The 89,698-nt window shown below is 65.8% G+C and carries 91 protein-coding genes, 1 other RNA gene and 2 pseudogenes; 40 read left to right on the top strand and 54 right to left on the bottom strand.

All coding sequences use genetic code 11. The features are described from left to right. From ACWKV7_RS19595 to ubiT, 5 genes and pseudogenes are all read left to right on the top strand, one after another. Window positions 1-212, top strand: a pseudogene (locus ACWKV7_RS19595) (alginate export family protein); the annotation flags it as partial. 58 nt (window positions 213-270) lie between these two features. Further along, on the top strand, window positions 271-1,053 hold the full coding sequence (locus ACWKV7_RS19600) for a type IV pili methyl-accepting chemotaxis transducer N-terminal domain-containing protein (protein ID WP_483859380.1): 783 nt from the start codon (window positions 271-273) through the stop codon (window positions 1,051-1,053). Window positions 1,054-1,165: 112 nt separating this feature from the next. Further along, window positions 1,166-2,161 (top strand): ubiquinone anaerobic biosynthesis protein UbiU, encoded by a 996-nt coding sequence (gene ubiU / locus ACWKV7_RS19605; RefSeq protein ID WP_483859381.1) that lies wholly within the window; start codon window positions 1,166-1,168, stop codon window positions 2,159-2,161. Window positions 2,162-2,171: 10 nt separating this feature from the next. Next, window positions 2,172-3,059: a U32 family peptidase gene (locus ACWKV7_RS19610; protein ID WP_483859382.1), complete on the top strand. Its 888-nt coding sequence runs from the start codon at window positions 2,172-2,174 to the stop codon at window positions 3,057-3,059. After that, the gene (ubiT, locus tag ACWKV7_RS19615) at window positions 3,056-3,541 is read left to right on the top strand and encodes a ubiquinone anaerobic biosynthesis accessory factor UbiT (protein ID WP_483859383.1); all 486 of its coding nucleotides are present in this window, start codon (window positions 3,056-3,058) and stop codon (window positions 3,539-3,541) included. Before ACWKV7_RS19610 ends, ubiT begins: the two co-directional genes overlap by 4 nt. A gap of 191 nt (window positions 3,542-3,732) precedes the next feature. On the opposite strand, the gene ACWKV7_RS19620 is transcribed toward ubiT, so the two are convergent. Both ACWKV7_RS19620 and ACWKV7_RS19625 read right to left on the bottom strand, forming a co-directional pair. After that, window positions 3,733-4,125, bottom strand: coding sequence for a putative zinc-binding protein (locus tag ACWKV7_RS19620; protein ID WP_483859384.1), 393 nt, complete (start codon window positions 4,123-4,125; stop codon window positions 3,733-3,735). A 1,737-nt stretch (window positions 4,126-5,862) separates the two neighbouring features. Then, on the bottom strand, window positions 5,863-6,540 hold the full coding sequence (locus tag ACWKV7_RS19625; protein WP_483859385.1) for a Crp/Fnr family transcriptional regulator: 678 nt from the start codon (window positions 6,538-6,540) through the stop codon (window positions 5,863-5,865). A gap of 137 nt (window positions 6,541-6,677) precedes the next feature. Here ACWKV7_RS19625 and ACWKV7_RS19630 point away from each other — a divergent pair, with 137 nt between their 5' ends. From ACWKV7_RS19630 to ACWKV7_RS19650, 5 genes are all read left to right on the top strand, one after another. After that, window positions 6,678-7,244 (top strand): GNAT family N-acetyltransferase, encoded by a 567-nt coding sequence (locus tag ACWKV7_RS19630; RefSeq protein WP_483859470.1) that lies wholly within the window; start codon window positions 6,678-6,680, stop codon window positions 7,242-7,244. Next, on the top strand, window positions 7,237-8,844 hold the full coding sequence (locus ACWKV7_RS19635; protein WP_483859386.1) for a nitroreductase family protein: 1,608 nt from the start codon (window positions 7,237-7,239) through the stop codon (window positions 8,842-8,844). The genes ACWKV7_RS19630 and ACWKV7_RS19635 overlap by 8 nt, the downstream gene beginning before the upstream one ends. A 4-nt stretch (window positions 8,845-8,848) precedes the next feature. Continuing rightward, on the top strand, window positions 8,849-9,718 hold the full coding sequence (tesB, locus tag ACWKV7_RS19640) for an acyl-CoA thioesterase II (protein WP_483859387.1): 870 nt from the start codon (window positions 8,849-8,851) through the stop codon (window positions 9,716-9,718). Beyond that, a complete protein-coding gene (locus ACWKV7_RS19645; RefSeq protein ID WP_483859388.1) occupies window positions 9,715-10,305 on the top strand; it encodes an HAD family hydrolase in 591 nt (196 codons plus the stop codon). Before tesB ends, ACWKV7_RS19645 begins: the two co-directional genes overlap by 4 nt. A gap of 186 nt (window positions 10,306-10,491) precedes the next feature. Continuing rightward, window positions 10,492-10,914 carry an endonuclease domain-containing protein gene (locus ACWKV7_RS19650; RefSeq protein WP_483859389.1) on the top strand — a complete coding sequence of 141 codons (423 nt, stop codon included), beginning with the start codon at window positions 10,492-10,494 and terminating at the stop codon, window positions 10,912-10,914. Window positions 10,915-11,041: 127 nt separating this feature from the next. Here the strand turns inward: ACWKV7_RS19650 and ACWKV7_RS19655 are convergent, their stop codons facing one another. Further along, the gene (locus ACWKV7_RS19655) at window positions 11,042-11,899 is read right to left on the bottom strand and encodes a PhzF family phenazine biosynthesis protein (protein ID WP_483859390.1); all 858 of its coding nucleotides are present in this window, start codon (window positions 11,897-11,899) and stop codon (window positions 11,042-11,044) included. 16 nt (window positions 11,900-11,915) lie between these two features. Next, complete coding sequence (locus ACWKV7_RS19660; RefSeq protein WP_483859391.1) at window positions 11,916-12,341, bottom strand: DUF411 domain-containing protein; 426 nt, start codon at window positions 12,339-12,341, stop codon at window positions 11,916-11,918. Window positions 12,342-12,483: 142 nt separating this feature from the next. Between ACWKV7_RS19660 and ACWKV7_RS19665 the strand changes: the two genes are divergently transcribed. Then, window positions 12,484-13,038, top strand: coding sequence for a DUF4345 domain-containing protein (locus tag ACWKV7_RS19665; protein ID WP_483859392.1), 555 nt, complete (start codon window positions 12,484-12,486; stop codon window positions 13,036-13,038). Here ACWKV7_RS19665 and ACWKV7_RS19670 read toward each other — a convergent pair. After that, window positions 13,035-13,961, bottom strand: coding sequence for a MurR/RpiR family transcriptional regulator (locus tag ACWKV7_RS19670; RefSeq protein ID WP_483859393.1), 927 nt, complete (start codon window positions 13,959-13,961; stop codon window positions 13,035-13,037). The genes ACWKV7_RS19665 and ACWKV7_RS19670 overlap by 4 nt on opposite strands. Window positions 13,962-14,216: 255 nt before the next feature. Between ACWKV7_RS19670 and ACWKV7_RS19675 the strand changes: the two genes are divergently transcribed. The 3 genes from ACWKV7_RS19675 to ACWKV7_RS19685 are packed head-to-tail and all read left to right on the top strand — an operon-like array spanning window position 14,217 to window position 16,671. Next, the gene (locus ACWKV7_RS19675; protein WP_483859394.1) at window positions 14,217-14,585 is read left to right on the top strand and encodes a hypothetical protein; all 369 of its coding nucleotides are present in this window, start codon (window positions 14,217-14,219) and stop codon (window positions 14,583-14,585) included. Continuing rightward, window positions 14,582-15,349 (top strand): transporter substrate-binding domain-containing protein, encoded by a 768-nt coding sequence (locus tag ACWKV7_RS19680; protein WP_483859395.1) that lies wholly within the window; start codon window positions 14,582-14,584, stop codon window positions 15,347-15,349. The genes ACWKV7_RS19675 and ACWKV7_RS19680 overlap by 4 nt, the downstream gene beginning before the upstream one ends. Window positions 15,350-15,408: 59 nt before the next feature. Then, entirely contained in the window at window positions 15,409-16,671 is a 1,263-nt protein-coding gene (locus tag ACWKV7_RS19685) for a cyanophycinase (RefSeq protein ID WP_483859396.1), read from the top strand. A gap of 21 nt (window positions 16,672-16,692) precedes the next feature. Here ACWKV7_RS19685 and trmA read toward each other — a convergent pair whose 3' ends face one another. From trmA to ACWKV7_RS19700, 3 genes are all read right to left on the bottom strand, one after another. Next, window positions 16,693-17,787: a tRNA (uridine(54)-C5)-methyltransferase TrmA gene (gene trmA, locus ACWKV7_RS19690; protein WP_483859397.1), complete on the bottom strand. Its 1,095-nt coding sequence runs from the start codon at window positions 17,785-17,787 to the stop codon at window positions 16,693-16,695. A gap of 49 nt (window positions 17,788-17,836) precedes the next feature. Then, on the bottom strand, window positions 17,837-18,019 hold the full coding sequence (locus tag ACWKV7_RS19695) for an SEC-C metal-binding domain-containing protein (protein ID WP_483859398.1): 183 nt from the start codon (window positions 18,017-18,019) through the stop codon (window positions 17,837-17,839). Window positions 18,020-18,156: 137 nt separating this feature from the next. Further along, window positions 18,157-19,449 (bottom strand): NCS2 family permease, encoded by a 1,293-nt coding sequence (locus ACWKV7_RS19700; RefSeq protein ID WP_483859399.1) that lies wholly within the window; start codon window positions 19,447-19,449, stop codon window positions 18,157-18,159. Between the two features lie 245 nt (window positions 19,450-19,694). Between ACWKV7_RS19700 and ACWKV7_RS19705 the strand changes: the two genes are divergently transcribed. Beyond that, window positions 19,695-20,249, top strand: a complete 555-nt coding sequence (locus ACWKV7_RS19705; RefSeq protein WP_483859400.1) for a DJ-1 family glyoxalase III — start codon at window positions 19,695-19,697, stop codon at window positions 20,247-20,249. Window positions 20,250-20,391: 142 nt separating this feature from the next. On the opposite strand, the gene ACWKV7_RS19710 is transcribed toward ACWKV7_RS19705, so the two are convergent. Then, window positions 20,392-21,054 (bottom strand): glutathione S-transferase family protein, encoded by a 663-nt coding sequence (locus tag ACWKV7_RS19710; RefSeq protein ID WP_483859401.1) that lies wholly within the window; start codon window positions 21,052-21,054, stop codon window positions 20,392-20,394. Between the two features lie 12 nt (window positions 21,055-21,066). After that, complete coding sequence (locus ACWKV7_RS19715) at window positions 21,067-21,465, bottom strand: DoxX family protein (protein WP_483859402.1); 399 nt, start codon at window positions 21,463-21,465, stop codon at window positions 21,067-21,069. Window positions 21,466-21,559: 94 nt separating this feature from the next. On the opposite strand from ACWKV7_RS19715, the gene ACWKV7_RS19720 reads away from it, so the two are divergent. Beyond that, complete coding sequence (locus ACWKV7_RS19720) at window positions 21,560-22,435, top strand: LysR family transcriptional regulator (RefSeq protein WP_483859403.1); 876 nt, start codon at window positions 21,560-21,562, stop codon at window positions 22,433-22,435. A gap of 9 nt (window positions 22,436-22,444) precedes the next feature. Here the strand turns inward: ACWKV7_RS19720 and ACWKV7_RS19725 are convergent, their stop codons facing one another. The 4 genes from ACWKV7_RS19725 to ACWKV7_RS19740 all read right to left on the bottom strand — a co-directional run bounded on the left by ACWKV7_RS19725 (window position 22,445) and on the right by ACWKV7_RS19740 (window position 25,709). After that, window positions 22,445-23,704, bottom strand: coding sequence for an MFS transporter (locus ACWKV7_RS19725; RefSeq protein ID WP_483859404.1), 1,260 nt, complete (start codon window positions 23,702-23,704; stop codon window positions 22,445-22,447). Between the two features lie 79 nt (window positions 23,705-23,783). Beyond that, window positions 23,784-24,170 carry a carboxymuconolactone decarboxylase family protein gene (locus tag ACWKV7_RS19730; RefSeq protein WP_483859405.1) on the bottom strand — a complete coding sequence of 129 codons (387 nt, stop codon included), beginning with the start codon at window positions 24,168-24,170 and terminating at the stop codon, window positions 23,784-23,786. Between the two features lie 58 nt (window positions 24,171-24,228). Beyond that, the gene (locus ACWKV7_RS19735) at window positions 24,229-24,585 is read right to left on the bottom strand and encodes a MerR family transcriptional regulator (protein WP_483859406.1); all 357 of its coding nucleotides are present in this window, start codon (window positions 24,583-24,585) and stop codon (window positions 24,229-24,231) included. Then, complete coding sequence (locus tag ACWKV7_RS19740) at window positions 24,582-25,709, bottom strand: methyltransferase (protein ID WP_483859407.1); 1,128 nt, start codon at window positions 25,707-25,709, stop codon at window positions 24,582-24,584. Before ACWKV7_RS19740 ends, ACWKV7_RS19735 begins: the two co-directional genes overlap by 4 nt. Window positions 25,710-26,076: 367 nt before the next feature. Between ACWKV7_RS19740 and ACWKV7_RS19745 the strand changes: the two genes are divergently transcribed. Next, window positions 26,077-27,069 (top strand): DctP family TRAP transporter solute-binding subunit, encoded by a 993-nt coding sequence (locus ACWKV7_RS19745; protein ID WP_483859408.1) that lies wholly within the window; start codon window positions 26,077-26,079, stop codon window positions 27,067-27,069. 84 nt (window positions 27,070-27,153) lie between these two features. Continuing rightward, the gene (locus ACWKV7_RS19750; RefSeq protein WP_483859409.1) at window positions 27,154-27,930 is read left to right on the top strand and encodes a ferredoxin--NADP reductase; all 777 of its coding nucleotides are present in this window, start codon (window positions 27,154-27,156) and stop codon (window positions 27,928-27,930) included. Between the two features lie 117 nt (window positions 27,931-28,047). On the opposite strand, the gene mscL is transcribed toward ACWKV7_RS19750, so the two are convergent. Next, complete coding sequence (gene mscL / locus ACWKV7_RS19755; protein ID WP_483859410.1) at window positions 28,048-28,461, bottom strand: large-conductance mechanosensitive channel protein MscL; 414 nt, start codon at window positions 28,459-28,461, stop codon at window positions 28,048-28,050. Between the two features lie 122 nt (window positions 28,462-28,583). Between mscL and ACWKV7_RS19760 the strand changes: the two genes are divergently transcribed. The 3 genes from ACWKV7_RS19760 to radA all read left to right on the top strand — a co-directional run bounded on the left by ACWKV7_RS19760 (window position 28,584) and on the right by radA (window position 30,597). Then, window positions 28,584-28,838, top strand: coding sequence for an HP1242/YdcH family protein (locus ACWKV7_RS19760; protein ID WP_483859411.1), 255 nt, complete (start codon window positions 28,584-28,586; stop codon window positions 28,836-28,838). 66 nt (window positions 28,839-28,904) lie between these two features. Continuing rightward, window positions 28,905-29,177 (top strand): HP1242/YdcH family protein, encoded by a 273-nt coding sequence (locus ACWKV7_RS19765; protein ID WP_483859412.1) that lies wholly within the window; start codon window positions 28,905-28,907, stop codon window positions 29,175-29,177. 52 nt (window positions 29,178-29,229) lie between these two features. Beyond that, window positions 29,230-30,597 (top strand): DNA repair protein RadA, encoded by a 1,368-nt coding sequence (gene radA / locus ACWKV7_RS19770; protein WP_483859413.1) that lies wholly within the window; start codon window positions 29,230-29,232, stop codon window positions 30,595-30,597. Window positions 30,598-30,647: 50 nt separating this feature from the next. Here the strand turns inward: radA and ACWKV7_RS19775 are convergent, their stop codons facing one another. The 7 genes from ACWKV7_RS19775 to ACWKV7_RS19805 all read right to left on the bottom strand — a co-directional run bounded on the left by ACWKV7_RS19775 (window position 30,648) and on the right by ACWKV7_RS19805 (window position 41,598). Next, the gene (locus ACWKV7_RS19775) at window positions 30,648-31,016 is read right to left on the bottom strand and encodes a PilZ domain-containing protein (protein ID WP_483859414.1); all 369 of its coding nucleotides are present in this window, start codon (window positions 31,014-31,016) and stop codon (window positions 30,648-30,650) included. A gap of 35 nt (window positions 31,017-31,051) precedes the next feature. Continuing rightward, a complete protein-coding gene (locus tag ACWKV7_RS19780) occupies window positions 31,052-33,217 on the bottom strand; it encodes a hypothetical protein (RefSeq protein ID WP_483859415.1) in 2,166 nt (721 codons plus the stop codon). After that, window positions 33,204-34,397 carry a DUF3142 domain-containing protein gene (locus ACWKV7_RS19785; protein ID WP_483859416.1) on the bottom strand — a complete coding sequence of 398 codons (1,194 nt, stop codon included), beginning with the start codon at window positions 34,395-34,397 and terminating at the stop codon, window positions 33,204-33,206. Before ACWKV7_RS19785 ends, ACWKV7_RS19780 begins: the two co-directional genes overlap by 14 nt. A 2-nt stretch (window positions 34,398-34,399) precedes the next feature. Further along, window positions 34,400-34,861 (bottom strand): methyltransferase family protein, encoded by a 462-nt coding sequence (locus ACWKV7_RS19790; protein WP_483859417.1) that lies wholly within the window; start codon window positions 34,859-34,861, stop codon window positions 34,400-34,402. A gap of 107 nt (window positions 34,862-34,968) precedes the next feature. After that, window positions 34,969-36,222, bottom strand: coding sequence for a serine hydroxymethyltransferase (gene glyA / locus ACWKV7_RS19795; protein WP_483859418.1), 1,254 nt, complete (start codon window positions 36,220-36,222; stop codon window positions 34,969-34,971). A 98-nt stretch (window positions 36,223-36,320) separates the two neighbouring features. Next, entirely contained in the window at window positions 36,321-37,418 is a 1,098-nt protein-coding gene (locus ACWKV7_RS19800) for a hypothetical protein (protein WP_483859419.1), read from the bottom strand. A gap of 46 nt (window positions 37,419-37,464) precedes the next feature. Continuing rightward, a complete protein-coding gene (locus tag ACWKV7_RS19805) occupies window positions 37,465-41,598 on the bottom strand; it encodes a sensor domain-containing protein (protein WP_483859420.1) in 4,134 nt (1,377 codons plus the stop codon). A gap of 326 nt (window positions 41,599-41,924) precedes the next feature. Here ACWKV7_RS19805 and ettA point away from each other — a divergent pair, with 326 nt between their 5' ends. After that, on the top strand, window positions 41,925-43,592 hold the full coding sequence (gene ettA / locus ACWKV7_RS19810) for an energy-dependent translational throttle protein EttA (RefSeq protein WP_483859421.1): 1,668 nt from the start codon (window positions 41,925-41,927) through the stop codon (window positions 43,590-43,592). Window positions 43,593-44,173: 581 nt separating this feature from the next. Here the strand turns inward: ettA and ACWKV7_RS19815 are convergent. Next, complete coding sequence (locus ACWKV7_RS19815; protein WP_483859422.1) at window positions 44,174-45,196, bottom strand: SRPBCC family protein; 1,023 nt, start codon at window positions 45,194-45,196, stop codon at window positions 44,174-44,176. A gap of 102 nt (window positions 45,197-45,298) precedes the next feature. Then, complete coding sequence (gene pbpG, locus ACWKV7_RS19820; protein ID WP_483859423.1) at window positions 45,299-46,225, bottom strand: D-alanyl-D-alanine endopeptidase; 927 nt, start codon at window positions 46,223-46,225, stop codon at window positions 45,299-45,301. A 315-nt stretch (window positions 46,226-46,540) separates the two neighbouring features. On the opposite strand from pbpG, the gene ACWKV7_RS19825 reads away from it, so the two are divergent. Together ACWKV7_RS19825 and ACWKV7_RS19830 are read left to right on the top strand one after the other, a co-directional pair. Continuing rightward, window positions 46,541-47,398 (top strand): RNA ligase family protein, encoded by an 858-nt coding sequence (locus ACWKV7_RS19825; protein ID WP_483859424.1) that lies wholly within the window; start codon window positions 46,541-46,543, stop codon window positions 47,396-47,398. A gap of 6 nt (window positions 47,399-47,404) precedes the next feature. Further along, on the top strand, window positions 47,405-48,541 hold the full coding sequence (locus ACWKV7_RS19830) for an AAA family ATPase (RefSeq protein ID WP_483859425.1): 1,137 nt from the start codon (window positions 47,405-47,407) through the stop codon (window positions 48,539-48,541). Here ACWKV7_RS19830 and ACWKV7_RS19835 read toward each other — a convergent pair. From ACWKV7_RS19835 to ACWKV7_RS19870, 8 genes are all read right to left on the bottom strand, one after another. Then, a complete protein-coding gene (locus ACWKV7_RS19835; protein WP_483859426.1) occupies window positions 48,538-49,119 on the bottom strand; it encodes a GrpB family protein in 582 nt (193 codons plus the stop codon). The two genes, ACWKV7_RS19830 and ACWKV7_RS19835, sit on opposite strands and share 4 nt — an antisense overlap. A gap of 13 nt (window positions 49,120-49,132) precedes the next feature. Continuing rightward, window positions 49,133-49,633, bottom strand: coding sequence for an N-acetyltransferase family protein (locus ACWKV7_RS19840; RefSeq protein ID WP_483859427.1), 501 nt, complete (start codon window positions 49,631-49,633; stop codon window positions 49,133-49,135). 8 nt (window positions 49,634-49,641) lie between these two features. Beyond that, entirely contained in the window at window positions 49,642-50,205 is a 564-nt protein-coding gene (locus ACWKV7_RS19845) for a DUF4136 domain-containing protein (protein ID WP_483859428.1), read from the bottom strand. Between the two features lie 78 nt (window positions 50,206-50,283). After that, window positions 50,284-50,487 carry a DUF2788 domain-containing protein gene (locus ACWKV7_RS19850; RefSeq protein WP_483859429.1) on the bottom strand — a complete coding sequence of 68 codons (204 nt, stop codon included), beginning with the start codon at window positions 50,485-50,487 and terminating at the stop codon, window positions 50,284-50,286. A 147-nt stretch (window positions 50,488-50,634) separates the two neighbouring features. Next, entirely contained in the window at window positions 50,635-51,114 is a 480-nt protein-coding gene (locus tag ACWKV7_RS19855) for an Lrp/AsnC family transcriptional regulator (protein ID WP_483859430.1), read from the bottom strand. Between the two features lie 319 nt (window positions 51,115-51,433). After that, window positions 51,434-52,327: a cation diffusion facilitator family transporter gene (locus tag ACWKV7_RS19860; protein WP_483859431.1), complete on the bottom strand. Its 894-nt coding sequence runs from the start codon at window positions 52,325-52,327 to the stop codon at window positions 51,434-51,436. Next, on the bottom strand, window positions 52,324-52,821 hold the full coding sequence (locus ACWKV7_RS19865; protein WP_483859432.1) for a DinB family protein: 498 nt from the start codon (window positions 52,819-52,821) through the stop codon (window positions 52,324-52,326). Before ACWKV7_RS19865 ends, ACWKV7_RS19860 begins: the two co-directional genes overlap by 4 nt. Next, a complete protein-coding gene (locus ACWKV7_RS19870) occupies window positions 52,821-53,237 on the bottom strand; it encodes a polyribonucleotide nucleotidyltransferase (protein ID WP_483859433.1) in 417 nt (138 codons plus the stop codon). Before ACWKV7_RS19870 ends, ACWKV7_RS19865 begins: the two co-directional genes overlap by 1 nt. A 153-nt stretch (window positions 53,238-53,390) precedes the next feature. Between ACWKV7_RS19870 and hrpB the strand changes: the two genes are divergently transcribed. Next, window positions 53,391-55,910 carry an ATP-dependent helicase HrpB gene (gene hrpB, locus ACWKV7_RS19875; protein ID WP_483859434.1) on the top strand — a complete coding sequence of 840 codons (2,520 nt, stop codon included), beginning with the start codon at window positions 53,391-53,393 and terminating at the stop codon, window positions 55,908-55,910. Window positions 55,911-56,103: 193 nt separating this feature from the next. Here hrpB and ACWKV7_RS19880 read toward each other — a convergent pair whose 3' ends face one another. The 3 genes from ACWKV7_RS19880 to ACWKV7_RS19890 form a co-directional block, all read right to left on the bottom strand. Continuing rightward, the gene (locus ACWKV7_RS19880; RefSeq protein WP_483859435.1) at window positions 56,104-56,850 is read right to left on the bottom strand and encodes a substrate-binding periplasmic protein; all 747 of its coding nucleotides are present in this window, start codon (window positions 56,848-56,850) and stop codon (window positions 56,104-56,106) included. Window positions 56,851-56,934: 84 nt separating this feature from the next. After that, window positions 56,935-57,669, bottom strand: coding sequence for a substrate-binding periplasmic protein (locus ACWKV7_RS19885; RefSeq protein WP_483859436.1), 735 nt, complete (start codon window positions 57,667-57,669; stop codon window positions 56,935-56,937). 85 nt (window positions 57,670-57,754) lie between these two features. After that, on the bottom strand, window positions 57,755-58,858 hold the full coding sequence (locus ACWKV7_RS19890; protein ID WP_483859437.1) for an endonuclease/exonuclease/phosphatase family protein: 1,104 nt from the start codon (window positions 58,856-58,858) through the stop codon (window positions 57,755-57,757). Window positions 58,859-58,939: 81 nt separating this feature from the next. Between ACWKV7_RS19890 and ACWKV7_RS19895 the strand changes: the two genes are divergently transcribed. Both ACWKV7_RS19895 and ACWKV7_RS19900 read left to right on the top strand, forming a co-directional pair. Continuing rightward, on the top strand, window positions 58,940-59,179 hold the full coding sequence (locus tag ACWKV7_RS19895) for a CDGSH iron-sulfur domain-containing protein (protein WP_483859438.1): 240 nt from the start codon (window positions 58,940-58,942) through the stop codon (window positions 59,177-59,179). 20 nt (window positions 59,180-59,199) lie between these two features. Then, on the top strand, window positions 59,200-60,039 hold the full coding sequence (locus tag ACWKV7_RS19900; protein WP_483859439.1) for an SDR family oxidoreductase: 840 nt from the start codon (window positions 59,200-59,202) through the stop codon (window positions 60,037-60,039). A 44-nt stretch (window positions 60,040-60,083) separates the two neighbouring features. On the opposite strand, the gene ACWKV7_RS19905 is transcribed toward ACWKV7_RS19900, so the two are convergent. The 3 genes from ACWKV7_RS19905 to ACWKV7_RS19915 form a co-directional block, all read right to left on the bottom strand. Further along, the gene (locus ACWKV7_RS19905; protein WP_483859440.1) at window positions 60,084-60,695 is read right to left on the bottom strand and encodes an IMPACT family protein; all 612 of its coding nucleotides are present in this window, start codon (window positions 60,693-60,695) and stop codon (window positions 60,084-60,086) included. Further along, entirely contained in the window at window positions 60,695-61,354 is a 660-nt protein-coding gene (locus tag ACWKV7_RS19910) for a TetR/AcrR family transcriptional regulator (RefSeq protein ID WP_483859441.1), read from the bottom strand. Before ACWKV7_RS19910 ends, ACWKV7_RS19905 begins: the two co-directional genes overlap by 1 nt. 122 nt (window positions 61,355-61,476) lie before the next feature. After that, a complete protein-coding gene (locus ACWKV7_RS19915; protein WP_483859442.1) occupies window positions 61,477-62,397 on the bottom strand; it encodes a LysR family transcriptional regulator in 921 nt (306 codons plus the stop codon). A gap of 156 nt (window positions 62,398-62,553) precedes the next feature. Here ACWKV7_RS19915 and aptA point away from each other — a divergent pair, with 156 nt between their 5' ends. From aptA to ACWKV7_RS19930, 3 genes are all read left to right on the top strand, one after another. Beyond that, entirely contained in the window at window positions 62,554-63,900 is a 1,347-nt protein-coding gene (aptA, locus tag ACWKV7_RS19920) for an omega-aminotransferase AptA (RefSeq protein ID WP_483859443.1), read from the top strand. 194 nt (window positions 63,901-64,094) lie between these two features. Then, window positions 64,095-65,591 (top strand): CoA-acylating methylmalonate-semialdehyde dehydrogenase, encoded by a 1,497-nt coding sequence (gene mmsA / locus ACWKV7_RS19925; protein WP_483859444.1) that lies wholly within the window; start codon window positions 64,095-64,097, stop codon window positions 65,589-65,591. Between the two features lie 190 nt (window positions 65,592-65,781). Further along, entirely contained in the window at window positions 65,782-67,266 is a 1,485-nt protein-coding gene (locus ACWKV7_RS19930) for a flagellin N-terminal helical domain-containing protein (protein WP_483859445.1), read from the top strand. 227 nt (window positions 67,267-67,493) lie between these two features. On the opposite strand, the gene ACWKV7_RS19935 is transcribed toward ACWKV7_RS19930, so the two are convergent. Both ACWKV7_RS19935 and ACWKV7_RS19940 read right to left on the bottom strand, forming a co-directional pair. Further along, complete coding sequence (locus ACWKV7_RS19935) at window positions 67,494-69,320, bottom strand: AIPR family protein (protein ID WP_483859446.1); 1,827 nt, start codon at window positions 69,318-69,320, stop codon at window positions 67,494-67,496. 77 nt (window positions 69,321-69,397) lie between these two features. Continuing rightward, window positions 69,398-69,646, bottom strand: coding sequence for a hypothetical protein (locus tag ACWKV7_RS19940; protein ID WP_483859447.1), 249 nt, complete (start codon window positions 69,644-69,646; stop codon window positions 69,398-69,400). A 484-nt stretch (window positions 69,647-70,130) separates the two neighbouring features. On the opposite strand from ACWKV7_RS19940, the gene ACWKV7_RS19945 reads away from it, so the two are divergent. From ACWKV7_RS19945 to ACWKV7_RS19955, 3 genes are all read left to right on the top strand, one after another. Then, entirely contained in the window at window positions 70,131-70,685 is a 555-nt protein-coding gene (locus ACWKV7_RS19945; protein WP_483859448.1) for a hypothetical protein, read from the top strand. A 336-nt stretch (window positions 70,686-71,021) separates the two neighbouring features. After that, window positions 71,022-71,441, top strand: coding sequence for a CBS domain-containing protein (locus tag ACWKV7_RS19950; protein WP_483859449.1), 420 nt, complete (start codon window positions 71,022-71,024; stop codon window positions 71,439-71,441). A gap of 264 nt (window positions 71,442-71,705) precedes the next feature. Next, window positions 71,706-72,515: a transporter substrate-binding domain-containing protein gene (locus tag ACWKV7_RS19955; protein WP_483859450.1), complete on the top strand. Its 810-nt coding sequence runs from the start codon at window positions 71,706-71,708 to the stop codon at window positions 72,513-72,515. Between the two features lie 130 nt (window positions 72,516-72,645). Here ACWKV7_RS19955 and ACWKV7_RS19960 read toward each other — a convergent pair whose 3' ends face one another. Both ACWKV7_RS19960 and ACWKV7_RS19965 read right to left on the bottom strand, forming a co-directional pair. Continuing rightward, window positions 72,646-72,990: a zinc ribbon domain-containing protein YjdM gene (locus ACWKV7_RS19960; protein ID WP_483859451.1), complete on the bottom strand. Its 345-nt coding sequence runs from the start codon at window positions 72,988-72,990 to the stop codon at window positions 72,646-72,648. Window positions 72,991-73,249: 259 nt separating this feature from the next. Continuing rightward, on the bottom strand, window positions 73,250-74,092 hold the full coding sequence (locus tag ACWKV7_RS19965) for an arylamine N-acetyltransferase family protein (RefSeq protein ID WP_483859452.1): 843 nt from the start codon (window positions 74,090-74,092) through the stop codon (window positions 73,250-73,252). A 217-nt stretch (window positions 74,093-74,309) separates the two neighbouring features. On the opposite strand from ACWKV7_RS19965, the gene ACWKV7_RS19970 reads away from it, so the two are divergent. Further along, window positions 74,310-74,786, top strand: a complete 477-nt coding sequence (locus ACWKV7_RS19970) for a phage infection protein (protein ID WP_483859453.1) — start codon at window positions 74,310-74,312, stop codon at window positions 74,784-74,786. A gap of 47 nt (window positions 74,787-74,833) precedes the next feature. On the opposite strand, the gene ACWKV7_RS19975 is transcribed toward ACWKV7_RS19970, so the two are convergent. From ACWKV7_RS19975 to ACWKV7_RS20005, 7 genes are all read right to left on the bottom strand, one after another. Continuing rightward, a complete protein-coding gene (locus ACWKV7_RS19975; protein WP_483859454.1) occupies window positions 74,834-75,415 on the bottom strand; it encodes a hypothetical protein in 582 nt (193 codons plus the stop codon). Between the two features lie 77 nt (window positions 75,416-75,492). Beyond that, on the bottom strand, window positions 75,493-76,236 hold the full coding sequence (locus tag ACWKV7_RS19980) for a hypothetical protein (RefSeq protein WP_483859455.1): 744 nt from the start codon (window positions 76,234-76,236) through the stop codon (window positions 75,493-75,495). Between the two features lie 66 nt (window positions 76,237-76,302). Further along, entirely contained in the window at window positions 76,303-76,779 is a 477-nt protein-coding gene (locus ACWKV7_RS19985; protein ID WP_483859456.1) for a zinc-ribbon domain and TM2 domain-containing protein, read from the bottom strand. Window positions 76,780-76,846: 67 nt separating this feature from the next. Then, window positions 76,847-77,317 (bottom strand): LEA/WHy family protein, encoded by a 471-nt coding sequence (locus ACWKV7_RS19990; protein WP_483859457.1) that lies wholly within the window; start codon window positions 77,315-77,317, stop codon window positions 76,847-76,849. Between the two features lie 76 nt (window positions 77,318-77,393). Beyond that, window positions 77,394-78,749, bottom strand: a complete 1,356-nt coding sequence (locus ACWKV7_RS19995; RefSeq protein WP_483859458.1) for a choice-of-anchor Q domain-containing protein — start codon at window positions 78,747-78,749, stop codon at window positions 77,394-77,396. A 151-nt stretch (window positions 78,750-78,900) separates the two neighbouring features. Further along, on the bottom strand, window positions 78,901-79,659 hold the full coding sequence (locus ACWKV7_RS20000) for a phytanoyl-CoA dioxygenase family protein (protein ID WP_483859459.1): 759 nt from the start codon (window positions 79,657-79,659) through the stop codon (window positions 78,901-78,903). Between the two features lie 60 nt (window positions 79,660-79,719). Beyond that, a complete protein-coding gene (locus ACWKV7_RS20005; protein ID WP_483859460.1) occupies window positions 79,720-80,472 on the bottom strand; it encodes a substrate-binding periplasmic protein in 753 nt (250 codons plus the stop codon). A 170-nt stretch (window positions 80,473-80,642) separates the two neighbouring features. Between ACWKV7_RS20005 and ACWKV7_RS20010 the strand changes: the two genes are divergently transcribed. Continuing rightward, a complete protein-coding gene (locus tag ACWKV7_RS20010; protein WP_483859461.1) occupies window positions 80,643-82,226 on the top strand; it encodes a choice-of-anchor I family protein in 1,584 nt (527 codons plus the stop codon). Between the two features lie 63 nt (window positions 82,227-82,289). On the opposite strand, the gene ACWKV7_RS20015 is transcribed toward ACWKV7_RS20010, so the two are convergent. The 3 genes from ACWKV7_RS20015 to ACWKV7_RS20025 form a co-directional block, all read right to left on the bottom strand. After that, on the bottom strand, window positions 82,290-83,276 hold the full coding sequence (locus ACWKV7_RS20015; RefSeq protein ID WP_483859462.1) for an MBL fold metallo-hydrolase: 987 nt from the start codon (window positions 83,274-83,276) through the stop codon (window positions 82,290-82,292). Window positions 83,277-83,360: 84 nt separating this feature from the next. Beyond that, a complete protein-coding gene (locus tag ACWKV7_RS20020; protein ID WP_483859463.1) occupies window positions 83,361-83,750 on the bottom strand; it encodes a VOC family protein in 390 nt (129 codons plus the stop codon). 99 nt (window positions 83,751-83,849) lie between these two features. Next, window positions 83,850-84,308, bottom strand: coding sequence for a MerR family transcriptional regulator (locus ACWKV7_RS20025; protein WP_483859464.1), 459 nt, complete (start codon window positions 84,306-84,308; stop codon window positions 83,850-83,852). 79 nt (window positions 84,309-84,387) lie between these two features. Here ACWKV7_RS20025 and ACWKV7_RS20030 point away from each other — a divergent pair, with 79 nt between their 5' ends. Beyond that, window positions 84,388-85,623: an NADH:flavin oxidoreductase/NADH oxidase family protein gene (locus ACWKV7_RS20030; protein ID WP_483859465.1), complete on the top strand. Its 1,236-nt coding sequence runs from the start codon at window positions 84,388-84,390 to the stop codon at window positions 85,621-85,623. 10 nt (window positions 85,624-85,633) lie between these two features. Here the strand turns inward: ACWKV7_RS20030 and ACWKV7_RS20035 are convergent, their stop codons facing one another. After that, window positions 85,634-86,293: a glutathione S-transferase family protein gene (locus ACWKV7_RS20035; protein WP_483859466.1), complete on the bottom strand. Its 660-nt coding sequence runs from the start codon at window positions 86,291-86,293 to the stop codon at window positions 85,634-85,636. A 211-nt stretch (window positions 86,294-86,504) separates the two neighbouring features. Here ACWKV7_RS20035 and ACWKV7_RS20040 point away from each other — a divergent pair, with 211 nt between their 5' ends. The 3 genes from ACWKV7_RS20040 (at window position 86,505) to ACWKV7_RS20050 (ending at window position 88,117) form a co-directional block, all read left to right on the top strand. After that, on the top strand, window positions 86,505-87,311 hold the full coding sequence (locus tag ACWKV7_RS20040) for a phage integrase (protein WP_483859467.1): 807 nt from the start codon (window positions 86,505-86,507) through the stop codon (window positions 87,309-87,311). A gap of 32 nt (window positions 87,312-87,343) precedes the next feature. Beyond that, window positions 87,344-87,592, top strand: coding sequence for a hypothetical protein (locus ACWKV7_RS20045; protein ID WP_483859468.1), 249 nt, complete (start codon window positions 87,344-87,346; stop codon window positions 87,590-87,592). A 138-nt stretch (window positions 87,593-87,730) separates the two neighbouring features. Continuing rightward, window positions 87,731-88,117 (top strand): GNAT family N-acetyltransferase, encoded by a 387-nt coding sequence (locus ACWKV7_RS20050; RefSeq protein WP_483859469.1) that lies wholly within the window; start codon window positions 87,731-87,733, stop codon window positions 88,115-88,117. A 79-nt stretch (window positions 88,118-88,196) separates the two neighbouring features. On the opposite strand, the gene ssrA is transcribed toward ACWKV7_RS20050, so the two are convergent. Next, window positions 88,197-88,575, bottom strand: a transfer-messenger RNA (tmRNA) gene (ssrA, locus tag ACWKV7_RS20055). A 189-nt stretch (window positions 88,576-88,764) separates the two neighbouring features. On the opposite strand from ssrA, the pseudogene ACWKV7_RS20060 reads away from it, so the two are divergent. Next, window positions 88,765-89,625: pseudogene (locus ACWKV7_RS20060) on the top strand (PDC sensor domain-containing protein); the annotation flags it as partial. Window positions 89,626-89,698: the final 73 nt, after the last annotated feature.

The raw sequence follows: 89,698 nt of genomic DNA on the forward strand, positions 1-89,698 counted from the left end.
CGCTGTTCGGCGGCATGCTGCAGGCCTGGTACCACGACTTCCGCGCCGAGCGCGGCAGCAGCCAGTACGGCGAGGAAATCGACGTCTCCTACGGCCATGCGATTCCCGGTGTGAAGGGCCTGACCGGGCTGGTGAAGTACGCTGGCTACGACGCCGACGACTTCGCCGTGGACACCGACAAGCTCTGGCTGCAACTGCAGTACAGCTACTGACGCCCAGGCGCCCGCCGCCAGAGCGCGGCGGGCATGCGGCAAACCGCTAAGGAATCCCATGTTCACACGCGTTTTCTCTTTCCTGCTGCTGGGCCTGGCCCTGCTCAGCCCGGCGGCACTGGCTGGCATCGAAGCGGCCGAGGCCATGAACCTCGCCGGTATGCAGCGCATGCTCAGCCAGCGCATCGCCAAGAATTACCTGATGATCGGCGCCGAGGTGCGCAGCGAGGTGGCGGCCGAGCAGCTGGACCAGAGCCTGTCCAGCTTCGAGGGCAACTTCCAGGCGCTGCTCGCCTACGCGCCGACCGCCGAGATGCGCGCCGCCCTGGAGCGCACCGGGCAGACCTGGCAGCGCTACCGCGAGCTGGTCCTGACCCGGCCGGACAAGGCCAGGGCCGGGCAGGTGCTGGCGCTGAGCGAGCAGCTACTGGCCGAAAGCGAGGCGGTGGTGACGCTGCTCGAACGCCACCTGAGCAGCCCGGCGTCGGCACTGGTCAACCGCAGCGGCCGGCAGCGCATGCTCAGCCAGCGCATCGCCATGCTCTACCTGGCCCTCAGCTGGCGCCTGCCGGAGGAGGGGCTGGAAGCGTCCTTCACCCAGGCCGTGGCGGAGTTCGACGAGTCCCTGGCCGCTCTGCAGGCCGCCGAGCTGAACACGCCAGTCATCGCCAAGACCTTGGAGCAGGCATCGGCCCAGTGGCGTTTCTCCCAGGCCGGCTTCCGGCTCTCGGCGGATGCCCAGTACGTGCCGACGGTAATCGCCACCACCACCGAGACCCTGCTGCAGAAGATGGTCGAGCTGACCGCGCAGTACGAAGACGCGATGCGCAGCGGCGGCTGAGCCCTGCGACAAAACGCCCCCGGCCCGTGTGCGCCCTGCCTTGACCCCGGTCAAGGTGACTGCGGCGTCGCGGCCTAGAGTGGATATCTATTTGTCAGTCCGAGGAGTTCCCATGCATCTGGTCTGTCCGGCGGGCAGCCTGCCCGCGCTCAAGGCCGCCGTTCGCGAGGGTGCCGATGCCATCTACGTCGGCTTTCGCGACAACACCAACGCGCGCCACTTCGCCGGCTTGAACCTGGACGACAAGCAGTTGGAAAGCGGCCTGCAACTGATCCGCCAACAGGGTCGCCAGCTCTATATCGCGGTCAACACCTACGCCCAGCCGGACAGCTGGGAACGCTGGCAGCGCGCGGTGGACCGCGCCGCCGATCTCGGCGTGGACGCGTTGATCGCCGCCGACCCCGGCGTGCTCGGCTACGCCAGCCGGCGCCACCCGAACCTCTGCCTGCACCTGTCGGTGCAGGGTTCGGCGACCAACGCCGCGGCACTGGCCTTCTATCAGGAGCGCTACGGCATTCGCCGCGCGGTATTGCCGCGGGTGCTGTCGCTGGCCCAGGTGCGCCAGGTGGCGGCCAGGAGCACGGTGCCGGTGGAGGTGTTCGCCTTCGGCAGCCTGTGCATCATGGCCGAAGGGCGCTGCCATCTTTCCTCCTACCTCACCGGCGAGTCGCCGAACCTCTGCGGGGTGTGCTCGCCGGCCAAGGCGGTGCGCTGGAGCGAGGAGCCGGAGGGCCTGAGCGCGCGCCTCAACGGCGTGCTGATCGACCGCTACGGCAAGGACGAGGCGGCCGGCTACCCGACCCTATGCAAGGGCCGTTTCGTTGTCGAGGGCCATCGCTATCACGCCTTGGAGGAGCCGACCAGCCTCAACACCCTGGACCTGATTCCCGAAATGGCCGCCATCGGCGTCACCGCGGTGAAGATCGAGGGGCGCCAGCGCAGCCCGGCGTATGTCGAGCAGGTCACCCGCGTCTGGCGCGCCGCGCTGGACACCTATCAGCAGGCGCCCCAGCGCTACGCCGTGCAACCGCAGTGGCGCCAGGCGCTGGACAAGCTGGCCGAGGGCAGCCAGACCACCCTCGGCGCCTATCACCGTTCCTGGCAGTGAGGAAGTGGCCATGAAACTCAGTCTTGGGCCGGTGCTGTTCTATTGGGACAGGAACCGGCTGAGCGACTTCTACGCGGAAATGTCCGGCCAGCCGCTGGATGTGATCTACCTGGGCGAGACCGTCTGCTCCAAGCGGCGCGCGCTGTCCCTCGACGACTGGCTGGGCCTGGCCCGCGAGCTGCGCGAATGCACCTCGGCCGAGCTGGTGCTGTCCGGCCTGGCGCTGGTGGAGGCGGCCTCCGAGCTATCCGCCTTGAAGCGCCTGTGCGGCAACGGCGAACTGCGGGTCGAGGCCAACGACATGGGCGCCGTGCACTACCTGGCCGAGCTGGGCGTGCCCTTTGTCGCCGGGCCTTCGCTGAACATCTACAACGGCTATGCCCTGAGCGAACTGAAGCGCGCCGGCATGTGCCGCTGGGTGCCACCGGTGGAGTGCTCCGGCACCCTGATCGAGAGCGCGCTTGACCAGTTGCGCGAGCTGGAAGGGCAACTGCCGGAGGTCGAGATCTTCGCCTATGGTCACCTGCCGCTGGCCTATTCGGCGCGCTGCTTCACCGCACGGGCGGAGAACCGGCCGAAGGACGACTGCCAGTTCTGCTGCCAGAACTACCCGGAGGGTATCCCCATGCTCAGCCAGGCCGGCGAGGCGCTGTTCACCCTCAACGGCATCCAGACGCTGTCCGCCGAGGTCAACAACCTGCTCGCCGACTACCCGTCGCTGCAAGCCTGTGGCGCCGACCTGCTGCGCCTGAGCCCGCGCGCCGAGGGCATGGCCCAGGTGGTGCAGGCGTTCGACGAGGTACGCAAGGGCGGTCTGCCGCCGCTGGCGGTGGAAGGTTGCAACGGCTATTGGCATGGCCGGCCGGGCATGCTGTGGCGTGAAGAGGTGGCGCAATGATCAAGCCTGCCGTGCTGGCTCTCGAACTGGGCGAGCGCCTGTTGCCGCTGGCGGCGCGGGTGCCGTTCCCGCTGCAGCGCCTGGCCCTGGAGCGCAGCCTCAACCGGCTGTTCGCCGAGCCCCTGGCCGACGGCGCCTTCGACATGCTGCGTGGGGGCTGGCTGCGCCTGCAGGTGCGCGACCTCGGTTTGGCCTGGTGCCTGACCTGCACCCCGGCCGGCCTGCGCATTGCCGATCGGGCGCCGGCGCAGGTCACCATCAGTGGCCGCTGGCGCGACTTCCTGCTGCTGGCCAGCCGCCAGGAAGACCCGGACACGCTGTTCTTCCGCCGCCGCCTGGTGATCGAGGGCGACACCGAACTGGGCCTGGCGGTGAAGAACCTGATCGACAGCCTCGACCCCGAACTGCTGCCGACCTGGCTGTGGCGAGGCCTGCGATGGGCCGGCGAGGGCATGGCCGAACGGCAGCGGGCCTCGGCATGAAACGATGACGTGGCCAAGGATGTAGGGGCGAATTCATTCGCCCGACGGGGTCTGGATAGGCGAATGAATTCGCCCCTACCCGGACCTCCCGAGCGCGTAGCCCGGGCTTTAGCCCGAGGATGGGCCACAAGGTCGATGCGGGGTGCGCAGCCCGGATGGCGCAATCCGGGAACCCTGCATCGCGGCTCGTCCTACGTTGCCTGGGGGCGATTTTCGTGGGGACGGTCGCTGGCGATCAGATCGACGATCTGCTCATAGAGCCCATCGATCTGCTCCACGCTGCAATCCTCGCCAAAGCGTTTGCGCACTCCGCATTGGTTGAGAGTGAGGTGAATATCGGGTGTCACGCCATGTTGCTCCAGGCAACCACGGGCGCAGTGCAGTTGGCAGCCGTCCAGCGCGAGGATCGGCCGCCCCGATTTTGCCTTGTTGACCAGCGGCGCGATTCGCCCGCCGACCCCGGCGATGCAGGACATCTCCGCCAACCCGGCGCGATCCAGGCGCAACGCCAGGGTATTGGCCAACTGGGCGACGTTGGAACAGCCGGAGCAGGAATAGACCAGCGGGAGCGTGGAGTCATACATGGCGGAGTCTCCGAGGGCAAACCGTGGCAGTAGTATTCCCCGGTACGGTCGAAGCGACTTTGACCATGGTCAAGGCGGCGGTGTGTCGCCCTGGGGACGGGCGGGGCTTGGCGGTCGCCGCTTTCCAGATCAGGTAATGGCCGCGAGTTGTCGGCTCCTGGGTACCGGCCTTCGCCGGCACGACGGGGTGGAAACGGTGGGGAGTGGGTTGTACGGGAAGTTGCCTGGATGTCCGTAGGCAGCGCTGATGCTAGTTCTTCCTACCATTCCTATAAGCCCGTCATCCCGGCGAAGGCCGGGAACTAGGCGGACCTTGAGGCAGCCGCTGTGCCTGCGACCCTCAACGGGGAAACGGTCACGAGTTGCCGGCTCCTGGGTACCGGCCTTCGCCGGTACGACGGGGTTGGGGGATGTGGATGTGTGGTTTACACGCCGAGTTGCCTGGGTGCCTGCAAGCGCGCAGATGCCTGTACTTATCCGCACGCTCATTTGCCCGTCATCCCGGCGAAGGCCGGGAACCAGGCGGACCTTGAGGCAGCCGCTGTGCCTGCGGCCCCCAACGGGAAAACGGCCGCGAGTTGCCGGCTCCTGGGTACCGGCCTTCGCCGGTACGACGGGGTTGGGGGATGTGGATGTGTGGTTTGCACGCCGAGTTGCCTAGGTGCCTGCAAGCGCGTGGGTGCCTGTTCTTATCCGTATTCTCATTTGCCCGTCATCCCGGCGAAGGCCGGGAACCAGGCGGACCTTGAGGCAACCGTTGTGCCTGTGACCCTCCACGGGAAAACGGCCGCGAGCTGCCGGCTCCTGGGTACCGGCCTTCGCCGGTACGACGGGGTGGAAATGGTGGGGAGTGGGTTGTACGGGAAGTTGCCTGGATGTCCGTAGGCAGCGCTGATGCTAGTTCTTCCTACCATTCCTATAAGCCCGTCATCCCGGCGAAGGCCGGGAACTAGGCGGACCTTGAGGCAGCCGCTGTGCCTGCGACCCTCAACGGGGAAACGGTCACGAGTTGCCGGCTCCTGGGTACCGGCCTTCGCCGGTACGACGGGGTTGGGGGATGTGGATGTGTGGTTTACACGCCGAGTTGCCTGGGTGCCTGCAAGCGCGCAGGTGCCTGTACTTATCCGCACGCTCATTTACCCGCCATCCCGGCGAAGGCCGGGATCCAAGCGGGCCTCGATGCAGCCGCTGTGCCTGCGGCCCCCAACGGGAAAACGGCCGCGAGCTGCCGGCTCCTGGGTACCGGCCTTCGCCGGTACGACGGGGGGCAGTGGAGCGTGGGTTGTACGGTGGGTTGCCTGGACGTTCGTAGGCAGTGCTGATGTCTGTTTTTCCTGTTGTTCTTATAAACCCGTCATCCCGGCGAAGGCCGGGATCCAAGCGGGCCTCGAGGCAGCCGCTGTGCCGTTGACCCTCAACGGGGAAAACGGCCGCGAGCTGCCGGCTCCTGGGTACCGGCCTTCGCCGGTACGACGGGCTGGGGCGATGGGGCGTGGGTTTAGCGGCGAGCTGCCTGGGTGCCTGCAAGCGCGCAGATGCCTGTACTTATCCGCACGCTCATTTGCCCGTCATCCCGGCGAAGGCCGGGAACCAGGCGGACCATGTGGCAGCCGTTGTGCCTGCGACCCTCAGCGGGGAAAACGGCCGCGAGCTGCCGGCTCCTGAGTACCGGCCTGCGCCGGTACGACGAGGTCGGTGGGGAATGCCCCGGATGAACAACCTACCGAGAGATCGCAGCTAGTCGCTGTAGCTGGCCAGCCTGGATGAGTCGAGCAGGCGGATGCGCCGGCGCTCCACTTCGATCAGGCCGGCGTCGGTCAGGCGGTGCAGGATGCGCGAGAAGGTTTCCGGCTGGATGCCCAGCTTGGAGGCGATCAGTCGCTTGGGTACGTCCAGCTGGATATCGCCGCTGCTGCTCTGCTTCTCCTGCAACAGGAAGCGCGCCACACGGCGGCTGGCATTGGCCAGGGTGAGGGTGTCGATCTCGTTGAGCCGCTGGTGCAGGCGGATGCTCAGGGTGGCGAGGATATCCAGGCAGATCTGCGGTTGCTGTTCCAGCAGGCGGCGGTAGTGGGCGCCGTCGATGCTGACCGCCTGGCTGTCGCGGAGGGCGGTGGCGGTCACCGGGTATTGCGGCATGCCGGTGAACAGCAGGGCCTCGGCGAACGATTGGCCGGGGCGGATCACTTCCACCAGTTTTTCCTGGCCGTCGCTGATCACCCGATGCAGCTTGATCTGCCCGTTGAGCAGGAAGTAGAAGCGCTGGGCCTTGTCGCCCTGGTGGAACAGCGGGCTGCCGGCGTCGAGACGCTTGAGCGTCGCCAGCCCGCAGATCTCCTGGAGCGCCTTCTCCGGCAAGCGGGCGAACAGGTGATGGCGACGCATCGCCATGAGGATGGATGGTTCGCTGAGCATGATGGCCTCCGTAGTGGCCATGGTAGGCCGGCGCGCGCGCAGCGCCCATTCCTCCGCCGCACTACCTCCAAAGAGGCAGGCGGCCGCCAGGCGCGCCTACAATGGCGCCATTCGACGACTTTCCGGAGGCCGGCATGATCGAACCCATCGAGCTGCACAGCCCGCGCCTGCGCCTGCGGGCCTGGCGCGACGAGGACCTGCAGCCCCTGGCCGCGCTCAGCGCGGACCCCGAGGTGATGCAGCATTTCCCCGAGCCGCTGACCCTGGTGCAAAGCGCGGCGCTGTTGGCGCAGATCCGTAGGCATTTCGCCGAGCATGGCTTCGGTGCCTGGGCCCTGGAGCGCAAGGACAGCGGCGAACTGATCGGCTTCACCGGGCTCGGCCATGTTCGTTTCGAGGCTCACTTCACTCCGGCCGTGGAGATCGCCTGGCGCCTGGCCCACGCGCACTGGGGGCAGGGCTTCGCCCGCGAGGCGGCGCTAGCCTCCCTGGCCTGTGCTTTCGAACGGCTGGAATTGCCCGAAGTGGTAGCGTTCACAGCCGTGGAGAACCTGCGCTCGCAGGCGGTGATGCGCGCCATCGGCATGCACCACGATCCGGCCGACGACTTCGACCATCCCGCGCTACCCGAGGGCCATCGACTGCGCCGCCACCTGCTCTACCGGCTGCGCCGCGAGCAGTGGCTGGAGCGCGACCATGACTGACCCGGTGCACACCTACCACCGGCTGAGCATGCACCTGCCCGAGCGCTTCGCTCCTGGGCCGGGGCGGCTGGACTGGGCAACCCAGCCGGCGCCGTTTCGCCGCTACTCCGGGGCGCGGCTGATCGAGCTCTGGCACCGCCCGCTGGAGGAGTCGCCGCTCTACGATGCGGTGTTCGCCGCGCCGCTGCCGCAACCGGCGCCGTTGAACCGCGCCAGCCTGTCGCAACTGCTCTACGACAGCCTGGCACTGTCCGCCTGGAAGGAGGCCGGCGGCAGCCGCTGGGCGCTGCGGGTCAACCCGTCGTCCGGCAACCTGCATCCCACCGAGGCTTACCTGCTGCTGCCGCCCGGTGCACTGGAGGAACGCGGTCTGCTCGGCCACTACACGGCGGACGCCCATGCCTTGGAGGTGCGCGCGGAGCTGCCCACGCCGTTGGGTGAGCAGTTACGCACGGTCCTACCGGCCGGCGGTTTCCTGCTCGGTCTGGCCAGCATCGCCTGGCGCGAGGCCTGGAAGTACGGCGAGCGCGCCTACCGCTATTGCCAGCACGACCTCGGCCACGCGCTGGCCTGCCTGGGCATCGCCGCCAGCGCCCTCGGCTGGCAGGTGCGGCTGCTGCGCGCTGTCGAGGAGGCGGCGCTGGACGGCCTGCTCGGCCTGGCTATTGATAACGAAGAGGCCGAGCACGCCGACTGCCTGTTGTGGATCGGCACGCCGCAGGCCGCCGAACCGACCCTACCACGCACGCTACTGGACGCCATCGCCGCGCTGGACAAGCAGGGTCGCCCCAACCGCCTGTCCCCCAGCCATGTGCACTGGCCCGAGCTGGCGCGCATCCAGGCCCTGTGCCGCGCTCCGGCGCTGCCCGCCCAATCGTGGCAGACCGCCGGCGGCCGTTCGGCGGACGACAACCCTGGGCTGCCGTTGCGCCCGTTGCTGCATCGCCGGCGCAGTGCCCAGTCGATGGACGGTCGCAGCGGCATCCAGGCGGAGCTGTTGCTGGCCTGGCTTCGGCGCTTGATGCCCGCGCACTCGCCGGTACCGTTCGCGGTCAGCGGCGAGCCGCCGCAGGTCGACCTGCTGCTGTTCGTCCACCGCGTGCAGGGGCTGGCCCCCGGACTCTATTGGCTGAGCCGCACCGGACTGGCGGTGGAGACGCTGCGTACCGGTCTGCGCGAGGATTTCCTGTGGCAGCGGGCGGACGATGAGCTACCCCTCTACCGCCTGCTGGAGGGCGACGCCCGCGGGCTGGCGGAATTCCTCTCCTGCGGCCAGGACATCGCCAGCGACGGTTGCCTGGCCCTGGCCATGCTGGCGCGCTTCGACGACGCCCTGGCCACTGGCGCCTGGCAGTATCCAAGGCTGTACTGGGAGTGCGGGCAGATCGGCCAACTGCTCTATCTGGAAGCGGAAGCGGCGGGACTGTCCGCCACCGGCATCGGCTGCTTTTTCGATCCGGCGGTGCATGAGTTGATCGGCTTGGCCGACAGCCGCTGGCAAAGCCTTTACCATTTCACCCTGGGCCGCGCGGTATGGGATTCGCGCCTGAGCACCCTGCCGGCCTATCCAGCGTTGCGTTTACCGACATGTGAGGAGTAGTCGAATGAGTCAAGTACTGGACGATCTGGTCGCCCTGTTGAGCCTGGAGGCGATCGAGGAGAACCTCTTTCGCGGCGTCAGCCAGGACCTGGGCTTCCGCCAACTGTTCGGCGGCCAGGTGCTCGGCCAATGCGTATCGGCCGCCAGTCAGACCGTGGAAGACGCGCGCCACGTGCATTCCTTGCATGGCTACTTCCTGCGTCCTGGCGATGCCGGTCTGCCGGTGGTCTACCAGGTCGACCGGGTGCGCGACGGCGGCAGCTTCAGCACCCGGCGGGTCACCGCGATCCAGAAGGGCAAGCCGATCTTCACCTGCAGCGCGTCCTTCCAGTTCGACGAAGAGGGCTTCGGCCACCAACTGCCGATGCCGGAGGTGGCCGGGCCGGAGAACTTCCAGTCGGAAACCGAGCTGGCGCGGCAGATCCAGGACATGATTCCCGAACGCATCCGCTCCCGAGCGATTGCCGACAAGCCGATCGAAATCCGCCCGGTGACGCGCATCAACCCGTTCGATCCCAAGCCCTGCGAGCCGGTCAAGTACGTCTGGTTCCGCGCCGACGGCACGCTGCCGGACGAGCCGCAGCTGCACAAATACCTGCTGGCCTATGCCTCGGACTTCAACCTGCTGACCACTTCGATGCAGCCCCATGGCGTATCGGTCTACCAGAAGTTCATGCAGGTCGCGAGCCTCGACCATGCATTGTGGATCCACGGCAATCTGCGCATGGACGACTGGCTGCTGTACGCCATGGATAGCCCCTGGGCCGGCAATGCCCGCGGCTTCTCCCGCGGCAGCATCTTCAACCGTGCCGGGCAATTGGTCGCCTCGGTCGCTCAGGAAGGCCTGACCCGCGTGCGTGAGGACTGGAAGTGACGCTGGCCGAGGCGCGCCACTGGGTGTTCGACATGGACGGCACCCTGACCCAGCCGCTGCACGACTTCCCGGCGATCCGCCGGGCGCTGGATATCCCCGCCGAGCACGACATCCTGCATCACCTTGCGGCATTGCCGGCCGAGCAGGCGGCGGCCAAGCACGCCTGGCTGATGCAGCATGAGCGGGAGCTGGCCCTGGCCGCGCAACCGGCGACCGGCGCCGTCGAGTTGGTGCGCGCATTGCGCGAGCGCGGCTGCCGCCTCGGCATCCTCACCCGCAATGCCTACGAGCTGGCGTTGATCACCCTGGCGGCCATCGGCCTCGGCGACTGCTTCGCCCACGACGACATCCTCGGCCGCGACGAAGCACCGCCCAAGCCCCATCCCGGCGGGCTGCTGCACCTGGCGGAGCGCTGGGGCGTGGCGCCGGCGGCGCTGGTGATGGTCGGCGACTACCGCTTCGATCTGGAGTGCGCCCGCGCCGCCGGGGCGCGCAGCGTGCTGGTCAACCTGCCGGACAACCCCTGGCCGGAACTGGCGGATTGGCATATGGGCGATTGCGCGGCGGTGTTGGCGGAGGTGGGATAAACAGGCCTAAGAGCCTGTTCAAAGTCTGCTGCGCGTCGGCCCAGCAGCGTTGAAAACAGGCTCGGAATGCTCATTTACAGCTCGTAAACTCCGCTTCCTCGCCTGTTTTCGCCTTGCATGGCTCTAGCTCGCGAGACTTTGAACAGGCTCTTAAGGAGAACGCGAACCGTCCAAGGAAGGAAGACGATGACTCACCGCAAGCCGCCATTGCACCCCGAACAACTGCTGTTTACCCGCGACCTGCGCAAGACCGCAACGGACGCCGAACAATGCCTCTGGCAGCACCTGCGCGCCCGCCGGCTGGGCGGCTGCAAGTTCCGCCGCCAGCACCCTCTGCCACCCTACGTGCTGGACTTCTATTGCCAGGAACTACGCCTGGCGGTGGAGGTGGATGGCGGGCAGCACTTCCATGGTGCTGGGCAGCTGCACGACCAGGCGCGCGATGGCTGGCTGGCGGGCAAGGGGATACGGGTGTTGCGCTTCAGCAGCCGGGAGGTGCTGGTGCAGACCCAGGCGGTGTTGGAGCGAATTCTTCAGGTGGTATCCGAGTTCCCCTCTCCCCCGGCCCCTCTCCCGGAGGGAGAGGGGAGTGATCGAGCACGGCGCTGAGGCTTCGTGCGATCAGTCCCATCTCTGAGACCAACGGCTTACACAATGCTAGACAACGACTCGGACCAGTCCCCTCTCCCCCCGGGAGAGGGCTAGGGAGAGGGGAACACCGTCCCCACCCAAGCGCTCAGCCCCCCAGCTCCGCCACCAACTCCGCTTTCGCCAGCAGTTGTACGCTACCGCCGACACGCACCTGGCCGTTGCCCGCCACGCACACATCCAGCCGGCTCGGGCGGCCGAGGAAGCGGCCCTGGTTGAGCACGAAGGGCTCGTCCGGCGCGTGCAGGCCATGCTTGACCAGGAAGGCCGCCACCGGCCCGGCGGCGCTGCCGGTGGCGACGTCCTCGATGATGCCCAGCGGGTCCCAGGTCCGCCCTTCATGGGCGTCGACATCCAGCAGGAAGACGAAGGCCGCGCCCAGCGAATCCAACTCGGCGTCCAGCTCCATCTTCTGCCTGGCCCGTGCCAGGCCGCCGGCGGTGACCGGTAGCAGCAGGTAGGGCAGGCCGGTGCTGACCACGCTGGCCGGGTAGCGCGAATCCAGGTCCTCCGCGCCGAGGGAAAACGCCTCGGCAAAGGCTTGCGCCTGCCCGGCGCTCAGCTCGGTGCCGAATTCGGCGACGCCCTGGTTCATCTCCGCATAGAAGCCGCGGCCCTGGCGGCGGCTGTTCAGTGTCACGCTCTTGCTCGCCAGGTGCAGCCGCCACTTATGCTGCTGCTCCTGGCCATACAGGTGATGCAGCAGGGCGGCGGCACCGATGATCGGATGGCCGGCGAACGGCAGTTCTTCTTCCATGGTGAAGATGCGCGCGGAGAAGTCCGTGGGAGTCGCGCCGGGCTCGAGGAAGATCGTCTCGAACTGGCGCAGTTCCTGGGTCAGTGCCTGCATGGCGGTTGCAGACAAGCCGCGGGCGTCGGGGAAGGCTGTCAGGCCGTTGCCGGTCAGCGGCCGCTCGGCGAATACATCCAGGTGCCAGTAGTGCATGGGCGGTTCCTTGCGCTCAGGGATAGTCGGCCAGTACGCGCTGGCCTTCGCGGGTGACGCCGATTACCTGATAGGCATCCTCGCGCCCGGCTACCTCCATGCCCGGCGAGCCGGCCGGCATGCCGGGCACCGCGGCACCGAGCAGGTCGGGCTGCTGGCGCAGCTTGAGGATATCGGCAGCCGGCACGTGGCCTTCGACGAACTTGCCGTCGACCACCCCGGTATGGCACGAGGCCAGGTTGTATGGCACGCCGAGGCGGGTCTTCACCGCACTCATGTTGCTTTCCACATGGTCCTTGACCAGGAAGCCATTGCTCTCCAGATGCTTGATCCAGGCCTTGCAGCAGCCGCAGTTGGGGTCGCGGTAGACATCGATGGCGATGGGCTCGGCGGCCTGGGCGAGGCCGGCACAAAGGGTGGCGAGCAGGGCGAGACGGCGCATGGTGGGGCTCCTTCGACGGACAGAGCGGCAGCATAGCGCCGCCGGCCGGCCGACCCAAGTGCAAGCCGGCAGTCGCGAACAAACCCCGGGGGTGCGGGTCTGTTGCTTGTATTTGCCCGGCGCGTCGTCTGGAGACGGTTTTATGCTTTTTGCCCGCATCGTCCTGCTGGTGCAGGCCCTGGTCATCGGCGGCCTCGGTCTGGCCTATTGGCTGTTCCCCTACGAAATGGCCAACCTCAACGGCATGCTGCTGATGGAAACCGCTTCGGTCAGCAACATGCGCGTCTACTACGGCGGCCTGCAGCTGGGGCTGGCGCTGTTCATGCTGTGGTCGATGGGTACCCGCGAGCGCCTGCGCAGCGCCCTGGTACTGCTGGTGCTGATCCAGCTCGCGCTGGCCGGTGCCCGGCTCGGCGCGCTGTGGCAGGACGGCGGCACGCTGGGCAGCTTCGACCTGTCGTCGCTGGTCTACAAGCTGCTGATGGCCGCGCTGGCGCTGCTGGCCCTGCTGCTGTTGCCCCGCGGCGAGCCGGAGCCGGTGCGGTACGACGACGCACTCGACGTCACCCACGAATACCCGGCGCCGTTGCGGCGCGCCGTAGCTGCCACCGAGCCGGCCGACGGGCAGGAGTCCGAGCCGGACCAGGCGCCTGCGCTGGGCGGCCCGCCTGCGCCCCAGGGGCGTCCGGCGAGCTAGTCCCTGGCCTTGCGGCGCTTGCGGGCATTGCCCGCGCTGCGTGGCATGTGCAGGTAGGCCATCACGCTCTCGGTGAGCTGCTCGGCAAGCTGCACCGCCTCCTTGTTGCGCGCCATCACCCCCGCCACCAGGGCTTCGACGATCGCCAGCACGGCGACGTTGGAGCTGATCAGCACCGAGTGCTCCGCCGGTGCGAACAGCGCGTGCTCGGCGACGCCGGCCAGCGGCGAAGCGGGCGAGTCGGTGATGGCGATCACCGCTGCGCCGCGCTCCTTGGCAAAGCGCGCCAGCTGGATGGTGTCCAGCGAGTAGCGCGGCAGCGAGATGGCCAGCAGCACGTCCTGTTCGGTGATGCCCACCAGCCGGTAGGCGGCGTTTTCGTTGCCGCCTTCCATGCTGATGGCGCAGGCGTCGGCGCAGTACGGCACCAGGTTGGCGGCGGCGAAGCCGGCGAGGTAGGCGCTGTTGCCGAAGCCCAGCACATAGATGCGGCGGGCGCCGAGCAACCGGCGGACTACCGCCTCGAAGGTTTCGGCGGCGTTGTGGGCGGCGGCGCCGTCGAGGTTGCTGGTGGCGATGCGGATCTGCTCGGGCAGGCCGAAGGCACCGTCGGTGCGTCGGGCCAGGTCGTCGCGGAGTTTGTCCACCGGCGAGACCATTTCCTGCAGCGTGGCCACCAGCTCGGCCTTGAGGGCGATGTAGCCGCGCAGGTTCATGACCTTGGCCAGGCGGTTGACCGCCGCCGGCGAGGTGGCGGTTTCCTGGGCCAGTTCCTCGATGGTCAGGGTCGCCGACTTCAGCGGATGCCGCAGGATGAAATCGGCCACCTTGCGCAGCGACGGCTGCAGCTCCGGCGCGATCTCCGCCAGTTGGCGCAGCACCGGTGAGGCATAGACGGTTGAGCTGTTGCTGAGGGTGGACATGGAGCGAGCGCCTGGCGAATGCGAGGAGGGAGTGTATCCGATGCTTCGCATGCGCACAGCGCCGCCATCGGCAACCGCTCTAGTCCGGGCCATTCGCCTGGAGCCCACGGAATCCGGCGCTTCGGCACGAAAAAAGCGGCTTGCCGGGCGGTTTTTCATGATATATAAAATTCCATAAAACAATTAAGTGAAAAAATATTTTCACTCATGCGACTGGCAAGGATGCACTGCCCACCTGCGGACGAGAGCCACGCCATGAACCCGTCGAAAGCCCTGCCTGCCACCCCTCGCGACTCGGCCCAGGCATTGAGCGATGTCGAACTGTTTGCCCTGGAGAAGCTCTGGCAAGGGCACGGTGTGGCGGTAACCGCACTGAAGAGCCCGGCCGCCCAGGTGCTGGAGCGGGTCGAGACGCCCACCGGCTTCTATTCGGTGATCCAGCTCGCCCGGCGTATCGACGATGCGCCGCAGCCGCTGGAGCTGACCTGGCGCTTCCGGCTCAAGCGGCTGAAGCGCTCGGGCTACTTCGTCTGCTGGATGGATGGCGAATCCCGCCTGTGCCTGGAGGCGGTGCTCAATGGCGGTTCCCGCCCGGCACGCTTCGCCGAGGAGCTGCTGGCATGAGCCGCTACGCGCTGGCCCTGCTGCTGGGCTGCTGGCTTGCCTGGCCGCTGCGGGCCGAGCCGTTGCGCGTGGCCATGGAAGGGCGCTTCCCGCCGTTCGAACAGGTCGACGAGCAGGGCAACCTGTCCGGCTTCAACGTCGATATCGCCAGGGCGCTATGCGCCAGGATGGAAGTGCAGTGCGAGCTGCAGCGCTTCGCCTGGGACGAGCTGATTCCGGCGCTGCAGCAGGGGCGGACCGAGCTGATCCTGGCGTCCATGTCGATCACCGAAGAGCGCCTGCAGCAGGTGGATTTCACCGCCAAGTACGCACAGACCCCGGCGTTCTTCTTCGCCCGCAAGGGCAGCGTGTTCGACGCCTTCCTCACCCCGCGGCGGCTCGCCGGCAAGCGCCTGGGCGTGCAGCGCGATACCACTTACGACCGCTTTCTCAGCGCCCGCTACGGGCGGCATACCGAGATCCTGCGCTTCGCCAGCGCCGAGCAGGCCTACCAGGCGCTGGCCAGCGGTGACGTCGACCTGGTGCTGGACGACTCGGTGTCGGGCTACTTCGGCTTTCTCGATTCGCCCCAGGGCCAGGGCTTCGAGCGGGTCGGCGGCCCGGTGGTGGCGCCGGCGTTCTTCGGCGGGGGCCAGGGCATCGCCGTGCGCAAGGGCGACCAGCAGCTCCGGCAGCGCCTGGACCAGGCATTGGCCGCGATTCTCGGCAACGGCGAGTACCGGCGCATCGAGCGCAAGTACTTCAAATTATTCAGCGTGTACTGACCGCTGCAGCGCATCCACAACAACAGTGCAGACCACTGCACAGCTCCGGAGAAACAACGATGAACCTGAACAAGCTATGGCGTTGCACGGTTTTGCTTCTCGCGATTTTTCCCGGCCTGGGTTTCGCGGCCGGCCCCTTGATGCTGGTCGGCGGCGGGCTCAAGGATGACAACGCGGCGATCTACCAGCGCATCGTGCAACTGGCCGGCGGCAGCGGCCAGGCGCGTATCGGCATCATCACCGCCGCCTCCATCCCGGAAAGCCAGGACCCCGACGCCGGCACCAGCAACGCGGCCAACTCCAGGGCCAACGGCGAGTATTACGCTGCCCTGCTGCGCAGCTATGGCGCCGCCGACGCGCAGTGGATTCCCATCGACCTCGACCACATCGGCAACAGCAGCAACCCGCAGGTGGTCAACCAGATCAACGGCATGACCGGCTTCTTCTTCGGCGGCGGCGACCAGTCGCGGCTGGTGCAGACCCTGCAGACCGCCACCCGCGGCGACACCCCGGCGCTCGCCGCGATCCGCGCCCGGCACGCCGCCGGCGCGATCCTCGCGGGCACCAGCGCGGGCACCGCGATCATGGTCAGCGGGCCGATGGTCACCGGCGGCGAGAGTTACGAGGCGCTGCGCTACGGCCCCTACACCAGCCCGTATGGCGACGACCTGTCCTACGATCCGGCCGGCGGCTTCGGTTTCTTCAGCCATGGCCTGCTGGACACCCACTTCAGCGAGCGCGGCCGGCAGGGGCGCATCGTGCGCCTGGCCGACTACACCCGGGTGCGCTACGCCTACGGGGTGGACGAGAACACCGGCCTGCTGGTGCGCGACAACCCCAGCATTGGCGAAGTGGAAATGGAAGTGATCGGCACCGGCGGTGTGTTCGTCTTCGATCTCGGCAACGCACAGCGCGGAACGGGCAGCAGCTGGGCGATCTACGACGTGTTCGCCAGCTACCTGACCAGCGGCGACCGCTATCGCCCGCAGAGCGGCCAGTTCGTCATCGGCAGCGGCAAGACCAGCCTGCGCGGCCGCGAATACTACAGCTCGGCGATGACCGCCACCGGCGACATCTTCAGCAGCCCGAACAACAGCGGCGCCAATGGCCGGCGCAAGCCGCGGGAGTTCGTCGTGGTGAGCACCGACCTGTTCGACAGCAAATCCGTCAGCACCCTCGGCCGCACCTACGAGCGCAACCCGCGCTACCGCGTCGACCTGATCAAGAGCAGTCAGTTCGACAGCCACGGTTACCAGGGCGTGGTCGGCGGCAAGAGCCTGATCTCCTACCTGCGCCTGCTGGTGGACATGCGCCCCAACTGAGGGGCGTATTGGCGGGATCGGTCAGCGGCGTACCAGCAGTACGCCGCTTTCCATGTGGTGGGTGTAGGGGAACTGGTCGAACAGCGCGCAACGCACAACGCGGTGCGTGTCGTGGAGTTGGGCGATGTTCGCCGCCAGGGTCTCTGGGTTGCAGGAGATATAGAGGATGCGCTCGAAGCGCCGGGTCAGCTCGCAGGTGTCCGGGTCCATGCCGGCGCGCGGCGGATCGACGAACACACTGCCGAAGTCGTAGCTCGGAAGACTGATGCCGGCCAGGCGGCGGAACGGTCGCACCTCGTTCAGTGCCTCGGTCAGTTCCTCGGCAGACAGCCGCACCAGGGTCACGTTGTCCACGCCGTTGTCGGCCAGGTTGGCCAGGGCGGCGTTCACCGAGGTCTTGCTGATCTCGGTGGCCAGTACCTTGCGCACACGGGTGGCCAGCGGCAGGGTGAAGTTGCCATTGCCGCAGTACAGCTCCAGCAGGTCGTCGTCGCGCTCGCCGAGTACATCGAAGGCCCAACCGAGCATCTTCTGGCAGACCTCGCCATTGGGCTGGGTGAAGGCGCCTTCCGGCTGGCGGTAGCGGAAGCGCCGGCCGGCCACTTCCAGCTCCTCCTCCACATAATCCTTACCGATGACGATGCGCTTGCCGCGCGAGCGACCGACGACGCTCACCTGCAGCTCGGCCGCGAGGCGCTCGGCGGCAGCCTGCCAGGCGTCATCCAGCGGGCGGTGGTAGGCGAGGGTGATCAGCGCATCGCCGCTCAGGGTGGTGAGAAACTCCACCTGGAACAGCTTGAACGACAGCGCCGCGTCGGCCTGCCAGGCGGCCTTCAGGCGTGGCATCAATTCGTTGATGCGGCGGCTGGCGATGGGGAAATCGTCGATCAGCACCGGGGTGAACTTGTCGCCCGGCTCGAACATCGCATAGTCGCGCCGCTCGCTGCCGCTCTCGCGCCACAGGCGGAACTCGGTGCGCAGGCGGTAGTGCTCGCGGGGCGAGTCGAACACCTCCGGCTCGGGGGCATCGAAGGGGGCGAGCAGCGTGCGCAGGCGCGCGGTCTTCTCGGCCAGTTGGGCGGCGTATTGGCTGGGATCGAACTGCGGACGGCTCATGGGGACTCTTGGGAAATCAGGGCGGGCCGTATCGAACGGCCCGCTTGGGCTACTGAGTGCCTGGCGCAAGGCGCCTAGCGGAAATAGTCATGGCGGTTGGCACCGTCGAAACCGGCCGTCCTTCAGGCAACAACGCTTGAAACAGCCTCCGAGAGCCGCACGGACACAGGTCGTTGCGGCCAAGTTTTTCGACGAGCACTTTATCCCCGATGGTGCGGTAGCCCTTCTTCACGCGGGTTTCCGAGGGGAAGCCCTTCCTACGCTTGCTGGTGACCTCGAATGGACACCTGTTGGGTTTGCTGGGTTTTCATGATGCACCTCCGATGCATGGGGGCCCGTTGCTACCCGGCGGGCCATTCCGGGGTCTTCTTATGCGAACCAGCCGAGCTTGATGACGAATAGCACCGACAGGATCACCAGCGCCGGGTTCAGTTCCTTCCAGCGGCCGGCCAGTACCTTCACCGCGGTCCAGGCAATGAAGCCGAAGGCGATGCCGTTGGCGATGGAGAAGGTCAGCGGCATGGCCAGGGCAGCCACCACCACCGGCGCGGCGACGGTCAGGTCGTCCCAGTCGATCTGTGCCAGGCTGCTCATCATCAGCACGGCGACGAACAGCAGCGCCGGTGCGGTGGCGTAGGCCGGCACGGCGCCGGCCAGCGGCGAGAAGAACAGGCTGAGCAGGAACAGCAGGGCCACCACGCAGGCGGTCAGGCCGGTGCGCCCGCCGGCGCTGATGCCGGCGGCCGATTCGATGTAGCTGGTGGTGGTCGAGGTGCCCAGCGCGGCGCCGGCCATGGTGGCGGTGCTGTCGGCCATCAGCGCGCGGCCCAGGCGCGGCAGCTTGCCGTCCTTGTCCAGCAGCTCGGCCTTCTGTGCCACGCCGATCAGCGTGCCGGAGGTATCGAACAGGTCGACGAAGAGGAAGGCGAAGATCACGCTGACCAGGCCGATGTCCAGTGCGCCGGGGATATCCAGCTGCAGCAGGGTCGGCATGACCGACGGCGGCATCGACACCACGTCGCCCAGGCTGGACATTCCCAGCAGGATGGAGACGCCGGTGACTGCCAGGATGCCGATCATCACCGCGCCGGTGACGCGACGGTAGGCCAGCGCGGCGATCAGGAAGAAGCCGAGGCAGGCCAGCAGTGCGCCGGCGTTGTTCAGGCTGCCGAGGGTGACCAGGGTGGCCGGGTGGTCGACCACGATACCGGCGTTCTTCAGCGCGATGATCGCCAGGAACAGGCCGATGCCGGCGGCGATACCGGAGCGCAGGGCCAGCGGGATGCTGTTGATGATCCATTCGCGGATCCTGAAGATCGACAGCGCGAAGAAGATCAGGCCGGAGAGGAACACCGCACCCAGCGCGACCTGCCAGGTGTGCCCCATGGTCAGTACCACGGTGTAGGTGAAGAAGGCGTTCAACCCCATGCCCGGCGCCAGGGCGATCGGGTAGTTGGCCAGCAGGCCCATGATCAGCGTGCCGATGGCTGCGGCCAGGCAGGTGGCGACGAACACCGCGCCCTTGTCCATGCCGGCTTCGGCGAGCATGTTCGGGTTGACGAAAAGGATGTAGGCCATGGTCAGGAAGGTGGTGAAACCGGCGATGATCTCGGTGCGCACCGTGGTGTGGTGTGCCTTGAGTTGGAAGAGCTTTTCCAGCATGGTGACTCCTCGACGGCGCGCGCAGCGCCTTTTTATAGGTTGTGGCAAGAGCAAAGCACACGCACCAAGGGTGCGCGCGATTTTTCCACCGGCTCCAAAAGGCTGCGCATGATATCAGCTTGCCGGAGGGTGGAAAATTTCTGACCAGGCGGCCAGCTTCGCACCCGGTGCCCCCTGTTGATTCCGCATAGGTGCGGCGCTGCCCGGCATTGCAAGAGCCGCGCCACCCGCCAGGAGGAAACCCGATGAACCCGCACGTCCTGCTCGCCGTCGCCGACGGCGTCGAAGATATCGAAACCATTACCCTGATCGATGTACTGCGCCGCGCCGAACTGGAAGTGGTGGTGGCCAGCATCGAAGACCGGCGCATGATCACCTGCGCCCGCGGCAGCCGGCTGACCGCCGACGCCATGCTGCTCGACGTGCTGGCCCAGGACTTCGACCTGGTGGTGCTGCCCGGCGGCATGCCCGGCGCCCAGCGCCTGGCCGACCACCAGCCGCTGGCCGAGCGCCTGCGCGAGCAGGCCGGCGCAGGCAAGTTCTTCGCCGCCATCTGCGCCTCGCCGGCGGTCGCCCTGCAAGGCTACGGCCTGCTCAGGGGACGGCGCATGACCTGCTATCCGGCGTTCAGCGACCGGCTGTCCGGCTGCACCTTCGTCGACGAACCGGTGGTGGTCGACGGCAACCTGATCACCAGCCAAGGCCCTGCCACCGCGATGGCCTTCGCCCTGACCCTGGTGGAGAAACTGGCCGGCAAGAGCAAGCGCCACGACGTGGCCAAGGCGCTGCTGTTCGAATAGGCCGCCACCCCGCCGTTCGCAGCGGGGCGCTGCGCGTCCGTGGTGAGCTTCGCTGACAATCGCTCGTCGGGCATTGAAAACCTACTCGTCGTGACGTGCTCAACGTTTGAGCCCGTACGACGGGGACGGTGCGCCGCGTCGATCAGCTGGCGAGCCAGTGGCCCAGGTAGCTGCCGCGGGCGACGATGAAGGCTCGCAAGCGCTGCGGAAAATCCGCCGACACCGCTCCGCGCACCGATGCTCGTGCAGCCAGGGCGGCGCGCCAGCGACCGACGCGAGGCAGGCCGTCGAGAATGCCCAGGCCGCCCAGCTCATCGAATACCTGCCAATAGCGCAGCGCCGGCGCGAAAGCCGCGTCCACCAGACTGAAGCGTTGTCCGGCGAAATAGTCGCCGTCGCTGAGCTGGGCTTCTACCCGCTCGAAACGCCGGCGCAGAACCTGCCGTTGCCGCTCGAACGCGTCGGGGGACTCGGCCGTGTACAGCTGCCAGATATCGGCGAGCACCGTTGAGGCGAACTCGATCCAGCTCCGGTGTCGGGCACGCTGGAAGGCATCCTCTGGGTGCAGCGGCGGTTCCAGTGTCTCTTCCAGGTATTCGGCGATCACCGCCGACTCGAAGAGCACGCCTGCGTCGGTCACCAGCAGCGGCACCTTGCCCAGTGGCGAGAGGGCGAGGAACCAGTCGGGCTTGTGGGCCAGATCGATGTCGCGGCGTTCGAACGGCACGGCCTTTTCGGCGAGCACGATGGCGGCGCGTTGCACATAGGGGCACAGTGCATGGCTGATCAGTTGCAGGGTAGGCATGCTCTGACTCCTTCAGCGTTCGAGGGCGAGCGGGCCGTCGCCAAGCAGGGCGTGCGCCAGCGATGCGGCGGCCAGGAACAGCGGGTATTCCCAACCGCCGCCGGCGTTGGAAAACACCCAGCCGTTGCCGGCATGTACCAGCAGGGCACCGAACAGCACCGGCAGCAGCGCCAGGGAAACCCAGCGGCCATGAAAGCCCAGCAGTATCAACAGGCCGCCGGCGGTCTCCGCCAGGACCAGCGGCATGGCCAGGATCGCGGGAAAACCCTGGCCATCCAGCCAGACGGCCAGGCCATCGATGCCAAACGTGAAGTACTTGAGGATCAGCCCATGGCTGATCCACATAGCCCCCAGGGCCAGGCGCAGCAGCAGACTGGCGAGGGCGGGGCGGGGTAGGACGAGTGTGTGCATGGTCAGGTCTCCAAGGGTGGATGCCTGCACTTTGCGCTTTGCAATTTCGCCTGGGTATTCGCAAAATCAGCGGAAACCCTATGCGGAAATGCAAATGGATTGGGATGACCTGCGCTACTTCCTCGCGGTCCAGCAACGCGGTTCGATCTCCGCCGCGGCCACCGTGCTGAAGGTCAATCACAGCACCGTGCTGCGGCGCCTGGCGCGGCTCGAAGGCGATCTTGGCGTCGCGCTGTTCCAGCGTCTGCCCAGCGGTTACGCCCCGACCCAGGCCGGCGAGGAGCTGGCCGCCCAGCTCGGGGGCGTCGGTGAGCAGATCGACAGCGCACAGCGACGCATGCAGGGGCAGGACCTGGCCATCGGCGGCGATATTCGCCTGACGTCCACCGACACGCTGTTCGGCAGCCTGCTGATGCTATTGTTGGTGGAATTCCAACGGCTTCACCCGCAGATCCGCCTGCAACTGGTGATGAACAATGCCTTCTCCAGTCTGACGCGCCGCGAGGCCGACATCGCTGTGCGCGGGACCAATCGGCCTCCCGAGAACCTGATCGGTCGCCCGGCCGGGCGGATCCAGACTGCACCCTACGCGGCTCGCCGCTATCTGGACGGCAAGCCGGCCGGGCTGTCCTGGGCCCAGCACGACTGGGTCGGACCGGACGAGTCGCTCGGCCATCTCGACCAGGCCCGCTGGCTGGCCAGGGAGGTGCCGGCCGAACGGGTGCTGGCGCGCATCGACAGCCTGGTGGGCATGCGTGATTGGGTGCGCCAGGGCCTGGGAGTCGGCCTGTTGCTATGTCCGTTGGCCGACCCCTGCGACGACCTGGTGCGCCTGGCCGCCCCCGATCCGGCACTGGATACGCAGATCTGGCTGCTCACCCATCCGGACCTGCGCCGCGTCGCCCGGATCAAGGCACTGACGGACTTTCTCCACGCGCGGTTGAGCCAGGATGTTCGGTTGGAGCACTGAGTCGGAGGATCAAGCCGGGGGCGTCCCGGCGCTGGTCGTCGGCTCGGTGGCGGGTCGGTGCAGGTAGTCGCGCTGCGCCAGCGTCGGAAACAGGCGCATCCATAGCCCGGTGACCACCAGCGTGCCTACCCCGCCAATCACCACTGCCGGCACGGTACCGAACCAGGCGGCGGTGACGCCGGATTCGAACTCGCCGAGCTGGTTGGAGGCGCCGATGAACAGGCCGTTCACGGCGCTGACCCGGCCGCGCATCTCGTCCGGGGTTTCCAGCTGCACGAAGGCGCCGCGGATGACCATGCTGATCATGTCCGCCGCGCCGAGGATGGCCAGCACCGCCAGGCTGAACCAGAAGCTGGTGGACAGGCCGAAGGCGATGGTCGCCACGCCGAACACGCCCACCGAGGCGAACATGATGCGCCCGACCTGGCGGTCCAGTGGGAAGCGCGCCAGCCAGAAGGACATCAGCAGCGCGCCCACCGCCGGTGCCGAGCGCAGCAGGCCGAGGCCCCAGGGGCCGGTGAGCAGGATGTCCTTGGCGAACACCGGTAGCAGCGCGGTGGCACCGCCGAGCAGCACGGCGAACATGTCCAGCGAGATGGCGCCGAAGATATCCGGTCGGCTGCGGATGAAGCGCATGCCGCCGAGCAGGCTGTGCAGGCTCGCCGGCTCTGCCTTGCGCGGCACGTGGCGGTCGGGCAGGGCGAGCATCAGTGCACAGGCCAGCACGTAGAGCACGGCGGTCGGCACATAGACCCAGAAGGCGCCGAAGGCGAACAGCAAACCGCCGAGGGCGGGCGCGGCGATGGTCGCCGCCTGCATCGCCGAGGCGGACGCTGCCACCGCGGCGGGGAACAGCGCCGCCGGCACCAGGTTCGGCAGCAGCGCCTGGGTGGTCGGCATTTCGAAGGCGCGGGCGCTGCCGAGCAGAAAGGCCAGACCGAAGATCATCTCGCGACTCACCGCATTCGCAGCGCTGCCCGCCACCAGGGCCAGGGCGATCAGCGCCTGGGCGCTCTGGCAGAGGGCGGCCACCTTGCGCCGGTCGTAGCGGTCGGCAACGTGGCCGGTGATCAGGATGAACAGCACCCGCGGCAGGAACTCCACCAGCCCGACCAGGCCGAGGTCGAGCACGCTGCCGGTCAGCTCGTACAGGTGCCAGCCGATGGCCACGGTGAGCATCTGGAAGCCGCTGGCGGTGCAGACCCGCGCCAGCCAGAAGGCCAGGAACGGACGTTGATGACGCAGAAGTAGCTTGCCGTGGGTGGACATGAGGGTCGCTGCGGAGAAAGCCCGAGAGGGTAGCACGCACCCCGGCTTCGTACCGAGCCGGGGCGGCGATGCGAGGGTATCAGTCGGGCAGCAGACCGCGCTCGGCGAACACCGACTTGGCGGTAAACAGCCCGTTGAGCGCGGCGGGAAAGCCGGCGTAGACGGCCATCTGCATGATCACCTCGACCACCTCTTCCGGCTTGCAGCCAACGTTCAGGGCGCCATGCAGGTGCACCGCCAGTTGCGGCTGGCAATGGCCGAGGGCGGTCAGTGCGGCCACCGTAGCCAGCTCGCGGCTCTGCAGGTCGAGGCCAGGGCGCTGGTAGATGTCGCCGAAGGGAAATTCGATTACATAGCGGGCGAAATCCGGGGCGATGGCTTGCAGGCTGTCGATGACCCGGTGTCCGGCCTCGCCGTCGATTTCGCTGAGTTTGGCCAGGCCGTTGGCGTAGCGGATGTCGTTCATGGGATGTCCTCGAAGGTTGACGGGGACACCTACGCTAAGCCTTCGAGCGAACTCTAAGTCAAGCGTCTTGCAGCCGGGCGTAGTGGGCGATCTTCTCTTGCAGCGCGGCGAGATGCTCCTGGTCGCGGCGCAGCTTTTGTTCCAGGGCCTGTGCGTGTCGCTCGAGTAATTGCTGTCGCGCAGCCAGGGTGTCGTCGCCCTGGGCGCGCAGTTCGGCGTAGGCCAGCATGTCGCGCAGCGGCATGCCGGTGTCTTTCAACCGACAGATGAACGCCGCCCACTCCAGGTCGCGCTCGCCGTACTGGCGAAAGCCGCTGCCGTCGCGCGTCACCTGGCGGAACAGGCCGATCCTCTCGTAGTAGCGCAGGGTGTGGGCGGACAGCCCGCTGCGCGCGGCGAACTGCTGGATGTTCATCCCTTGGTCGCCCGCAGGATGACGAACTTCGGCGTCGCCGCCACCTGCTCGACACGCTTGAACAGTCGCTTGAGCTTGACGTGGTAGCCGAGGTGGCGGTTGCCGACGATCCACAGCTCGCCGCCCCTGGCCAACGCCGCCTTGGCCTGCTGGAACATGCGCCAGGCGAGGAAGTCGCCGACCACCTGCTGCTGGTGGAACGGCGGGTTGCACAGCACCAGGTCCAGCGATTCCGCCGGCTGCTCGGCCAGGCCGTCGCCGGCGCGAATGTCCGCGGGGCGCTCGCCGTGGATCGCCCGCCAGTTCTCCAGCGCCGATTGCACGGCCATGTAGCTCTCGTCCACCAGGGTCAGGCTGGCCTGCGGGTTGTGCAGGGCATAGACGATGCCGAGCACGCCGTTGCCGCAGCCGAGGTCGGCCACCCGCAAGTCGCCCAAGGCCTTGGGCAGGTGCGGAAGAAAGGCGCGGGTGCCGATGTCCAGCCCTTCGCGGCAGAACAGGTTGGCGTGGTTGAGCAGTTCGATGGGCGGAACGTCCAGGCGGTAGCGGCTCGGATAGGGCGAGGTCGGTGCGGGCTTGTCCTGCGGAGTGACGAACAGCAGCCGGGCCTTTTTCACCGCCAGTGAGGCCTGCACCGGGCCGACGTAGCGCTCCAGCAAGTCGCCAGCGGCTCGCGGCAGATGCTTGACCATGCCCGCGGCGACCATCCGCGCGCCCGGCGCCAGTCGGCCGTGCAGGCGGATCAGTTGCTCTTCCAGCAGGGCCAGAGTCTTGGGGATGCGGATCAGTACCTGATCGAACGGGCCGTCGGCCACCTCGCTGGCCGGCACGAAGGCGACCGCGTCGGCGGCCTGGCCATTGCGCGCGAGATTCTTCTGCAGCGCCAGGTGGCCGAGGTGGGAATCGCCGCTGCTGGTGACCCGAACATGTCCGGCCAGGGCACTGGCCAGGGCGCCGAAGCCGTCGTTGAGCACCAGCACCCGGTTGCCGGCGGCCAGACCCTGTTCGTATAGATGGTTGAGCAGGTACTCGTCGGCGGCGTCGAACGCCTGCAGCGGCTCGCCCTGTTGTTCGGGGTGGCGGATCAGGTCGAGCGAGGCGAAGGGGCTGGTGAACTGGGGCATGAATGACTCGAATAGCGGACAGGCGGCGCGGATGGTGCCTTGACGGCTCGTCATTGTCGGCGCAAGTGGGGAAAAAGTCTCGAAAGTGAGAGCTGGTTCCGCAAATCCATGCTTGTGCCACATCCCGCTTTGCCGAAGAATGCCGCCCCCTGCTGATCCGGGTAGTCGCTTTCGATACCGGCTAGTCATTCCGCTCCGCAGTCCAACAATAACCAGGCGCCGGCGATAACGCCGAGACGACCTGGACGCCTTTGATGACATAGGGTGCGCCACCGGTTGGCCGCCACCCGCCCAGACAATTCATTCGCCTCCCGGGACCCGCGCAGCGCCGCAGGCCTCTCGGTTTTTCATTGTTGAAGGTAATTCGATGTTCAAGCCGTTGTTGTCCCTTTCCCTTTCCGCACTGTTGCTGGCCGGCATGGCCGTGGCGGAGGCAAAGGAGCCGATCCTGATCAAGTTCTCCCACGTGGTGGCCGCGGACACGCCCAAGGGCAAGGGGGCCCTGCTGTTCAAGAAGCTGGTGGAAGAGCGTTTGGCCGGCGAGGTGAAGGTCGAGGTCTACCCGAACTCGACGCTGTTCGGCGACGCCAACGAACTGGACGCCCTGCGCAAGAACGAGGTGCAGATGCTGGCGCCCTCGCTGTCCAAGTTCGAGGCCTACACCAAGCGCCTGCAGGTGTTCGACCTGCCGTTCCTGTTCGACGACCTGGAGGCGGTCAAGCGCTTCCAGAAGCGCGGTGCCAGCCGCGACCTGCTCGGCTCCATGCGCGAGCAGAACATCTACGGCCTGGCGTTCTGGAACAACGGCATGAAGCAGCTTTCCGCCAACCGCGAGCTGCGCCAGCCGGCCGACGCCCGTGGCCTGGCCTTCCGCATCCAGCCGTCTGCGGTGCTCGACGAGCAGTTCAGCCTGCTCGGCGCCAAGGCGGTCAGCCTGCCGTTCGCCGAGACCTACAAGGCGCTGCAGAGCGGCTCGGTGCAGGGCGCGGAGAACCCCTGGTCGAACATCGCCAGCCAGAAACTGGACGACGTGCAACCGTTTGTCACCGAGACCAACCATGGCCCGCTCAATTACATGCTGGTGAGCAACGCCACCTTCTGGATGAGCATTCCCTACCGCACCCGTGCCGAGCTGGAGGCCATCATCGAAGAAGTGACCTTCAAGGTGAACCAGGAAGCGGAAGCGCTCAACCAGCGCGATCGCGAGCAACTGCTGGCCGCCGGCAAGACCCGCCTGGTCAGCCTCAGCGCCACCGAGCGGGAAGCCTGGCGCCAGGCCATGAAGCCGCTGTGGAAGCGCTATGAGGCGCAGATCGGCGCCGACGTGATGCGCGCCGCCCAGGCGGTCAACCGCCGCTGACCGAGAAGCCGCAAACATCGCGGGTGTTTATCCGCGATGCTTTGCGGGACACTGGGCCCATGCCGTCGCCATGAGTCCAGTGTCATGTCCGCCAGCGAAGAGAAGTTCACCCGCCAGACCCTGCTCGAGGTGCATTCGCTCACCCCGAGCCTGTTCACCCTGCGCACCACCCGCGATCCCGGCTTTCGCTTCCGCGCCGGCCAGTTCGCCCGCCTCGGTGTGGCCAAGGCCGATGGCAGCACCGCCTGGCGCGCCTATTCGATGGTTTCCGCGCCCCACGACGAGTTCCTCGAGTTCTTCTCCATCGTCGTGCCCGACGGCGAATTCACCAGCGAGCTGAGCCGCTTGCGGCCCGGCGATGGGGTGCTGGTGGACAGGCAGGCGTTCGGCTTCCTGACCCTCGACCGTTTCCCTGACGGCCGCGACCTCTGGTTGCTGGCCACCGGCACCGGGCTGGCACCGTATCTGTCGATCCTGCAGGACTTCGAAGCCTGGCAGCGCTTCGAGCGCATTGTGCTGGTCTACAGCGCGCGCACCGCCGCCGAATTGGCGTACCAGCCGCTGATCCATGGGCTGCCCGGGCGCGAGTACTTGCAGGGGCTCGGCCACAAGTTGATTTACCTGCCCACCACCACCCGCGAGCAGGTACCCGGCCTGCTGCATGGGCGTATCACCACTCTGATCGAAACCGGCGAGCTGGAGCGTGCCGCGGGCCTGGCCCTGGACCCGCAGCACTCGCGCGTCATGCTTTGCGGCAATCCGCAAATGGTCGAGGACGGCCGGACGGTGCTGAAGGCGCGGGGCATGCAACTGAGCCTGAACCGCCGGCCGGGGCAGATCGCGGTGGAGAACTACTGGTAACGGACCCGCGACGTTCCTGCCGGCGTATCCGGACTTCCGTAGGGGCGAATTCATTCGCCTTATGAACGCGGGGAGGCGAACAAATCCGCCCTACAGAAATACATGCCGCGGGGGCGTTCAGGGCTTGTCCTGCTGAGCCTTGAGCAGGTCGCGGATTTCCGTCAGCAGCACCTCTTCCGGCCCCGGCGAGGGCGGCAGCGACGGGGCCTCGGCTTCCTTGCGCTTCAGCCGGTTGAGCAGCTTGATCGCCATGAAGATGGAGAAGGCGACGATGACGAAGTCGAGCACGGTCTGGATGAACTTGCCGTAGCCCAGGGTCACCGCCGGGGCGTCGCCTATCGCCGGCTTCAGCACGATGGCCAGGTTGGAAAAGTCCACCCCGCCGATCAGCACGCCGATCGGCGGCATGATCAGGTCGCCGACCAGGGATGTGACGATTTTGCTGAAAGCGGCACCGATGATGATGCCGACCGCCATGTCGACGACATTGCCTTTAACGGCGAAGGCCTTGAATTCGCTGAGCAGACTCATGGGGTACTCCTGTCGGGAAAAATACGAGCGCAGTGTAGACAGCCAAGGCTCCGCTGCGCTCAAAAAGCTGCTCTGCGCTTCCTGAGCTAGGCTGAAAGAGGCTATTTCCGAGGAGTTCAGCCATGCCGCTCGAACATCACCCGTTGGCGCGCGAGTTTCCCGAGTACAAGACCGAGCTGCGTTCGCTGCAGCAGAGCGCCCCGCGCTTCGCCCATCTGATCGAGGAATACGAGACGCTGGACAAACGCATCTACCGCGCCGAGGCCGGCCAGGAAGCGGTCGATGACATGGTGTTGCAGGGGCTCAAGCTCCAGCGGGTCGTGCTCAAGGACGAAATCGCCGGCCTGCTCAAGCAGGCGGCGCAAGGGACGAGTTGACCGGGGTCAACGGACGCGGCGGCGGCCTGGGGTAGTGTCGGGCTCACTCATACAGGAGCCCGTGCCATGCATGTCGAACATCACCCTCTGGTCAAGGATTTCCCCGAGCTGCGTGAGCAGCTCCACAGCCTGCGCGAGGGCGACAGCCACTTCGCCCAGCAGGCCGATCTCTACGAAGCGCTGGACAAGCGCATCTGCCGCATCGAAGAAGGCACCGAGCGGCTCGATGAGGCCGGCCTGGCCGAGCTCAAGTTGCAGCGCGTGCAGCTGAAGGACAAGCTGGCGCGGCAGCTGAAGAAAAAGGCCGGCGGCGCCTGCTGCGGTTGTTGCGGCGGCTGATCCCGGCGCCGGCTGCGGCTATCATGGGCGCTTTCCTTCGACGGAGCTTCCCATGGCCAAGGCCAAGCGCTTGTACGGCTGCACCGAGTGCGGCGCGACCTTTCCCAAATGGGCCGGCCAGTGCGGTGAGTGCGGCGCCTGGAATACCCTGACCGAAACCATGATCGAAAGCGGCGGTGCCGGTGCACCGTCCGGGCGTGGCGGCTGGGCCGGACAGCAGGCGCAGGTCAAGACCCTGGCGGAGGTCAGCGTCGAGGAGGTGCCGCGTTTTTCCACCGCTTCCGGCGAGCTGGACCGGGTGCTCGGCGGCGGCCTGGTGGACGGCTCGGTGGTGCTGATCGGCGGTGATCCCGGCATCGGCAAGTCCACCATCCTGCTGCAAACTCTATGCAACGTCGCCCAGCGCTTTCCGGCGCTGTACGTCACCGGCGAGGAGTCCCAGCAGCAGGTGGCCATGCGCGCCCGGCGCCTGGACCTGCCGCAGGACAAGCTCAAGGTGATGACCGAGACCTGCATCGAGTCGATCATCGAAGTGGCGCGCCGCGAGCAGCCCAAGGTGATGGTCATCGACTCGATCCAAACCATCTTCACCGAGCAGTTGCAGTCCGCCCCCGGCGGCGTGGCCCAGGTGCGCGAGAGCGCGGCGCTGCTGGTGCGCTATGCCAAACAGAGCGGCACGGCGATCTTCCTGGTCGGTCACGTGACCAAGGAGGGCGCCCTGGCCGGCCCGCGCGTGCTGGAGCATATGGTCGATACCGTTCTCTACTTCGAGGGTGAGTCCGACGGGCGCCTGCGCCTGCTGCGCGCGGTGAAGAACCGCTTCGGCGCGATCAACGAACTGGGCGTGTTCGGCATGACCGACAAGGGGCTGAAGGAGGTTACCAATCCCTCGGCGATCTTCCTCACCCGCGCCCAGGAATCGGTGCCCGGCAGTGTGGTGATGGCCACCTGGGAAGGCACCCGGCCGATGCTGGTGGAAGTGCAGGCGCTGGTGGATACCAGCCACCTGGCCAATCCGCGCCGGGTCACCCTCGGCCTGGACCAGAATCGCCTGGCCATGCTGCTGGCGGTGCTGCACCGCCATGGCGGCATTCCCACCTATGACCAGGATGTTTTCCTCAATGTGGTCGGTGGGGTCAAGGTGCTGGAGACCGCCTCCGACCTGGCCTTGATGGCGGCGGTGATGTCCAGCCTGCGCAACCGCCCGCTGCCCCACGACCTGCTGGTGTTCGGCGAGGTCGGCCTGTCCGGCGAGATCCGCCCGGTGCCGAGCGGCCAGGAGCGCCTCAAGGAAGCCGCCAAGCACGGCTTCAAGCGCGCCATCGTGCCCAAGGGCAACGCGCCGAAGGAGGCGCCGGGCTCGTTGCAGGTAATTGCAGTGACGCGCCTGGAACAGGCGCTGGATGCGTTGTTCGAGTGATTGCGGCCTAGCAGGCCGCAATCATGGCGGGCCCGGCCTGCGAACCCTGTCTACTCCTCGCCCAGCGCCGCCAGTTCGCGCTCCAGCAGCCCCTCGTCGCCCAGGTTCAGTTCCACCAGGCGCCGTAGATGGCTGATGGAGTCGAGGTCGATGTGCCGGCAGACGAAGCCGAGCAAGTCTTTCTGGGTGCGGGTGAGCACCACTTCCATCTGCACCCGCGCGTCGCTGCCGAGGTCGATGGTGGCGACGAACGGCTGGTTGGTATCGCCGTTCCAGTCCCGCGGCCGCTTGACCAGCAGCCCCTTGAGCGACAGGTCGTGCAGTTCGACCCTCCAGCTGCGCTCGCCTTGAACGATCTCCGTGGCGGCATCGAAGGCGATTCGGTGAAAGCGGCGCCGTTCGTTGACTGGTTCACTCATTTTCGCGGATTCCTCTTGGGTTTAAACCACTATAGCTAAGGCTGCCTGTGCTCGCGTCGGCGCCGCCAGAACCAAAGGCCGGCGAGGCCGACCAGCACCCCGACGCCCGCCAGCCAGGGCTTGAGTGGGCGCAGGGCATGGCGCGCGGCGAGCTGGCGTTCCGTCCATAGACGCTCGCTGGCCCGCTCGAAGTCAGGTTCCTCGCACTGGCGGCCGAAATCTTCCGCCCAGGGCACATAGGGGCCGTCGGCGACATAGCGATCGTAGTAGCGCCGCGCCTGGTCGGGATGCTGCGACAGCAGCCAGCCGGTGGCCTGGCACAGCGTGGCGGCGAAGGCCTGGCTGCTGGCCGGCACCAGGTCGGCGGAGCGGCTGGCCAGTTCGGCGGCGACCTGGCGATAGTGGTAGCGCTCGTTGGGCTTGGCCAGGTTGGCGTTCTGTCGCTTCGCTTCGTTCGCGCTCAACAGGTCGCCAGCTTGCTGCGTCATCACCTGGCCGAGGGCAAAGTAACCGTCGAAGGTGGCGTAGTCCGGCGACATCTCGTAGCCCAGCAACTCCATGCCCTGCTCGCGGGCCAGCCTGGCGGCCTGGAAGTAGGCCTGCGCGCGACCGACATCGGTCCAGCGCTGCTCGGCCTGCTGCCGGGCTTCGCCGTAGGCCCGTGCAGCCTCGCGCCGCTCGGCGCTGTCGAAGTAGGCCAGGGCCTCGGCGTAGCGCTCTTCGCGCAGCAGGCGCCGGCCGAGCAGTTCGCGCAGTTGCGCGGCGACCGGGCGTGGTCGGTAGTTATCCCGGTCTTCGGCGCTTTGTGGCGCTGGCGCCGGGACCTGGGCGTCGACGTAGCCTTTCAGCTCGTCGGCGGTCAACACGCGCTCGGCGACTTCGGCGGCGTCCATCCAGTAGATGCCCTCGCTGCGATAGAGCTGGTCGAAGGCTTCCAGGTAGTCGCCGCGCTCCAGCGCCAGCAGGGCGCTTTCCCCGGCGACCCGGCAGCCTGGCTTGACCTGCTCCCAGTCCCAGCCGGGCGTGCGGCGGGAGCCCCAGTCTTCGTCCTTGGGGAACGCCTGGGAGGCCTTGGCGTAGGCCAGCCGCGCCTGTTCCTTGTCTCCGGCGCGCAGCGCCAGCTTGGCCCGCAGCCACCAGGCCAGGCCGCTGTCGCCGGCGTGTTCGAGGAAACGCGATGCCTGGTCGTAATGGCCGTACTGGTAGCTCAGAGACGCCAGGCGGTCGGCGTTTTCCAGGTCTCCCGCGCGATTGCGCAACAGCAGCTCGGCCAGCCGCGCCTCGCCCGTCGGTTGTTCGTCGTAGGACCAGGCGATATGGCTGAGCAGCCGGGCGGTGAGCAGTTGCTGGACCTCCCGCTGTGGCAGGAGCTTGAGCAGCTGTTCCTCCGGCATCTGCGCGAGGTCGTTGCCGAGGCTTTTCAGCGAGCTGTAGCCCGTATTCGAACCGTGGCGGGCCTGGCTGGCATACAGGCGAATCGCACTCGCCCAATCGCCGTCCGGCAGGTACAGCCGGGCTTCTTCGCCGAGGCTGGCGACCCCCAGCTCCAGGGGGTCGGGAAAGCCTTCGATGACCAACTGGCGGGTGCGCTGGAAGGCTTCCTTGGCCTCTCGCACATGCACGGCATAGTCTTCCGGGAAGTCCATGTCGTTCCCGACCTGCCGGGCGAGGGTGCGGCCGAGGGAGTAGGCGGCCCAGGTGCTGCGCTGCTGGCGTTCCTGCGCCGGCAGGGCGAGCACGCGGCGGAAGTAGTCGGCGGCCAGGGCAAGGTCGTATTGGTCGAAGGCCACCGCGCCGGCGGTGTAGAGGGTCAGTTCCAGGGGCAGATCGCTGGCACCTTGCAGTTCGACCTGGCGGGCGTCGTCGAGGGCGCGCAGGCGCTGTACCAGGGCCGCCTGCTCGGTGCTCAGCCCGGCCTGCTCGGCGTCGGTGCGCTGTTGCGCATAGGCCTGGTTGCCGTCCTCGTCCCACCAGTAGGGAGCCAGGGTCGCCTCGCCGGCTTGCGGCAGGCCGGCGATGCTCTGGCCCAGGCGGCTGATCTCGAAGGCGAAGTTCTGCTCCGGCAGCTCGGCCAGGGTCGCGGCGCGGTCGTCCAGCAGGCGATGGGGGAAGTCCGGGCCGCAGGCCAGGGCCGGGGAAGCGAGCAGGCCGGCGCAGAGGGCCAGGGCGAATAGACGCGGGCGGATATCAGGGGACGTCATGCCAGGCTCCGTTGGCAACATTCAGGGATTTGCAACGCAACCAGCCGAGGGCACGGTTCTGCCCGGCGACCAGCCGGTCGCTGTGCTGGCGCGCGAAGACTATCGGTTGCAACGGCCGTTGCAAGCGGTATCCATCGAGCCCATCGCCGGCTTCACAGTTTTCTCCGCGCAGCTCGATGCGCATCGGCAGGGCGCCATCCAGGGTGCCCAGGTTGTTCAGTCGCAGCTCGAACAACTCGCCCTGGCGCTGGATATCCAGGCGTATGTCGGCGGCCAGCGGCTGGCGCCTGGCCACCGCCAGCAGGGTGGCGAGCGGCCAGGCGCGGCGGTCATCGGCCAGTGGCAGGCGAAACCAGACCAAGCCGGCCAGTCCGGTCGGGCGGGCGTCGTGCAGTGCCGCGATCAGCCTGGCCACCTGCGCGGGCTCGGCGCGCAGTTCCTGGCGCCTGCCAGCCTGGGCTAGTGGTGCTTCGCTTTCCACCAGGGGCACGCCGTCGGCGGTCTCGATCAACGCGCTGCCATAGGCCGGCAGCGCCAGATAGAACGGGGTGGGGCTGCGCCGGGCATAGCGCTCGGCCCAGGCCAGGGCCTGGTCGGCATCGAACAGTCCCTGTTGCGGGCGGTTCACTGCGTGTACTTGCAGTACCGAGCTGTCGACGCTGGCCAGCAGGCCCTCCAGCGCCGGGCTGTCGAGCCAGGCGGGCAGGGCGGTGATGCTCAGGGCAAGACCTGGCGGCAGGTCCTGGCGCAGTTCGCCGAGCAATTGGCGATAGCCGGGCAGGCGCGCGCTGGCGCAATCGTGGTCGATTTCCAGGCCCCGTGGTTCGAGGCCGGCAGCCCGCCAGTCGGCCAGCAGGGCGCGCACCCGGAGACGGATTTCGGCGTGGTCGAGCTGCGGCAATTGGCCGTCCAGGCGCAGCACGGCGACCAGCGGCCGGCCGTCGGCGCGCAGTAGCTCGGCGTCGACCCGCGCCTGCGCCCAGCCGGCCTTGGGGTGGGCCTGCAGGGCGAGCACGCGCAACGCGGAGAAGTCCGCCCGGCTTTGCGCCAGGGCTTCGGCATGGGTGCTGCGCCATTGCCGCTGCCAGATGTACAGCTGCTGGTCGAGCGCCGTCGGTGGGGGCGGTTCACATCCCGCCAGCAGTGCCAGGGCCAGCACCGCCCAGGTCTTGCGCCACATGCTCAGAGCCAGCGCCGCACGCGACCCTGGTAGGCACGGTAGTCGTCGCCGAACAGGCGCTGCAGCAGGTGTTCCTCGTAGGCGATCACGCCACGGTTCATGCACAGGATCAGCGCCGGCAGCAACAGCCAGAACCACAGGCTGTCGAGCAGCAGGCCGATGCCGCAGTAGATCAGGGTATCGCCCAGGTAGATGGGGTTGCGCGAGATGCGGAACGGACCGCTGTCCAGCAGCTTTTGCGGCTTGCGGAACGGATTGATGGTGGTCTTGCGCCTGGCCATCAGCAAGGCGGCCCAAAGCATCAGCACCAGTCCGGCGTCGACCAGTCCCCAGCCGAAGTAGCGGGTCCAGGCATTGCCCGGCAGCGTGACGGGCAGTTGGGCGCTGAGGGCCCAGGCAAAACCGATGAAGATCAGGTAGATCAACGGTGGAGCGAGAGTGACTCCGGCTGAGCGGGCGGACATGGTGCCTCCAGGTGGATGAACAGCGCGCAGTGTAGCGCCGGGCTCGCACCGCGGCGCACACGAAAACGCCCGGCACAGGGCCGGGCGTTTCGGGGGCTCGGTAGGGCTTAGTTGCCGTACACCGGGAAGCGCGCGCAGAGGTCCTTGACCTGGCCGCGCACGCGGTCGACGACGCTCTCGTCACCCATGTGCTCGAGGATGTCGCAGATCCAGGTGGCCAGCTCGCGGCACTCGACTTCCTTGAAGCCGCGGGTGGTGACCGCCGGGGTACCGATGCGCAGGCCGGAGGTGACGAAGGGCGAGCGCGGATCGTTCGGCACGCTGTTCTTGTTGACGGTAATGAAGGCACGGCCCAGGGCGGCGTCGGCGTCCTTACCGGTGATGTCCTGCTTGATCAGGCTGAGCAGGAACAGGTGGTTCTTGGTGCCGCCGGAGACCACGTCGAAGCCGCGGTCGATGAACACCTGGGCCATGGCCTGGGCGTTCTTCACCACTTGCTCTTGGTACGCCTTGAACTCGGGCTGCAGGGCTTCCTTGAAGCACACGGCCTTGGCGGCGATCACGTGCTCCAGCGGGCCGCCCTGGGCGCCGGGGAAGACTGCGGAGTTGAGTTTCTTCTCGATCTCCTCGTTCTTGCGCGCGAGGATCAGGCCGCCGCGCGGGCCGCGCAGGGTCTTGTGGGTGGTGGTGGTGACCACGTCGGCGAACGGCACCGGGTTCGGGTACACGCCGGCGGCGACCAGGCCGGCCACGTGGGCCATGTCGACGAACAGATACGCGCCAACCTTGTCGGCGATGGCGCGGAAGCGGGCGAAGTCCAGTACCTGGGAGTAGGCGGAGAAGCCGGCGACGATCATCTTCGGCTTGTGCTCGACCGCCAGGCGCTCGACTTCGTCGTAGTCGATCAGGCCGTTGGCGTCGATGCCGTACTGCACGGCATTGTAGAGCTTGCCGGAGGAGGAAACGGAGGCGCCGTGGGTCAGGTGGCCGCCGTGGGCCAGGCTCATACCGAGGATGGTGTCGCCGGCGTTGAGCAGCGCGAGGTAGACGGCGCTGTTGGCCTGGGAGCCGGCGTGCGGCTGCACGTTGGCGTAGTCGGCGCCGAACAGCTGCTTGGCGCGGTCGATGGCCAGCTGCTCGACCACGTCGACGTATTCGCAACCGCCGTAGTAGCGCTTGCCCGGATAGCCTTCGGCGTACTTGTTGGTCAGTACGCTGCCTTGGGCTTCCATCACTGCCGGGCTGGTGTAGTTCTCCGAGGCGATCAGTTCGATGTGCTCTTCCTGGCGCAGGGCTTCTTGCTCCATGGCGGCGAAGAGTTCGGCATCGAAACGGGAAAGGGTCAAATCACGGCTGAACATGGCAATCCCCAGCTGGGCGGATGAAAGAGGGGGCGAATTCTACCTCATCCGTCGCGAACAGGCATATGAACGGCGGTCATGGGATGGACGAGCGGGGTTCATTTGCTCGCCTCATCGAAGCAGGCGATCAGGCCGCGCTTCACTTGTCTGATCCAGCGATATCGGTAGACGGCGAGGATGCCGGCGCCGAGCAGGCTGTAGCCCAGCAGCCAGGGATCGAAGCTCTCGGAGCCCAGGTTTAGCAATTGAAGCGAGCAAACCATTGCCAGAAGGATTAGCGGCATCACGACTAGTGGGCATTCCGTAGAGAACCGCAGGTAGGCGACAAAGGTTTCGCGGCAGGGCCAGGCCATCAGCCGTTGGCCGATGCGAGCCAGCCGGATCTGCAAATGACCTGGGCTTGTGTCCACATAGAGGAGTCCGCCATAGCCCTCGTTCGGTTCGAGCACGTGATTGTCTTGCTTGAGCAGCAGTTCGCCGCAGTGATACCAGTAGGCGGGGGTTTCGATGCGCAGGGGAATGCGCTCCAGAGGGTGTGCGATGGGCAGCAGCCAGCCGGATCGCTTGGCTGGGAATATCTCCAGCCGCATCTGCCAGAGAAAGATGTATAGCCCGATGCTCAGGGGCAGCAGGCCCAGGAATCCCGCTCCGACCTGGGACAGGAGCAGCATTCCGCCGCACATGATGACGATGGCGAAGATCATCCAGTTCGCCTGGTTTTTATCCCCTGGGGGCTCTTCCGAAGGCGCATAGACCTGTTCTTCCTCCGCATTCAATCGGCGCAGCGGCTGCATGGCCGAGAGCGACTGCCATTCGGCGAGCAGGTCATGCCGCAGACCAGCCACGTGCGGGCAATCGAAGGCCAGCAGCCAGGCCTCGTCGCCCCACCTCAGGCAGTCGAGGTGAATGCTGTGGGACAGGCTGAGCAGTGCCTGAAGGCGTTTCGGTACATGCAAGCGCACGCCGGCCAGGGTGGAGTGGTCCTCGCGGATCACCGCTCGCTTCCAACGGCGAACCTCCACCGGCGCGTGCGCATCGGTGGAGGTGAAGCCGGCGCTGACCATCAGTTGGTAGTCGATCTCCAGCACCACGTGGGTGCGGATACGCTGCGCCTTCTTCCAGCGAGCGGGGTAGAGGTCGGGGTAGTTGGCGGCAAGGGCGGCGAAGTCGGCTTCGCTCAGGTCGTTGTCGGGCACGGTGGCGTTCTTCCTTGAAAACGGCGCGCGAGCATACCCGCGTCGCTCAACTGAGCACAAACAGCTCCGCGCCGCCGAAATGCGCCTGGAAGTCCGCGGCGCTCATCGGGCGGCCGCAGAGGAAGCCCTGCACTTCGTCGCAGTCGTGCTCGCGCAGGAACTCCAGTTGCTCCTCGGTTTCCACGCCTTCGGCGATCACCGCCAGGCTCAGACTATGGGCCATGGCGATGATGGCGCGCGCGATCTGGGCGTCCTGCTCGCCATGGGGCAGGCCGTCGACGAAGCTGCGGTCGATCTTCAGCACGTCGATGGGGAACTGCTTGAGGTAATTGAGCGACGAGTAGCCGGTGCCGAAATCGTCCACCGCAATGCACAGCCCCAGGCGTTTGAGGCCTTCGAGGATCTGCATGGTTTCGCCGACATCGCGCATCAGGATGCTTTCGGTCAGTTCCAGCTCCAGGCAGGCCGGGGGAATGCCGGCGGCGTCGAGGATGCGCGCGATGCGCATGCCCAGTTGGCCATCGGCGAACTGGCGGGCGGACAGGTTCACCGAGATCTTCGGTACCCGCACCTTGGCCTGGTGCCAGGCTTTGAGCTGGTTGCAGGCCTCGGCCAGGACCCAGTCGCCGACCTGTACCACCAGGCCGAGTTCTTCCAGCACCGGGATGAACTGGCCTGGCGGCACTAGCCCGCGGCGCGGATGCTGCCAGCGCAGCAGCGCCTCGGTACCGGTCAGGCGCTTGCCGTCGCCGGAGAATTGCGGCTGGTAGTACAGCTCGAACTCGCCCTGTTCCAGCGCGTGGCGCAGGTCGCTTTCCAGTTCCAGGCGCTCCAGGGCGCTGGCGTTCATGTCCGCCTGGTAGAACTGGAAGTTGTTCTTGCCGCGTTCCTTGGCGTGGTACATGGCCGTGTCGGCGTTCTTCATCAACTGGCTCAGCTCGCTGCCGTCCTGCGGGCTGAGGGCGATGCCAATACTGGCGGTGACGAAGAATTCGCGGCCTTCGAGCACAAAGGGGCGTGCCAGGCTGGCGAGTATCTGTTCGGAGACATGGATCGCCCGATTCAGCGCGCCTTCCTGGCTGTTGCTGGCACGCAACAGCAGGGTGAACTCGTCGCCGCCCATGCGCGCCACGGTGTCGTCCTCGTCGGCGCAGGCGGCCAGGCGCTGCGCCACTTCCTTGAGCATGCGGTCGCCGGCGGCGTGGCCGAGGGAGTCGTTGATCGGCTTGAAACGGTCGAGATCGAGGAACATCAGCACCACCCAGCGCTCGTGCCGTTCGGCCTGCTGCAGCGCGGTGTGCAGGCGATCCTGGAACAGCGTGCGGTTGGGCAGATGGGTGAGGGCGTCGTAGTAGGCCAGGCGGTGAATGCGCTGCTCGCTGGCCTTGCGCTCGCTGATGTCGCTGAAGAAGCAGACGTAGCTGACCAGGTCGCCTTCGTCGTCCTGCACGGCGGTGATGCCGACCCAGGACGGATAGCTGTCGCCGTTCTTGCGCTTGAGCCAGATCTCGCCTTCCCAGCTGCCGCGCTGGTTGAGCTGGGTGAGGATGTAGCTGAGCTGGTTGGCCTGCTGGCGGTCGGCGGTGAGCATGCTCGGCATCTGATCGAGGACCTGGGCCGGCGAGTAGCCGGTGATGCGGCTGAAGGCCTTGTTGACCTGCACGATGTAGCCGGCCGGGTCGGTGACCAGGATGGCGGCCGTGGAGTGCTCGAACACCGTGGCGGCCATGCGCAGTTCCTTTTCCGCGCGGCGTTGCTGGGAAACGTCGCGGCCGACGCCGAGCAATCCCTCGAAGCGGCTGTGCTCGTCCCACATCGGTACGATGCGCAGCTCCACCGGCAGCTTGTGGCCGTCGGCGCGAATGCAGTCGAAGAGAAACAGCTGCGGCTTGAACTCGCTGCGCAGCTCGGCCTGGCGCTGGGGGTTGCCGAGGGCGGCGCGTACCCGGTCCAGCAGCTGGTACAGGCTGGCCAGCTGGTGCGGGTTGGCGGCGGTGCTGTGGAAGCCGTTGGCGATGAGCCAGTCCGGGCTGTAGCCGAGCACCGGTTCAACCGATGGACTGACGTAGTTCAGCTGCAGGTTCTCGTCGCTGGTGAAGATCACGTCGCTGATGCTTTCCGCCAGCAGGCGATAGCGCTGCTCGCTGTCGCGCAGCGATTCGCTGGCCTCGATCTGTTCGGTGACATCCTTGGCCACGCCGATCAGCCGGCTGACGCGCCCCTGGCTGTCGCGGGACAGCGCCTGCTCGCGAATGTCGAACCAGTGCCAGGTGCCGTCGCGATGGCGCCAGCGCAGCTGCGACTGCAGCAGCAGGCCATCGCCGACCACCTGTTGCAGGTTGCGCACCCGGTGGTACAGCTCCCGATCGTCAGGGTGCAGGATGTCTTCCCAGAACAGCTCGCCCATCTGGCGCAGCTCGGCCTTGCTGTAGCCAAGTTGCGGGCCGAGGCGGTCGTTGCTGAACATCACCCGCTTGCCGGGGATGTCATGCACGTAGAGGGTGTCCGGGATCGAGCGCACCACATCCGACCAGAAGCGCTCGCGCTCGACCAGCGACAGCTCGATGCGCTTGCGGCTGGTGATGTCGCTGATGCTCAGGGTCACCGCATGGTAATCCTGGATCATCTCCGGCAGGCGCAGCACCAGCCAGAGGTGGCGCTCATGGCCTTGCGGGGTGACTACCCGGCATTCCAGCTCCAGCTGGTGCTGGGCGCCGAGCACTGCGGCGATCAGTTGGAAGCGGATGCCGCCGGTGCTCAGCCGGCCGCAGCCGATCAGCAGCTTCCAGGCCTGTTCCGGCGTGGTCACGCCGAGCAGGCGCAGTGCCACCTGGTTGGCCTCGGTCACGCGCAGGCGCTGCAGCAGTTCCAGATGCCGTTCGGGGTGGGCCTCCAGCCAGTCGGCCAGGGACTCTTCGTCGCGCAGGCGCTGGTCGCGCAGGAACTGCCGCAGCCCGGCCAGGTCGAGCACGCAGAGCGCGATGCCGGTGCCTTCGAAAATGTCCTGATAGCGCCGGCGGGTTTCCTGCAGCACGCGCAGGGCCTGCTGCTGCTCGGTGATATCGCGCAGCACCCAGACGTGGCCGGCATGCTTATGGCCTTCGCTGAGGTCGCTGCGGGTCACCGCGCACAGGCGTACCGCGCCCTGCTGCGCGACTTCAACCAGATCCGGGCCGAAGTCGTGGGGCAGGCCGGGGCCATGCAACAACAGGGGGTCGAGGTTGGGCAGCAGCTCCAGCAGGTTGCGGCCCTGGGCCTCGGCGGTGGTCAGGCCGAACAGCTGTTCGGCCTGCGGATTCAGGTAGCGCACCCGGCTGGCATGGTCGGTGACCAGCACCCGCTCCTCGATGGCCCGCAGCGCGCTGTCGGCGTAGTGCAGCGAGCGTCGCGAGTTGGCGTTGAGCCGGCGCAGGGTGCGCTGTTCGCGGTGCAGGCCATAGAGGGCAAGCAGCGTCAGCCCGCTGCAGAAGACGAAGAGCAGGAACTTGGCGGCCATGTCCGGCAGTAGTTGCAGGCGCGCCTGATGTTGGTCGAACAGCGCGCGCAACTGCCAGTCGCTGCCGGCCAGCGGCGCGAGCAGAATGCTCTGGCTCAATTCCTGGGCGTTCACCGGCGAGCCGAGCGCCGTTTCCAGGCGTGGCTGGCGCGCGATCACCCGCTGGCTGGGCAGGTCTTCCAGCAACCACTGGTGCTCGCTGACGTGGTTCTTCTGCAGCCAGTCGCGCAGCGCCTCCGGCGACAGGCGAAGCACCCAGTAGCCGCTCTGGCGGATGTCGCGGGCCTGGCGCAGCAACAGGTAGACCTCGCCGCCGGCGGTGGCATCGAAGGCGAAGTGATAGGTCTTGCCGCGATGGCGCGCGAGCAGCCCGGCGAGTACCGCGGCATCGTCGACGGCGGGGTCGCTGTCGGCCAGCATCGTGCCCTGCGGGTCGAGCCAGACCAGGCTTTGCAGCGTCGGGAAGACCTCCCGCAGTGCCGCCAGGGCGGCTGCCTGCTCGCTCGGCGAGGGCTGTTGCGGTGCGGTCTCGTGCAGCAGGGCGAGGCCGGCGTGGGCCTTGAGCTGCATGCTCAGGCTCAGGTTGTCGGCCAGTTGCCGGCTATAGGCGAGGCTTAGCTGGCGCTGGTTGTCCTGCCGTTGTTGGAACTCCTCCAGCAGCTGCCAGAACAACAACGCCAGCATCAGCAGCACCAGCGTCAGCAGGATGCCCCTGAGGGAGCCGCGCCAAGCCCTGGCAGACGGAAGCGGGAGAGGAAACGGCTTTGGCACCAAACTGATCCTGCGGTAACTGCGAAATGGCAGGCGGCTGACGGACGAGGCTCCGACACGGACCGGCTAGCATGCCCGGAAATGTGGCGAAGTGCCAGCTATGCCGACGGGCGTCGTTTGCTCTGCGCCGTGCATTCCGGTAGCTTTGCCGCACGCGCGCGTGGGCATTTGGTGCCGATCACGGCCCCGTCCCCGCACCAGCCGCTTTTCTCCTTACCTGCCCAAGACCAAGGTTATCCATGGCTCAATACGTCTACACCATGCATCGGCTGAGCAAGGTCGTGCCGCCGAAGCGGGAAATTCTCAAGAACATCTCCCTGTCGTTCTTCCCCGGCGCCAAGATCGGCGTGCTCGGCCTGAACGGCGCGGGCAAGTCCACCCTGCTGCGCATCATGGCCGGGGTCGACACCGAGTTCGACGGCGAAGCCCGCGCCATGCCCGGTATCAACGTCGGCTACCTGCCCCAGGAACCGCAACTGGACCCGGAAAAGACCGTGCGCGAAGTGGTCGAGGAGGCGGTGAGCCGCATCAAGGACGCCCAGGCCCAGCTGGACCAGGTCTATGCCGCCTATGCCGAACCGGATGCCGATTTCGACAAGCTGGCCGCCGAGCAGGCGCGCCTGGAAGCGATCCTGCAAGCCTCGGACGGCCATAACCTCGAGCGCCAGCTGGAAGTCGCCGCCGACGCCCTGCGCCTGCCGCCGTGGGATACCCGCGTCGGCCACCTGTCCGGCGGCGAGAAGCGCCGCGTGGCACTGTGCCGCCTGCTGCTGTCGGCCCCCGACATGCTGCTGCTGGACGAACCGACCAACCACCTGGACGCCGACTCGGTGGCCTGGCTGGAGCACTTCCTGCACGACTTCCCCGGTACCGTGGTGGCGATCACCCACGACCGCTACTTCCTCGACAACGTCGCCGGCTGGATTCTCGAACTCGACCGCGGCGCCGGCATTCCCTACGAGGGCAACTACTCCGGCTGGCTGGAGGCCAAGTCTGCCCGCCTGGCACAGGAATCCAAGCAGCAGTCGGCCCACGAGAAGGCCATGAAGGAAGAACTGGAGTGGGTGCGTAAGGGCGCCAAGGCCCGTCAGGCCAAGTCCAAGGCGCGCCTGCAGCGCTTCGAGGAACTGCAGTCGCAGGAATTCCAGAAGCGCAGCGAAACCAACGAGATCTATATTCCTGCCGGCCCGCGCCTGGGCGACAAGGTCATCGAGTTCAAGAACGTCACCAAGGGCTATGGCGACCGCGTGCTGATCGACGACCTGTCGTTCAGCGTGCCGAAGGGCGCCATCGTCGGCGTGATCGGCGGCAACGGTGCCGGTAAGTCGACCCTGTTCCGCATGCTGATGGGTAAGGAACAACCGGACTCCGGCAGCATCGAGCTGGGCGATACCGTGCAACTGGCCTGCGTCGACCAGAGCCGCGACGACCTCGACGGCGGCAAGACCGTCTGGGAAGCCGTATCCGACGGCCTGGACATGATCCGGATCGGCAACTACGAGGTGCCGTCCCGCGGCTACGTCGGCCGTTTCAACTTCAAGGGCGCCGACCAGCAGAAGTTCGTCAAGGACCTTTCCGGCGGTGAGCGCGGCCGTCTGCACCTGGCGCTGACCCTGAAGCAGGGCGCCAACGTGCTGCTGCTCGACGAACCGTCCAACGACCTCGACGTGGAAACCCTGCGCTCGCTGGAAGAGGCCCTGCTGGACTTCCCCGGCTCGGCCATCGTGATCTCCCACGACCGCTGGTTCCTCGACCGGGTGGCGACCCACATCCTTTCCTACGAGGATGACTCCAAGGTGTACTTCTTCGAAGGCAACTACACCGAGTTCGAAGAAGACCGCAAGAAGCGCCTCGGCGACGCGGCGGCCCAGCCGCACCGGGTCAAGTACAAGAAACTGGCGCAGTGATCGCCGGCGGGATTTCGGTCCCGCATTTCACTGAACAGCCCCGGCCATTGGCCGGGGTTTTTTATTCTTCGCGAATTTTCGGGGAAGGGCTGTTTGAGACTGGACTGGCAGGTTTGTCTGAGTTCGTTGAGCTTGATGGTCCGTGCGCTAGCTGCTTGCTGTGCTTCGATGGTAGTCGTGGTTTCAGCCTCCCGGCCGATCACTTCTTCCTTGTTTGCGCAAAGAGGACGTGACCAAGAAGAAAACGCACCCCACATCCGGCCCCGGCATCTCCGTTCCAGGGGCCCGACCTAGGCGGCCCTCTGCGAAAGGCCATTCATGGCCTGGGCGGCGCCACCCATCGCAGCTCTCGCAGCATCCCTGCCGCTCGTCCTGCCCGGCCGCCCCCTTCCACGACGATTCCGCTTGGCCTCCTGAGGGGACCTATGCGTCAGCTAGAGCAAACAGGCTGGAGCTGGCTTTTCAGCTTTTTGGCTTTTACCGCAGGGCTGTCAGGCACGGATGAATCCCCGTCAGGAGGCCGGAAGGAGGGAAGTCTCGCGTATCGAGACCCGGATGCCGGCCTGGCGCCAGGCGTTGCGTTACTGGGCAGCCACCCGCTCGCGCACTGGCGTTTCCGCCCGGTGCTTGTAGAAATCCAGCAGCACCTCGGCGGTATCGCCGATCATCAGCTTGCCCAGGGGCGCCGCGTACCAGTTGAACTGGGTGGTGGTGCGGAAGCCGACCTTGAGTTGCAGGCGTGTGCCGCCGTTCTCCGGGATCAGGGTGTAGTCGGTATCCAGCAGGTCGAAATACTGGCCGCCGATCACCACGTGTTCGTCCATGGTGCCGGGCGGGAAGGAGTCGGGGCGGAACTCGTAGGTCCAGGCGATCCGCCGCTGGGGCTCCCAGGCGGTGATGCGCTCGTCGAAGGTCACGCCGCGGGCCCAGGTGGAGCGGCGCACGCCGCCCACGCGCTCGTCCAGGGTGCGGGCCTGTACCGGGTGGGGCAGGCCGATGCGGTAGGCAAGGCCGTGCTTGACCTCCTCGAGGTGCATGTCGCTGGGATTGAGGATTAGCGGCCAGACCTGCGCCGGCGGCGCATCGATGAACACGCTGCGCTCCAGCCGGGTGATGCCATCGTTGGCCGGAACCAGGCCTTCGCCCAGGACCAGCAACAGCGGTAGCAGGGAAATGCTCTGCAGGGTGCGTAGCGGCCGGTTGCGCTGGCGGCAGATCGCGCCCATCACCAGGCCGCCCAGCGAGCCGATGGCCATGAACAGGGGCAGCGCCATGACCATGCAGATCATGCCCTCCAGTAATGCCACGCCGGCGCCCGCGGTACACAGCACGACGGACAGCCACGGGGCGAAGGCGTAGTACATCCAGCTGCGCCTGGCCTGGCGCTCCGCGAGGTACACGGTGATGGCGCCGATGGCGAACGGAGTGCCGAGGAGAAAGGCGGCGCCCATGACGCTGAAGTCGTCCTTGAAGGGCGTCAGCGCCAGAAGGAAGAACACCAGGCGGACCAGCAACCCATAGGCGGCGCCCAGGCCGAACGGCAGCCAGGCGGAAAAGGGCAGGGCGGAGTGAGTGTGTTCAGCGGGGGTGGACTTGACTTCCATGCGATGGGCTCCTGGCTACCAGGCGGGCAGGATACCGGGCCCGGCCGGGCAAGGGTGGCATTCTGCCCGCCAAGTGTGAGCTGTTGCGCAGATGGTTGGGCGTCACTGCGCCGCCTGGGCCTGCTTGAGCTGCAGGTCCTTCTGCCGCCGGTAGTTGCGGGCCGCCACCGGCACCGGTGTCACCGCGCCGGTTTCCAGCCAGCGGCGCAGGCGGTTGGCGTCGGCGACGTGGGTGTACTTGCCGAAGGCGTCGAGCAGCACCACGGCCACCGGACGATTGGCCATCGTGGTCAGCATCACCAGGCAGCGGCCGGCCTCGTTGTGGAAACCGGTCTTGCTCAGGCGAATCTGCCAGTTGCCGTTGCGCACCAACGGATTGGTGTTGAAGAAGCCGAGGCTGTAGTGGGGATGGCTGAAGGCCACGCTTTGCTGGGCGGTGGTGCTTGCCGCGAGGATCTGCGGGTAGCGCTGGGCAGCCTTCAGCAACAGCAGCAGGTCGCGCGCGGTGGACACGTTGCCGCTGTCCAGGCCGGAGGGCTCGACGAAGTGGCTGTGGTGCATGCCCAGCGCCTTGGCCTTGGCGTTCATCGCCTTGACGAAAGCAGCGGTTCCGCCGGGGTAGTGATGGGCCAGGGTCGCCGCCGCGCGGTTTTCCGAGGCCATCAGCGTCAGTTGCAGCAGTCCGCGCCGGCTCAATTGGCTGCCGACGCGGACCCGCGAAAACACGGTGCGCAGCGCGGGGTCCGCGTGGTTGAACACCGCCAGCTGCTCATCCAGCGATTGCTTGCCGTCCAGCGTCACCACGGCGGTCATCAGCTTGGTCAGCGAGGCGATCGGCACCACGCGGTCGGGGTTCTGGGCGAACAGCTCGGCACCGTTCTGCAGGTCGACCACCAGGGCGCTGCCGGAAGCCAGTTCCAGCTTGGCCGGCGCTGCCGTCTTGGCCGCGTCGGCGGTGGCCAGGCCGAGGGCGAGAATCAGCCCCGTGCAAAGAGCCAGCAGGCCCGGTCGCGAACGAAATGTTTTCACAGGATGACCTATCGCCTCCGGGGCTGCTGCTATGGCGCTGCGCAGTATAGATATCCGCTGCCACAGGGGAAGGGGTCGCTGGTCGGCTTTTTTCAAGGGCGACGGCTTGACCGGGCGGCGCTTCTGCCGTTCAATTGCCGCCCCTTTTTCCACCTCCTGCTCCAGTGGTGAACGACGTGCCCCGCCTCAGCCAACTCGCCTGATACCGACGACGGTCCATCTTGCCTGATGGCTGCCCGCGCCCGCGCGGAGCACACGCATCCCGCTTGCCCAGTCCTGTCGTCGGTTTTTTCCTGATCGTTACGGAGAAGACCCATGAACATGGATTTTCGCGCCTATGCGCAGAGCATCGAGCTGCTCAAATACCCACGCACCCCGCACCTGCAGGGCTCCCGTCTACAGACCGGCGATAGCGATGCCGGCCAGGTCCCGTATCGCGAGCTGATCGGCCGCTGGCTGGTGGTCGAGGAGAAACTCGACGGTGCCAATGCCGCCGTCAGTTTTTCGCCAGCGGGCGAGCTGCTGCTGCAGTCCCGCGGCCATTACCTCACCGGCGGCGGCCGCGAGCGCCAGTTCAACCTGTTCAAGCAGTGGGCGGTGGCCCACGAGCACTGGTTGCTGGAACGCCTGGAAGACCGCTACGTGCTCTACGGCGAATGGCTGCACAAGAAGCACTCGGTGTTCTACGACCAGTTGCCGCACTACTTCTGCGAGTTCGATATCTGGGATCGCCGCCAGGACTGCTTTCTGTCCACCCCGGCGCGCCACGCGTTGCTGCAGGGCGGCCCGGTGCTGTCGGTGCCGGTGCTGCATTGCGGTCCGGCCCCGGCCAGCCTGGCGGAGCTGCTGGCGCTGGTCGGCGACTCGCTGGGCAAGTCCGCGCACTGGCAGCAGCGTTTCGAACAGGTGGTACGGCGCGAGGGGCTGGACCTGGAGCGTGCCTGGCGCCAGTGCGATCGTTCGCGGCGCATGGAGGGCCTGTACCTGAAGCTGGAAGACCCGGCGCATACCCTGGGGCGCCTGAAGTGGGTGCGCCGGGACTTCATCCAGGCCATCGAAGAGGCCGGGCAGCACCACGCGGACCAGCCGTTCATCCCCAACCAGCTTGCCGCGGGCGCCGACCTGTACGCGCCGACCCTGGCGCTCGGCTGGCCGGGCCCCAATACGGAGTAGATCGATATGGATTATTCACAGCTGAAAACATTGGTCGCCGCCCCCGGCGGCACGCTCGACCGGCAGGCCTGGCTGGCGGCATTGCCGACGCTCGGCCGCCTGGCGCAAACCCCGCAGGACCCGCTCTATCACGCCGAAGGCGATGTCTGGACCCACACCGGCATGGTGGTGGACGCCCTGCTGGCCCAGCGCGACTACGCCAGCGCCAGCGAGGAGCAGCGCTTCGTGCTGTTCATGGCCGCGCTGCTGCACGACATCGCCAAGCCGGACACCACGGTGATCGATCCCGATAGCGGCCGTATCGGCCAGCCGGGCCATTCCCGGCGCGGCGCGGTGGACGCCCGCCTGCTGCTCTGGCGCGCCGGGGTGCCGTTCGCGCTGCGCGAAGCGATCTGCCGCATCATCGCTGTGCACCAGGTGCCGTTCTTCGCCCTGAGCGGTACTCGCAACGGGCAGTCGGCGGAATTCATCCTGCACAAGCTGTCCTGGGAGTTACCGCTGTGGATGCTGTGCAGCGTGGCGGAGGCGGACATGCAGGGGCGCGACTACCGGGGCAAGGCCGACGTGCTGGCGGAGATCGAACTGTTCCGCGAGCTGGCGGCGGAAGAGGGTTGCCTTCATGGGCCGCGCGCGTTCGCCGACGACTACACCCGGGTGCAGTACTTTCGCGGCGCGCGGGTGCATCCGGACTACGCCCTGCACGAGCCGGAGGGCTCCGAGGTGATCATGCTGGCGGGCCTGCCGGCGAGCGGCAAGAACACCTGGGTTGCCCGCCATTGTCCGGAGTGGCCGGTGGTGTCGTTCGACGATGCGCGGGAGGCCCTGGGATTGCGCCATGGCGAGAACGAAGGTGCCGCGGCGCATTTCGCCATCGACCGGGCGAAGGCGCTACTGCGGACGCGCCAGCCCTTCGTCTGGAACTCCACGCACCTGTCGGCCCAGATGCGCGCGAAAACCCTCGACCTGCTCTATGCCTACCAGGCCCGCGTGCGTCTGGTTTACCTGGAGCGGCCCGAGGCGGAGCTGTATCGGCGCAACAACCGGCGGGACAGCTCGCTGCGCAACGCGGATCTGCGGCGCATGTTGTTCAAGTGGGAGGTGCCGTTGCCGACCGAGGCGCATTGGGTCGAATACCTGGCCTAGCCTTCCGGCGTCTGCGGCTGGGCGCTTTCCTGGCCGAGCAGGGCGGCTATGAACGCGTCCTTGCCGCGGGTGTAGGCGTCGCGGTCGCTGCCGTGGCGGTTTGCCAGGTTGCGCTTGAGCGCGGCATAGGCGGCGGCATCTTCCGGAAAGCGCCGCAGATGATCGCGAAAGCGCAGGTGCAGGTCGGCCTCGCCCAGGGTCAGCACATGCAGGTGATGGCTGTGCTCGCCTTGGCCGCCAGGCTGCTTGACGAAGAACAGTCGCGGCGGCTCGGCGTTGCTCCGCTCCAGCCGATAGCCGAGGGCTTCCAGCGGTGCCGCCAGGCGCTGCCAGTCGCAGTCCGGCGGCGGTAGCAGCAGGATGTCGATGATCGGCTTGGCGGCCAAGCCCGCCACCGCGGTGCTGCCGAAGTGCTCCAGGCGTACGCCGTGGATGCCATGGTCGACGAGCTGCGCGTGGATCGCCGCGGCTTCCTCGCGATAACGCAGCGGCCAATCCGGATCGGCTTCGGCGATATGGATCGGGGGCTGTGGGAAACGGCCGTCCAGCATAGGTGGCCGCGGGTGGGCATCGTTCAACGGAGCCTCCGCGTCAGCTCTGTTGCAGGTCTTTCTGCAGTTGGATCAGGGCCACGCGCCGGCCCTGGGTATCGTGGCGTTCGACGATGCCGCTGGGGCGATAGTTCAGTCGCTGGTAGAGCAGCAAGCCGGCGGCGTTGGCGTTGAAGCAGGAGACGTGCATGGCCTTGGCCTTGAAGTGCTCGCGGGCCAATTGCTCCATCACGCCGATCAGGTAGCCGGCGACGCCCTGGCCGCGGGCCCAGGGCGCCACCATCAGGTTGCCGAGCGCGCACGATTCGCCGTGGTGCCACTGGTAGAAGTTGGCGAAGCCGGCGACGCGCCCACCGAGCAGGGCGACGGTGCTGTCGCGGCGCTCGGCGATGGCGGCGGCCAGTTGGCCGACGCTCAGCGGCCAGTCGGCCTTGGGATAGCAGAAGAACAGCTCGTCGGCGCTCTGCGGGAAGCTGGCGATGTCCGCCAGGTCGGCGGCTACGGCGGGGCGGTGGCCGAGGGCCGGGGTACTGAGGTCCATCGGGGTTCCTAATGCGGTGGGTAGTGCGCGAGCACTCTGGCGACCATCTGGCGGATGGCGGCCATGCGTTCGTCCGGTGTCTGTGCGCTGTCGCGCAGGATGTGCTCGGTGCTGCCGCGCCAGACCAGCTTGCCGTCCCCGGCATCGTACAGGTCGATCTGCAAGGTGCCGACCTGGTAGTCCAGCGTGCGGGTTTCCACGTAGGACGGGCCGCCCCACCAGTAGCCTCCCCAGGGGCCGCCCCACATGCCGCCATGGTTGATGCTGACCTGGTCCTGGCGCTGGTCGACGATCATCCAGGCCTGCACCAGGAGGTCGCCACCGTTGCCCGCGGGTGCCGGGCGCAGGCCGCGCTGGTCGAGCTGCTCGGCGACCGCTTCGCGCACCCGTTGCTCGGTGAGGTCGCTCTGCCTGCGCGGGTCTTCCGGCTGGTAGCGCAGTGCCGGTTCTTTCCAGCTCCAGCTGCGATAGGCGGCGAAGTCGCGGTTCTGGTCGTAGTCGCGGTCGACCCTTGCGGTCTGGCAGGCCGCCAGGAGCAGAAACAGGGGCAGCAACAGCAGGCGGGCACGCATGGCGGATCTCCTGAAGCGAGAAGCCCTATGCAAACCCAAGGCGCCGCCAGCGGCAAGGAGAATGTGTCGCCTGCCGACCTACATGCCTTCCAGGCCGCCGATCACCAGGGTCTTGATGACGAAGCCGAGCACGCCGAGGCCAAGGGCGAGGAACAGGATGAAGGTGCCGAAACGGCCGGCCTTGGACTTCTTCGCCAGGTCCCAGACGATGAATGCCATGAACAGCACCAGCGCGCCGATCAAGCCGGTCATCATCCACTCTTCGAACACTTCGGGGTCCATCGCTGCCTCCACTACTGAATCGATTGGCACGGATAATTGCTATGACAGCGGACGAGGATGGTCGGGTTCACGCGAAGGGGCCACAGCAAAGCGGCGGCGATTATACCCGGGGTGGCCGAGAGCGACGAGCGAGCAGCCGTGCGACGATCAGTCGCGCAGGTGTTGCAGCGGCAACTCGGTGCTGGCCAGTACCTGGTTGAGCACGAAGCTGGAACGCACGCTGGAGACACCCTCGATGCGGGTCAGCTGGCCGAGCAGGAATTTCTGGTAGTGGTCCATGTCCGGCACCACCACCTTCAACTGGTAGTCCGCTTCCATGCCGGTGACCAGGCTGCACTCGAGCACTTCCGGGCATTGCCGGATGGCCGTCTCGAAGCGCTCGAAGCGTTCCGGGGTATGCCGATCCATGCCGATCAGCACGTAGGCGGTCAGGGTCAGGCCGAGCTTCTTGCGATCCAGCAGCGCCACCTGGCGCACGATGTAGCCGTCGTCCTCTAGCTGCTTGACCCGCCGTGAGCAGGGCGAGGGCGACAGGCCGATGCGCTCGGCCAGTTCCTGGTTGGAAATGCGCGCGTCGTGCTGCAGCTCGCTGAGAATGCGCAGGTCGTAGCGGTCCAGTTTGTCCATGTCGGTGTTATCTTCTCTATGAGTTGCGTGAATTGATCGAAAATTGGATTTTTATTGCGCAATTCGATCTCATGCTGGCAACTTTAGCAATCATTGGTCGCGGTGTGCGAGATAAGCTTTCCCTCAGTTTCATGGCCCGGACAGCAGTCCACCCGCCCCGCCCAATCAGGCGCGGCGGCGCCGCCGCTCTTACCGGAGCGCCACGGCCCCCGGGCACGCCCGCCCAACCAGGCGAGCGAAAGAAAGCGGCGGCACAAGCGCCAATAGCGGACATTTTCCCGAGGGGAGGCGCGAGCCTCCCTTTTTTCTTGGGCGGCCGTCAGGGTTTGCCCTGCGCCACCACGCTGGCGGGATCGGCATGCACCAGGACCTCGGTGCGCGGGAATTCCCGGCGGATCGCCGCCTCCGCCTGGTCGCAAAGCGCGTGGGCCTGCACCAACGGCAGTTCGTCCGGCAGCTCCAGGTGCAACTGCACGAACCAGCGAGTCCCGGAGATGCGTGTGCGCAGGTCATGGGCGCCGAGCACGCCCGGTACCCCGCAGGCCAGCGCGTGCATGCGCTGGCTGACTTCGGCGGGCAGTTCCTGGTCCATCAGCACCGCGCCGGACTGGCGCATGATGGAGAGTGCGCTCCAGAGGATGTAGAAGGCGATGGCGATGCCGAACAGCGCATCCAGGCGCTCCCAGCCATAGCTGGCCAGCACCAGGGCGAGCAGGATGCTGGCGTTGAGCAGCAGGTCCGAGCGGTAATGCAGCGAGTCGGCGAGGATGGCCGTCGAGCCGGTCCGGCGCACCACGCGGCGCTGGAGGATCAGCAGGGCGACGGTCAGCACCAGGGACAGCAGGATCACCGCGATGCCGACAGCCTGCGCGCCCAGCGGTTGCGGGTGCAGCAGGCGGTTCACGCCCTGGGCGCCGACCAGCAACGCACTGATGCTGATGAACACCGCCTGGCCGAGGCCGGCCAGCGCTTCGGCCTTGCCGTGGCCGTAGCGGTGGTCGTCGTCCGCCGGGCGCAGCGCGTAGTGGATCGCCAACAGGTTGATCAGCGAGGCGGCGCTGTCGAGCAGCGAGTCGGTCAGGCCGGCGAGCAGGCTGACCGAGCCGCTTAGCCACCAGGCCGCGGACTTGGCGGCGACCAGCAGCAGCGCCACCGCCAGTGATGCGCGGCTGGCCAGGCGTAGCAGCCGGGCCTGCTCCTGGGCCGAGATCATGGCAGGAAGTACAGGTAATCCAGCACAGGTGCCGGCAGGCCCATGGCCGTCAGCGCGGCGCTGATCTGGCCACGGTGGTGGGTGCCGTGGTTGACCAGATGCAGGACCAGGTCGCCCCGCGGCTTGCGGAACGCATCGCCGCGCAGGTTGCGGTAGTGCAGGTCGCCGGCCAGGCTGGCGTCGTCGTGTTCGCCCAGCAGCGCGCGCCAGGCGGCCACGCCTTCGGCGAGGTAGGCACCCAGCGCCGCGCGATCGGCGGCCGCTTCGGCATCCAGCCGCTCGAACGGCTGCGGCTCGCCGCGCAGGCGTGCCAGCCAGATGCGGTCGGCGACCGCCAGGTGGTTGAGGGTGCCGTGCAGGCTGCCGAAGAACAGCCCGCAGGGCGCGCGGTACCGGTCGTCGTCCAGCACCTGCAGGTTTTCCAGCAGTCGGGCGTAGGCCCAGCCGTGGTAGTCCAGCAGGCGCTCCAGATGCTGCGCGAACTGCCGGCTCATCAGGCGGCCGGCCGCAGGCCGTAGGCGGCAAGCTGCTCGACACTGCCCTGGTGGCGGATCAGACGCGGATCGTCCAGCGGCAGGCTTTGGCCGGTCTCGCGCTCGATGATTGCCTTCAGCTTGCGATTGTCCACCTGGCCGTCGCTGCCGATGGCCTCGCGCAGCGTCTCCGGCGCGACCGAATATTTGTTGTCCGGCAGGTAGATGGCGCCGGTGGCGAAATCGATGCCGAAGGCGATCAGCCCGGGAATCACATAGAAGAGAATGCCGATGGCATCCAGGCCGACCACCACCGGGTCGACTTGGCCTTCGATCTGTCCGCGGCGGTCGGGGAAGAACAGCGTGCCGCAGGCGGCCAGTTGAGTGAGCAGGGTGACGGTGAGAACGCCGCCGATAACGCGGGATTGCGTGCGCATGGAGCACCTCCAGTTGGAAATGGGCGCAACTATATCAAGGCGCTTGTGGCAAAACCGCTGCGCCTTGCAATTCAGACTTCGGCCGAGGGCGGGCCGTTCGCCCGCTATAATCGCCGGCCACCTCGCCAGACCACCGTGCCACGCCGAGATCGCATGACTCCTCTTCCCATCGATGCCGTTCTGCCCGCCCTGCGCCAGGCCCTGGCCGCCCGCCACGAAGCCGTGCTGGAGGCGCCGCCCGGTGCCGGCAAGACCACCCGGGTGCCCCTGGCACTGCTCGACGAGCCCTGGCTGGCCGGGCAGACCATCATCATGCTCGAACCACGCCGGCTGGCCGCCCGTGCCGCCGCCGAGCGCCTGGCCGAGGAACTCGGCCAGCGGGTCGGCGAGACCGTCGGCTATCGCATCCGCCTGGACAGCAAGGTCGGCCCGCGCACGCGCATCGAAGTGGTCACCGAGGGCATTCTCGCCCGTCGCCTGCAGGATGACCCGGCGCTGGAGGGCGTCGGCCTGGTGATCTTCGACGAATTCCACGAGCGCAGCCTTGACGCCGATCTAGCCCTGGCGCTGAGCCTCAACGGGCGGGCGATGTTCCGCGAGGACAGCCCGCTGAAGGTGCTGCTGATGTCGGCGACGCTGGAGGGCGAGCGGCTGTCGGCGTTGCTCGACGACGCGCCGGTGGTGCGCAGCGAAGGGCGCATGTATCCGGTGGAGACGCGCTGGGGGCGGCCGTTCCAGCCCGGCGAGTTCATCGACGGCCGGGTCGCGCAGACGGTGCTCCAGGCGCTGGCGGACGAGCCGGGCAGCCTGCTGGTGTTCCTGCCGGGGCAGGGCGAGATCCGCCGGGTCCACGAGCAGTTGGCCGAGGCGCTCGAGGGGCGCGGCGATGTGCTGCTCTGCCCGCTGCATGGCGAGCTGGACCTGGCCGCCCAGCGCAGGGCCATCGAGCCGGCGCCGGCCGGTACGCGAAAGGTGGTGCTCGCTACCAACATCGCCGAAACCAGCCTGACCATCGACGGCGTGCGGGTGGTCATCGACGCCGGCCTGGCGCGGGTACCGCGCTTCGACCCCGGCAGCGCCATGACCCGCCTGGACACCCAGCGCATCTCCCGCGCCAGCGCCACCCAGCGCGCCGGCCGGGCCGGGCGCCTGGAACCGGGGGTCTGCTACCGACTGTGGTCGCAAGCCCAGCATGACCAACTGGCGGCCTACGGCAGCGCGGAAATCCTCCAGGCCGACCTGGCCGGGCTGGCGCTGCAACTGGCGCGCTGGGGCGTGACCCCGGCCGAGCTGGCCTGGCTCGATCCGCCGCCTGCCGCCGCCTATGCCCAGGCCCGCGACCTGCTGGTCCGCCTCGGTGCCCTCGATGAGCAGGGCCGGCTGACCGCCCATGGCCAGGCCATGGCCGAGTTGCCGGCCCACCCGCGCATTGCCCACCTGCTGCTGCGCGGCCAGGCCCTCGGCCTTGCTGCGCTCGCCTGCGACCTGGCTGCACTGCTCGGCGAGCGCGATATCCTGCGTGGCGCCGGAGCCGACCTGCATAGCCGCCTGGCGTTGATCGGTGGCGAGCAGAAGGCCGCGCGCGGCGCCCAGGGTGGCGTGCAGCGGGCCCGGCAGCTCGCCAGGCAGTACCGTGGCTACCTGCGCGGTGCTGCCACCGAGCCGGTGCCCGACCCCGATCACCCGCGCTGGCTGGGCGCGCTGCTGGCGTTCGCCTATCCCGACCGGGTCGCCCGCCAGCGCCGTGCCGGCGGCGGCGAATACCGCCTGGCCAACGGCCGCGCGGCACAGTTCGGCGAACCGGATGCGCTGATGAAGCATGAATGGCTGGTGATCGCCGACCTCGGCAGTCGCCAGGGCCAGCGCGAGGAGCGCATCTACCTGGCGGCCGACCTCGATCCGGCGCTGTTCGATTCGGTGCTGGCCGAACAGGTCAGCCAGCGCGAGGAGCTGGAGTGGGACGAGCGCGAAGGTTTGCTGCGCGCCGAGCGCCAGCGCAAGGTCGGCGAACTGGTGCTGAGCCGCGAGCCGCTGCCAGGGCTCGACGAACAGGCCCGCTGCCGGGCACTGGTCGGGCTGGTGCGGCGCAAGGGGCTGGAGCTGCTGCCGTGGACACCTGAGCTGCGCCAGTGGCAGGCGCGGGTGGCGCTGCTGCGTCGGCTCGATCTGGCCGAAAAGGGTGAAAGCGAGTGGCCGGACGTTTCCGACGCGGCGCTGCTCGCCGGCCTGGAAGAGTGGCTGGCGCCATTCCTTGGCAAGGTCAGTCGCCTCAGCCACTTCGCCGCTCTCGATCTCGGCGGCATCCTCCAGGGCCTGCTGCCCTGGCCGCTGCCGCAACGCCTAGACGAGTTGGCACCGAAGGCCCTGGCGGTGCCGTCCGGCTCGCGCATCGGGCTGGACTACAGCGAAGAGCCGCCGGTGCTGGCGGTGCGTCTGCAGGAGTTGTTCGGCTTGGCCGCCACCCCGCGCATCGCTGGCGGCCGGCAGATCGTCAAGCTGCACCTGCTCTCCCCGGCGCGCCGCCCGGTACAGGTCACCCAGGACCTGGCGAGCTTCTGGGCCAATACCTACGCCGAGGTGAAGAAGGACTTGAAGGGCCGCTATCCCAAGCACTACTGGCCGGACGACCCGCTGATCGCCGAACCCACCGCACGGGCCAAGCCGCGCAAGTGAGGGCGCGGGGCTGGCCCGCAGGTTGGCGTTGAGCGAAGCCCAACGAGGAGCGCCGTACTGTTCCCGTTGGGCTTCGTCGCTGCGCTCCTTAACCACAACCTACGTTCGCACCGGATCGTGTTGGGTGGACCGAGGCCACGGGCGCGCAGCGCCCCGGCGGAGTTGGTTGGCTTGCGATGGATGCACGGCGCGCTTATTGGAGGTTCAGGTCCTCGCCTTCATCGAGCAGCTCCTGATAGGCGCGGTCGAGCGCGTCGCGCAGGGCTTCGGCGGCGGGCGCGCGCTTGGAGACGATCAGCTTCGAGGTCAGCCGTTGCAGGATCAGGTGCGGCAGCGGTGCCATGCCTTGCTGCTCGCGGGCCTGTTCCACCGGGGTGTAGTAATCGAGCACAAAGTCGCCGCGCTTGCGCTGCAACATCTCCAGGGCCGAGACGTGGCTGCTGGTGCGGTGCGGGCGCAGGCCCAGTGACGGGTCTTGCAGCCAGTCGCTGTAGGGCTTCCAGTAGGTGTAGCCGCTGATCAGGATGATGTCGCGTCCGGCCAGGTCGTCCGGCAGCGTCGGCGTGGGCATGCCGTCGCGGTAGTACAGCGCCAGGTCGAACTCGCCGAGCACGCTGCGGCTTTCCAGCACCTGGCCTTCCAGCTCCGCCTTGCCCGGTGCTCCCGGCCACAGGTGCACGCTGCCGTCGCGCAGGCCGGCATACAGTCGCGCACCCGGCAGGCCGCGAAATTGCGCGCGGTAGCCGGCCCGGTGCAGCAGGCGGCGGGTCAGGTCGAGCACGGCGCCGTGCGGCTCGCCTTGTGCGTCGCTGTAGGAGTAGGGCGGAAATTCGTAGTAGCCGACGTTCACCAGCGGCGCGTCGCCGGCCGGTGCATCGACGGCGAGGGCGCCGGCACAGGTGAACGTGGCGCAGAGAAACACACAGAGGGACTTTCGCATCGATTACCGCGGCTGGTGCCGTCTTGTTTTGGTCGGTGACAGGTCGGGCGGCGGTGGCTGCAAGCCAGCTGCCGCACGCGACGTTCAGGGTAAGCGTAGATCTTCCCCCGCTGCCTGCAGTTCCTCGTAGGCCTGGTCCAGCTCGTCGCGCAGCGCTTCGCCGTTGGCGATGTGCCGGGAGACGATGAGTTGCAGCGGCAGGCTGTGCAGGGTGAGGGAGGGCATGGCTTCCATGTTCAGGTGCTCGCGGGCCTGTTCCACCGGCTCGTGGTAGTCGAGCAGGAAGTCGCCGCGATGGCGCTGCAGCATTTCCAGCGCCGCGATGTGGGTACTGGTGCGGTGCAACTGCAGGTTCAGGCGCGGGTCGTCGAGGAAGTCTGTGATCGGCTTCCAGTAGCTGTAGCCGCTGATCAGGATGATGCCGCGCCCGGCCAGGCCCTCGGGGATCTTCGGCTGCGCGGTGTCGGGCCGGTAGTAGAGGTTGAGGTCGATCTTGCCGAGGCGAGTGCGCGCTTCCCAGGTGTGCCCGGCCAGTTCCGGCTTGCCCGGCGCGCCCGGCCAGATATGCACGGTGCCGTCCCGCAGGCCGGCATACAGGCGGGCACTGGGCAGTGCACGGAACTCGACACGGTGCCCGGCATGGCGCAGCAGGCGTGCGGTCAACTGTAGGATCGCGCCTTGCGGGCGGCCCTGCTCGTCACTGTAGGAAAACGGCGGGAACTCGTAGAAGCCCACCTTGACCACCGGTGGGTCCGCTCGGGAAACGCCCGTGCCGCAAGCAAGCGCGGCGCCGAGCAAAAGGCAGAAGATACGTCGCATTGATACCGCTGTGGCTCTAGGGCCATTTCGTCATGACAAATCGATGACGGCCAGCATGCGCAAGGCGCAGCGCTGTTGTCCAGTGCTACGGCTGCGCATGCTCGGTGGCCGGCAGCAGGAAGCGCGCGATCAACGGCAGGTGATCGGAAATGCGCAGCGTGTCGGCCTGGCGCACGGAGGCGCTGAGGCGAGCCAGCCGGCGGCTGTGGAACAGGTAGTCCAGGGTGCGGTCCGGGCCGTCTACCTCGGGGTCGTTGGGAAAGTGGGTATACCAGGCGGCGCGCTCGCGGCCGCCGGCTTCGGCGGGAGAGGGGATCATCGGGTACTTGTCCCAGAGCACGCGCAGCTCGCTATCGGCGGCGTACCAGCTGCGCTGCCGGGGCGGCAGGCGCTCGTACTGGCCGGGCGGCAGCAGGTTGAAGTCGCCGCCGATCAGCCAGTAGTCGCCCTGCTGCTCCAGCGTGTCGAGCAGCCCGGAAACCATCGCCACCTGCCGTTGCATGGTGTCGTCGCCCTGGGCGAAGGCATCCAGGTGGGTGTTGATCGCCGCCACCCGACCGCCGCCTCGCAGCGGCAGGTAGCTCACCAGCAGGGCGCGCTTGAGATTGAACTGACGGCTCAGGGGATCGGCGGGAATCAGCGGCAATTGCAGGCGTTCGGCGCTCTGCAGCTGGTAGCGGCTGAGGGTGGCGAGCTTCATGCCGACGCTGCCGTTGATCTTCGGGTGCGGCACGTAGGCGGCCTTCCAATAGAACGCCTGGCTGCTGCAGGGGTAGAGATCGGCCAGGCGCTCCTGCAGCAGCGCCAGTTGGTCCTGGTAGTCGCTGGCCTTGGCGCCGTCGTGCAATTCCTGCAGCAGCACGATGTCCGGCTGCTCGTCGCGCAGCACACGCACCACTTCGTCGAGGGTAAAGGCCAGGTCCTCGGCGGTCGGGCGCAGGTCCTTGCCGCTGCCGTCGGCCAGGTCGTACCAGAACACATAGCGCTTGCCGGCCAGGTATTGCAGGTTCCAGGTCATCACCTTGAGCGCCTGGCCGGGCTGCAGGGTCGGCGCCCGGGCATCGCAGGCCACCGGTGCCGGCTCGCGATCGGCGGGGTGCCAGGTGAGTCCGTAGACCACCGCGAACAGCAACAGCGCCAGGATCAGCAGGGTGAGAAGAATGGGACGCAGGACGCGGGGCAGGGTCATCGGCTCGGCTGGACTATGCTGGAGGAAGCGCGAGCATACCCGACGGGCCCGCCGCGCCAAAGCCCGAAGGAGGACGCCAGCATGACCGAACCGGTGATCGCCCAGCGCGGTCCATTTGCCGTCGAGGTGGTCGCCGGCCGCGACTACTTCTGGTGTCGCTGCGGGCGCAGCGCGCGCCAGCCGTTCTGCGACGGCTCACACAAGGGCACCGGCATCGAGCCGCTGAAGCTCCATGCCGAGCGCGGCGAGACCCTCTACTTCTGTGGCTGCAAGCACAGCGCGACGCCGCCCTGTTGCGACGGCAGCCACCAACGACTCTGAGACGACGGCGGGGGAGCGGCATGTATCGCAAGGTTTTCGCCAACAAGGTGTTCGACCGCAAGGTGGTACTGATCACCGGCGGCTGTGCCGGCATCGGCCGTGCCCTGGCCCTGCGCCTGGCCCAGGCCGGGGCCAGGCTGGTGATCCTCGACCTGGACCAGGCGGCGCTCGACAGCCTGGTGCAGCACCTGGAGGACCATCACAACGTCGAAGCCCTTGGCCTGCGCTGCGACGTTTCCGATGCCGGGGCCGTGCAGCGCGCCGTGCAACAGGCCATCGACCGCTTCGGTGGCATCGACGTGCTGGTCAACAACGCCGGCATCACCCATCGCAGCAGTTTCGTCGATACCGACCTGGCGGTGTTCCAGCGGGTGATGGCGGTCAACTATTTCGGCGCGTTGCACTGTACCCAGGCGGCGATGCCCAGCCTGATCGCCCGCTGCGGGCACATCATCGTGCTCAGCTCGCTGTCGGGCTTCACGCCGTTGCTCTATCGCAGCGCCTACAACGCCAGCAAGCATGCCCTGCATGGCCTGTTCGAGACCCTGCGCTACGAGCTGAAGGGCTCCGGCGTGCATGTGATGCTGGTATGCCCGGGCTTCACCGCCACCGACCTGCGCAAGAACGCCCTGGTCGGCGACGGCTCGGTGGCCCACCAGCCGCCGCTGGCGATGGGCAAGGTCGCCTCGCCGCAGGACGTCGCGGAAGCCATCTACCAGGGCGCCATCAAGCGCCGGCGGCTGCTGGTGCTGTCCAACGTCGACTGGCGGGCGCGGGTGCTGGCGCGCTTCTTCCCGAGGGTGTTCGAGCGGTTGCTGCTGCCGCGCATGTCCGGATTGAAGCCGCAGGTAAGGCATTGACGACGATTCCGCGAACCGCTCGTTGGGCTTCGCTCAATGCCAACCTACGAGGTGTGCGGGGGAGTTTTGGGCTGTAACCGGCGCAGTTCGCTCCTGCCTCGGCTGATATCGGCCAGCAGCCGCTGCAGCTCGGAAACGTGTTGCTCGGGCACCGCAAGAATCAGGTGGGCGCCTTGGGCATCGAAGATGTCCGTTTCCACCTGTGCCGCGAAATCACCCAGTCGTGCCTTCAGCAATGGCAATTCGGCGAAGCCGCAGTGGCAGGCGCAGCGAATGCGTGGCACCAGTTCGATGCGCTCGCCGCCCTGCAGGCACTTGGCCGCGCTGCCGCCGTAGGCGCGGGCGAGGCCGCCGGTGCCGAGCTGGATGCCGCCGTACCAGCGGATCACCAGGACCGCCACGCGGTCGCAGTCCTGCCCCTCGATGGCCGCCAGGATCGGGCGTCCCGCAGTGCCGCCCGGTTCGCCGTCGTCGCTGAAGCGGTACTGCCCGCCGAGCTTCCAGGCCCAGCAGTTGTGCGAGGCGCCGGAATCGCTGGCGCTCTGAATGAAGGCTTGGGCCTGTTCCACGCTATCGACGGGGGCGGCCAGGGCGATAAAGCGGCTCTTGCGAATTTCCTCGCGGTACTCGCAAGGTCCGACCAGCGTGAAGGCCATCAGACCTTGGTCGGCGGGTTCAGACCGCAGCCTTTGAGAATGATGTGGATGAGGTTGTCGGTGGCCACCGCAAAGTCTTCCCTGGTCAGCTTCTTGCGGCCGGTGAGGCGGCAGATCTGGCTGGAAAAATCGGCGTAGTGCTGGGTGCTGCCCCAGAGCAGGAAGATCAGGTGCACCGGGTCGACCGGGTCCATCCTGCCCTGGGCGATCCACGCCTCGAACACCTCGGCGCGGCCACGGAACCAGTCGCGGTAGTCCTGGTTGAAGTGCTCGGACAGGCACTCGCCGCCGCTGATCACTTCCATGGCGAAGATCTTCGAGGCCAGCGGCTGGCGGCGGGAGAATTCCATCTTGGCGCGAATGTAGCCGGCCAGCGCAGTCGAGGGGTCGCTGTCGGCTTGCAGGTTGCTGAAAGCGTCGTCCCACAGGTCGAGAATGTTGCGCATCACTTCCACGTAGAGGCCGAGCTTGCTGCTGAAGTAATAGTGCAGGTTGGCCTTCGGCAGCCCCACGCGCAGGGCGATGGTGTTCATGCTGGTGCCCTTGAAACCGTGGCGGGCGAACTCCTCTTCGGCGGCGGCGAGGATGGCTTCCTCGTTCTTCTGGCGAATGCGGCCGGCGGGTTTGCCGGCCTGTTGCGGGGACATCTCAGCGGTCATGGGCCTTTCCGGTACTGGCTAATAAGGAGGGGCGATGCATTGGATAACCCAGCGGGGAGCGCGAAACAAGCAGAAGCGACATAAAAGATGCCAAAAGCGACATTTTGCTGACCCGGCGGCCTTCAGCCGGTGGTGGCCAGCGCCTCCAGGAAACTCTCCAGCACCAGGTGCGGCCGCCGGCCCTTGCGCGTCACCGTGGCCAGGCTGAGGTCGTAATAGCGCGTCGCCGGCTTCAACGCGCGCAGGCGGCCTTCCTGCACCCATTGATGGGCATAGTGGTCCGGCAGGTAGCCGATGTAGCGCCCGGTGAGGATCAGGAAGGCCATGCCCTCGCGGTCCGAGGCGCTGGCGGTGCAGTTCAGCGCCTGGTAGTGCGCCTGGATCTCCGCCGACAGGCGAAAGGTCGGGGCGATGGCGTCCTGGCTGTCCAGGCGGGCATCGTCCAGGTCCTCGTCGAGGGCGTAGAACAGCGGGTGGCCGACCGCGCAGTAAAGCAGCGAGCGCTCGTCGTACAGCGGCTGGTACTCCAGCCCGGACAGCCCATGGGCCTGCGGTACCACGCCGACGTGCAGGCTGCCATCGAGCACGCCTTGCTCGACCTCGTTCGGCGCGACCATGCGGATCTGCACGCGCACGTCCGGCCCGCGTTCCTTCAACCGCGCCAACGCATGGGTGATGCGCATGTGCGGCAGGGTCACCAGGTTATCGGTGAGGCCGATGTTCAGCTCGCCGCGCAGGTGCCGGTGCAGGCCGTTCACCTCGGTGCGGAAGCTTTCCAGCGCACCGAGCACGCGCAAGGTCGAGTCGTACACCTCGCGGCCTTCCTCGGTCAGGGCGAAGCCGGCACGGCCGCGCTGGCACAGCCGCAAACCCAGGCGCTGCTCCAGGTCGCCCATCTGCTGGCTGATGGCCGAGCGGCCGATGCCCAGCACGCTCTCCGCCGCGGAAAAGCCCCCGCATTCGACCACGCTGCGGAAGATGCGCAACAGGCGGATATCGAAGTCGCTGACCTGGGCGAGGGGATCGGCACGGTGACTGCTCATTGTTTAGTGCTCGGCAAACTTAAGATCGAAAAAATTGAATTTCACTGACTTTAGGCCCGTGGCACTGTTTCTCGCAAGAACCTGTAGGGGCGAATTCATTCGCCCGCGGGCCCCCTGATTCAGGCGAATGATTTCGCCCCTACCGGAGCCGCTGTCATGAACATGTCGCAAACCAGCACCCCGCCGCTGAGCAGCCAGCTCAAGCTGGACGCCCACTGGATGCCGTTCTCCGCCAACCGCAACTTCCAGCGCGACCCGCGGCTGATCGTCGCTGCCGAAGGCAGCTGGTTGACCGACGAGCACGGCCGCAAGGTCTACGACAGCCTCTCCGGCCTGTGGACCTGCGGTGCCGGTCATTCGCGCAAGGAAATCCAGGAAGCCGTGGCCCGGCAGCTTGGCACCCTCGACTATTCGCCGGGCTTCCAGTACGGCCATCCGCTGTCGTTCCAGTTGGCGGAGAAGCTCGCCGAGCTGACGCCTGGCGAGCTGAACCACGTGTTCTTTACCAACTCCGGTTCCGAGTGCGCCGACACCGCGGTGAAGATGGCCCGCGCCTACTGGCGCCTCAAGGGCCAGGCCAGCAAGACCAAGCTGATCGGCCGCGCCCGTGGCTACCACGGGGTGAACATCGCCGGCACCAGCCTCGGTGGCATCAACGGCAACCGCAAGACCTTCGGCCAACTGATGGACGTCGACCACCTGCCGCATACCCTGCAACCGGGGCTGGCGTTCACCAGGGGCATGGCCGAGACCGGCGGCGTCGAGCTGGCCAACGAGCTGCTCAAGCTGATCGAACTGCACGACGCCTCCAACATCGCCGCGGTGATCGTAGAGCCCATGGCCGGCTCCGCCGGCGTGCTGGTGCCGCCCAAGGGCTACCTGCAACGCCTGCGGGAAATCTGCGATCAGCACAACATCCTGCTGATCTTCGACGAGGTCATCACCGGCTTCGGCCGCATGGGTCGCATGACCGGCGCGGAATACTTCGGCGTGACGCCGGACCTGATGAACGTCGCCAAGCAGATCACCAACGGTGCCATCCCCATGGGCGCGGTGATCGCCAGCCGGGAGATCTATCAGACCTTCATGAACCAGCCGACCCCCGAGTACGCCGTGGAATTCCCCCACGGCTACACCTACTCGGCGCACCCGGTAGCCTGCGCCGCCGGCCTTGCCGCGCTGGAGCTGTTGCAGAAGGAAAGCCTGGTGCAACAGGCCGCCGAGCTGGCGCCGCATTTCGAAACCGCGCTGCACGGGCTCAAAGGTGCCAAGCACGTGGTCGACATCCGCAACTGCGGTCTGGCCGGCGCCCTGCAGATCGCCCCGCGCGACGGCGACCCCATCGTGCGACCGTTCGAAGCCGGCATGGCGCTGTGGAAGGCCGGCTTCTACGTGCGCTTCGGCGGCGACACCCTGCAGTTCGGCCCGACCTTCAACGCCAAGCCGGACGACCTCGACCGCCTGTTCAACGCTGTGGGCGAGGTGTTGAACGGACTGAATTGATGTAGGGGCGAATTTATTCGCCTGATATGTACGGGCTGATCACGGTGTCGCCTGCGGATTCGCCCCTCTCTCCAGCCCTCTCCCGCGAGGAGAGAGGGGGAATGCACCACCCCCCGCAACCGCCAAGCCAAACACCAAAACCCCTTCGTCCGCGAAGGCCAACGAACACAGACACGCTTAGCAGAGAGCCACCCATGACCACCATCCCGCACCTGATCCACGGCGAACGCGTCCAAGGCACCGGCCGCAGTGCCGCCGTGTTCAACCCCTCCACTGGCCAGTCCGACAGCCAGGTCGCCCTGGCCGACCGCGCCACCATCCAGCAGGCCATCGATTCCGCCAAGGCCGCCTTCCCGGCCTGGCGCAACACCCCGCCGGCCAAGCGCGCCCAGGTGCTGTACCGCTTCAAGCAACTGCTGGAACAGAACGAAGCGCAGATCGCCCAGCTGATCAGCCAGGAACACGGCAAGACCCTCGAAGACGCCGCCGGCGAACTCAAGCGCGGCATCGAGAACGTCGAGTACGCCTGCGCCGCCCCGGAAATCCTCAAGGGCGAATATAGCCGCAACGTCGGCCCGAACATCGACGCCTGGAGCGACTTCCAGCCGCTGGGCGTGGTGGCCGGCATCACCCCGTTCAACTTCCCGGCCATGGTGCCGCTGTGGATGTACCCGTTGGCCATCGCCTGCGGCAACTGCTTCATCCTCAAGCCCTCCGAGCGCGACCCCAGCTCCACCCTGCTGATCGCCGAACTGCTGCACCAGGCCGGCCTGCCCAAGGGCGTGCTCAACGTTGTCAACGGCGACAAGGAAGCGGTGGACGCGCTGATCGAGGCGCCCGAGGTCAAAGCCATCAGCTTCGTCGGCTCCACCCCCATCGCCGAGTACATCTATGCCGAGGGCGCCAAGCGCGGTAAGCGCGTGCAGGCCCTGGGCGGCGCCAAGAACCACGCCGTGCTGATGCCCGACGCCGACCTGGACAACGCCGTCAGCGCGCTGATGGGCGCGGCCTACGGCTCCTGCGGCGAGCGCTGCATGGCCATCTCCGTGGCCGTCTGCGTGGGCGACCAGATCGCCGATGCCCTGGTGGAGAAGATCGTCCCGCAGATCAAGGGCCTGAAAGTGGGCGCCGGCACCTGCAGTGGCCTGGACATGGGCCCGCTGGTCACCGCCGCCGCCCGCGACAAGGTGGTCGGCTACATCGACGACGGCGTGGCCGCCGGTGCCGAGCTGGTGGTGGACGGCCGCGGCTACCGCGTGTCCGGCCATGAAGATGGCTACTTCGTCGGCGGCACCCTGTTCGACCGGGTGACCCCGGACATGCGCATCTACCAGGAAGAAATCTTCGGCCCGGTGCTGTGCATCGTGCGGGTCGACAGCCTGGAAGCGGCCATGCAACTGATCAATGACCACGAATACGGCAACGGCACCTGCATCTTCACCCGCGACGGCGAAGCGGCGCGGCTGTTCTGCGACGAGATCGAAGTCGGCATGGTCGGCGTCAATGTGCCCCTGCCCGTGCCGGTGGCCTACCACAGCTTCGGCGGCTGGAAGCGCTCCCTGTTCGGCGACCTGCACGCCTACGGCCCGGACGGCGTGCGCTTCTACACCCGCCGCAAAGCCATCACCCAACGCTGGCCACAGCGCGCCAGCCATGAGGCGGCGCAGTTTGCATTCCCCAGCAACGGCTAAGCGGGTAGGGCGGTAAGGCAAAGGCCAGTCGGGAGACTGGCCTTTTGTTTTCCGGCGCCTACTTGTCATCGCTACGCGAGAATATCGTTCGCCGGCTCAAGTATGGCCTTTTGCTGCCGTTAACTCCGGACAAGCCAGACTGTCGCTTCGGTATGGCAAGGGAACTGCGTTCGCCAATAGGGATGCCGTAATGGCGCTCACGCTCACCAATGTCTCTTCGCTCGGCATTCAGCGCAGCCTGAACGAGAACGCGCGCGCGTTGGAGACCTCGATGCAGCGCCTGGCCACCGGCTACCGCATCAACAGCGCCAAGGACGATGCCGCCGGGCTGCAGATCGCCAATCGCCTGAGCAGCCAGATCAGCGGAATGAAAGTGGCCATGCGCAACGCCAACGACGGCATCTCCCTGGCGCAGACCGCCGAGGGCGCCCTGCAGCAATCCACCAGTATCCTGCAACGCATGCGCGACCTCGCCCTGCAGGCCGCCAACGGCTCCAACGCGGGCAGCGAACGTAGCGCCCTGCAGCAGGAGGTTGCGCAGCTCCAGCAGGAGCTTGGCCGCATCGCTGAAACCACCAGCTTCGCCGGGCGCAAGCTGTTCGACGGCAGCTTCGGCTCCCGCGCCCTGCAGGTGGGCGCCAACGCGCTCGAAACCCTGTCCGTTTCCCTCGGCAGCTACGGGGCCGAGGATCTGGGCGTGGCCGCGCGCGACCTGGTCAACGGCGATGCCGGCGCGGCAAGCAGCGACCAGTTGGGCGGGCTGCTGGCGCAGAACGGCACGCTCGCGGACAACCTGGTGACCGGACAACTGAGCCTCTACGGGCGAACCACGCAGACCTTCGCGGTGGCGGGCTCGGCCAAGGCGGTCGCCAGCAGCATCAACCGGCGCTACGACATGACCGGCGTGTCCGCCGATGCGCGCACCGTGCTGCGACTGGACTTCAGCGAAGACGACACCTACACGTTCGATCTGTACGGCGCCAACAGCAAGGCGGTGAGCATCCATGCCATCGTCAAGGACGGCAACCTCGACCTGATGGCCGAAGCCATCAACGCCCATGCCGTGGCCACCGGCATCAGCGCGCGCGTCGAGGAAGGTGCACTGTGGCTGACCAGCGAAGCCGGCGACGACATCGCCCTGGAAAACCTGCTTTCGGACGACACCGGTACCGTCGATGCGCAGGCTTACAACTACGATGGTGACGAAAAGCTGACGGCTGCGCTGGCCACCCTCACCGACGGTTCGGCGCTGCGCGCCATCGGCGTGGTGCGCCTGAGCAGCACCCAGGCCTTCCGCACCCAGGCCAGCACCGCGACCATAGACGGCAGCACCGCCACCAAGACAAGCAGCCTGAGCCGGGTCAGCGATATCGACCTGCTGACCAGCATGGGCGCCCAGGCCGCCATCGGCGTCATCGACGGCGCGCTCGGCCTGGTGGACAGCGCCCGCGCCGAGCTGGGCGCGATACAGAACCGGCTCGCCTACACCATCGAAAACCTGGGCAACATCTCCGAAAACCTGTCCGCGGCCCGCAGCCGCATCATGGATACCGACTACGCCGCCGAAGTCTCCGAACTGGTCCGCCGGCAGATCCTGCAACAGGCCGCCACCGCCATCCTGGCGCAGGCCAACCAGCGCTCCCAGGCGATATTGGTTTTGTTGCAGGGGCTTTGAGTCGGCTGGGGTTGTGCTGTATTCACCCATACGCCAACCGCACTCAGCGCTTTCAGCCGCAATGAGATCGAGAGTCGATAGCGGGTGCTTCTACACTCGCCGCAAAGCCATCACCCAACGCTGGCCGCAGCGCGCCAGCCACTAGGCGGCGCAGTTTGCGTTTCCGAGTAGTGGGTAAGCGGGTAGGGTGGTAGTGCAGAAAGGCCAGTCGGGAGACTGGCCTTTTGCTATTTATTCATGTTGAAGAAAAATTCAAGATCAGAGTTTAGTGTTCTGCCCTTGTAATATCCTTCATAGTTTAGCTCCTGCTTAGTAATCCCTGTTTCCTCTTCAGTGTAGACTCTAAAGTAAAGATGGTTCAGTGGGTTTGATATGGCGTGCTTTTCGAAGCTTATCCAGTTTGCCAGGATTGATGTGACATGTTTGTTAGCAGATTTGTAGCTATTTCTCTCGCTGAGAAATAATTTAACGCAGGCGCTGACTACTGCAAATTTTCCATAGCGTACACCTTGACCATATGCGGCCATGCCAAAGCGATCATCTTTATGGCGGCTCAAGTCTCTCTCTATGTCAAATAAGTGTTGATAGCAAACATAGGCGTAGAAATACTCAAAAAACCTATTGGAGTCATTTAAGAATTTACTAAAGTTTTCTTCTTGAAATAAGCGCTTTGAGCTGGTTCTGCGGGCTTGTGCTGCAAGACCGTCGCAAGTCATGGCGAGTCGAAGTAACGTTTCTCTGTCTACTATGAGGGATCGATTGATATAGCGATCTCGAATTCCGTCTGCATATTCTCCTTTTTTTCTCTCATAGTAGAAGCCATATTCTCTGAAAATTTTCTCTTGAAGTTCTATTTGAATTCTGTCGTTTGACCTGCGGTCTGCGTCGCTTACTGCGCTCTGCTTGTTGGTGGCTTTTGAAATGTCTTCTATTAATTTTAATTTCGCTGCTTCGTCCCTTGTGGCGGTGTCGCCAAATGTTATGATTTTTAATAGGACTTCTTTGTTGTCAAAGACTTCGGTGGATTCTCTTTTTAAATCTACTTCCTCGTAAATTCTGCTGAGGGTGTAGGCTGATTGGCCCCCATTAATGATTTGTGGGTTCTTTATAACGATTTGTGCCTTATCCTTTTGTCCGATCTTTTCGTTAACCTGAGTTTCATCGGAGAGCATGGTGATGCCATTGTTAAATAACGCAAATTCATTTGTTTTTCTATCTTTTATTGTTTTGTATATTTCTTTGTTTACGGAGTTTGACTGTAGCTCCAAATAGCACCTTGGATTGAACTTTAAGATAGAGTTTTTGTATCGATATAGAATCCTCCCTATTTCTTCGGTGGGAACGAAGACAACCGTGATGTCACAGTCCTTGAATTCTGTTTCAACGCTATAGCTTATCCTTGATCCAGATGAATTCTTATTCTTTAGATTCAGTGAGATACATAATTGGTTGTTGTTGTAATAGGTTCCCGTTACAACCGGAAATACAAGGTTGTTATATACTTTTTCGTGGTCGTAGAGCTGTGTTGGGAAACCGTTTGTGAGCTTCTTGAGCTGGCTTTGCTTGATGCCTTTTAGGTTTGCTAGGACTATGACTTCGTAAGTGTATCGCCCGATATCCTCAATTTGATTCATTTCTCTCTGTAGTTGCTTTATTTTTCCGTTATAGTCGTTTTCGTCTTCATCAAAGTTTTCTCCGTCCGTTATTCTATCGACATCCATGCTCAAAAGTTCGGGTAAGGTTATCTGCTTTTCTTCAAAGTTTTTCTCGCTAGTGCGAAATTTTGCTTGTATGAAGTAGATTTTTTTGGTCTCGGTACTTATGTAGTAGGCGTCAATTCCTCCGTCATAGGCTCCGTCTGTGATTAGTTTCTCCCTCTCTTGAAATCCCAATAATCCAAAGCTCACCTTAAGATAGAGGTGTATCAGTGCTCTTGAGCGCGCTTGATTGATTTTTTCTATATCTGCTTCAATTGGTCTATATTTGGTAAGTTCTCTGGGGGACTCGTATCTAATTTGATCCAAGATGGTTAATAGGGTTTGGTATTTTGACATGTTGATTGGAACCTTGTTTATGCTATGAGGAAGTCGGCAAGCTTAAATAATCTAGTTTTAATTTATGGGTTGGCTTATCAAACATTGCGGAATCTTTTGCCGCTGAGTTTGCAGGTTTGGTTGATCAGCTCGTAGGTTGGGTTAACCAGATTCGCCACCGAACGCACCGCCCGTTGGGTATCGCTGCGCTCAACCCAACCTACGGATGTGGCTGTTAACTCTGGGCGATGGGGCTGGCTCGGAATTGCGGGCTGGTATGTGGGATAGGGCGGGTCGCTCAGGCTGAGCGAAGCGATACCCATCAAGCGATCCGATGCGTTCTCCATAATCCCTTTCCTGCTCTTCGCCTCCGGCCCAATCCCTGACAACAACCCCTGGTGCACGTATCGGTGAAAGGATGACCAGAACCATTCCTCGGCCTTGGGCACATGGCCATGTTTACTCGGGGTCTGATGAATGTAGTCCAGGGGCAGGGCGAATTCCTGCCGGCCATCGGCTGATGGTCCGATGGTTCCCGGCTCCGTGTGGAGGCCCTCCGGGAAGCTTCACTCCCCACCGATCGTAAATGATGGTTCCCACGCTCCGCGTGGGAACCCCGCCGCAGACGCGGAGCGTCTGAAGCTGCATTCCCACGCGGAGCATAGGAACGATCGACGAGCCAGGCATCCAGCCAAGCGATGCTTGAGTGGCCATTATTCCGCCACTAACATGCCGCCTCGCTCAGGGATGGCGCAGCGATGGATTCGCGCTGTCCCGCCAGCGCAACCGGGCTTACCCGGCTCTCCCTCCATCACCGAAAGGATGTATCCCATGCGGCACCTGATCTGCCTGTCCCTGCTTGCTCTGTTCCTCACCGGTTGCGCCTCCAAGGCCAGCATCGAGGGCATGACTGTGGCGGACACCCAAGCCCAAGGCCAAACCTATTCCCCTGCTCTGAAAGACAATGTGCAGGTCAGCGACGTGGAGGGTGGCAACAAGACCAACCCGCTGTGGACTTCCGAAATCGACAGTCCGGAGTTCCAGGCTGCGCTGTCTCAGTCGCTGACCAAGGCGGGCCTGCTCAACAATGCCGGCAACGCCCCGTTCACCCTGCGCGCCAAGCTGCTGCGCGTCGATCAGCCGATGTTCGGCATGGACTTCAAGGTGACCAGCGAAGTCGAGTACAGCCTGATCGACAACACCAGCGGCAAGGAGCTGTTCCGCGAGGTGCTGACTACCCCGTACACCGCCACCGTCGGCGATGCGTTTGTCGGGGTCACTCGTCTGCGCCTGGCCAACGAGGGTTCCGCGCGGGAAAACATCGCGGCGCTGCTCAAGCGTCTCGCGGCGCTGAACATCGAAGCCAAGCAGGTTTCCCTGAAGTAGTGAGTTTCCGCCTCTTGTTGGTCGTCCGCCGGAGGCTCTCTGCGAGCCCTCGGAGGATGTTCCGGGAGAGGCCAGAGCGTCAGCGCAATATAAAGGTGGCTTCGTTCCGCAGGTCCGGAGCCTGCCCCTCGCATCGTATCGCCCCACCCAATCGTCCTGCCTTGCCGATAGGCATGGCTCTGCGCTTCGCGTTTGCTGCACGCAAAGCATGGAGTGGGCCGGTGAGAAGACTCGATTCGTCGCATTGTTCATGAAAAGGGCCTGGAACTTGCTATCGGTCATGTGCCTGGTGCCGAGCCAGGCGCCCATGACTCGTTAGCCCCAGGGAGCTTCGCGATGAACACTGCCTCGATTGCCGATTACATGACCAAGGACTTCGCCGTCATCCACCCCGACATGCCTGTGGTTCAGGCGGCCAGGCAGTTACTGCTGCACCGCATTCTCGGCGGCCCGGTGACCGACGTGCACGGCCGCCTGCTGGGCTGGATTTCCGAGCAGGAATGCCTGCAGGTGGCGATCCAGGTGGCCTACTACAACCAGCGCGTGGCCACGGTGCGCGACATCATGCGCACCGACGTGCTCAGCGTGACTACCGGCATGGACCCGCTAGTGCTGGCCCAGCAGATGCTCGGCGACAAGCCCAAGAGTTACCCGGTAGTGGATGCCGACCACAAGGTGATCGGTGTGATCACCCGTCGGCACATGCTCAAGCTGCTCGACACGCTGATGGCGACACCGCTGCCCCGTTCCGCCTGAACGCCCTGCGCGCACCGCCAGGGTGCGCGCCCATCCCCTTCCTGCACCAAAAGCGGCTGCTGCCGCTTCCCCCCGCTTGCCAGAGCGCCGTTTGTCACCGCGATTGATCGAAAGGCGACAGGCAATGTTGTTTAACCGCACATTCTCGACCGCTTCACTCAAGAGTTTGCGATCTTGATCTAAAGTGACGACTATTCGCCGCCTCGCTCGGCCTTTTGCGTTCAAGGCCTTGGAATCCCATCAAACGACCATTGGAGGGCTGCTGTGCTCCGTTCTAGCCTGACACCCAAGACCCTGCTGACTGCCTGCCTGTTGTCCTGCGCGCCCCTTGCGGCCTTTGCCGAAGGAGTCGAGATTCCGCGAATCGAAGCCTGTTCCGACAACAGCTACTGGCACCCCTACCTGTTCATCGAGGTGATCAAGCCGGAAGGACTGTTCGTCGACATTCTCAAGGAAGCCAGCAAACGCCTGGGTACACGGGTTTCCGTGCGGCCGATGAGCTGGAACAGCTGCCTGGAGCTGGCGCAGAAGGGTGAGATCGACATGGTGGCTGGCGCGTCCTATTCGGCCGAGCGCGCCGCGTTTCTCAGCTATCCGGCGGATGCCGCCAACGGTGGTTCCTCCGCCTACCGCATGGCCCAGGTCGATTATGTGGTGGTGACCTCGGCGAACAGCCCGTTCCAGTTCAACGGCAGCAACGTGCGCGACCTGCCGCAGCCGGTGCTGGTGCCCAAGGGCTATTCAGTCGGCAAGAACCTGGAGAGCGACGGCGTCAAGGTGGATGACAGCTCGGCCGGCGACATGGCCACGCTGCTGCGCATGACGGCAATGGACGGCGGCGGCTCGGCGGTGATGATGCGCGCCAGCGCGGAGCTGCTGACCGATCACCCGTCCTTTCGCGGCAAGATCAAGGTGCATAGCCAGCCGTACCTGTCCAAGTCCTACTACGCCGCTTTCTCCAGCCAGGGCCGCATGACCGAGGTGCAGCGCCAGGCCATCTGGGACGCCATCGCCGCCGTGCGCGACGACGAGGCGCTGATGCAGAAGATCCTGCAGAAATACCGCAATTACTGATTTCTCCAGCCTGCAACGACACAGCCCGCGCAATGCGGGCTGTGTCGTTTGGGGTGGCGAGCCTGGGCGCTGTACTCGGGTTTTGCGCCGAGTCGGCCCAGAATTCCGAAGAAAAGCTTCTGCGCTGGCTTTAAACCTTGCGCACGAACTCGGACTTCAGCTTCATCGCGCCGATGCCGTCGATCTTGCAGTCGATATCGTGATCGCCGTCCACCAGACGGATGTTCTTCACCTTGGTGCCGACCTTGACCACCAGTGACGAGCCCTTGACCTTGAGGTCCTTGATCACGGTGATGGTATCGCCGTCCTGCAGCACGTTGCCGACCGAGTCCTTGATCACCTTGTCGCTATCGCCACCGGAGTCTGCCGTAGCCGATGCGGACCACTCGTGGGCGCATTCCGGGCAGACCAGCATGGTGCCGTCTTCATAGGTGTACTCGGAGTGGCATTGGGGGCAGGGCGGAAGGGTGCTCACGGGCTTTCCTCGTTTCGTTCGTATAAAAAGCCGCGCATTGTATAGGGTTTTCGCCGGCAAGAGGGGGCCAGCTCCAAGGGTCGGGTTCAAGTTTGGCGGCAGGCGGGGCTGAGCGGATCGGGTGTGCGCCAACGGGCGACCTCGCGGGCCTGGCTATTCACCAGGCCCAGGGTCGGTAGCAGGCGGTCGCATTCGATCACCAACAGCCCGCCGAGCCCACGCGTGTGGCGCCAGGCGACAGCGAGAACGCGGCAGGGCTTCAGGCGCTGAGCAGGCCTTCCAGGCGTCGGCGCAGCGGCTCGCCATCGCGCTGCGGATCGAGGTTGAGGTGGAATTCGTCGCGCAGCCGTTCCACCAGTTCGGCGGCGGAGGTGATCTGCTCCTGCTCGATCCGGCCGTCGGCATGGCGGCGGGTCAGGCTGCCGTTGCCCAGGCTCAGGCGGGTGCCGCCATCGCTGCGCGCGGCCATCAGCATGCGGCGGAAAATGCTGTCCGGATGGGTGGAGGTGTACCAATTGCGCGGGACGTAGTCGATCCACGGCTGGCTGTGCAGGTGGAAGTGGTACAGCGTCGCCCAGTTGCCGTCGCTTGCCCGCTGCTGCAGCGCGTGGTGGCCTTCGGCGTCGGCTGGTAGCTGTAGGCGGAATGGGAAATCGTCCAGTCCGTCTCGACCCACCAGCGGCAATGCGCGGCTCAGGGCTGGGCCGCCAAAACCGATATCGACGATGTACGGCCCGTCCGGCAACTGCACCCGCAGCAGAAGGTGCGATGGCATGGTCATCGGCGCATCGTCCGCCAACCCCCAGCGCACGCGACCCACCAGCAGGTCGACGCGATAGTCCAACGCCAGCAGCAGGCGGGCGAACAGGGAGTTGATCTCGAAGCAGTAGCCACCGCGACCGCGCTCGACGACCTTGGCGAACACGGCATCGGCATCCAACTGGATGGGGCGATCCAGCAATACATCGACATTCTCGAACGGCACGCGGTTGAGCTGCGCGTGGATCAGTCGGTCGAGGTTGCCTCGATCGGCCTGCTCTGGCAGCGACAAGGCAAGGTGATCCAGATAGGCGTGTAGTTGGCGTGTATTCAGCGGTTCCATGGCGGTGCGCTCCTTTTGACGGTGGCTTGCATGCTAACAGAGCCACCTGGCTCCCAATGGTTGACGATGGCTATGGTGCTATTGCCTTTCAACTATGGCCAGGGGGGTTGCCATCGACGGCGGCGATAATCGCTATCACTCGGTTGCGTTTCTCAAGCTCAGGCGCGCGGCGCAGTATTCGCTCCGTAGCCCCTTCACCCCCTTTGAGGACACCACCATGAGCACACGCATCGCCACTTCCCTGTTTATCGCCGGCCTGGCGTCCATCAGCTTCGCCGCCTCCGCCATCGCCACCCAGGCGCTGAGCGTTGGCTTCCAGAATAGCGCTGCGCCGCTGGTGGTCAGCGGAGCGGAACGCACCCTGCCGAACCGACTTGCCGCCGACGGCGCCGACCGTGTCGGAGCCAACCGAGTTGCCGAGAACGGCACCGAGAGGACCTTGCAGAACCGCGTTGCCGAAGACGGCTCCGACCGCGTAGGCGCCGGTCAGCTGGCCGAAAACGGCGCCGAGCGGACCCTGCAGAATCGCGTTGCCGAAGATGGCGCTGATCGCGTGGGTGCAGATCAACTGGCTGAAGGCGGTGCCGAACGCACCCTGCAAAACCGTATCGCTGCAGACGGCGCTGATCGAGTGGGCTCCGGCCGCGTGGCCGAGAATGGCTCGGAGCGCACCAACACCTTCCGCACCGCCTGAGGCATAGCGGTCGTTCAAAGGGCGCCAGAGGGCGCCCTTTTTGTCGTTCAGTATTCGAGTGAGTAGATCTCGTCCCGGCCGGGGCTGGGAAAGGTCAGCGCCTCGTCCTCCGCGTTCCACTCGAACGGCATCTGGAGGTAGGGGTTCTTCAGGTCGGCACGTTTCACATAAGCCGGTGCCTCTTCCGCGGGGATGCCTTGGCCGTGCAATTCGGCGATCAGCAGAGCGGCCTGCCTGAATCCTTCCAGGTCGCTCACTCGAATGAAGTATTCCGGATAACCGTCATCGGCCGACATCAGGTACAGGAGATTCGTGCCCAGGTTATGCAGAAAGTCCAGGTCGTGCGGATCGGGCGTATGAGCCTGGTGGATCTCTCTCGCTTGCTGCAGGGCCCCGGGCAATCGCTCGTAGGGAACTGCAAACGCCCGGTGCAGCGCCAGCAGGGCATCGGCCTGCTGGTTGGCGGAGGCTTGCTCCAGGATAAAGGGCGCAACGAGAATGCTCAGGCTGTTCTGTATGAAGGGGTGGCTGTCGTCCTCCAGGCCGGTTGGCCAAGGCGTGTACCCTGCCTTGATCAGCCGCAGCAGCCCCTTGGAAAACTGAAGTTCCCCGGACAGCACGCGCAACATCGAGCGCTCCTGGTCGCTCAGCGGTTTATGCCATTGGGAAGGGATGGCCGACTCGATCCGTGCGGCTGGCAACTGCTTCAGGGCCCGGTTGGCCCAGAGGAATGTTGCTTGATGGCGGCGACGGCAACCATCTTCGTGAGCAGAAGATTCGCATCTAGCAGCGCGGTTCGCCAGAATTGCAGATCCGCGTCCAGCAGTTGCGCTACCTGAGCATCCTCTCCCTGCCTGGCTCGCTGCCAAGCCTTGCCCAGCAACAGGCGCTGTCCATCGAGCACGCTTTGATAGTCGGGAAAGTTGAAGCGGATATCGTACGGCAGCGGTTCGTACAGCGCCGAGTGCTGCAGCAAGCCCAGATAGCGGTCGAGCAGAAAGCTCTCGCTGCTCAGCCAGCGGTCGATCAGATCGGGATCGGCAGCCAGGCCCTTGCTGCATTCAGGCGTGTTCTGGCGACAGCTCTCAAGCAACTCGCGCAACGAGTTCAGCCGCATGGATTGATACTTGGGGAAACGAGGGTATTGCGGCTCGGCCAGTGACTCCGTCCAGGGCTGGAGCACTGCCCAGCGGGCCCACTCGACACGCTTTAAGCCCAACGCAGTCGGGCTCTCACCGACAGGGGCGGTAAAGCCCAGCAAATAGAGGTAGGCGTTATGGCGGTCTTCCGGTACCGGACGCGCGGCATAGGTTGCCTCAAGCAACGCGGCCGCTTCGCTGGGCAGATCGTCATGCCAGTTGATGGCCAGCAGGAGCAGGTAGAGCGCCGAGGGCAAGCCAATAAAGAGGACAGCCAGCCAACGCAGCGCGCGGCGCGGGAGGGATTTCATAGGGGCGATTCCGATGGGAGTGCAAGCCGCCCACCATGGGCGTGGGCGGCCAAGGTGGCGCCGGAACTAGCGCTGCTGCTCGATCTGCGCCTGTTTGGCGCGCTTCACATAGTCCTGATAGGCCGGAACGGCGACGGCGGCGAGAATACCGACCACGAAGACCATGACGAACACGCCGACCGCGGCCACGAGCCAGGCAGAGCCGCCTTTCACATGTCCGTATTTGGCATTCCATCTGGCGTCGCCGGTGCAGAGGAACACGATGCCTTCGATCAGCGCGATCAGCCCCGGAATCCAGGTCCAGAAGAACAGCAGATACAACAGGCCCCACCATTGCCCGAGGTAGAAGCGATGGACGCCGAGCCCGCCGAGAAAGATCGCCAGCAGGCCAGCCGCGACTTTGCTCTTGGCGTTCAGGTTCTGATCGGCACCGCAATGGGAGCATGTCGCCACGCTGGCGGCGATGCGGGTGCCGCAGTGGCGACAGAAAACGGTTTCGGCTTCGAGGTTCGTGTGGGGAGTGAGGTAGGGCGTATTTTCCATGGTGTCCGCGTCCTTGTTGTGGGCGCGGCTACTCTACAAGGCGTTTCGCCATTGCTCCAGCGAGACTTCACGGGGCAACCAGCGGCCCTGGCCAGCGCAGCACGCCTCGCTCGACGAAACGCTGGGTGCCGAGCAGGCCACCGGCCAGTTTGCCCCGCAGCACGTAGGGCAGGGCCTGGCCGGGTTGGTGGGCGGCCAGGCCCCAGGCCTGGCGGGCTACGGAGAATGCCGAGAGAGTGACCGGCACGCTGAGCACGGTTTCGCCGAAGCGCGGGACCTCTCCGCTCTGGTCGCTGACGCCGCTGGCCAGGGGCTGGTCGTTGACCTCCAGCTCCAGGGCGATGCCACGGTAGTCGATGGCTTTGTCGTTGGGGTTTTGCACGCGCAACTTGAGGGCGAAGCGGATTTCCAGGCCCTCGCCTGGCAGTGGTTCCAGCCCGACCAGGTCGAACGTCGGTGGATCGGCGGGCGGCAGGGCGCTGCAGGCGCCCAGGCCGGCGAACAGGAGCAACAGGTAGATTCGGCGAACGGCAGGCATGGTCGGCTTCCGTTTTCGACGGGACTCTAGGTGGGACAGGTGCGCGCCGCAAATGCTCCGGCGCGCGTCCCGACGATCAGGGTGCCTGGCGCTCGTAGGCCCCCAGGTCGCATTGCGCCTGGCCATCGCCGTCGCCATCGCGGGGGCGTGGCGAGCGGCGCTGATCGTGACCGGCGCAGGAGCCTACGCCTGCATCCAGCGCCGGGCTGCCGGCAAGCAGTGCATGGGTCTGGGTCGGGCCGCCGTTGTCGGCCAGAGGGCCCAGTAGGGTGGTGAAGGTCGCTTCGTTCTCGATATACCGCTCGCCCGTGCAGGTGCCGGGTCCGCTACCCAGCAGCAGGCCGCGGGCACTGTAGCGAGCCTTGTCCCCCTGGTTCTTGCAGTTGCTCCATTGGCTGTCGTCGTCGACGGCGAGGTTGCCGGCGATCAGGCTGTTGCGCAGGAGCAGCGTGCCGTAGTTGTACAACCCACCGCCCCGGTTGCCGGCAATGGTCACGTTGATCAGCGTGGCGTCGGGCGTACCGGGAAAATAGGGATAGCTCGAGCCGTTGCTGAACACGCCACCGTAGTAGGACTCGAAGTTGTCGTTGTCGCTCAGGGTGCTGTTGCTCAGCTTGAGCACGCCCATGTTGGTGATGGCCGCCCCGCTGCCGGCGGAACCGTTGCCATTGAAGGTGCTGCGCGCGACATCGGCGATGCCCTGGTTGAACAGACCGCCGCCCATGCCGGTTTCATCGTCGTCGGAGGCGTAGTTGTTGCTCAGGGTGCACTCGCGCATCAGCAGGGTGCCGGCATTGAAAACCCCGCCGCCCTTACCCTGGAACGCTTCGCCGGCGCCTGAGCGGTTGTTGTGGATGTGCGTGCCGTAGAGGTTGAAATAGCCGAAGTTGGCGATGCCGCCTCCGGTGCCGGGATGGAACATGGCCGCCGATACATTGTTCTCGATACGGGAGAAGCGCACGGTGGTGGTGCCATGGTTCTCGATAGCGCCGCCGAAGAAGCTGGAACGGCCGTTGCGCAGGGTGACGCGCTCCAGCTGCAGGCTGGCCCCCGGAAGTATCTCGAAATGGCGGTCCAGGGCGGAGGCATCGATGACGGTGGTGTCCGCACCGGCACCGAGCACCGTCAGCGTGCTGCTGACGTCCAGGTCGCCGTTGCTGTTCGCGTCCTCGTCGAGGATCTCGTCGTCGTCGCCCCGAGGTGCCGGCAGGGTCAGGTGGTAGATGCCGGGCGGCAGGAAGATGCGGTGGCTGCCGCCGATGCGATTGGCGACCTGTACCGCGTCTCGCAGGGAGCAGAGCGCGTCGCACTTGCCGTCGAACTGGTCGCTGGTGGTGGTGACGTGGTAGTCGCTGGCGCTGGCGGCCAACGCGGGCAACGCCAGGGCTGTGGCCAGCAGGCGGGGCCTGGCGGGCGGCGGGACAGAGCGCATATCGGTTCCTTGTCGGCGCGTCGCCGAATCGAAGGCGCGGACACAGCGCTGCTTCCGCCGGCAGTGCGATGGCGGGCCATCGCGCAACGAACAGTGGACTGCTGCGCCCGGCGGCAGTTCGCGTTGCCGGCTGCCGCCCATCCGATGACGCTCAGTCGTATTCCGTCGGCTCGTGATCGCCGAGCAGGCGCCGCTGGCGCGGGGTGCAGGCCGCCAGTACCCGCGGGTCGAAGCGCCAGTCGAGGTAGGGCGAAAACTTCTGCGCGACCATGCGCCGGCCGTAGTGCACCTGCAGCAGGTAGCGGGTGCGATCCTTGCTCAGGTTGCGGCTGCCGGCATGCCAGAGCTCACTGCGAAACAGCACGGCATCGCCTGCCCGGCATAGAACCGGCTCAGGCTCGCGGCCCTGCCAGTGGGTTTCGCCAGGTTGCGGCGGACGCCCGGCGCGGTGACTGCCGGGGATGACCAGGGTAGGGCAGAGGTCGGCGTCGATGTCGTCGAGATACAGGTGCGCGGTGCAGATCTGCATGGGCAGCTCGAAGCCGGCGTCGGCCAGCAGCGCGGGGGGCAGCTCCATCACCAGATAGTCCAGGTGCAGGTCGGCACCGATGAAGCCGGGATGGCTGCGCCAGGCGGTCTGGCCGATGACATGGCAATCACTGCCCAGGCACGCCTCGGCCAGTTCGATCAGGCCGGGCGGATCGAGGTAGGGCAGCCACAGCGGGTCTCGGTTGAACACGCATTTGTAGTGGTCGACCAGTCCGGTGTAGTCCCAGTGTTGCGGGGTCAGGCAGTCGATGGTGCGCCGGGCCAGGGCCACCTGTCCGGCATCCAGCACGCCGGGCAGGTGCGCGAAGCCCTGCTCATGCATGGCGCGCAGGCGGTCGGCGGTCAGGCTGGAGGCGATCATGGCGGCGATCTCGTTGGGCAGTGTTGTCCTGTTGGTGCACGGGTAGGGCCCGAGTTCCCGTCAGGGCAGGGCGAAGCGCTGCTGTATCCGCTGATAGGTGCCGTCGGCCTGCATGTCCTTCAAGGCGCGGTCGAAGCGGTCGCGCAGCCCTTGCGAGCGAAAGCCGACGTACCACCAGAGTTCGTGCCCCTGCGGCAACGGCGTATAGACCACGTCGGCATCGGCGGCCCCGAATACCCGCGGGCTCTGTTCGCGCAGGCGCTGCCATTGCCACTTCAGCAGGGCGCCGTCGATCACGATGGCCTGGCACTGCTTCAGCAGCCAGTGCTCGACCTGGGTCTGCTGGGAGGAATACTCCACATAGCTGGAAAAGCCCTTGCTGGCCTCGGCGAAGCCGGTGCCGAGGTTGATTGCGGCGTTCTGCCAGGCGCAGACCGAGTGGCCCCGCAATTGCGACCACTGCCCGGAGAACAAGATGCCCTCCTGGCGGCGGGTCACCAGGTAGTTGCGGTACACCGTGAAGGGCCGTGAGTAGAACAGCTCCGGCTCGCTCGGCTGGACCTCCACCGCCACGTCGACCCGGCCTTGCTTGAGCTCGACTTCCATGCGCCGGTTCGAGGCGAACTGCGGCTCGAAGGCGACGCCCATGCGCGCGAAGGCTTCCCGTGCCAGTTCGACCGACACGCCGCTGCCCTGCTCGGCCATGACGAAGGGCGGGCGGGATTGGCCGAAGATCACTTTCAGCGGTTTCGCTTCCTCCGCTTGGCCGCCCAGGCAGAACAGGGCGGCCACTATCATCAGCGACTTGCGCATGGCCTCGACTTAGGGAAATCGCTCTTCAAGCGTAGGTGAATGGAAGTGCCCCTGCCTCGAAAAGGGCGGCGGCTCGCTCATCTATCAGCAGCGAAGCTGACACCTTGATGTCATTGTTCCGCAACGCAGGCCCCCCAAGCTGCGGCTTCCAACAACAAGGGGAGCCCTCCATGTACCAGACCGTTGCCGCCGTCGGCTTGTTGACCTTCAGCCTGACCCAGCTTGCCGCCGCCTCATCGAGCCTCCAGCTCACGCCCCTGGGCAGCTATGCCAGTGGATTGTTCGAGCAGTCAGCGGCGGAAATCGTCGCCCACGACCCGGCCAGCCAACGGCTGTTCGTGGTCAACGCGGCCAGCGGCCGGATCGACGTGCTGGACATTCGCGACCCGTCGCGCCCCGGACTGTTGTTCGAGGTCGATCTCTCCGGCCACGGCGGCGTGGTCAACAGCGTCGCCGTGCATGACGGGCTGATCGCCGCGGCGGTGGAGAACCCGGTGAAGACCGAGCCCGGTCGCGCGGTCTTCATGAACAGCGACGGCCAGGTGCTGGCCTCGGTGCAGGTCGGCGCGTTGCCCGACATGCTCACCTTCACTCCCGACGGCAAGCACGTGCTGGTGGCCAACGAAGGCGAGCCGAGCGACGACTACCAGACCGACCCGGAGGGCTCGGTGAGCATCATCGACCTGCCGCGCAGGATCGCCCGACTGACCCAGGCACATGTGCGCACTGCCGACTTCCGCGGATTCAGCCGCGCCGCGCTGGACCCCTCGGTGCGCATCTTCGGCCCCCATGCCAGCGTCGCCCAGGACCTGGAGCCGGAATACATCACCGTCTCCGAGAACTCCCGAGCCGCCTGGATCACTTTGCAGGAGAACAACGCCGTCGCCCTGCTGGATATCCAGCGCGGCACCATTCGCGCCATTCGCGGGCTCGGCTTCAAGGACCACAGCCAGCCTGGCAACGAACTGGACGCCAGCGACCGCGACGGGCAGATCGCCCTGCGCAACTGGCCGGTGCGCGGTCTGTACCAGCCGGATGCCATCGCCAGCTACCAGTACCGCGGGCGCACCTACCTGGTCACCGCCAACGAAGGCGACGCCCGCGACTACGCCGGCTACAGCGAAGAAGTGCGCGTCGGCGAGGCGGACTATGTGCTCGACCCCCAGCGCTTTCCCGACGCGGCGAGCCTCAAGCAGAAGCCCAACCTCGGCCGCCTCACCGTATCCCGTGCCAGTGGCTACAACCCGGACACCGGCACCTATGACGCGATCTACGCCTTCGGCGGGCGCTCCTTTTCCATCTGGTCGCAGAGCCTGGACCGGATCTTCGACAGCGGGGCCGACTTCGAACGCATCGTTGCCGCGGCCAACCCGGCTTACTTCAACTCCGACCACGCCCAAAACGCCTTCGACAACCGCAGCGACAACAAGGGCCCCGAGCCGGAAGGCGTGACCCTGGCCAAGCTGTGGGGCAAGACCTACGCCTTCATCGGTCTGGAGCGCGTCGGCGGTGTGATGGTCTACGACATCAGCCGGCCCCAGGCGCCGCAGTTCGTGCAGTACCTCAACAACCGCGACTTCCATGCCGCACCCGGTACCCCCGAGGCCGGCGACCTCGGCCCGGAAGGCTTGACGGTGATCGAAGCCCGCCACAGCCCCATCCCCGGCGTCCCGCTGCTGGTGGTGGGCAACGAAGTCAGCGGCACCACCACGCTGTTTCGCATCGACCGGCAGCGCTCGCCATCCAAGCCATAGGCAGGGGTAATGCAGAAGGCCAGTCGCAGGGACTGGCCTTCTTTCCTTCGTTCGCCTGCCTGCCTACCTGGCCGCCGGCAACTGCAGCTGAGCGAAGGGGACTGGCAGCACCAAGCGGCCATCCTCCGGCAGATTGGCACGGGTGACCGCGACCATCTTGCGAATGTCCTGCAGGCGCAGCGCATTCGGGTGGCGCGGATCGCCGCCGAAGAAATCTTCCCAGTGGCCGAGCACGGCCAGGCGCGGCTGCAGGCGCTTGAGCAGCACCTGCGGATAGGCCGGCGCCTGTTCCCAGGCCCCCACGCAGAGCACCGCCACATCCACGCGCTTGCCTTCCAGCTGCGGCGGCAGGCCCAGCGGCGGTCGGCTGGCGGCATCCTGGTAGTGGATGCGATAGCGCACCTCGCCGCGCTCATCCAGCAGGTCCACCAGCCAGGCCAGCGTCTGGCCTTCCTTCCAGCCCCACACGCTGCGAGGCAGCTCGGTGAGGTCGGCGTCGTAGCTGCCGGTGAGCAGCTTGATGCCGAACAGGTGCGGCGAATGCTCGCTGCGGATCGCCATGGCGCGGATATGCCGGTCCGGCGAATAGAGCCACTCGCCCTGGCGCGGCCCGTCGGCCATCACGGCCTCGGCATCGACGATGCGCTCGCGGTCGATCGCTGCGGCGAGGATATGGCCCATGGTCTTCGAGCCGTACACCTTCGCCTGCGGTGTGTGCCGCTGCAGGATATACGGCACGTCCAGCAGGTGGTCGTAGTGGGCGTGGCCCACCAGCAGCATGCTCACATCCTCGACCGGCGGCATCAGCTGGTCGATCTTCGCCGTATCCGCCTGCACCATCAAAGGCGGTTGGCCGAGCGTGGCCGGATTGCTGAACGACGGCGCGAACAGCAATGCCTCACCCTGCCAGCGCAGCAAATAGCCGCCCACCCCGAGGTACTGCATGCTCGGCGGCGCCACCTGGGTTTCCCGATACAACGGCAGGTCGGCGGGATTCCGCGCGCAGCCGGCAAGCAGCAACAGACACAAGAACAGAACGCGTGAAGGCATGGCTTTCTCCCCTGAACGGCCGCCACGCTAACGGTCGCCAGGGCAAAAGTCGCCAAACCAAGGGCTGGCGACGGCCTGGCATGGTTACGGCTGGTAGGTGCCGATCCACCAGGTATTGCCGGCCATATCCAGGAAGCCCGCCTGGCGCTCGTGGTACGGCTTGTCCTGCGGCTGCGCCAGCGGGCGCACGCCGAACTCCAGTGCGCGCCGGTAGGCCTCGTCCACGTCCTTCACATACACATAGAGCGACCCGATCCAGGCGGTAACACCGGGCGGCAACTCGCCGGCCTCGATCACCAGTACAGAATCGCCGATGCGCAACTCCACATGGCAGCTCTGCGGGCCCAGCTCATGCCGCTCGATTTCCTCGGCGTCGAACACCCGGCCGACCATTTCCAGCAGCTCCATGGGGCCGCACAGGTAGGGGCGCACGGCAGCGAAGCCTTGACGAACATGGGGGGAAGGGACGGACATCGGCAGGCCTCCTGGCTGGATGAAGGTGCGGGTAGCGCACCGCAGGCACAGCCATGGACCAGCAAAAGCAGCGCGGGTTCTGGCCGTGCCGCCCCGCGATCAAGCGGGGCGAGCCGGTGCCGTGCCGGCGTCGACCGCTCCCGTCGTCGCCGCATCGCGCTCGCACAGGCCGGCCAGCACGCGATCGGCGTTATCGCTGCAGTGCACGCCCTCGGGCTTGCTCTCGATGCCGGCAATGATCGCCAGCAGATGGGCCCGGTTCTGCGCCAGGCGTGCCTGCAACGCCTCGATCTCCTCGACCTTGCCCCGGAGCGCGGTCAGCAACTCGTCGTGCGGCCAGCTCTGCGCCACCGGGTCGGGCAGCAAGCGGCGGATCTCCTCCAGGGAAAAGCCGGCCTGCTGGGCCTGGGCGATGATGCCGAGGGTCTGCAGCGTTTGCTCCGGGTAGACCCGGTAGCCATTGGCTTGGCGCTGCGCGGCGATCAGCCCGCTGGCCTCGTAGAAGCGAATGCGTGAGGTGGCCAGCCCCGAGCGCCTGGCCAGTTCGCCGATTTTCATGAAATGCCTCGCTAAGGCTATTGACCTTAAAGTCGACTTTAACCTTAGGCTCCCTTCATCTGCCACCCCGGAGCCCGTCATGCTCAGCTTCCAGCCCCTGCAACTGCCCAACGGCACCCTGATCCCCAACCGCATCGCCAAGGCCTCCATGGAGGAAAACCTGGCAGCGGCCGACCAGGGTCCATCCGACCAGCTGCTGCGCCTCTACCAGGCCTGGGCCGAGGGCGGTGCCGGCCTGCTGCTGACCGGCAACGTGATGATCGACCGCCATGCCATGACCGGTCCCGGTGGCGTGGTGCTGGAAGACGACAGCCAGCTGCAGCGCTTCCGCGACTGGGCACGCATCGGTCGATCCCGGGGCGCACAGTTCTGGGTACAGCTCAATCACCCCGGCCGGCAGATGCAGGCCAACCTGGGCCAGCCGACCGTCGCCCCCTCGGCCGTCCCCCTGGCGCTGGGCGGCCTGTCCAGGCTGTTCCCCGTGCCCAAGGCGCTGGGCGAAGGCGAGATCGGCGAGCTGGTCCAGCGCTTCGTGCGCGCCGCCGAACTGGCCGAGCAGGCGGGTTTCACCGGCGTGCAGATCCACGCGGCGCATGGCTACCTGCTCAGCCAGTTCCTATCGCCGCTGACCAACCGGCGCACGGATGCCTGGGGCGGGCCCCTGGAAAACCGCGCGCGCCTATTGCTGGAGGTGGTCAAGGCGGTGCGTGCTCGCGTCTCGCCGGACTTCTGCGTGGCGGTCAAGCTCAACTCGGCGGACTTCCAGCGCGGTGGCTTCGATGCCCGCGATGCCAAGCAGGTGGTGCAGTGGCTCAACGAACTGGCGGTGGACCTGGTCGAACTGTCCGGCGGCAGCTACGAGGCGCCGGCGATGCAGGGCGACGCCCGTGACGGTCGAACCCTGGCCCGCGAGGCCTACTTCCTCGAATTCGCCGCGGAGATTGCCGTGGTAGCCCGCATGCCGCTGATGGTCACCGGCGGCGTGCGCCGCCTGGCCGTGGCGGAGCAGGTACTGGCCAGCGGCGTGGCCATGGTCGGCATTGCCACCGCTCTGGCCCTGGCGCCCGACCTGCCGTCCCGCTGGTATGCCGGCGAGCACCAGGCCAGCGCCGAGCTGCCGCCTATCCGCTGGAAGAACAAGGCCCTAGCCTCGTTGGCCTACATGTCCTCGGTGAAGTTCCAGCTGCGTCGCCTGGCCGGCGGCCGCCGCCCGCAGCCGCAGGTCTGGGCATGGCGTGCGCTGGTCGCCGAGCAACTGAAAACCGCCCGCAGGACCCGCCAATACAAGCGGCGCATGGCCGGCCTGGGGCGTTAGCCGGGGCGACTCAATCCCGCTCGGGCGCGCCGAGGGGAAACAGCGGCCGATAGGGGCGCGCCTCCTCAACCGCGCGGGCGAACGAGGGGCGCGCCAGCAGCCGCGCGCGATAGGCTTGCACGGTTGGATAGGCGTCGGCGATGCGGTGCGTCCAGTCCGCATAGAACAGCGCAGGCGCCGCCGCGCAGTCGGCGAGGGTGAAGTCATCCCCGGTCGACCACGTCCTGCCGGCCAGCTGCCCTTCCAGCCAGGCATAGGCACGCTCGAGCTTCTCCACCGCACTTGCCAGGCCCTCCTGGCGCTTCGCCGCATCCCCTGTCAGCGCACCGCCCACCGCGTGCTGCACCGGGCTCATCACATGCAGGTCGAAGAAGCGATCCAGGAAACGCACATCCAGCGCCGCCATCGGCTCCGCGGGCAGCAGACGCACCGGCCCGCCATGCGCCAGCTGCAGGTACTCGACGATGATGCTCGTCTCGGCAACGCTGCGTTCTCCCTCAACCAGCAATGGAAACCTGGCCAGCGGCCACAACCGCAACCACTCCGCCGAATGCTCCGGTGTCTGCGGCCCGATGCAGCGGAATTCGAACGGCAGATCGTTCTCATACAGCGCGATCAAGGCCTTTTGCGTATACGAAGAAAAGGGATGTCCGTAGAGCACGAGCGACATGGCGAGATCCTTTGGCTGGGGCGGCACCTGCATATGGTTCCGCTGTGCCTGCGCAAGGCTAGTCCTAGACAGAGATCGGCGCAGCAGCCGGATCAACACTCGGGCTCATGAACCGAGGCAATCGGGCAATCAACCGCCCAAGGTCCTGGTTATCGGTTCGGCATCAAAAAAGAAAAAACCCTGAAAATCTCATCGATCTTCAGGGGCTTGTTTGTTGGTTACCTCTTGGTTCGAGCTTCAAGGCCATTCATTGCGGGATGGCGAGCGACGTCGAGCCAAGTTGGGGGCCCTAGCCAAGCGACTCGGTAACCCGGTGGCGGCCCGCCTGGACCCGCAGGCTTATGCGGGCGACCGGCGTATCAGGCTAGGGGAGGGGATAACACCGAAGACCCTCAACAATGAGTTGGGTTATCTGCGATCCGTCTATAACGAGCTTCGCGGACTCGGGGTTATCACTTACCCAAATCCACTCGCCCTGGTGAAGCCGCTGAAGCTACAGGAACGAGAGCGTTCTTGGTTGACCAATGACCAGATTACCGAGCTGCTGGAGACTATCAGCACCCACTGCGATAACCCACACGTCGAGATAATCGTGCTGATCTGCTTGGCTACCGGTGCGCGCTGGTCGGAGGCTGAGAAACTGAAGCCGACCGGGCTTCGAAATGCGGTGATTACCTTCAGCGGGACCAAGAGCGGTAAGGTCCGATCAGTGCCGATCTCGGCTGAGCTGGAAGCCAAGATCGTTCGTCACTGGAAGCAACACGGCCAGCCAAGCTCGGCCATCACCTCATTTCGCCGAGCCCTGGCCAGGACGACCATCAAGCTGCCAAGAGGGCAGGCCGTCCATGCCTTGCGGCACACGTTCGCAAGTCACTTCATCCAGAACGGCGGCAACATCCTCACCCTGCAGAGAATCCTGGGTCACTCCAGCTTGGCTATGACTATGCGCTATGCTCACCTGGCACCGGACCATCTTGGGGATGCGATCAGGTTTGGGCCGTCGATCATAGGGTGCTAAACACTTGCTCATTTTTTAGGCATACTATCGGTATGAAAGCCAAGCAAACGACAGGCAAGTATCTGCTTGCTACCGAAAAAGACGCTGACTGCAAAGGGCAGTGGGTAAGAGTGCACGCTTTTACGCGAGTCAGCAGGCAGGCCTATAAGGCAGCGTTGCTTATGGCCAAGCAAAAGGCCTCCAAGAAAGAGCCTGTTTTTGACGCAGCGACTGCAGTTGAGATGCTGGAAAACCCACAGGCTCCTAATGCTGCGCTGCTCAGTCTCTTGGCCGCCGATTGACGGATGCGCTTCATCACTAGGCCTTTCGATAGGGACGTCGATAGAGCCGCATTTGATTGCGGTAAACATCCCTCCCTCAATACTTACATAGCCGATTACGCGGGTCAGGATGAGCGCCGGAACGTCTCAAGGACGTTCATGCTCGTTGATTCTGGGGTACTGCAGGGTTTTTATACCCTCGCTGCGACCGCTATCGATTTGGCAGATCTCTCCGAGCAGCAGCGCAAGGGGTTGCCGCGTTATCCGCTTCCCGCGATCCTGTTGAGTAGGCTGGCTGTAAGCAAAGATCACCAGCGACAGGGGCTAGGGCGGCGTCTGCTAAAAGACATTTTTATGCGTGTCAGCGCTATGTCAGAACTAGCAGGAGTGGCTTTTTTGGTAGTAGATGCCAAGGATGAAGAAGCTGCCGACTACTACAGATATCTTGGCTTCGTTGCGAGTCCATCAAATGGCCTTCGTCTGGCTATTCTCACCAAGACGGTTATCGACGCGGTACGCGTAGCTTCGGCTAAGCCGAGTGTCTGACTTCTCGTTTAAGGGCTCGACATTTTTTCGACACCCAAAGAAAAACCCCTGACTTTCTCTAGGAAATCAGGGGTTTATTTGGTGGAGCCGGGGGGATTTGAACCCCCGTCCGCCAGCTCTCCGCTATCGGTTCTACATGCTTAGCCAGCTCTACTGAGTTAACTCCGCGCCGCCCGAGTGGCAGGGTGCTTGGAGCGAGCTGTATGAGTTTTAGCCGTTACGTCTACAGCGAACTTGGCGGCGATCCTGTTCTATCTGACGGTCATTTCGGGTTTACAGGCATCCCCTAGTGACCGCTGGCGCCGAAGCGACCAGATGAAGGTTAGGCGGCTAGCGCGTACCCTTCGAAGTTGTCATCGTTGGCAACTATAAGTTTGCAACAGTGGATTTACGAGTTCTGTTACCAACTCGGCATGCCCCTCAAGTTTCGCTACCGGCGTCGAATCCTAATCGGCCCCAAAAGCTGGGTACTTGGATGGGTACTCGCGCAGTGTACGGCAAAGGCCGCCAGGCGTCGACCCGGTGTGGTGTTACCGGGAATTGCAAAGCGCAGCGGAGAAAGACAGCGACTGCTCTGGTCCGAGGGATAGGCGCCTGCTATATGATGTCGTCTATTGTTACCTACGAATCTATCAAGAGACGCCGCTATGCCGCGCTCGTCGCATTATCCCTTGCGCCAATGGATCTGGCGCGCTTTCGTGCAGAGTGCGCTGATTCCGCTGATCCTGGTCGAGACGGTTCTGATTGCAGCGTACCTGCTGGCCAACAGCGCCATTCGCGATGCCCAGATCGAACATTTGCAGCGCAGTGCCGTGCAGGACCTGGCCAATGCCGCGCAGCGCGAGGGGCAGGTGATCGACAGCCGCCTGCGCAGCATCGAGGTGCAGACCAAGGTCTTCCGCGACGCGGTTGGCGAGGCGCTGGAGAACGATCGCTTCGAGCCCGATGTCACCGAACGCCAGCGCCACCGGCTGAGTCCGGGCGGGGTGTACTACAGCTACCGGGACGAGGGCCGTGCGGCCTCGTTCTATTCCAGCAGCACGCCGCCCGGGCAGCAGGACCGCGAGAAGGCCCTGCGCCTGTCGCAGGTCGACCCGCTGATGCGCTCGATCCACGGCGCCAACCCGCTGGTCTCGGCGATCTACTTCAATAGCTGGGACAGCTACAACCGCATCTATCCGTTCTTCATGACCACCGAGCAGTATCCCCAGGACATGGTGATACCCGACTACAACTTCTATTACCTCGCCGACGGCGCCCACAACCCCGAGCGCAAGGTGGCCTGGACCGACGTCTACCTCGACCCGGCCGGGCAGGGATGGATGATGTCGTCGATCGCGCCGGTCTATCACGGCGATTTCCTCGAAGGTGTGGTGGGCCTGGATATCACCGTCGGCAAGATGCTCAGCGAGATCGGCGAATTGCAGGTCCCCTGGCAGGGTTATGCGGTGCTGGTCAGCCGCGATCACAGCATCATGGCGCTGCCGGAGGCCGGCGAGCAGGACTTTGTCGTGGTCAAGTTTTAGTGGACACCCGAATAGGGGATTTCAGGCGGTTGCCTTCTCGTACTCGACTGGAGGC

The organism is Zestomonas ipomoeae, from assembly GCF_057128665.1.

Excerpts from the sequence above, each read along its gene's own strand:
- ACWKV7_RS19600 (WP_483859380.1), top strand. The coding sequence starts at position 271 with ATGTTCACACGCGTTTTCTCTTTCCTGCTGCTGGGCCTGGCCCTGCTC.
- ubiU (WP_483859381.1), top strand. The coding sequence starts at position 1,166 with ATGCATCTGGTCTGTCCGGCGGGCAGCCTGCCCGCGCTCAAGGCCGCC.
- ACWKV7_RS19610 (WP_483859382.1), top strand. The coding sequence starts at position 2,172 with ATGAAACTCAGTCTTGGGCCGGTGCTGTTCTATTGGGACAGGAACCGG.
- ubiT (WP_483859383.1), top strand. The coding sequence starts at position 3,056 with ATGATCAAGCCTGCCGTGCTGGCTCTCGAACTGGGCGAGCGCCTGTTG.
- ACWKV7_RS19620 (WP_483859384.1), bottom strand. The coding sequence starts at position 4,125 with ATGTATGACTCCACGCTCCCGCTGGTCTATTCCTGCTCCGGCTGTTCC.
- ACWKV7_RS19625 (WP_483859385.1), bottom strand. The coding sequence starts at position 6,540 with ATGCTCAGCGAACCATCCATCCTCATGGCGATGCGTCGCCATCACCTG.
- ACWKV7_RS19635 (WP_483859386.1), top strand. The coding sequence starts at position 7,237 with ATGACTGACCCGGTGCACACCTACCACCGGCTGAGCATGCACCTGCCC.
- tesB (WP_483859387.1), top strand. The coding sequence starts at position 8,849 with ATGAGTCAAGTACTGGACGATCTGGTCGCCCTGTTGAGCCTGGAGGCG.
- ACWKV7_RS19650 (WP_483859389.1), top strand. The coding sequence starts at position 10,492 with ATGACTCACCGCAAGCCGCCATTGCACCCCGAACAACTGCTGTTTACC.
- ACWKV7_RS19655 (WP_483859390.1), bottom strand. The coding sequence starts at position 11,899 with ATGCACTACTGGCACCTGGATGTATTCGCCGAGCGGCCGCTGACCGGC.
- ACWKV7_RS19660 (WP_483859391.1), bottom strand. The coding sequence starts at position 12,341 with ATGCGCCGTCTCGCCCTGCTCGCCACCCTTTGTGCCGGCCTCGCCCAG.
- ACWKV7_RS19665 (WP_483859392.1), top strand. The coding sequence starts at position 12,484 with ATGCTTTTTGCCCGCATCGTCCTGCTGGTGCAGGCCCTGGTCATCGGC.
- ACWKV7_RS19670 (WP_483859393.1), bottom strand. The coding sequence starts at position 13,961 with ATGTCCACCCTCAGCAACAGCTCAACCGTCTATGCCTCACCGGTGCTG.
- ACWKV7_RS19675 (WP_483859394.1), top strand. The coding sequence starts at position 14,217 with ATGAACCCGTCGAAAGCCCTGCCTGCCACCCCTCGCGACTCGGCCCAG.
- ACWKV7_RS19680 (WP_483859395.1), top strand. The coding sequence starts at position 14,582 with ATGAGCCGCTACGCGCTGGCCCTGCTGCTGGGCTGCTGGCTTGCCTGG.
- ACWKV7_RS19685 (WP_483859396.1), top strand. The coding sequence starts at position 15,409 with ATGAACCTGAACAAGCTATGGCGTTGCACGGTTTTGCTTCTCGCGATT.
- trmA (WP_483859397.1), bottom strand. The coding sequence starts at position 17,787 with ATGAGCCGTCCGCAGTTCGATCCCAGCCAATACGCCGCCCAACTGGCC.
- ACWKV7_RS19700 (WP_483859399.1), bottom strand. The coding sequence starts at position 19,449 with ATGCTGGAAAAGCTCTTCCAACTCAAGGCACACCACACCACGGTGCGC.
- ACWKV7_RS19705 (WP_483859400.1), top strand. The coding sequence starts at position 19,695 with ATGAACCCGCACGTCCTGCTCGCCGTCGCCGACGGCGTCGAAGATATC.
- ACWKV7_RS19710 (WP_483859401.1), bottom strand. The coding sequence starts at position 21,054 with ATGCCTACCCTGCAACTGATCAGCCATGCACTGTGCCCCTATGTGCAA.
- ACWKV7_RS19715 (WP_483859402.1), bottom strand. The coding sequence starts at position 21,465 with ATGCACACACTCGTCCTACCCCGCCCCGCCCTCGCCAGTCTGCTGCTG.
- ACWKV7_RS19720 (WP_483859403.1), top strand. The coding sequence starts at position 21,560 with ATGGATTGGGATGACCTGCGCTACTTCCTCGCGGTCCAGCAACGCGGT.
- ACWKV7_RS19725 (WP_483859404.1), bottom strand. The coding sequence starts at position 23,704 with ATGTCCACCCACGGCAAGCTACTTCTGCGTCATCAACGTCCGTTCCTG.
- ACWKV7_RS19730 (WP_483859405.1), bottom strand. The coding sequence starts at position 24,170 with ATGAACGACATCCGCTACGCCAACGGCCTGGCCAAACTCAGCGAAATC.
- ACWKV7_RS19735 (WP_483859406.1), bottom strand. The coding sequence starts at position 24,585 with ATGAACATCCAGCAGTTCGCCGCGCGCAGCGGGCTGTCCGCCCACACC.
- ACWKV7_RS19740 (WP_483859407.1), bottom strand. The coding sequence starts at position 25,709 with ATGCCCCAGTTCACCAGCCCCTTCGCCTCGCTCGACCTGATCCGCCAC.
- ACWKV7_RS19745 (WP_483859408.1), top strand. The coding sequence starts at position 26,077 with ATGTTCAAGCCGTTGTTGTCCCTTTCCCTTTCCGCACTGTTGCTGGCC.
- ACWKV7_RS19750 (WP_483859409.1), top strand. The coding sequence starts at position 27,154 with ATGTCCGCCAGCGAAGAGAAGTTCACCCGCCAGACCCTGCTCGAGGTG.
- mscL (WP_483859410.1), bottom strand. The coding sequence starts at position 28,461 with ATGAGTCTGCTCAGCGAATTCAAGGCCTTCGCCGTTAAAGGCAATGTC.
- ACWKV7_RS19760 (WP_483859411.1), top strand. The coding sequence starts at position 28,584 with ATGCCGCTCGAACATCACCCGTTGGCGCGCGAGTTTCCCGAGTACAAG.
- ACWKV7_RS19765 (WP_483859412.1), top strand. The coding sequence starts at position 28,905 with ATGCATGTCGAACATCACCCTCTGGTCAAGGATTTCCCCGAGCTGCGT.
- radA (WP_483859413.1), top strand. The coding sequence starts at position 29,230 with ATGGCCAAGGCCAAGCGCTTGTACGGCTGCACCGAGTGCGGCGCGACC.
- ACWKV7_RS19775 (WP_483859414.1), bottom strand. The coding sequence starts at position 31,016 with ATGAGTGAACCAGTCAACGAACGGCGCCGCTTTCACCGAATCGCCTTC.
- ACWKV7_RS19780 (WP_483859415.1), bottom strand. The coding sequence starts at position 33,217 with ATGACGTCCCCTGATATCCGCCCGCGTCTATTCGCCCTGGCCCTCTGC.
- ACWKV7_RS19785 (WP_483859416.1), bottom strand. The coding sequence starts at position 34,397 with ATGTGGCGCAAGACCTGGGCGGTGCTGGCCCTGGCACTGCTGGCGGGA.
- ACWKV7_RS19790 (WP_483859417.1), bottom strand. The coding sequence starts at position 34,861 with ATGTCCGCCCGCTCAGCCGGAGTCACTCTCGCTCCACCGTTGATCTAC.
- glyA (WP_483859418.1), bottom strand. The coding sequence starts at position 36,222 with ATGTTCAGCCGTGATTTGACCCTTTCCCGTTTCGATGCCGAACTCTTC.
- ACWKV7_RS19805 (WP_483859420.1), bottom strand. The coding sequence starts at position 41,598 with ATGCTGGCGTTGTTGTTCTGGCAGCTGCTGGAGGAGTTCCAACAACGG.
- ettA (WP_483859421.1), top strand. The coding sequence starts at position 41,925 with ATGGCTCAATACGTCTACACCATGCATCGGCTGAGCAAGGTCGTGCCG.
- ACWKV7_RS19815 (WP_483859422.1), bottom strand. The coding sequence starts at position 45,196 with ATGGAAGTCAAGTCCACCCCCGCTGAACACACTCACTCCGCCCTGCCC.
- ACWKV7_RS19825 (WP_483859424.1), top strand. The coding sequence starts at position 46,541 with ATGAACATGGATTTTCGCGCCTATGCGCAGAGCATCGAGCTGCTCAAA.
- ACWKV7_RS19830 (WP_483859425.1), top strand. The coding sequence starts at position 47,405 with ATGGATTATTCACAGCTGAAAACATTGGTCGCCGCCCCCGGCGGCACG.
- ACWKV7_RS19840 (WP_483859427.1), bottom strand. The coding sequence starts at position 49,633 with ATGGACCTCAGTACCCCGGCCCTCGGCCACCGCCCCGCCGTAGCCGCC.
- ACWKV7_RS19845 (WP_483859428.1), bottom strand. The coding sequence starts at position 50,205 with ATGCGTGCCCGCCTGCTGTTGCTGCCCCTGTTTCTGCTCCTGGCGGCC.
- ACWKV7_RS19850 (WP_483859429.1), bottom strand. The coding sequence starts at position 50,487 with ATGGACCCCGAAGTGTTCGAAGAGTGGATGATGACCGGCTTGATCGGC.
- ACWKV7_RS19855 (WP_483859430.1), bottom strand. The coding sequence starts at position 51,114 with ATGGACAAACTGGACCGCTACGACCTGCGCATTCTCAGCGAGCTGCAG.
- ACWKV7_RS19860 (WP_483859431.1), bottom strand. The coding sequence starts at position 52,327 with ATGATCTCGGCCCAGGAGCAGGCCCGGCTGCTACGCCTGGCCAGCCGC.
- ACWKV7_RS19865 (WP_483859432.1), bottom strand. The coding sequence starts at position 52,821 with ATGAGCCGGCAGTTCGCGCAGCATCTGGAGCGCCTGCTGGACTACCAC.
- ACWKV7_RS19870 (WP_483859433.1), bottom strand. The coding sequence starts at position 53,237 with ATGCGCACGCAATCCCGCGTTATCGGCGGCGTTCTCACCGTCACCCTG.
- hrpB (WP_483859434.1), top strand. The coding sequence starts at position 53,391 with ATGACTCCTCTTCCCATCGATGCCGTTCTGCCCGCCCTGCGCCAGGCC.
- ACWKV7_RS19880 (WP_483859435.1), bottom strand. The coding sequence starts at position 56,850 with ATGCGAAAGTCCCTCTGTGTGTTTCTCTGCGCCACGTTCACCTGTGCC.
- ACWKV7_RS19885 (WP_483859436.1), bottom strand. The coding sequence starts at position 57,669 with ATGCGACGTATCTTCTGCCTTTTGCTCGGCGCCGCGCTTGCTTGCGGC.
- ACWKV7_RS19890 (WP_483859437.1), bottom strand. The coding sequence starts at position 58,858 with ATGACCCTGCCCCGCGTCCTGCGTCCCATTCTTCTCACCCTGCTGATC.
- ACWKV7_RS19895 (WP_483859438.1), top strand. The coding sequence starts at position 58,940 with ATGACCGAACCGGTGATCGCCCAGCGCGGTCCATTTGCCGTCGAGGTG.
- ACWKV7_RS19900 (WP_483859439.1), top strand. The coding sequence starts at position 59,200 with ATGTATCGCAAGGTTTTCGCCAACAAGGTGTTCGACCGCAAGGTGGTA.
- ACWKV7_RS19905 (WP_483859440.1), bottom strand. The coding sequence starts at position 60,695 with ATGGCCTTCACGCTGGTCGGACCTTGCGAGTACCGCGAGGAAATTCGC.
- ACWKV7_RS19910 (WP_483859441.1), bottom strand. The coding sequence starts at position 61,354 with ATGACCGCTGAGATGTCCCCGCAACAGGCCGGCAAACCCGCCGGCCGC.
- ACWKV7_RS19915 (WP_483859442.1), bottom strand. The coding sequence starts at position 62,397 with ATGAGCAGTCACCGTGCCGATCCCCTCGCCCAGGTCAGCGACTTCGAT.
- aptA (WP_483859443.1), top strand. The coding sequence starts at position 62,554 with ATGAACATGTCGCAAACCAGCACCCCGCCGCTGAGCAGCCAGCTCAAG.
- mmsA (WP_483859444.1), top strand. The coding sequence starts at position 64,095 with ATGACCACCATCCCGCACCTGATCCACGGCGAACGCGTCCAAGGCACC.
- ACWKV7_RS19930 (WP_483859445.1), top strand. The coding sequence starts at position 65,782 with ATGGCGCTCACGCTCACCAATGTCTCTTCGCTCGGCATTCAGCGCAGC.
- ACWKV7_RS19935 (WP_483859446.1), bottom strand. The coding sequence starts at position 69,320 with ATGTCAAAATACCAAACCCTATTAACCATCTTGGATCAAATTAGATAC.
- ACWKV7_RS19940 (WP_483859447.1), bottom strand. The coding sequence starts at position 69,646 with ATGGAGAACGCATCGGATCGCTTGATGGGTATCGCTTCGCTCAGCCTG.
- ACWKV7_RS19945 (WP_483859448.1), top strand. The coding sequence starts at position 70,131 with ATGCGGCACCTGATCTGCCTGTCCCTGCTTGCTCTGTTCCTCACCGGT.
- ACWKV7_RS19950 (WP_483859449.1), top strand. The coding sequence starts at position 71,022 with ATGAACACTGCCTCGATTGCCGATTACATGACCAAGGACTTCGCCGTC.
- ACWKV7_RS19965 (WP_483859452.1), bottom strand. The coding sequence starts at position 74,092 with ATGGAACCGCTGAATACACGCCAACTACACGCCTATCTGGATCACCTT.
- ACWKV7_RS19970 (WP_483859453.1), top strand. The coding sequence starts at position 74,310 with ATGAGCACACGCATCGCCACTTCCCTGTTTATCGCCGGCCTGGCGTCC.
- ACWKV7_RS19975 (WP_483859454.1), bottom strand. The coding sequence starts at position 75,415 with ATGTTGCGCGTGCTGTCCGGGGAACTTCAGTTTTCCAAGGGGCTGCTG.
- ACWKV7_RS19980 (WP_483859455.1), bottom strand. The coding sequence starts at position 76,236 with ATGAAATCCCTCCCGCGCCGCGCGCTGCGTTGGCTGGCTGTCCTCTTT.
- ACWKV7_RS19985 (WP_483859456.1), bottom strand. The coding sequence starts at position 76,779 with ATGGAAAATACGCCCTACCTCACTCCCCACACGAACCTCGAAGCCGAA.
- ACWKV7_RS19990 (WP_483859457.1), bottom strand. The coding sequence starts at position 77,317 with ATGCCTGCCGTTCGCCGAATCTACCTGTTGCTCCTGTTCGCCGGCCTG.
- ACWKV7_RS19995 (WP_483859458.1), bottom strand. The coding sequence starts at position 78,749 with ATGCGCTCTGTCCCGCCGCCCGCCAGGCCCCGCCTGCTGGCCACAGCC.
- ACWKV7_RS20000 (WP_483859459.1), bottom strand. The coding sequence starts at position 79,659 with ATGATCGCCTCCAGCCTGACCGCCGACCGCCTGCGCGCCATGCATGAG.
- ACWKV7_RS20005 (WP_483859460.1), bottom strand. The coding sequence starts at position 80,472 with ATGCGCAAGTCGCTGATGATAGTGGCCGCCCTGTTCTGCCTGGGCGGC.
- ACWKV7_RS20010 (WP_483859461.1), top strand. The coding sequence starts at position 80,643 with ATGTACCAGACCGTTGCCGCCGTCGGCTTGTTGACCTTCAGCCTGACC.
- ACWKV7_RS20015 (WP_483859462.1), bottom strand. The coding sequence starts at position 83,276 with ATGCCTTCACGCGTTCTGTTCTTGTGTCTGTTGCTGCTTGCCGGCTGC.
- ACWKV7_RS20020 (WP_483859463.1), bottom strand. The coding sequence starts at position 83,750 with ATGTCCGTCCCTTCCCCCCATGTTCGTCAAGGCTTCGCTGCCGTGCGC.
- ACWKV7_RS20025 (WP_483859464.1), bottom strand. The coding sequence starts at position 84,308 with ATGAAAATCGGCGAACTGGCCAGGCGCTCGGGGCTGGCCACCTCACGC.
- ACWKV7_RS20030 (WP_483859465.1), top strand. The coding sequence starts at position 84,388 with ATGCTCAGCTTCCAGCCCCTGCAACTGCCCAACGGCACCCTGATCCCC.
- ACWKV7_RS20035 (WP_483859466.1), bottom strand. The coding sequence starts at position 86,293 with ATGTCGCTCGTGCTCTACGGACATCCCTTTTCTTCGTATACGCAAAAG.
- ACWKV7_RS20045 (WP_483859468.1), top strand. The coding sequence starts at position 87,344 with ATGAAAGCCAAGCAAACGACAGGCAAGTATCTGCTTGCTACCGAAAAA.
- ACWKV7_RS20050 (WP_483859469.1), top strand. The coding sequence starts at position 87,731 with ATGCTCGTTGATTCTGGGGTACTGCAGGGTTTTTATACCCTCGCTGCG.